This is a genomic window from Streptomyces sp. SCL15-4, assembly GCF_033366695.1.
In the GTDB taxonomy this organism is placed as follows: Bacteria; Actinomycetota; Actinomycetes; order Streptomycetales; family Streptomycetaceae; genus Streptomyces.
On the sequence record NZ_JAOBTQ010000001.1, the window covers coordinates 3,139,521 to 3,254,863 of the forward strand.

The 115,343-nt window shown below is 73.1% G+C and carries 93 protein-coding genes (2 of these 93 cut by a window edge); 41 read left to right on the plus strand and 52 right to left on the minus strand.

Features of this window, described 5'->3' with window-relative positions; genetic code table 11:
• Positions 1–411, minus strand: partial view of an NYN domain-containing protein gene (locus SCK26_RS13395; RefSeq protein WP_318205997.1) — the start only. Its footprint begins 498 nt before the window's first position; only the first 411 of its 909 coding nucleotides appear in the window; it begins with the start codon at positions 409–411; its stop codon lies beyond the left edge, outside the window.
• 207 nt (positions 412–618) lie between these two features.
• On the opposite strand from SCK26_RS13395, the gene SCK26_RS13400 reads away from it, so the two are divergent.
• Positions 619–771: a hypothetical protein gene (locus SCK26_RS13400; RefSeq protein ID WP_318201533.1), complete on the plus strand. Its 153-nt coding sequence runs from the start codon at positions 619–621 to the stop codon at positions 769–771.
• A gap of 55 nt (positions 772–826) precedes the next feature.
• Here SCK26_RS13400 and SCK26_RS13405 read toward each other — a convergent pair whose 3' ends face one another.
• From SCK26_RS13405 to SCK26_RS13415, 3 genes are all read right to left on the minus strand, one after another.
• The gene (locus SCK26_RS13405; protein ID WP_318201534.1) at positions 827–1,432 is read right to left on the minus strand and encodes a MarC family protein; all 606 of its coding nucleotides are present in this window, start codon (positions 1,430–1,432) and stop codon (positions 827–829) included.
• Positions 1,433–1,505: 73 nt separating this feature from the next.
• Positions 1,506–2,363, minus strand: a complete 858-nt coding sequence (locus SCK26_RS13410; protein ID WP_318201535.1) for a PHP domain-containing protein — start codon at positions 2,361–2,363, stop codon at positions 1,506–1,508.
• 179 nt (positions 2,364–2,542) lie between these two features.
• Complete coding sequence (locus SCK26_RS13415; RefSeq protein WP_318201536.1) at positions 2,543–3,184, minus strand: DUF6758 family protein; 642 nt, start codon at positions 3,182–3,184, stop codon at positions 2,543–2,545.
• Positions 3,185–3,353: 169 nt separating this feature from the next.
• Between SCK26_RS13415 and SCK26_RS13420 the strand changes: the two genes are divergently transcribed.
• Entirely contained in the window at positions 3,354–4,577 is a 1,224-nt protein-coding gene (locus SCK26_RS13420; protein WP_318201537.1) for an MFS transporter, read from the plus strand.
• 52 nt (positions 4,578–4,629) lie between these two features.
• On the opposite strand, the gene SCK26_RS13425 is transcribed toward SCK26_RS13420, so the two are convergent.
• Complete coding sequence (locus tag SCK26_RS13425) at positions 4,630–5,214, minus strand: suppressor of fused domain protein (protein WP_318201538.1); 585 nt, start codon at positions 5,212–5,214, stop codon at positions 4,630–4,632.
• Positions 5,215–5,671: 457 nt separating this feature from the next.
• Here SCK26_RS13425 and SCK26_RS13430 point away from each other — a divergent pair, with 457 nt between their 5' ends.
• Both SCK26_RS13430 and SCK26_RS13435 read left to right on the plus strand, forming a co-directional pair.
• Positions 5,672–6,796: a magnesium and cobalt transport protein CorA gene (locus SCK26_RS13430; protein ID WP_318201539.1), complete on the plus strand. Its 1,125-nt coding sequence runs from the start codon at positions 5,672–5,674 to the stop codon at positions 6,794–6,796.
• Between the two features lie 33 nt (positions 6,797–6,829).
• A complete protein-coding gene (locus SCK26_RS13435; RefSeq protein ID WP_318201540.1) occupies positions 6,830–7,390 on the plus strand; it encodes a hypothetical protein in 561 nt (186 codons plus the stop codon).
• Between the two features lie 130 nt (positions 7,391–7,520).
• Here the strand turns inward: SCK26_RS13435 and SCK26_RS13440 are convergent, their stop codons facing one another.
• Entirely contained in the window at positions 7,521–8,267 is a 747-nt protein-coding gene (locus tag SCK26_RS13440) for a hypothetical protein (protein WP_318201541.1), read from the minus strand.
• A 190-nt stretch (positions 8,268–8,457) separates the two neighbouring features.
• Between SCK26_RS13440 and SCK26_RS13445 the strand changes: the two genes are divergently transcribed.
• Genes SCK26_RS13445 through SCK26_RS13455 form a run of 3 tightly spaced genes read left to right on the plus strand, consistent with a single transcriptional unit; the run spans position 8,458 to position 11,522 of the window.
• Entirely contained in the window at positions 8,458–9,747 is a 1,290-nt protein-coding gene (locus tag SCK26_RS13445) for a magnesium transporter MgtE N-terminal domain-containing protein (RefSeq protein WP_318201542.1), read from the plus strand.
• Positions 9,737–10,345, plus strand: coding sequence for a DUF1003 domain-containing protein (locus tag SCK26_RS13450; protein ID WP_318201543.1), 609 nt, complete (start codon positions 9,737–9,739; stop codon positions 10,343–10,345). Before SCK26_RS13445 ends, SCK26_RS13450 begins: the two co-directional genes overlap by 11 nt.
• Positions 10,346–10,388: 43 nt before the next feature.
• On the plus strand, positions 10,389–11,522 hold the full coding sequence (locus SCK26_RS13455) for an Mrp/NBP35 family ATP-binding protein (RefSeq protein WP_318201544.1): 1,134 nt from the start codon (positions 10,389–10,391) through the stop codon (positions 11,520–11,522).
• A gap of 52 nt (positions 11,523–11,574) precedes the next feature.
• On the opposite strand, the gene SCK26_RS13460 is transcribed toward SCK26_RS13455, so the two are convergent.
• From SCK26_RS13460 to sigE, 5 genes are all read right to left on the minus strand, one after another.
• The gene (locus SCK26_RS13460) at positions 11,575–12,237 is read right to left on the minus strand and encodes a hypothetical protein (protein WP_318201545.1); all 663 of its coding nucleotides are present in this window, start codon (positions 12,235–12,237) and stop codon (positions 11,575–11,577) included.
• 238 nt (positions 12,238–12,475) lie between these two features.
• Positions 12,476–12,919: a sec-independent translocase gene (locus SCK26_RS13465; protein ID WP_318201546.1), complete on the minus strand. Its 444-nt coding sequence runs from the start codon at positions 12,917–12,919 to the stop codon at positions 12,476–12,478.
• Between the two features lie 84 nt (positions 12,920–13,003).
• Positions 13,004–14,749, minus strand: a complete 1,746-nt coding sequence (locus SCK26_RS13470) for a trypsin-like peptidase domain-containing protein (RefSeq protein WP_318201547.1) — start codon at positions 14,747–14,749, stop codon at positions 13,004–13,006.
• Positions 14,750–14,876: 127 nt separating this feature from the next.
• Positions 14,877–15,836 carry a zf-HC2 domain-containing protein gene (locus SCK26_RS13475; protein WP_318201548.1) on the minus strand — a complete coding sequence of 320 codons (960 nt, stop codon included), beginning with the start codon at positions 15,834–15,836 and terminating at the stop codon, positions 14,877–14,879.
• A complete protein-coding gene (gene sigE / locus SCK26_RS13480) occupies positions 15,833–16,546 on the minus strand; it encodes an RNA polymerase sigma factor SigE (protein WP_318201549.1) in 714 nt (237 codons plus the stop codon). The genes SCK26_RS13475 and sigE overlap by 4 nt, the downstream gene beginning before the upstream one ends.
• Before the next feature lie 234 nt (positions 16,547–16,780).
• Here sigE and SCK26_RS13485 point away from each other — a divergent pair, with 234 nt between their 5' ends.
• Positions 16,781–17,479 carry an O-methyltransferase gene (locus SCK26_RS13485; protein ID WP_318205998.1) on the plus strand — a complete coding sequence of 233 codons (699 nt, stop codon included), beginning with the start codon at positions 16,781–16,783 and terminating at the stop codon, positions 17,477–17,479.
• Positions 17,480–17,581: 102 nt separating this feature from the next.
• Here the strand turns inward: SCK26_RS13485 and SCK26_RS13490 are convergent, their stop codons facing one another.
• Complete coding sequence (locus tag SCK26_RS13490) at positions 17,582–17,749, minus strand: DUF3117 domain-containing protein (protein ID WP_018544333.1); 168 nt, start codon at positions 17,747–17,749, stop codon at positions 17,582–17,584.
• A 374-nt stretch (positions 17,750–18,123) separates the two neighbouring features.
• Here SCK26_RS13490 and SCK26_RS13495 point away from each other — a divergent pair, with 374 nt between their 5' ends.
• Entirely contained in the window at positions 18,124–18,927 is an 804-nt protein-coding gene (locus SCK26_RS13495; RefSeq protein ID WP_318201550.1) for an enoyl-CoA hydratase/isomerase family protein, read from the plus strand.
• On the opposite strand, the gene SCK26_RS13500 is transcribed toward SCK26_RS13495, so the two are convergent.
• On the minus strand, positions 18,924–19,532 hold the full coding sequence (locus tag SCK26_RS13500) for a DNA-3-methyladenine glycosylase I (RefSeq protein ID WP_318201551.1): 609 nt from the start codon (positions 19,530–19,532) through the stop codon (positions 18,924–18,926). The genes SCK26_RS13495 and SCK26_RS13500 overlap by 4 nt on opposite strands.
• A complete protein-coding gene (locus SCK26_RS13505; RefSeq protein WP_318201552.1) occupies positions 19,529–19,903 on the minus strand; it encodes a DivIVA domain-containing protein in 375 nt (124 codons plus the stop codon). The genes SCK26_RS13500 and SCK26_RS13505 overlap by 4 nt, the downstream gene beginning before the upstream one ends.
• A 137-nt stretch (positions 19,904–20,040) precedes the next feature.
• Between SCK26_RS13505 and folP the strand changes: the two genes are divergently transcribed.
• Positions 20,041–20,901: a dihydropteroate synthase gene (gene folP / locus SCK26_RS13510; protein WP_318201553.1), complete on the plus strand. Its 861-nt coding sequence runs from the start codon at positions 20,041–20,043 to the stop codon at positions 20,899–20,901.
• A gap of 27 nt (positions 20,902–20,928) precedes the next feature.
• On the opposite strand, the gene SCK26_RS13515 is transcribed toward folP, so the two are convergent.
• Positions 20,929–21,687 (minus strand): TIGR00730 family Rossman fold protein, encoded by a 759-nt coding sequence (locus tag SCK26_RS13515; protein ID WP_318201554.1) that lies wholly within the window; start codon positions 21,685–21,687, stop codon positions 20,929–20,931.
• Between the two features lie 115 nt (positions 21,688–21,802).
• Positions 21,803–22,882 (minus strand): succinyl-diaminopimelate desuccinylase, encoded by a 1,080-nt coding sequence (dapE, locus tag SCK26_RS13520; RefSeq protein WP_318201555.1) that lies wholly within the window; start codon positions 22,880–22,882, stop codon positions 21,803–21,805.
• A 95-nt stretch (positions 22,883–22,977) separates the two neighbouring features.
• Here dapE and SCK26_RS13525 point away from each other — a divergent pair, with 95 nt between their 5' ends.
• Together SCK26_RS13525 and SCK26_RS13530 are read left to right on the plus strand one after the other, a co-directional pair.
• Positions 22,978–23,970 (plus strand): heavy metal transporter, encoded by a 993-nt coding sequence (locus tag SCK26_RS13525; protein ID WP_318201556.1) that lies wholly within the window; start codon positions 22,978–22,980, stop codon positions 23,968–23,970.
• Between the two features lie 288 nt (positions 23,971–24,258).
• Entirely contained in the window at positions 24,259–24,711 is a 453-nt protein-coding gene (locus SCK26_RS13530; protein ID WP_318201557.1) for an ATP-binding protein, read from the plus strand.
• 87 nt (positions 24,712–24,798) lie between these two features.
• On the opposite strand, the gene SCK26_RS13535 is transcribed toward SCK26_RS13530, so the two are convergent.
• On the minus strand, positions 24,799–25,902 hold the full coding sequence (locus SCK26_RS13535; RefSeq protein WP_318201558.1) for a bifunctional succinyldiaminopimelate transaminase/glutamate-prephenate aminotransferase: 1,104 nt from the start codon (positions 25,900–25,902) through the stop codon (positions 24,799–24,801).
• Between the two features lie 119 nt (positions 25,903–26,021).
• Positions 26,022–26,342 (minus strand): ferredoxin, encoded by a 321-nt coding sequence (gene fdxA, locus SCK26_RS13540; protein ID WP_014674796.1) that lies wholly within the window; start codon positions 26,340–26,342, stop codon positions 26,022–26,024.
• Positions 26,343–26,481: 139 nt separating this feature from the next.
• Here fdxA and SCK26_RS13545 point away from each other — a divergent pair, with 139 nt between their 5' ends.
• Both SCK26_RS13545 and SCK26_RS13550 read left to right on the plus strand, forming a co-directional pair.
• Positions 26,482–27,504, plus strand: a complete 1,023-nt coding sequence (locus SCK26_RS13545; RefSeq protein WP_318201559.1) for a GNAT family N-acetyltransferase — start codon at positions 26,482–26,484, stop codon at positions 27,502–27,504.
• A gap of 27 nt (positions 27,505–27,531) precedes the next feature.
• Complete coding sequence (locus SCK26_RS13550) at positions 27,532–28,398, plus strand: transglutaminase-like domain-containing protein (protein WP_318201560.1); 867 nt, start codon at positions 27,532–27,534, stop codon at positions 28,396–28,398.
• Between the two features lie 28 nt (positions 28,399–28,426).
• Here SCK26_RS13550 and SCK26_RS13555 read toward each other — a convergent pair whose 3' ends face one another.
• From SCK26_RS13555 to SCK26_RS13590, 8 genes are all read right to left on the minus strand, one after another.
• Complete coding sequence (locus tag SCK26_RS13555; RefSeq protein ID WP_318201561.1) at positions 28,427–29,041, minus strand: response regulator transcription factor; 615 nt, start codon at positions 29,039–29,041, stop codon at positions 28,427–28,429.
• On the minus strand, positions 29,038–30,234 hold the full coding sequence (locus SCK26_RS13560) for a sensor histidine kinase (RefSeq protein ID WP_318201562.1): 1,197 nt from the start codon (positions 30,232–30,234) through the stop codon (positions 29,038–29,040). Before SCK26_RS13560 ends, SCK26_RS13555 begins: the two co-directional genes overlap by 4 nt.
• On the minus strand, positions 30,231–30,971 hold the full coding sequence (locus SCK26_RS13565) for an ABC transporter permease (protein ID WP_318201563.1): 741 nt from the start codon (positions 30,969–30,971) through the stop codon (positions 30,231–30,233). The genes SCK26_RS13560 and SCK26_RS13565 overlap by 4 nt, the downstream gene beginning before the upstream one ends.
• Positions 30,968–31,897, minus strand: a complete 930-nt coding sequence (locus tag SCK26_RS13570) for an ABC transporter ATP-binding protein (RefSeq protein WP_318201564.1) — start codon at positions 31,895–31,897, stop codon at positions 30,968–30,970. The genes SCK26_RS13565 and SCK26_RS13570 overlap by 4 nt, the downstream gene beginning before the upstream one ends.
• A 139-nt stretch (positions 31,898–32,036) precedes the next feature.
• On the minus strand, positions 32,037–34,442 hold the full coding sequence (locus tag SCK26_RS13575) for a hypothetical protein (protein WP_318201565.1): 2,406 nt from the start codon (positions 34,440–34,442) through the stop codon (positions 32,037–32,039).
• 158 nt (positions 34,443–34,600) lie between these two features.
• Complete coding sequence (locus SCK26_RS13580) at positions 34,601–35,017, minus strand: DUF6113 family protein (RefSeq protein ID WP_318201566.1); 417 nt, start codon at positions 35,015–35,017, stop codon at positions 34,601–34,603.
• Positions 35,014–35,883 carry an N-acetyl-1-D-myo-inositol-2-amino-2-deoxy-alpha-D-glucopyranoside deacetylase gene (mshB, locus tag SCK26_RS13585; protein WP_318201567.1) on the minus strand — a complete coding sequence of 290 codons (870 nt, stop codon included), beginning with the start codon at positions 35,881–35,883 and terminating at the stop codon, positions 35,014–35,016. The genes SCK26_RS13580 and mshB overlap by 4 nt, the downstream gene beginning before the upstream one ends.
• Positions 35,884–35,932: 49 nt before the next feature.
• A complete protein-coding gene (locus SCK26_RS13590; RefSeq protein WP_030614868.1) occupies positions 35,933–36,127 on the minus strand; it encodes a hypothetical protein in 195 nt (64 codons plus the stop codon).
• A 175-nt stretch (positions 36,128–36,302) separates the two neighbouring features.
• Between SCK26_RS13590 and SCK26_RS13595 the strand changes: the two genes are divergently transcribed.
• Positions 36,303–38,432 carry a S9 family peptidase gene (locus SCK26_RS13595; protein WP_318201568.1) on the plus strand — a complete coding sequence of 710 codons (2,130 nt, stop codon included), beginning with the start codon at positions 36,303–36,305 and terminating at the stop codon, positions 38,430–38,432.
• 140 nt (positions 38,433–38,572) lie between these two features.
• Here SCK26_RS13595 and SCK26_RS13600 read toward each other — a convergent pair whose 3' ends face one another.
• From SCK26_RS13600 to SCK26_RS13620, 5 genes are read right to left on the minus strand one after another with little or no spacing between them, the layout of a single operon-like run.
• Positions 38,573–39,631 (minus strand): dipeptide ABC transporter ATP-binding protein, encoded by a 1,059-nt coding sequence (locus SCK26_RS13600; protein WP_318201569.1) that lies wholly within the window; start codon positions 39,629–39,631, stop codon positions 38,573–38,575.
• Positions 39,624–40,598 carry an ABC transporter ATP-binding protein gene (locus tag SCK26_RS13605; RefSeq protein ID WP_318201570.1) on the minus strand — a complete coding sequence of 325 codons (975 nt, stop codon included), beginning with the start codon at positions 40,596–40,598 and terminating at the stop codon, positions 39,624–39,626. Before SCK26_RS13605 ends, SCK26_RS13600 begins: the two co-directional genes overlap by 8 nt.
• Before the next feature lie 7 nt (positions 40,599–40,605).
• Entirely contained in the window at positions 40,606–41,586 is a 981-nt protein-coding gene (locus SCK26_RS13610; RefSeq protein WP_318201571.1) for an ABC transporter permease, read from the minus strand.
• The gene (locus tag SCK26_RS13615; protein ID WP_318201572.1) at positions 41,579–42,499 is read right to left on the minus strand and encodes an ABC transporter permease; all 921 of its coding nucleotides are present in this window, start codon (positions 42,497–42,499) and stop codon (positions 41,579–41,581) included. The genes SCK26_RS13610 and SCK26_RS13615 overlap by 8 nt, the downstream gene beginning before the upstream one ends.
• Before the next feature lie 4 nt (positions 42,500–42,503).
• Positions 42,504–44,132 carry an ABC transporter substrate-binding protein gene (locus SCK26_RS13620; protein ID WP_318201573.1) on the minus strand — a complete coding sequence of 543 codons (1,629 nt, stop codon included), beginning with the start codon at positions 44,130–44,132 and terminating at the stop codon, positions 42,504–42,506.
• Positions 44,133–44,598: 466 nt separating this feature from the next.
• Here SCK26_RS13620 and SCK26_RS13625 point away from each other — a divergent pair, with 466 nt between their 5' ends.
• The 6 genes from SCK26_RS13625 (at position 44,599) to SCK26_RS13650 (ending at position 51,640) form a co-directional block, all read left to right on the plus strand.
• Positions 44,599–45,627: an ABC transporter permease gene (locus tag SCK26_RS13625; RefSeq protein ID WP_318201574.1), complete on the plus strand. Its 1,029-nt coding sequence runs from the start codon at positions 44,599–44,601 to the stop codon at positions 45,625–45,627.
• A 78-nt stretch (positions 45,628–45,705) separates the two neighbouring features.
• A complete protein-coding gene (locus tag SCK26_RS13630; protein ID WP_318201575.1) occupies positions 45,706–47,490 on the plus strand; it encodes an ABC transporter substrate-binding protein in 1,785 nt (594 codons plus the stop codon).
• Positions 47,491–47,574: 84 nt separating this feature from the next.
• On the plus strand, positions 47,575–48,555 hold the full coding sequence (locus tag SCK26_RS13635; protein WP_318201576.1) for an ABC transporter permease: 981 nt from the start codon (positions 47,575–47,577) through the stop codon (positions 48,553–48,555).
• 10 nt (positions 48,556–48,565) lie between these two features.
• Positions 48,566–49,591, plus strand: a complete 1,026-nt coding sequence (locus SCK26_RS13640; RefSeq protein WP_318201577.1) for an ABC transporter ATP-binding protein — start codon at positions 48,566–48,568, stop codon at positions 49,589–49,591.
• Positions 49,592–49,617: 26 nt separating this feature from the next.
• A complete protein-coding gene (locus SCK26_RS13645; RefSeq protein WP_318201578.1) occupies positions 49,618–50,661 on the plus strand; it encodes a dipeptide ABC transporter ATP-binding protein in 1,044 nt (347 codons plus the stop codon).
• Between the two features lie 235 nt (positions 50,662–50,896).
• Positions 50,897–51,640, plus strand: a complete 744-nt coding sequence (locus SCK26_RS13650) for a class I SAM-dependent methyltransferase (RefSeq protein ID WP_318201579.1) — start codon at positions 50,897–50,899, stop codon at positions 51,638–51,640.
• Positions 51,641–51,671: 31 nt separating this feature from the next.
• Here the strand turns inward: SCK26_RS13650 and SCK26_RS13655 are convergent, their stop codons facing one another.
• Positions 51,672–51,809: a hypothetical protein gene (locus tag SCK26_RS13655; RefSeq protein ID WP_318201580.1), complete on the minus strand. Its 138-nt coding sequence runs from the start codon at positions 51,807–51,809 to the stop codon at positions 51,672–51,674.
• A 144-nt stretch (positions 51,810–51,953) separates the two neighbouring features.
• Here SCK26_RS13655 and SCK26_RS13660 point away from each other — a divergent pair, with 144 nt between their 5' ends.
• Positions 51,954–52,832 carry a helix-turn-helix domain-containing protein gene (locus SCK26_RS13660; protein ID WP_318201581.1) on the plus strand — a complete coding sequence of 293 codons (879 nt, stop codon included), beginning with the start codon at positions 51,954–51,956 and terminating at the stop codon, positions 52,830–52,832.
• Between the two features lie 58 nt (positions 52,833–52,890).
• Here SCK26_RS13660 and SCK26_RS13665 read toward each other — a convergent pair whose 3' ends face one another.
• The 7 genes from SCK26_RS13665 to SCK26_RS13695 all read right to left on the minus strand — a co-directional run bounded on the left by SCK26_RS13665 (position 52,891) and on the right by SCK26_RS13695 (position 63,905).
• Positions 52,891–54,012: a dipeptide ABC transporter ATP-binding protein gene (locus tag SCK26_RS13665; RefSeq protein WP_318201582.1), complete on the minus strand. Its 1,122-nt coding sequence runs from the start codon at positions 54,010–54,012 to the stop codon at positions 52,891–52,893.
• Positions 54,013–54,025: 13 nt separating this feature from the next.
• A complete protein-coding gene (locus SCK26_RS13670) occupies positions 54,026–55,087 on the minus strand; it encodes an ABC transporter ATP-binding protein (protein WP_318201583.1) in 1,062 nt (353 codons plus the stop codon).
• A 14-nt stretch (positions 55,088–55,101) separates the two neighbouring features.
• On the minus strand, positions 55,102–56,079 hold the full coding sequence (locus SCK26_RS13675; protein ID WP_318201584.1) for an ABC transporter permease: 978 nt from the start codon (positions 56,077–56,079) through the stop codon (positions 55,102–55,104).
• Positions 56,080–56,186: 107 nt separating this feature from the next.
• Complete coding sequence (locus tag SCK26_RS13680; protein WP_318201585.1) at positions 56,187–57,980, minus strand: ABC transporter substrate-binding protein; 1,794 nt, start codon at positions 57,978–57,980, stop codon at positions 56,187–56,189.
• Between the two features lie 104 nt (positions 57,981–58,084).
• Positions 58,085–59,125, minus strand: a complete 1,041-nt coding sequence (locus tag SCK26_RS13685; protein WP_318201586.1) for an ABC transporter permease — start codon at positions 59,123–59,125, stop codon at positions 58,085–58,087.
• 482 nt (positions 59,126–59,607) lie between these two features.
• The gene (typA, locus tag SCK26_RS13690) at positions 59,608–61,515 is read right to left on the minus strand and encodes a translational GTPase TypA (RefSeq protein ID WP_318201587.1); all 1,908 of its coding nucleotides are present in this window, start codon (positions 61,513–61,515) and stop codon (positions 59,608–59,610) included.
• Between the two features lie 134 nt (positions 61,516–61,649).
• Entirely contained in the window at positions 61,650–63,905 is a 2,256-nt protein-coding gene (locus SCK26_RS13695; RefSeq protein WP_318201588.1) for an ABC transporter family substrate-binding protein, read from the minus strand.
• Between the two features lie 289 nt (positions 63,906–64,194).
• On the opposite strand from SCK26_RS13695, the gene SCK26_RS13700 reads away from it, so the two are divergent.
• From SCK26_RS13700 to SCK26_RS13715, 4 genes are read left to right on the plus strand one after another with little or no spacing between them, the layout of a single operon-like run.
• Positions 64,195–64,485: a hypothetical protein gene (locus tag SCK26_RS13700; RefSeq protein WP_318201589.1), complete on the plus strand. Its 291-nt coding sequence runs from the start codon at positions 64,195–64,197 to the stop codon at positions 64,483–64,485.
• Between the two features lie 26 nt (positions 64,486–64,511).
• Positions 64,512–65,333, plus strand: a complete 822-nt coding sequence (locus SCK26_RS13705; protein ID WP_318201590.1) for a hypothetical protein — start codon at positions 64,512–64,514, stop codon at positions 65,331–65,333.
• Positions 65,333–67,300 (plus strand): fumarate reductase/succinate dehydrogenase flavoprotein subunit, encoded by a 1,968-nt coding sequence (locus SCK26_RS13710; RefSeq protein ID WP_318201591.1) that lies wholly within the window; start codon positions 65,333–65,335, stop codon positions 67,298–67,300. Before SCK26_RS13705 ends, SCK26_RS13710 begins: the two co-directional genes overlap by 1 nt.
• Complete coding sequence (locus SCK26_RS13715) at positions 67,297–68,070, plus strand: succinate dehydrogenase/fumarate reductase iron-sulfur subunit (protein WP_318201592.1); 774 nt, start codon at positions 67,297–67,299, stop codon at positions 68,068–68,070. Before SCK26_RS13710 ends, SCK26_RS13715 begins: the two co-directional genes overlap by 4 nt.
• On the opposite strand, the gene SCK26_RS13720 is transcribed toward SCK26_RS13715, so the two are convergent.
• Positions 68,048–69,298, minus strand: a complete 1,251-nt coding sequence (locus SCK26_RS13720; RefSeq protein ID WP_318201593.1) for a hypothetical protein — start codon at positions 69,296–69,298, stop codon at positions 68,048–68,050. The genes SCK26_RS13715 and SCK26_RS13720 overlap by 23 nt on opposite strands.
• A 2-nt stretch (positions 69,299–69,300) precedes the next feature.
• Between SCK26_RS13720 and SCK26_RS13725 the strand changes: the two genes are divergently transcribed.
• A complete protein-coding gene (locus SCK26_RS13725; protein WP_318201594.1) occupies positions 69,301–69,699 on the plus strand; it encodes a hypothetical protein in 399 nt (132 codons plus the stop codon).
• 44 nt (positions 69,700–69,743) lie between these two features.
• Here SCK26_RS13725 and SCK26_RS13730 read toward each other — a convergent pair whose 3' ends face one another.
• The 6 genes from SCK26_RS13730 to SCK26_RS13755 all read right to left on the minus strand — a co-directional run bounded on the left by SCK26_RS13730 (position 69,744) and on the right by SCK26_RS13755 (position 76,219).
• A complete protein-coding gene (locus tag SCK26_RS13730) occupies positions 69,744–72,332 on the minus strand; it encodes a SpoIIE family protein phosphatase (RefSeq protein ID WP_318201595.1) in 2,589 nt (862 codons plus the stop codon).
• Positions 72,333–72,602: 270 nt separating this feature from the next.
• Positions 72,603–73,010, minus strand: coding sequence for an ATP-binding protein (locus tag SCK26_RS13735; RefSeq protein WP_318201596.1), 408 nt, complete (start codon positions 73,008–73,010; stop codon positions 72,603–72,605).
• A 176-nt stretch (positions 73,011–73,186) separates the two neighbouring features.
• Complete coding sequence (locus SCK26_RS13740; protein ID WP_318201597.1) at positions 73,187–73,621, minus strand: (deoxy)nucleoside triphosphate pyrophosphohydrolase; 435 nt, start codon at positions 73,619–73,621, stop codon at positions 73,187–73,189.
• 30 nt (positions 73,622–73,651) lie between these two features.
• Positions 73,652–73,843, minus strand: coding sequence for an SPOR domain-containing protein (locus SCK26_RS13745; protein ID WP_318201598.1), 192 nt, complete (start codon positions 73,841–73,843; stop codon positions 73,652–73,654).
• A 384-nt stretch (positions 73,844–74,227) separates the two neighbouring features.
• Positions 74,228–74,980: a GntR family transcriptional regulator gene (locus SCK26_RS13750; protein WP_318201599.1), complete on the minus strand. Its 753-nt coding sequence runs from the start codon at positions 74,978–74,980 to the stop codon at positions 74,228–74,230.
• A 162-nt stretch (positions 74,981–75,142) separates the two neighbouring features.
• Positions 75,143–76,219 carry a DUF4190 domain-containing protein gene (locus SCK26_RS13755; RefSeq protein WP_318201600.1) on the minus strand — a complete coding sequence of 359 codons (1,077 nt, stop codon included), beginning with the start codon at positions 76,217–76,219 and terminating at the stop codon, positions 75,143–75,145.
• Between the two features lie 263 nt (positions 76,220–76,482).
• On the opposite strand from SCK26_RS13755, the gene SCK26_RS13760 reads away from it, so the two are divergent.
• The 5 genes from SCK26_RS13760 (at position 76,483) to SCK26_RS13780 (ending at position 90,789) form a co-directional block, all read left to right on the plus strand.
• Positions 76,483–77,685 (plus strand): serpin family protein, encoded by a 1,203-nt coding sequence (locus tag SCK26_RS13760; RefSeq protein WP_318201601.1) that lies wholly within the window; start codon positions 76,483–76,485, stop codon positions 77,683–77,685.
• A 132-nt stretch (positions 77,686–77,817) separates the two neighbouring features.
• Positions 77,818–78,735 (plus strand): TauD/TfdA family dioxygenase, encoded by a 918-nt coding sequence (locus SCK26_RS13765; protein ID WP_318201602.1) that lies wholly within the window; start codon positions 77,818–77,820, stop codon positions 78,733–78,735.
• A gap of 271 nt (positions 78,736–79,006) precedes the next feature.
• Entirely contained in the window at positions 79,007–80,014 is a 1,008-nt protein-coding gene (sbnA, locus tag SCK26_RS13770) for a 2,3-diaminopropionate biosynthesis protein SbnA (protein ID WP_318201603.1), read from the plus strand.
• A 307-nt stretch (positions 80,015–80,321) separates the two neighbouring features.
• Positions 80,322–89,741 (plus strand): non-ribosomal peptide synthetase, encoded by a 9,420-nt coding sequence (locus tag SCK26_RS13775; protein WP_318201604.1) that lies wholly within the window; start codon positions 80,322–80,324, stop codon positions 89,739–89,741.
• Positions 89,742–90,033: 292 nt separating this feature from the next.
• Positions 90,034–90,789: an ASCH domain-containing protein gene (locus tag SCK26_RS13780; protein WP_318201605.1), complete on the plus strand. Its 756-nt coding sequence runs from the start codon at positions 90,034–90,036 to the stop codon at positions 90,787–90,789.
• Between the two features lie 117 nt (positions 90,790–90,906).
• Here SCK26_RS13780 and SCK26_RS13785 read toward each other — a convergent pair whose 3' ends face one another.
• The 3 genes from SCK26_RS13785 to SCK26_RS13795 are packed head-to-tail and all read right to left on the minus strand — an operon-like array spanning position 90,907 to position 93,346.
• Positions 90,907–92,142: an MFS transporter gene (locus tag SCK26_RS13785; RefSeq protein WP_318201606.1), complete on the minus strand. Its 1,236-nt coding sequence runs from the start codon at positions 92,140–92,142 to the stop codon at positions 90,907–90,909.
• The gene (locus tag SCK26_RS13790; RefSeq protein WP_318201607.1) at positions 92,139–93,137 is read right to left on the minus strand and encodes an ornithine carbamoyltransferase; all 999 of its coding nucleotides are present in this window, start codon (positions 93,135–93,137) and stop codon (positions 92,139–92,141) included. Before SCK26_RS13790 ends, SCK26_RS13785 begins: the two co-directional genes overlap by 4 nt.
• Positions 93,134–93,346: an MbtH family protein gene (locus tag SCK26_RS13795; RefSeq protein WP_318201608.1), complete on the minus strand. Its 213-nt coding sequence runs from the start codon at positions 93,344–93,346 to the stop codon at positions 93,134–93,136. The genes SCK26_RS13790 and SCK26_RS13795 overlap by 4 nt, the downstream gene beginning before the upstream one ends.
• Before the next feature lie 182 nt (positions 93,347–93,528).
• Here SCK26_RS13795 and SCK26_RS13800 point away from each other — a divergent pair, with 182 nt between their 5' ends.
• Both SCK26_RS13800 and SCK26_RS13805 read left to right on the plus strand, forming a co-directional pair.
• A complete protein-coding gene (locus tag SCK26_RS13800) occupies positions 93,529–94,269 on the plus strand; it encodes an ABC transporter ATP-binding protein (protein WP_318201609.1) in 741 nt (246 codons plus the stop codon).
• Positions 94,263–96,734 (plus strand): ABC transporter permease, encoded by a 2,472-nt coding sequence (locus SCK26_RS13805; RefSeq protein WP_318201610.1) that lies wholly within the window; start codon positions 94,263–94,265, stop codon positions 96,732–96,734. Before SCK26_RS13800 ends, SCK26_RS13805 begins: the two co-directional genes overlap by 7 nt.
• A gap of 54 nt (positions 96,735–96,788) precedes the next feature.
• Here the strand turns inward: SCK26_RS13805 and SCK26_RS13810 are convergent, their stop codons facing one another.
• From SCK26_RS13810 to SCK26_RS13820, 3 genes are read right to left on the minus strand one after another with little or no spacing between them, the layout of a single operon-like run.
• Positions 96,789–97,517, minus strand: a complete 729-nt coding sequence (locus tag SCK26_RS13810) for a thioesterase II family protein (protein WP_318201611.1) — start codon at positions 97,515–97,517, stop codon at positions 96,789–96,791.
• On the minus strand, positions 97,514–98,461 hold the full coding sequence (locus tag SCK26_RS13815) for a TauD/TfdA family dioxygenase (RefSeq protein ID WP_318201612.1): 948 nt from the start codon (positions 98,459–98,461) through the stop codon (positions 97,514–97,516). Before SCK26_RS13815 ends, SCK26_RS13810 begins: the two co-directional genes overlap by 4 nt.
• Positions 98,458–99,747, minus strand: a complete 1,290-nt coding sequence (locus SCK26_RS13820; RefSeq protein WP_318201613.1) for a cation:proton antiporter — start codon at positions 99,745–99,747, stop codon at positions 98,458–98,460. The genes SCK26_RS13815 and SCK26_RS13820 overlap by 4 nt, the downstream gene beginning before the upstream one ends.
• A 122-nt stretch (positions 99,748–99,869) precedes the next feature.
• Here SCK26_RS13820 and SCK26_RS13825 point away from each other — a divergent pair, with 122 nt between their 5' ends.
• The 7 genes in view from SCK26_RS13825 to SCK26_RS13855 are tightly spaced (at most 56 nt apart) and all read left to right on the plus strand, a layout consistent with a single transcriptional unit that may run on beyond the window.
• Complete coding sequence (locus tag SCK26_RS13825; protein ID WP_318201614.1) at positions 99,870–105,572, plus strand: non-ribosomal peptide synthetase; 5,703 nt, start codon at positions 99,870–99,872, stop codon at positions 105,570–105,572.
• Entirely contained in the window at positions 105,569–106,528 is a 960-nt protein-coding gene (locus tag SCK26_RS13830; protein WP_318201615.1) for a TauD/TfdA family dioxygenase, read from the plus strand. Before SCK26_RS13825 ends, SCK26_RS13830 begins: the two co-directional genes overlap by 4 nt.
• Positions 106,525–107,613 carry an asparaginase gene (locus tag SCK26_RS13835; protein ID WP_318201616.1) on the plus strand — a complete coding sequence of 363 codons (1,089 nt, stop codon included), beginning with the start codon at positions 106,525–106,527 and terminating at the stop codon, positions 107,611–107,613. The genes SCK26_RS13830 and SCK26_RS13835 overlap by 4 nt, the downstream gene beginning before the upstream one ends.
• Positions 107,614–107,669: 56 nt before the next feature.
• A complete protein-coding gene (locus SCK26_RS13840) occupies positions 107,670–112,634 on the plus strand; it encodes a non-ribosomal peptide synthetase (RefSeq protein WP_318201617.1) in 4,965 nt (1,654 codons plus the stop codon).
• A complete protein-coding gene (locus SCK26_RS13845) occupies positions 112,594–113,736 on the plus strand; it encodes an acyl-CoA dehydrogenase family protein (RefSeq protein WP_318201618.1) in 1,143 nt (380 codons plus the stop codon). Before SCK26_RS13840 ends, SCK26_RS13845 begins: the two co-directional genes overlap by 41 nt.
• On the plus strand, positions 113,733–115,220 hold the full coding sequence (locus SCK26_RS13850) for an amino acid adenylation domain-containing protein (RefSeq protein WP_318201619.1): 1,488 nt from the start codon (positions 113,733–113,735) through the stop codon (positions 115,218–115,220). The genes SCK26_RS13845 and SCK26_RS13850 overlap by 4 nt, the downstream gene beginning before the upstream one ends.
• Positions 115,217–115,343, plus strand: the beginning of a protein-coding gene (locus SCK26_RS13855) for a hypothetical protein (RefSeq protein WP_318201620.1). Its footprint extends 140 nt past the window's final position; the window shows 127 of its 267 coding nt (coding positions 1–127); it begins with the start codon at positions 115,217–115,219; the stop codon falls past the right edge of the window. The genes SCK26_RS13850 and SCK26_RS13855 overlap by 4 nt, the downstream gene beginning before the upstream one ends.

A 115,343-nucleotide genomic window follows, 5' to 3' on the forward strand; every position in this document is an offset into this window, starting at 1 on the left:
GTCGGTGCGGATCAGCGAGTCGACGCCCTTCTGCTGGTTGTTGGCGTTGAGGTTGCCGAGGCGGACCTTGACGTCGGGCAGTTCCGCGATGGCCTGCTGCTCGGCGGTGTGGATGCGGCGCCGGGCGCCGTCGTACCAGTAGACGCGCAGCAGCCGGCTGTCCGCGAAGATCATGCGGGCTCGGTCGATCAGCGCGTCGATCAGACCCTCGGCGTCCACGTCGAAGGCCCGGCGGTCCTCGGTTCCGGCGACCAGCCGGCCGGCGGCGGCGTACAGATAACCGGCGTCGACGAAGATCGCGTGGGTGGAGGGCGTCTTCGCCACCTCGGCGAGCATGCGTTCCAGCAGCGCGTTCGTACGGTCGATGCGGGCCCCGAGGACGGCGGCCAGGTCGTCGTTCATCGTCTCCATTGTCCCGGTGGTCACCGTGCGGACTCAACCGGTCCCGCTCGGTCCCTTCCCTTCCGCTTACCGGTCAGTTATTAGTTGTTCGAAAAATTTCTTTAGCGTAGGGAATGTTCGTAACAAAGGACGCGTTGACTACGTACGACACCGGATGCACCGGCTGTCACACCAGTAGTTCTCCGCAGGAGGATGACCAGACGAAGGGAGAAGCCCATGCGCTTCGAAATCATGCGACTCGACGAGATCGACGGCACGGCCGTCGACAGCACCGTCGTGGACGCCGCCTCCGTCAACCGGATCGTTCAGCAGGCCGCCGCCATCGGACAGCGCCTGTGGATCCGCCCGGCCGAGGCCAAGGCCTCGTAGCCCGTACGCGGGCTTTCGCCACTCAAGCTTTCCGGGGGAGCCGAGCCGACGAGGGTCAGCTCCCCCGGATCACCTGAGTGACACCGTTGATGATCTGCTGCACGGCGATCGCGGAGAGCATCATGCCCGCGAGCCGCGTCACCAGGACGACACCGCCGTCCTTGATGACCCGGATGATCAGCAGCGAGTAGCGCATCACCAGCCACAGCACGACATGGATGGCGAGGATCGCGGACCACACCGAGATCTGCGTCGTCACGCTGTCGGCCTTCTGCACGGCCAGGATCACGGACACGATCGCGCCGGGTCCCGCCAGCAGCGGCATGCCGAGCGGCACGAGGGCCACGTTGACGTCCTTGGTCTGCTTCGGCTCGTCGGTCTTGCCGGTGAGCAGGTCCAGCGCGATCAGCAGGAGCAGCAGCCCGCCCGCGATCATCAGCGCGGGCACGGACACGTGCAGGTAGTCGAGGATCTGGTGGCCCAGGACGCCGAAGACGGCGATGACCCCGCCCGCCACGCAGACGGCCTGGAAGGCCATCCGCTTCTGCACCTTGGCCGGCCGTCCGGCGGTCAGGGCGAGGAAGATCGGGGTGATCCCGGGGGGATCCATGATGACGAAAAGGGTCAGGAACAGGGAGCCGAAGACGGCGATGTCGAACATGGGGGAAGTACAGGCCTTGCGGGAAGAGGAGGAACGGGCGTGAGGTGGTACGGCGGACCGGCCCCGGAGGGCCTCAGGCTCCGCCGGTGCCCGGCACCGGGAACGCGCCCGTCGCCCGCCGGGTGATCTCCCCGTACACCTCGGGGTCGGTCGTGTACGCGCCCAGCGCCACGGTCTTGCGGCTGCCGTGGTAGTCGGAGGAGCCCGTGACCAGCAGTCCCAGTTCCCCGGCCAGGCCGCGCAGCCGGGCCCGGGCGTCGGCGTCGTGGTCCATGTGGTCGACCTCGATGCCGTCCAGTCCGGCCTCGGCCATCTCCGCGATGCGGGAGTCGGGCACGGTGCGGCCCCGCTTGGCGGCGGCCGGGTGGGCGAAGACGCAGACTCCGCCGGCGGCCTTGACCAGCCGTATGGCCTCGAAGGGGTCGGTCTCGTGCTTCTCCACGAAGGCCCGCCCGCCGTCGGCCAGCCACTCCTCGGTGAACGCGTCGCTCACCGTCGGCACGACCCCCAGCTCCACCAGCGCGGTGGCGATGTGCGGACGCCCGACGGAGCCGCCGGCGGCGATCCGCTCGACCTGCTCCCAGGTGACCGGCACACCCAGCGCGTTCAGCTTGGCGATCATGCCCTTGGCCCGCGGCACCCGGTCGTCCCGGACCAGCTCCCGCTCGGCGAGCAGGGCGGGCTCCTCGGGATCGAAGAGGTAGGCCAGCATGTGCATCGAGATGCCGTCGACCCGGCAGGACAGCTCGGCCCCGGTGACCAGCGTCAGCCCCTCGGGCAGCGCGGCGACGGCCTCGCCGTACCCGCGGGTGGTGTCGTGATCGGTCAGCGCGACGACGTCCAGTCCGGCCGCGGCGGCGTTGCGCACCAGCTCGGCCGGGGTGTCCGTGCCGTCGGAGGCCATGGAGTGGCAGTGCAGATCGATGCGCACGACGACTCCAGACAGGCGGACGGAAGGGACACGGACACCTAAGGATACCGGTGTTTTCCCTCCCGGCCGTCACACCCGAACCCGGTCGGCGCCCCCTACGACGAGCCGCCCCGGCGGCGCGGCCGGCCCACCGTCACCGAACGACCGCCGGCACGCGGAGCCCGGCGTCCCGGCGGGTGTCACGGCCGGAGCAGGCGCGGCGACAGCGCTCCGCAGGGCACCAGGTCTATCTCCGCGCCCGCGTCCCGCAGATCCGTCAGCACCAGTTCGTCGTACATGAGCAGCCCGGACCGCTCGGGCCAGATCACCGCCCAGAGCCACATGCCGAGCGCCTCGCCGGCGAAGACGGCCCGGTCGTCGGGCGTGCGGTAGACGTGCCAGAGCGGGGTCGGGCGGCCGGCGGCCAGCACCTTGGCCTGCGGCGGCTTCTCCACGTTCATGTACGACCCCGGGTCCGGGCCGTCGATGCCGGCATAGCGCGCGCCGACGCCGACGCCCAGCTCCTCGGCGATCAGGATCAGCTCACCGGGTCCGCCGAGCGGTCCGGGCCCCGAGCAGGCCACCGCGGTCGCACGGCCGCCGCTGCGGTCGTCCCCGGCGTACGCCACACCCGTGAACAGCCATCCGACGGGCAGCGGCCACGGCATCCACACCGGCACCTGGGTGCGGTGCACGACGACGTTGAGCGCCTCGACGCTGGGCGGGATCACGGGCTGCAGCGGAAACACCGTGCCGTGCACCTCACACTGCCACGCATCGGCGAAGAGTCCGGGAGCCCTGACCCGGCCACCGCATCTCGGGCAACTGGGTTCGCCCCTCATAGACCTCCACGGTCCTACCCGCGACCGCCCACGTCAAGGATGATCACCCGTCCGGACGGAAGAGCCGACCACACGCCTGACCGGCAGATATAGATGCACCTTGCATTAATTAGATGCGCTAACTTACTATGTGTATAACCCAACCATCTAGTCAGGACGGGAGAAGCACATGGACCCCCTGGACGCGGGAGCCGGCGGCCTGCTGCGACAGCCCAAGGCGGTCTGGGCCACGGCCGGCGCCTCCGTCGTCGCCTTCATGGGCATCGGCCTCGTGGACCCGATCCTGCCGTCGATCGCCGAGGGCCTCGACGCCACCCCCAGCCAGGTCTCCCTGCTCTTCACCTCGTACTTCCTGATCACGGCCGTCGCGATGCTGCTGACCGGCTTCGTCTCCAGCCGGATCGGCGGCAAGAAGACCCTGCTGCTCGGCCTCGCGTTCGTGGTCGTGTTCGCGGGCCTGGCCGGCACTTCCGGCTCGGTCGGCCAGCTCGTCGGCTTCCGGGCCGGCTGGGGCCTCGGCAACGCCCTGTTCGTCTCCACCGCCCTCGCGGTGATCGTGGGCGCGGCGGCCGGAGGCAGCGCGGCGGCGATCCTGCTGTACGAGTCCGCGCTCGGCCTCGGCATGGCCTGCGGTCCGCTGCTCGGCGCGGTCCTCGGCAACTCCAGCTGGCGCTATCCGTTCTTCGGCACGGCCACGCTGATGGCGATCGGCTTCCTGTGCATCACGGCGTTCCTGAAGGAGCAGCCGCGGCCGGCCCGCAAGACCTCGGTCCTGGACCCGCTCAAGGCGCTCGGCCACGGCGGTCTGGCCTCGGCGGCGGTCTCCGCGTTCTTCTACAACTACACGTTCTTCACCGTGCTGGCCTTCACGCCGTTCGTGCTGGACATGACGCCGTACCGGTCGGGCGCGGTGTTCTTCGCCTGGGGCCTGCTGCTCGCCGTCTTCTCGGTGATCGTGGCCCCGCGCGCGCAGGAGCGGTTCGGCTCGCTGAAGGTGCTCGGCGGCTCGCTGGTGCTGCTCGCGGCGGACGTGCTCGTGCTCGGCTACGGCAACCACACCACGGCCATCGTCTGCACGATCCTGTCCGGCGCCTTCATCGGCGTGAACAACACCGTCTACACCGAGCTGGCCCTCGGCGTGTCGGACGCCCCGCGCCCGGTGGCGAGCGCGGGCTACAACTTCGTGCGCTGGTTCGCCGCCGCCGCGGCGCCCTACTTCGCCCCGAAGATCGAGGAGTGGACCGACATCCACGTCCCGTTCGTGGTCGCGGCCGTCACGGCGGTCCTGGGCGCGCTCGTGGTCCTCGTCCGCCGCCGGTCCCTCGTCCACGACGCGGAAGAGCTCCAGGCCGGGCACGCGACCGAGGACGGCGTCGGGGTGTTCGCCAACTGACCGGATCCGGCCTTGTGTTGACGAGTTCGGTCACCCGGCGGCCGGTGCCGGATCAGTCCAGCGGGACGGAGGCGCGGGCGGGGTCGCGCAGGTCCGTCCCGTTCGCCAGCCAGCGCTCCTGGAGGGCCTGGGCCCCGTGCACCCGCTTCCAGGCGGCCTCGTTCGGGGTCATCGGCAGCAGCGGCAGGAACCGCACGGGGTCCATCGGGGCGTCCAGCTCCAGGTCCTCGACCAGCCCGCCGGGCTCGCCCACCAGAACCGAGGTGAAGGGAGCGCCGGGCCACAGCGGCCCGCCCACGTCCAGGGAGGCACCGGGGGCCACCACCAGGCCCTCCACCTGCGGGCTCGCGGCCAGGACGGCGAGCGGGCGGAGCAGCTTGTCGGTGTCGGCGAGGCCCGCGCGGACGGACAGCACCAGTTCGGCACGGGGTCCCTCGACCGGGTCGGCGAGCATCGCCGTGGGGTCGGTCATGGGCTGCCGGGACATCCCGAGAGTGGCGTACCGGACGACGTCCCCCTCGTGGAAGCGGAGCACCTCGATGCGGTCCGTGCCGAGGAAGGTGACGGCGGCGCGCGCGTCCGGCTCGCCCAGCGCGGTGGTCAACCGGGCCTCGACCAGAGGAAGAACATCAGCCATGCGGCGAGCATAGAACTCGTCAGCAGCGGGCAAAGCGGCGCCTTGACAGTACGGGCGGCTGGTACTCTGAGCCGGTGGTTCGGGGCGACACGCGGAAGCGTCGCTGTCAAGTCCCGACACGTCGAGACTCCCTTACGAGGGACCGGCCGGAGGAGGTGGGGCTGCCATGGATCGAAGTCGACCGTGCAGTACCACTCGTTCTTCCGGCCGCTGACGCAGTTACCGGCTGGCCGCCGTCGTCCTTTGCGCGTCGTCGTTCGGAAGAGCACCTCGTTTCGCTTTGCCTGATCTGTCTGATCTGAATCAGTTCTGCATCGGCAGTGAAGCCGCCACCGCGACGGTGCGGTGCTCCCCGCTTTGTGGACGTGCCCCGCACGCACAGCCAGGACGTCCCCATTCCGGGTAGTTCCACCCGTTGCCGCGCGCTTTCGCCGCCCGCCCGCGAAGGAGCCTGCCCATGTCGATGATCCGCGACCTGCGTGCCGTGGTCCGCCCCTCGTCCCGCGTCTCGCTGCGCAAGGATGCCGGGACGTCGTACGACACCACGCGCGACCCCGCGACGCCCTCGGCCGTCGTCGACTGCGCCGTCTACCGCGACGGCGCCCGGGTGCAGAGCGCGGCGCCGCTGAGCCCGCAGGAGGCGATGCGGCTGGTGCGCCGCGACGGCGGGTTCGTCTGGATCGGGCTGCACGAGCCGACCGAGGCGGAATTCGCCGGTATCGCGGGCGAGTTCGGGCTGCACCCGCTGGCCGTGGAGGACGCCGTCCAGGCGCACCAGCGGCCCAAGCTGGAGCGCTACGACGACTCGCTGTTCACGGTCTTCAAGACCATCCACTACGTCGAGCACGACCGGCTCACCGCCAACAGCGAGGTCGTCGAGACCGGCGAGGTCATGTGCTTCACCGGGCGGGACTTCTTCATCACCGTCCGGCACGGCGGCCAGGGCTCGCTGCGCGCGCTGCGCCACCGCCTCCAGGACGACCCGGAGCTGCTGGCCAAGGGCCCCTCGGCCGTGCTGCACGCCATCGCCGACCATGTGGTGGACGGGTACATCGCGGTCGCCCACGCGGTGCAGGACGACATCGACGAGGTGGAGACCGAGGTCTTCTCGCCCGGCCGCAAGGGCGGGGTCTCGCGCGGTGTCGACTCCGCGCGCATCTACCAGCTCAAGCGCGAGGTACTGGAGTTCAAGCGCGCGGTGGCGCCGCTGCTGCGGCCCATGCAGTTGCTGAGCGAGCGTCCGATGCGGCTGATCGACCCGGACATCCAGAAGTACTTCCGGGACGTCGCCGACCACCTGGCCCGGGTGCAGGAGCAGGTGATGGGCTTCGACGAGCTGCTCAACTCCATTCTCCAGGCCAACCTCGCCCAGGCGTCCGTGGCGCAGAACGAGGACATGCGCAAGATCACCGCGTGGGCGGCCATCATCGCCGTGCCGACGATGGTGTGCGGGGTGTACGGCATGAACTTCGAGCACATGCCCGAGCTGCACTGGCGGTACGGCTACCCGGTGATCATGGGGGTCACCGCCGCGATCTGTCTGGGCATCCACCGCACGCTGAAGCGCAACGGCTGGCTGTGAGCGGCCCGGTGCGGGCTGGTTAGGCTGGGGCGCATGACAAGCGAGCTGCTCGACCGGGCCCTCATCGAGGAGGCCGCGAAGAAGTCCGGCCTCGTGTGGGTCAGGGGCGCCGGTGCCCCGGCCGCGCGGGCGCTGTGGCACGTATGGCACGACGGCGCGGTGTGCGTGGTCGGCGACGGGCCGGGCGAGCAGCCGCTGGCGGGGCTCGCCGACGGGGGCTCCGCCGAGGTGAGCGTGCGCAGCAAGGACAAGGGCGGCCGGCTGGTGACGTTCCCGGTCACCGTGTCCGAGGCGGCGCCCGGGACCGAGGCGTGGGAGGCGACGGTCGCCGAGCTGAAGGGCAAGCGGCTGAACGCGGTCGACGGCGAGGAGATGCCGGCCCGCTGGGCCCGTGAGTGCCGGGTGCTCCGCCTGGTGCCGACGGGTGAGGTGACCCCGCTGCCGGACGGCGACCTGGCGCAGCGCCCGGTCCCGACCCCGGTGACCACCCGCGGACCGGTACCGGCGGGCCTGCCGAAGCTCCTGCTGCGGCGCGGGAAGAGGAAGCAGCGGTCCGAGCCGGGTTCGGCACCGCCGGGCGGCCGCGGAGACTGATCGCCGACGCGGCGGACACAAGGTGCCGGCGCTTTCGCGAGTGCTCTCCGCCTGCCGCTGTCACCGCCCCGCTCCTCGCCGCCCCGGCGGCGCCCGGCGGTGCCGGACCGCCCTCGGCCCGGCCGGTTCGCTAGGACGTCGGCAGCTGTCTGCCGTAGTCCACCGTTTCCGACTCCGCCGGTTCCTCGACGGGGAAGTCGCGGCCCCAGTCCGAGAAGCGGAGCGTCCCCGCGTGGCCGGCCCGGACCAGGCGCAGCGGATAGGGCGTGCCCTGGAGGGACACGTCCAGCGTGCCGCCGGAGCCCTGGTCGCCGGTGATGCGGATCGTGCGGGTACCCGAACCGTCGGTGTGCCGGCCGTCCGTCGCCAGCGCGCCGTGCAGCGTCAGCAGGCCGTCGAGGAGGACGCCCTTGTCCGTGAAGCCGCTGAACTTCTTGTACGCGGGGTCCCCCTGCGGCACCTTCACATACTTGCCGTCCAGCTTGCCCGAGGCGTCGTCCCCGCCGTCGGCGTGGTTCCAGAAGTCCGCGCCGGCCTTGAGATACAGCTCCTCGCCGATCCGCAGCAGCCTGAACGTCGTCCCTTGCGCGGTCACCGACCCGGTGCCGCCGTCGGCCTTGAGCCGCATGTCCAGCCGGTACGTACGGCCGCTGGTGACCACGGTCCCGGACAGCCGTACCGCGCTCGCCGCGTCCGCCGCGGCCCGTGTCTTCGCCTGGATCCGGCCGGCGGGCAGCCTGCCGACCCCGTTCGTCCCGGCGTCGGGATCGTCGTCGCCGCCGCACCCCGACAGCGCCAGCGCTCCCGTCACGGCCAGTGCGCAGGCCGCGGTCGCCCAAGCGGTGCGACGCGTACGGCCCCGGGGGATCGCAGTCACGGAGGAAGCTGCCTTTCTGACGGTTCCTGAGCGGCGTACGCAGGGTACCGGGGCTCCACCCGACCGGCGGAGCCGGTCCGTCCGGACCGCCCACCAGGGCGTATCCGATCGGGACGGGCTAGCCTGAAGCGCACCCGTGCGGGCATATCCGAGCAATGCACACAGACCCTCACGCAAAGGGAGCACAGACATGGCAGCCGGCGCCCCCCGGATCTTCGTCTCGCACCTGGCCGGCGTCCCCGTCTTCGATCCGGCCGGCGACCAGGTGGGCCGCGTCCGCGACCTGGTCGTCATGCTGCGCGTCGGCAGACGGCCCCCGCGTGTCCTCGGACTGGTCGTGGAGCTGTCCACCCGGCGCCGGATCTTCCTGCCCATGACCCGGGTGACCGGCATCGAGTCGGGCCAGGTCATCACCACCGGCGTGGTCAACGTCCGGCGCTTCGAGCAGCGGCCCACCGAGCGGCTGGTCTTCGGCGAGCTGCTGGACCGGCGGGTGACGCTGGTGGAGACCGGCGAGGAGGTCACCGTCCTCGACGTCTCCGTGCAGCAGCTGCCCGCCCGCCGGGACTGGGAGGTCGACCGGGTCTTCCTGCGCAAGGGACGCAAGGGCGGCGCCTTCCGGCGGGCGAAGGGGGAGACGCTGACCGCCGAGTGGTCGGCCGTCACCGGGTTCTCCCTGGAGGAGCACGGGCAGGGCGCCGAGAGCCTGCTCGCCACCTTCGAGCAGCTGCGCCCCGCCGACCTCGCCAACGTCCTGCACCACCTGTCCCCGAAGCGGCGCGCGGAGGTGGCCGCCGCGCTGGACGACGACCGGCTCGCCGACGTCCTCGAAGAGCTGCCGGAGGACGACCAGATCGAGATCCTCGGCAAGCTGAAGGAGGAGCGCGCGGCGGACGTGCTGGAGGCGATGGACCCGGACGACGCGGCCGACCTGCTGGGCGAGCTGCCCGAGGAGGACAAGGAGCGGCTGCTGAGCCTGATGGAGCCGGCCGACGCGGCCGACATGCGCCGTCTGATGGCGTACGAGGAGCACACCGCCGGCGGTCTGATGACCACCGAGCCGATCGTGCTGCGCCCGGACGCCACCGTCGCCGACGCGCTCGCCCGGGTCCGCAACCAGGACCTCTCCCCCGCCCTCGCCGCGCAGGTCTACGTCTGCCGCCCGCCCGACGAGACCCCGACCGGCAAGTACCTGGGCACCGTGCACTTCCAGCGGCTGCTGCGCGACCCGCCGTACACCCTGGTCAGCTCGCTGGTCGACCACGATCTGCAGCCCCTGGACCCGGACGCCGCGCTGCCGGTCGTCGCCGGGTTCTTCGCCGCCTACGACATGGTGGCGGCGCCCGTGGTGGACGAGTCGGGGTCGCTGCTCGGCGCGGTGACCGTGGACGACGTACTGGACCACATGCTGCCCGACGACTGGCGCGAGACGGAGTTCCACCTGGACGAGGGAGAGGAGGCGCCCGCGCATGGTTCCTGAGCGCGAGTCCGCGACCCGCGAGCGCCCGGCGGGCGCCACGGCCGCCGGCCGGCCCCGGGTCCGGCTGGACCAGCCGCGCCCGCCCCGGCGCCGGCTCCTGCCCGAGTGGGACCCGGAGGCCTTCGGGCGGCTGTCGGAGAAGATCGCCCGGTTCCTCGGCACGGGCCGCTTCATCGTCTGGATGACGGTCGTCATCATCGTGTGGGTGCTGTGGAACATCGCCGCGCCCCGCCATCTGCGGTTCGACGAGTACCCGTTCATCTTCCTCACCCTGATGCTGTCCCTCCAGGCGTCCTACGCGGCCCCGCTGATCCTGCTCGCGCAGAACAGGCAGGACGACCGCGACCGGGTCAACCTGGAGCAGGACCGCAAGCAGAACGAGCGGTCCATCGCCGACACCGAGTACCTGACCCGGGAGGTGGCCGCGCTGCGCACGGGGCTCGGCGAGGTGGCCACCCGCGACTGGATCCGCTCCGAGCTGCAGGACCTGGTGAAGGAGCTGGAGGAGCACCGCCGGCACGACGGGCAGGCGGGTCACGTCGTATTCCCGGCGGAACGGACGGAACGGCCGCCGGGACGTGACACAGACGACCGCTGAAGGGCATCCCTCAGGCCCCTCGGCGGGCCGTACCATCGTCCTTATGGCTACGGAAGACGCGGTGCGCGAGGCACTGGCGACGGTGAACGACCCCGAGATCAACCGCCCGATCACCGAACTCGGGATGGTCAAGTCCGTGGAGATCGGCGCGGACGGAGCGGTCGCGGTCACCGTGTACCTGACGGTGTCCGGCTGCCCGATGCGCGACACCATCACGCAGCGCGTCACCGAGGCGGTCTCGCGGGTGGAGGGCGTCACCCGGGTCGACGTCACCCTGGACGTGATGAGCGACGAGCAGCGCAAGGAGCTGGCGGCGGCGCTGCGCGGCGGCCAGGCCGAGCGCGAGGTCCCCTTCGCCAAGCCGGGCAACCTCACCCGGGTCTACGCGGTCGCCTCCGGCAAGGGCGGTGTCGGCAAGTCCTCGGTGACGGTGAACCTGGCGGCGGCGATGGCGGCCGACGGCCTGAAGGTCGGTGTCGTGGACGCCGACATCTACGGCCACAGCGTGCCGCGCATGCTGGGCGCCGACGGCCGGCCCACCCAGGTCGAGAACATGATCATGCCGCCGTCCGCGAACGGCGTGAAGGTCATCTCCATCGGCATGTTCACGCCGGGCAACGCCCCGGTGGTGTGGCGCGGCCCGATGCTGCACCGCGCCCTCCAGCAGTTCCTCGCCGACGTCTACTGGGGCGACCTGGACGTCCTGCTGCTGGACCTGCCGCCCGGCACGGGCGACATCGCGATCTCCGTGGCCCAGCTGGTCCCGAACGCCGAGATCCTGGTCGTGACGACCCCGCAGCAGGCGGCGGCCGAGGTCGCCGAGCGCGCCGGTTCCATCGCCGTGCAGACCCACCAGAAGATCGTCGGCGTGGTCGAGAACATGTCCGGCCTGCCCTGTCCGCACTGCGGCGAGATGGTCGACGTCTTCGGCACGGGCGGCGGCCAGCTGGTCGCCGACGGCCTCACCCGCACCACGGGTACGACGGTCCCGGTCCTCGGCAGCATCCCCATCGACGTCCGCCTCCGCGAGGGCGGCGACGAGGGCAGGCCGGTGGTCCTGACCGACCCCGGCTCCCCGGCGGGCTCGGCCCTGCGCGCGATCGCGGGCAAGCTGGGCGGCCGGCAGCGCGGCCTGTCGGGCCTGTCCCTGGGCATCACCCCGAAGAACAAGTTCTGACAGCTTTTCAGCACACGACGAACGGGGGCGCCGGAACACCGGCGCCCCCTCGTCACGCGTACGCGGAGACGTCCTCGACCACGGCGAACCCCAGCCCGTACGCGCTCATGCCCCGCCCGTACGCGCCCAGGTGGACCCCCGCCCCGGTCGTACCGGCCAGCACCCATCCGAACTCGGACTCCCGGTAATGGAACGACGCCGCGACGCCGTCCACCGGAAGGGAGAGCCGTCTCCACTCCGGCCCCTCGAGGTCGTCGGCCAGGGCCCAGGCCGTCTCGGTCTGCTGCTCCAGCCAGTCGTCCCGCAGGCTGTGGTCCATCTGCCCGGGCCAGGTGAACGACAGCAGCCCCACCCCGGCCAGCCACGCCGCGGAGGACACCGATGTCGCCTCCAGCAGACCCGTGCCGTCGGCGCTGCGCCGGGACGGCTGCGCGGCGACGGTCACGACCACGGTGAACTTCTCCCGCGGCTCGCCGGTGCCGGTCTCGCCCCGCAGCGAGGGCTCGTCCCCGTGCCCGATCGAACCGTGTTCCACGGCACCGTCGGCCGTCGTGCCGACCTGCATCAGCCAGCGCGGCCCGGTGAACGCCTCGTCGAGCCCGTACCACGGGAAGGGCGCCCGCAGGTAACCGTCGACCGTGCGCCGGGCGGAGGGGAGCTGCTGTCCGCCCTCCGCGGCCGGCGCCTGCGCGCCCACCCGACTCGTCGTCTCCATCTGCCCGGACGCCTCCTCGCTCTCGTCGGACCGGGTGGCCCGCCCCCCTTCGGGCGTACGCGTCCGGTCCGCACAACAACTCGGCAGCATATCCACACCGATGCGGGCGGCAGGGCAGGCGCTGGATGCGTGGGTCGCGCGAACGGCCTGTTCAGGCCGTGTGCGATGGGCGCACGCTATGAAACACGTCACGTGTGCGGCGTAGGCCCGCCTGCGTGTCGGGAGGAGAAAGCGTGATTTATGTGGCGTCCGCGTCGAACGGCGGGCGGTCGTCGCCGGGGTCCTCGGGCTTCTTGGTCATGTCGACGCGCCCGCCGGAGGACGAGGAGGGCAAGGAAGGCGTGGACGGGGCCTCGTTGTCGCGGCCGTGGACGGCGTCCGTGACCTCGGCCATCTCCTTCTTCAGGTCGAAGCCGTTGCGGATCTCCTTCAGGCCCAGGTCCTCGTTGTCCAGCTGCTTGCGGATGAAGGTCTTGGGGTTGAGATCCTCGAACTCGAAGTCCTTGAACTCCGGACCGAGTTCGTTGCGAATGTCCTGCTTGGCGCTCTCGGAGAACTCGCGGATCTTCCGGATCGTGCGCATCACGTCCTGGATGACCTTGGGGAGCTTGTCCGGACCGAAGACGAGCACGGCGAGCACGATGATGGTCACCAGCTCCAGTGGCCCTATGTCATTGAACACCTGACGCTCCTTGCGATGTCCTCGGTCGCTCAACGGTACCCGGCCATCCCGTCCGACCGGTACCGTCCCGAGGTGAGACTTCTGTCAGTTCTGCTCGGACGCGCCCAGCACGAGTGACACCTCCCGCTCCGTACCGCCGCGCTCGACCGTCAGCCGCAGCCGGTCGCCGGGCCGGTGGGCGCGGATCTTGACGATCAGTTCCCGGCCGGTGTGCACGCGCCCGCCGTCGGCCTCGGTGACGACGTCGCCCGGCTTCAGGCCGGCCCGTTCACCGGGGCCGCCCGGGGTGACGGCGGGGCCGCCGTCCGCGCCCTTGTCGCCGACGCGGGCGCCGTCGCCGGTGTAGCCCATGTCGAGCGTGACGCCGATCACGGGGTGGGTGGCGTGGCCGTGGTCGATCAGTTCCTCGGCGACCCGCTCGGCCTGGTTGACGGGTATGGCGAAGCCGAGGCCGATGGAGCCGGCCCGGTCGTCGTCGGCACCGGAGCCGGAGCCGGCGGAGCGGATGGCGGAGTTGACGCCGACGACCCGGGCGCGGGTGTCGAGCAGCGGGCCGCCGGAGTTGCCCGGGTTGATGGGGGCGTCGGTCTGGAGCGCGTCGACGTAGCTGACGTCGCTTGCGCCGTCCTTGTCCCCGCCGGCCGTGATGGGCCGTTCCTTGGCGCTGATGATGCCGGAGGTGACCGTGTTGGCGAGGTCGAAGGGGGCGCCGATGGCGACGACGGGGTCACCCACCCGGACGGCGTCGGAGTCGCCGAGGGGCAGCGGGGTGAGCCCGCGGACGCCGTGTACCTGGACGACGGCGAGGTCGTAGCCGCTGTCCCGGCCGACGACCTTGGCCCGCACGGTGTCGCCGTCGCTGAAGGTCACCGCTATCTCGCCGTCCGACCCGGCGGGTTCGACCACGTGGTTGTTGGTGAGGATGTGCCCGTCGGTGTCCAGCACGAAGCCGGTGCCGGTGCCCGCCTTCGCGGCGCCTCGCACATGCAGGGTGACCACGCCGGGCAGGGCGCGGGCGGCGATCCCGGCCACGCTGTCCGGCGCGCGGCCGGCCGGCACCTCCCCGGGCCGCGGCAGCCGTGCGCCGCCGCCGGGGTTCTCGCGTTCGGCGTAGGCGCCGACGGCTCCGCCGATGCCGCCGGAGACGACGGCGACGGCGAGGGTCCAGGCGACGGCGTACCGCCTGGCCCGGCGCCCGCGCTGGGCCGGCGTGGCCACCTTGGCTCCCGTCTGCTGCAACGGCCCGTGCGCCTGGGCGGCCCAGGGGTCGTACCGCCCCCAGGGATCGGCAGCCCGCGTACCGGGGACGGCGGCCTCCGCGTGGACCGCGGGCGCGTCCTCGGACACGGCGGGCACGGGCACCGCGGCCGACGTGCCGGGGGCCGGGGGCGGGGGTGCGGGTGTGCCGGGCGCCGGGTGCCGCGCCGGCGGGGCGGGCGCCTGGGGCGGAGGTACGTCCAGAGGCACGGCGGAGCCGGAGGGGGCGGCCGTCGTGACCGGGGGCGGGGGTGCGGGGGTGCCGTGGGCGGGGGTGGCCGCCGGGTGTTGTACGGGCGGGGCGGGGGCCCAGGGGCCGGGTTGGCCGTAGGGCGGGGTGCTGTAGGGATCGGGGTCGTGCAGGGGCCTTACCCGCTCGTCCGGGTCGGGGACGGCGGCCTCCTCGGCCGTGGCCGTGTGCCGTACGGCCCCCGCCGCGGCCTCCGCGCCGGTGCCGGACGACGCGGCCGGGGCCGGCCCGGCCAGCTCGAAGTCGCCGTCGGAGGCGGCCGGTGTCACCTCCGCCGCGTCCCGCGGTCCCTGCGCCGACGGCACACCGTTGCCCTCGTTCATGCTCTCCCCACGGCCGGGCCGCGACCGCGTGCTGTCGCGGTCACGGGACGTCGTCCGCCGTCCCGGGTCGCCCCGGGCACGGCCTGCGAGGATTCAACCAGGTTCGCCGGCCGTGCCGCGGCGACGGTCAGGGCGAGGAGCGGGGCGGGGCCGGGGAGGCGGTGTCGGGGGCGGACAGCTGGGCCGAGCCGGTGGCTCCGGAGGGTGTGGGCCAGTCGGCGAGCGGGCGTATCAGCGCGGAGACGGCGGCCGCACCGGCGAACACCGGCGCGGTCAGCCCGCCTGCCCCCTCGGTCCGGGCCTGCCCGGAGGACGGCGCGGGCACGCCGGGCAGCAGCGGCGCGGACAGCGTGGTCGGCGCCACCGGGACCGATCCGAGCAGCGCGCCGCCCTGGGCGAGCAGCGGCCCCACCGGGCGCCGGCGCTGGCTGTCGGGCGTGGCCGCGCCGCCGCCCGTGCCGGAGCCCGCCGAGCGCACCGGCACGACACCGGAGCCGCCGCGGGCGTCCGTGGCCGGGTCGCCGGGGAAGGCGGTGGTCACGCCGCCGAGGGCCAGCGCGGCCAGCGACACCGCGCCGGCCGCGGCGAAGGCGAACCGCCGGCCGCGCGAGGCGGAGCGGCCGTCGTCCGGGCGGCCGACGGGATGGATGCGGAAGCCGTCGTCCCGGGGCCGGCCGGTGCCGTCCGGGCCGGGCGGGAGCAGACCGTGCGGACGGGCCGGGACGTATCCGAACGCAAGGCGGTCGCCGCGCCTCGCGCCGAAAGCCCCGAAGCCGCCGGAGGTGCCGAGGCCGCCACCGGGTGACGGCGTGCCGCCGCCGTCCGCGTCGCCGCCACCGGGAAGGCCCTGGAGGCGGGCCAGGAGGCTCGCCGAGGGCGGGGGCGGGGCGGCCTCCGCGAAGACGTTCTTCAGCGCGCGCTGGGCGTCCGCCTCGGCCTTGCACCGGGCGCAGGTGGCCAGGTGCGCGAGGACGCGCTCACGCGTCTCATGACCGAGTTCTCCGTCCACCAGGGCGGAGAGCCGGTCTCCCAGGTGCTGCTCTGCGAGGCGTGTCTCCTCGACGGGTTTCGGCAGAGATCCACTCACGCGGTCGCGCCCCCTCCCCCCAGAGCGGGGACCCGGGCCAGGAAGGAGCGCCGCTCGGCCGCGCGGGCCTCCGGGGAGCGGTGCGCCAGGGCCTTGCGGAGCTGGGACCGGCCGCGGTGGATACGGGAGCGGACCGTGCCGAGCTTCACGCCGAGGGTGGCGGCGATCTCCTCGTAGGACAGTCCCTCGATGTCGCACAGGACGACGGCGGCGCGGAACTCGGGCGCCAGGGTGTCCAGGGCCTGCTGGACGTCGGCGTCGAAGTGCGCGTCGTTGAACATCTGTTGGGGGGTCGGCTCGCGGCTGGCCAGGCGCTCGGCCGCGTCCTCGCCGAGGGCGTCGAAGCGGATGCGCTGCTTGCGCCGCACCATGTCCAGGAAGAGGTTGGTGGTGATGCGGTGCAGCCAGCCCTCGAAGGTGCCCGGCGAGTACGTCGACAGGGAGCGGAAGACGCGGACGAAGACCTCCTGGGTGAGGTCCTCGGCGTCGTGCTGGTTGCCCGTCAGGCGGTAGGCCAGTCGGTAGACCCGGCCGCTGTGCGTGCTGACGATCTCGTCCCACGTGGGCGGAGTCCACGCCTGCCCGTCCGCGTCGGTGGTGAAGGTCGCGGTCGCGGTCTCGCCTGCGGCGGACCCGGCGGCGTGGCTGTCAGCAGCGGTGTCGGTCACGGATTTCGGCCTGCCCGCCGACCCGAGGAAGCGCCGCAGCACTCCTCCCCGATCCCCGGGCGCAGCCGCACCTCCCCTGTCGGCTCTGGTGATGTCCAGTGGAGCCCCTACCATAGCCACCTCGCCCGTTAGCTCCGGATAAGCGGTTTTACGAGAATTTGATACACGCTGATCCGGCTCATCCGGCTGCGTCAGCAGTTGCTCGGTGCGCTGCTCCACCTCTCGCCCCCCGTCGCGTCCACGGCCACCGGCTCATCCCTGTAAACGCACGGGCTCATCTGCGGGTTCCCGCCGCCAACGGATACAGTCACGCCCAGGCAACCACGGGGACAGGAGAGGGTCATTACCGCCAACCGGCAGACGAGCTGGGCGTTCGCCGACGCCTTTGTCGCCGAGGACGAAGCGCTGCACTGGGCCCGCGACCGGGCCCGGGAGACAGGGCTGCGCTCGGTGTCGCCCGGCACGGGCGCCGCGCTGCGACTGCTCGCCGCTTCCGTGGACGCGAAGGCGGTCGCGGAGATCGGCACCGGCTGCGGGGTGTCCGGCATCCATCTGCTGCACGGGATGCGGCCGGACGGGGTGCTCACCACGGTGGACTCCGAGCCGGAGCACCAGCAGTTCGCCCGGCAGGCCTTCCGCGGCTGCGGCTTCGCCAGCAACCGGGCCCGGTTCATCCCCGGCCGTGCCCTGGACGTCCTGCCGCGCCTCGCCGACGCGGGCTACGACCTGGTGTTCTGCGACGGTGACCGGCTGGAGTACCCGGACTACCTCGCCGAATCGTTGCGCCTGCTGCGGCCGGGCGGCCTGGTGGTCTTCGAGGGGGTCCTGGCGGGCGGCCGTACGGTCGACTCGGGGCCCCAGCCCACGGAGGTGGTGCGCCTGCGCGAGCTGCTGCGCACCGTGCGGGAGAGCCAGGAACTGGTGTCGTCGCTGTTGCCGGTGGGCGACGGTCTGCTGTGCGCCGTCAAGCGGTGACGGCGCCGGCAGGGGTGACAGGGGCGGTGACGGGCCCCGGGAACGCGGCTGCCCCGGCACCGCGTACGATGCCGGGGCAGGCGCGAGGACAGAATCGGGACGTCAGACGACGACCTTCTTGAGGGCGTCGCCAAGCGCCTCGGCCTCGTCAGGGGTCAGCTCGACGACGAGTCGACCGCCGCCTTCGAGCGGAACGCGCATGACGATGCCCCGCCCCTCCTTGGTCACCTCGAGCGGGCCATCACCCGTCCGCGGCTTCATGGCCGCCATGCTCGTTCCCCTTCCTGAAACCAGCTCATCGTCTGCCGATACCCCCGGGAGAGGGCATCCGCCATCCGAAACGGACACGCGACACCGGCATCGAACACATTGCTTCCTGGCCATTATCCCGCATCGCAGGACCCGATGACCAACGTCGGTCGGCATCGCTTGGGCAACGCGCGCGAGCAAAACCACCCAATTCGGCGATGTGCCTGCGATACTTCGCCGCCCCGTAAGGCTCCTCCGGCCGGCTCCACGCGGTATTTCTTTGACGCAGGTCACACGTCCGCTCCAGCCGCCGGCCGGGGATCTCCGCCATGCTGTCCTCAGACAGGGACGTACCGAGCGGTACGTCACCAGCGGCTTTCCGGAGGGGACACGCCATGGCCGACACCGTGCTCTACGAGGTGAGCGACGGACTCGCGACGATCACGCTGAACCGCCCGGAGGCGATGAACGCGCTGAACATCGCGGCGAAGGCCGCCCTGCGCGAGGCGGCGGAATCGGCGGCCGGGGACACGGCCGTACGGGCGATCCTGCTGACCGCCGCCGGGGACCGGGCGTTCTGCGTGGGCCAGGACCTCAAGGAGCACATCGGGCTACTGGCCAGTGACCGGCAGACCGGTGCCGGGCAGACGATGAGCACGGTCAAGGAGCACTACAACCCGATCGTGCGGGCCCTGACCGAGGCGCCGAAGCCGGTGGTCGCGGCGGTGAACGGCGTCGCGGCCGGGGCCGGGTTCGGCTTCGCGCTCGCCGCGGACTACCGGCTGGTGGCCGACACCGCCGCGTTCAACACCTCCTTCGCCGGCGTCGCCCTGACCGCCGACTCCGGCATCTCCTGGACCCTGCCCCGGGTGATCGGCCCGAGCCGCGCCGCCGACCTGCTGCTCTTCCCGCGCAGCATCAGCGCCCAGGACGCGCTGGAGCTGGGCATCGCCAACCGGGTCGTACCGGCGGGCGAGCTGCGCGCCGAGGCCGGGAAGGTGGCGCGGGCGCTGGCCGAGGGTCCGACGGTGGCGTACGCGGCGATCAAGGAGGCGGTGGCCTACGGGCTGACGCACTCGCTCGCCGAGACGCTGGAGAAGGAGGACGAGCTCCAGACCCGGGCCGGACGGTCCGAGGACCACGCCATCGCCGTACAGGCGTTCGTCAACAAGGAGAAGCCGAAGTACCTCGGGCGCTAGCGCGGCGCGGGGCCGTGCCGCGCGGCCCCGCGGGCCACGCAGGCCTCCAGGTGGTCGTCGACCAGACCGCACGCCTGCATCAGCGCGTACGCCGTCGTCGGGCCGACGAATCTCAGGCCCCGCTTCTTCAGGGCCTTGGACAGGGCCGTGGACTCCGGGGTCACCGCCGGGACGTCGTCCAGGGTCTTCGGGGCCGGGCGGGTCGCCGGGTCCGGGGCGTGGGACCAGATCAGCTCGTCCAGGTCGCCGTCGGCCCAGCCGGCGAGCAGGCGCGCGTTGGCGAGCGTGGCGTCGATCTTGGCGCGGTTGCGGATGATGCCCGGGTCGGCGAGCAGGCGCTCGCGGTCGGTGTCGGTGAACGCGGCGACCTTCTCGATGCGGAAGTCCGCGAAGGCGGCGCGGAAGCCCGCGCGGCGGCGCAGGATCGTGATCCAGGACAGGCCCGACTGGAAGGCCTCCAGGCTGAGCCGTTCGAAGAGGGCGTCGTCGCCGTGGACCGGACGGCCCCACTCCTCGTCGTGGTACGCCACATAGTCGTCGGTGGACAGGGCCCAGGGGCAGCGCGGGGCGCCGTCCGGTCCGGCGATGGCGGCTCGGCTGGTCATCGCTGCTCCTCCCGGCCCTCGTTCGGGTCCGTCCGCGGCTGTTCGGGCTGCCGGTCGGGCACGGCGGCGGCTCTGGCGCCGGCCAGCGCGGATTCGAGGCCGGCGATACGGGCGTCCCGCTCGGCCAGTTCGGCGGCGAGCCGGCCGAGGGCGTCGTCGACGTCGGCCATGCGGTAGCCGCGCGGTGCGACCGGGAAGCGCAGGCTCTCCACGTCCGCGCGGTCCACCGGGCGGTCCGGGGGCAGCGGGTCCTGGAGCCGCTCGGGCGCCGCCTCGGGCAGCGGGGCGCTCTCCCCGCCGCCGATCACGGCCAGGGTCACCGCGGCGACCACGACGGCCAGCGCGACGACCAGGAACAAGAACATCACCATTGCCTCGGGGTCCCCACGCTCGTACCGGCCGCTGTGCCGGCAGCAGTATCTGTCAGGGTCCGATCGTGCCATGCGAGTCTGACAGTTAGGGTCACAGGCGGCCGTACAGCGGGACGTACTAGGAAAGGGCAGGGCGGATGCTCAGGCTGGGCAAGCGGGAATTCGGGCCGCACGAGCCGGTGATCATGGCGATCGTGAACCGGACGCCGGATTCCTTCTACGACCAAGGAGCCACGTTCCGCGACGAACCGGCCCTGGCCCGCGTGGAGCAGGCGGTGGCCGAGGGCGCCGCGATCGTCGACATCGGCGGGGTCAAGGCCGGGCCCGGCGAGGAGGTCTCGGCGGAGGAGGAGGCGCGCCGGACGGTGGGCTTCGTCGCGGAGGTACGGCGCCGGTTCCCCGATGTGATCATCAGCGTGGACACCTGGCGGGCCGAGGTCGGCGAGGCGGTGTGCGAGGCGGGCGCGGATCTGCTGAACGACGCGTGGGGCGGGGTGGACCCGGGGCTCGCGGAGGTCGCGGCGCGGTACGGGGCGGGGCTGGTGTGCACGCACGCGGGCGGGGCCGAGCCGCGGACCCGGCCGCACCGGGTGACGTACGACGACGTCATGGCCGACATCCTCGGCGTGACCCTCGGGCTGGCCGAGCGGGCGGTGGCGCTGGGCGTGCCGCGGGAGTCGGTGCTGATCGATCCCGGGCACGACTTCGGGAAGAACACCCGGCACAGCCTGGAGGCGACGCGCCGGCTGGACGAGATGGTGGCCACGGGGTGGCCGGTGCTGGTGTCGCTGTCCAACAAGGACTTCGTGGGCGAGAGTCTGGACCGGCCGGTGAAGGAGCGGCTGATCGGCACGCTGGCGACGACGGCCGTCTCCGCGTGGCTCGGGGCACAGGTGTACCGGGTGCACGAGGTGGCGGAGACCCGCCAGGTGCTGGACATGGTGGCGGCCATCGCCGGCCACCGCGTCCCCGCGGTGGCCCGGCGGGGCCTGGCCTGATCCCCGGGCGCTCCGCCCTCCCTCGCGCTAGCGGCCCGCCTCCTTCGACACCAGGGCCACCGCCTCCTCGACGTCGTCCGTGACGTGGAACAGCAGGAGGTCCTTCTCCGCGGCCTTGCCCTGGGCCACCAGGGTGTTCTTCAGCCAGGAGACCAGGCCGCCCCAGTACTCGCTGCCGAAGAGGACGATCGGGAAGCGGGTGACCTTCTGGGTCTGGACCAGGGTGAGGGCCTCGAAGAGTTCGTCGAGGGTGCCGAGGCCGCCGGGCAGGACCACGAAGCCCTGCGCGTACTTCACGAACATCATCTTGCGGACGAAGAAGTAGCGGAAGTTCAGCCCGATGTCGACGTAGGGGTTGAGGCCCTGCTCGAAGGGCAGCTCGATGCCGAGGCCTACCGAGACGCCGCCCGCCTCGCACGCGCCCTTGTTGGCCGCCTCCATCGCGCCCGGGCCGCCGCCGGTGATGACCGCGAAGCCGGCCTCCACCAGCCCCCGGCCGAGCCGCACCCCGGCGTCGTACTCCGGCGAGTCCGCCGGCGTCCGCGCCGAGCCGAAGACACTGATGGCGGGCGGAAGTTCGGCCAGCGTGCCGAAGCCCTCGATGAACTCCGACTGGATGCGCAGGACCCGCCAGGGGTCGGTGTGCACCCAGTCGCTGGGGGCGCGCTCGTCCAGCAGCCGCTGGTCGGTCGTGCTGGCGGTGACCTGGTCCCGCCGCCGGAGGACCGGTCCGAGCCGCTGCTCGTCCGGCGGCTGCTTCTTCCCCTCGGGGTTGCCGGTAGCCATGTGCGCTCCCTCCGCTTGCCGGTAGTTCGTCCTCAGCCTAGATCCAGACGGGTTACGGAGGGGGGACCCCGGCGTGTCCGGCAGGCGCCGGCGGGCCCCGGCACCGGCGGCGGCCCTACGCGGTGAGCCAGTTCCGCAGCCGCTCCTCGCCCGCGAGGATCTTCGCGGTCTCCACCCGCTCGTCCCGCTTGTGCGCCAGGAGCGGGTTGCCGGGGCCGTAGTTGACCGCGGGGACGCCGAGCGCGGAGAACCGGGACACGTCCGTCCAGCCGAACTTGGGCCGCGGGACGCCGCCCACCGCCTCGATGAAGGCCGCGGCGGCCGGGTGGGACAGGCCCGGGAGCGCGCCTGCGCTGTGGTCGTCGACGACGAACTCCGCCACGCCGCAGTCCGCGAACACCTCGTGGACGTGCGCGATCGCCTCCTCCTCGGTGCGGTCGGGGGCGTAGCGGAAGTTGACGGTCACCACGCACTCGTCCGGGATCACGTTCCCGGCCACTCCGCCGCCGATGCGCACCGCGTTCAGGCCCTCGCGGTACTCCAGGCCGTCGATGACCGGCCGACGCGGCTCGTAGGACGCCAGGCGGGCCAGGATCGGGGCCGCCGCGTGGACGGCGTTGGAGCCCATCCAGCCGCGCGCCGAGTGCGCCCGCTCGCCCGTGGTCCTCAGCAGCATCCGCAGCGTGCCCTGGCAGCCGCCCTCCACCTCGCCGTCGGTGGGCTCCAACAGGACCGCGAAGTCGCCCTCCAGCCACTCCGGGTGGGCCTCGGCGACATGCCTGAGGCCGTTGCGCTCGGCCTCGACCTCCTCGTTGTCGTAGAACACGAAGGTCAGGTCGCGGTTGGGGGCGGGGACGGTGGCCGCGATGCGCAGCTGCACCGCCACGCCCGACTTCATGTCGCAGGTGCCGCAGCCCCACAGGACGCCGTCGCCGTCGAGCCGGGAGGGCACGTTGTCCGCGATGGGGACGGTGTCGATGTGGCCGGCCAGGACGACGCGCTCGGCGCGGCCCAGGTCCGTGCGGGCGATCACGTTGTTGCCGTACCGGTCCACGGTCAGGTGCGGCAGGGCCCGCAGGGCGGTCTCGATCGCGTCGGCGAGCGGCTTCTCGGTGCCGCTGACGGACGGGAAGTCCACGAGCCGCGCGGTGAGCGTGGCGGCGTCCAGCGTGAGGTCAAGGGAGGTGTCGGGCATGGCCCCGACCCTAGCGCGCCACCTGCCGGAACACCGGCGGGCCGAGCGCGCGGACCCCACACGGAACACCGGCCGGGCTCCAGTACCTTGTACGCGTGCCAGAGCCGTCCCCCACCTCTTCGAAGCGCCGCGGTCGCCTGTTCCGTTTCACCGCGGCCCTGTTGGTCCTGTGCGGTGTCGCCGCGTACCTCGTGGTGCAGTACATCACCGGAGGCGGCGGTGCGCGCGGCTGCGCAGTGGCCTCCGCCGACGGTGACGGGGCGTCCTACGAGTTCACGCCCGAGCAGGCGGAGAACGCGGCCACGATCGCGGCCGTGGGCACCGGGCGCGGGATGCCGGAGCGGGCCGTGACCATCGCGCTGGCGACCGCCCTCCAGGAGTCCGGGCTGCGCAACATCCGGCACGGCGACCGGGATTCACTCGGTCTGTTCCAGCAGCGGCCCTCCCAGGGGTGGGGCAGCGAGCGGCAGATCATGGACCCGGCGTACGCGGCCGGCATCTTCTACGCGCACCTCGCCGAGGTGCCGCACTACACGGATCTGCCGCTGACGGTGGCCGCGCAGCGGGTGCAGCGCAGCGGCTACCCGGAGGCGTACGCCAAGCACGAGCCGGACGCCACGCTGCTGGCGGCGGCCCTGACCGGGCGCGCGCCGGCCACGCTGACCTGTGACGGACGCCCGCAGCACACCGCGCCGCAGACCGGTCCGGACGCGGTACGGGCCGCGCTGGTACGGGACTTCGGGCGGGACGCGCTGCAGGAGACCGGCGCGGTGGTGGGCGGCACGCCCGTGCCGTCGCCGTCCCCGTCGCCGAGCGTGCGCGCGACCGCGCGCGGGCGGACGGTGACGGTTCCGGTGCCCGAGGGCGCGAGGACGGACGCCACCGGGCGGGACGAGCGGGCGCGGGGCTGGCAGCTGGCGCACTGGGCGGTGGCCCACTCCTCGGCGCTGCGCATCGAGCGGGTGGTGTACGCGGGGCGGGAGTGGACCGTGGGCAGCGAGTCCGACGAGTGGCGGCCCGTCGCCGCCCAGGGAGCCGCCGGGGCGGAGCGGTCCGTCGGCGCGGTCCGGATCGTGGCCGCACAGTAGTACGGCCGGTCACTCCCCCGGGTTGTGCTCCGGCGGAGTGACGGGCGTGCGGGCCGGGTGGCCCTCCGCCGGCGGGAACCCTTGGAAATCAAGGGCCGGAAGGTTTCCGCGCGGTGTGGGCACGGACATCCTTTGCCCGTTTTTATCCACACCTGATAATGCGATGCGTTATCCATTCTTTACCCGGGGCGTCCGCAACCTTCGCGGGCTTCGAGCGGTAGTCACGGCGTCCGAGCCGGAGACGGGCTCGGACGACTGACACCGTTCTCTCCCGTCGAATGGAGCATCATGTCCCTCCCTCTGACCCGCCGGATCGCCCGTGCCGCGCTGCTTGTCGCAGCGGGAGCGGCCGCCGGGGTCGGTGCGGCCGGCTCCGCCGGTGCGGCCGCGAACCTGCCCGACGTCGGCCCCAACCTGAGCGGGCTGACCGCGCTGGACGGGGCGCACGCCGGCGACACCGTCGACAGCGCCGCGCGGCAGGTCACCTCCGTCGCGGGCCACGCGGGCGGCAAGGCGGTCGAGCAGGCGGTGCCGGCCGCGGGCAAGACCGGCGGCGGTGCCGTGAAGAAGACGGCGCCGGTGGCGCAGAAGGCCGCGGGGGACGTGGCCGGGGCCGCGGGAGGTGTCCTCGGGGACGCCGCGGTCGGCGCCACGAAGGGCGGGCTGCCGACGGACTCCCTCACCCGGGGCGGGCTGCCGACGGCGTCCCTGCCGGGCAAGGGGCTGTCCCCGCTCGGCTGACACCCGCGCCGGCACCCGCGCCGGCCGCCCACGGGGCCCGGGGACTTCCCCGGGCCCCGTTCGCCGTTGCCGCCGCCGGCCGCGCCGTCAGGCCCGCGCCGTCAGGCGGGCGACCGCCGCCCGCACTCGCTCGTCCGTGGCCGTGAACGCCACACGGACGTGGTGCGCGCCGGCCTCGCCGTAGAAGTCGCCCGGTGCCACCAGGATGCCCCGGTCGGCCAGGCGGGCGACCGTGGTCCAGCAGGACTCGTCGCGGGTGGCCCACAGGTAGAGGCTGGCCTCGCTGTGCTCGATGCGGAAGCCGTGGGCGAGGAGGGCCGAGCGGAGGGCCTCGCGGCGGGCCGCGTAGCGCTCGCGCTGCTCCCGCACATGGGTGTCGTCGCCGAGCGCGGCCACGACCGCGGCCTGGGTCGGCGCGGAGGTCATCATGCCGCCGTGCTTGCGGATCTGCAGCAGCGGGCCGAGGACGTCCGGGTCGCCGGCGATGAAGGCCGCGCGGTAGCCCGCCAGGTTGGACCGCTTGGACAGGGAGTGCACGGCGACGATGCCCTCGTGGGAACCGCCGTTGACGTCCGGGTGCAGCACCGAGACCGGGTCGGCCTCCCAGCCCAGTTCCAGGTAGCACTCGTCGGAGAAGACCAGGACGTCGTGGGCGCGGGCCCAGGCGACGATGTCCGTCAGCTCCTGCCGGGTGAGGACCCGGCCCGTCGGGTTGGACGGGGAGTTCAGCCAGAGCAGCCGCAGGCCGGCCGGGTCCAGGTCGCGCGGGTCGTCGTAGACCTCGTACGCGGCGCGGGCGAGGCGGGCGCCGACCTCGTAGGTGGGATAGGCCAGGCGCGGGTAGGCGACCTTGTCGCGGGGTCCGAGGCCGAGCTGGGTCGGCAGCCAGGCCACGAGTTCCTTGGAGCCGACGACCGGCAGCACATGCCGGTGGGTGAGCCCGCGGGCGCCCAGCCGGCGCTCCAGCCAGCCCGTGATCGCGTCGCGCAGGGCGGGGGTGCCCCAGACGGTCGGGTAGCCCGGCGAGTCGGCCGCGTCGGCCAGGGCCTTTTGGATCACCTCGGGCACCGGGTCGACCGGGGTGCCGACGGAGAGGTCGACGATGCCGTCCGGGTGCGCGGCGGCCGTCTTCTTGTAGGGCTCCAGCTTGTCCCAGGGGAAGACCGGGAGACGGTCGGAGACTGCGGACACGATCAGTGGCTCACTTTCGTACGGTGCGGCAAACGCCTCGGTCCCGTGCGGCGCTGATCGGGTGATCGGGCCGTACGGGACCGAGGCGGCGCGGTAGCGGCCGCTTGGCGCTCAGACGGTCACTCGCCCTGCGGCGGCAGCGCGGCGACGAAGGGGTGGTCGCGCTCGATCAGCCCCAGCTTGCTGGCACCGCCGGGCGAGCCCAGCTCGTCGAAGAACTCGACGTTCGCCTTGTAGTAGTCCTTCCACTCCTCCGGGACGTCGTCCTCGTAGAAGATCGCCTCGACCGGGCAGACCGGCTCACAGGCACCACAGTCGACGCATTCGTCCGGGTGGATGTACAAGGACCGCTGGCCCTCGTAGATGCAGTCGACCGGGCACTCCTCGATGCACGCCTTGTCCTTCACGTCGACACAAGGCTGCGCGATGACGTAGGTCACGCTGTCGTTCCTCCTCGATAGGGCGCTGGCGAGCCTCCTCAGGCCCGCCGCCTGGCGCGCGGGAGCGCGGCGTCGTCGATGCCCGCCCCTAGTATCTCCGTTCCGGAGCATGATCCGAACAGGAGGGGTGAACTGACCGGTGGAAATCTCGGCGACAGGACGCCTGGAGGTCCGAATCACCCCCGCTGACGTGGGGAAACGGGTCTCTGTACGGCGGTTGGGCGAACCCGGTGCCGGACCGGAGAAGTTCACTGACACGGTGGGTGTTCTCACATCCTGGGACGGTGGCGTGCTCATGATCACACGCCGGAACGGCGAAAGTGTCGGAATTCCCGAATCCGCGCTGGTCGCGGGCAAAGTGATTCCCGCCGCACCGGCGCGCCGCAGGGGTCCCGCCGCCTCCTATCCGGAGCTGGCGCGCATCGCCGCGCGGTCCTGGCCGCCGGTGGAGAGCGAGCGGCTCGGCGCCTGGGAGCTGCGGGCCGCCGCCGGGTTCACCCGGCGTGCCAACAGCGTGCTGCCGCTGGGCGACCCGGGCACCGGACTCGACGCGGCCCTGGAAGCCGTACGACGCTGGTACGGCGAGCGCGGCCTGCCCGCCTACGTGCAGACCGCGACCGGCGCCGAGGGCACGCAGGAGCTGCTGTGCGCGGAGCTGGAGCGGCGCGGCTGGGTGCGGGAGGTGACCGCCGAGCTGTGGACCGGGGCGCTGGCGCCGGTCGCGGACCGGGCCGGCGGCGAGGGTGTGGTCCTGTCCCGGACGGCGGACGAGGCGTGGCTCGCCCGGTACCGGCGCGCCGGCGTGGGCGAGGCGGCCCTGCGGGTGCTGCACGGCGGGCCGTCGGTGTGGTTCGCGGCCGTGCCCGGCGCCCGGGACGGCGAGCCGCCCGCGGCGATCGGGCGGTGTGCCGTGGACGGGCGGTGGGCCGGGTTCGCCGCCGTCGAGGTGGAGCCCGTCCGGCGCCGGCAGGGACTGGCCACCGAGGTGCTGGCCGCGCTGGCCCGGCGCGCGCTGGACGAGGGCGCCTCGGCGGCCTGGCTCCAGGTGGAGGCGGACAACGAGGGCGCGCGGGCGCTCTACCGCGCGCTCGGCTTCCTGCCGCACCACGCCTACCACCATTACCGGGCGCCGGAGGAGACGGCCGCCCGCGAACGCCCGTAGCACCGCGATGGGAGGGCCCGATCCGTCATGCGTCACCCGTACCTGCCGCCCCCGTACCCGCCACCGCCGGAGCGCTCCGCCGAGCTGCGGCGGCGGTTCGCCGAGGAGGCCCGCTCCGAGCGGCCGGACCTGTCGGCGCTGTGCCTGCTGATCGGCGCCGAGACGGACGGCTCGCTGGACGACGCCGGCCTCGACGCCGCGCAGGCGGAGCTGGACCGGCTGGCAGGCGAGCTGCCGTACCGGCCGGACGGCCCGCGCGCGTGGGCCGAGGCGGTACGACGGCTGCTCGGCGACCGCCACGGCTTCCACGGCACGCCCGGCGACTACGACCGGCTGGAGTCCTCCCTGCTGCACGAGGTGCTGCGGCGGCGGCGCGGGCTGCCGATCCTGCTGTCGGTGGTGTGGCTGGAGGTCGCGCGCCGGGCCGGGGCACCGGTGTACGGGGTCGCGCTGCCGGGGCACTTCGTGGTCGGGTTCGGCCCGGCGGCCGAGCGGGTGCTGGCCGATCCCTTCGAGGGCGGCCGGGTGCTGACCGGGACGGACGCCGAGCTGCTGGTGGTGGGCGCCACGGGCGCGCCGCCGGACCCCTCGCTGCTGGAGCCGGCGCCGCCGCTGGAGGTCGTGCAGCGGGTGCTGAACAACATGCGGGCGTGGGCGGCGGCGCGGCCGGAGCGGTCGGACGTGGCGCTGCGGGCCGTGGACCTGGCGCTGCTCGTCCCCGCGCATCCGGCGCGGCTGCGCTATGAGCGCGGACAGCTGCTGGTGCAGCGCGGGCAGTTCACGGCGGGCGCACGGGAGCTGGAGACGTACGCCGATCTGATCGAGGTGGTGGACGAGTCGGCGGCGCGCACGATCCGGCGGGAGGCGGGCATCGCGCGGGCCAAGCTCAACTGAGGCGGCCGGCGCGCTCACCGCGCGCGGTTCACAGCCAGCCCTTCTCCCGGGCGATCAGCACCGCCTCGGCCCGGTTGCGGGCCGCCAGTTTCTGGATGGCCGTCGACAGGTAGTTGCGGACGGTGCCCTGGGACAGGTGCAGGGCCTGGGCCAGTTCGGCGTTGGTGGAGCCGTCGGCCGCCGCGCGCAGCACCTCGCGTTCGCGCTCGGTGAGCGGGTTGGCGCCGTCGGCGAGCGCGGCGGCGGCCAGGGTGGGGTCGATGACCCGCTCGCCGGCCAGCACCTTGCGGATCGCCTCGGCGAGCTGGGCGGCCGGGGCGTCCTTGACGAGGAAGGCGTCGGCGCCGGCCTCCATGGCGCTGCGCAGATAGCCGGGCCGGCCGAAGGTGGTGAGCACCACCAGCTTCACGCCGGGGTACGCGCGGCGCACCCGGGCTGCGGCCTCGATGCCGGTGCAGCCGGGCATCTCGATGTCGAGCAGCGCCACGTCCACGCCGTGCGCGCCGACGGCGGCGAGCACCTCGTCACCGCGCGCGGCCTGGGCGACGACCTCGATGTCGTCCTCCAGGCCGAGCAGCGCGGCCAGCGCCTCGCGGACCATCGACTGGTCCTCGGCCAGCAGGACCCTGATCGTGCGCGTCATGCCCCGGATCCTACGTCGGGCGCGGGCGTGGCCCGCACGCGGGCGACCAGCCGGAACCCCTGTTTGACCCGGCCCGCGCGCAAGGTGCCGCCGGCCTTCTCGAGCCGCTCGGTCAGGCCGGTCAGCCCGTTGCCTGGGCCCTTGCCGGAGCCGCCGCTCCCGTTGTCCTCGACGGTGAGTTCCAGCACCGGCCCGTCCAGCGTCTCGCGGCGCAGCAGGCCTACCGCGCAGCGGTCGGCACCGCTGTGCCGGACCACGTTGGTGACCGCCTCGCGCAGCGCCCAGGCGAGGGCGGACTCGGCCTCCTCGGGGACGCCGGCGAGGTCGGGGTCGGCGGGCACCTCGGCGACGACCTCGGCGGCGGCCAGGGCGACCTGGGCGCCGGCCAGTTCGGCGGCCAGCCGGGGCCGCCGGTAGCCGGTGACGGCCTCCCGGACGTCGACCAGGGCCTGCCGGCTGACCTGTTCGATGTCGGCGACCTGCCGGGCCGCCTGTTCCGGGTGGCCGGGCAGCATCCGGCCGGCCAGCTCGCTCTTCAGCGTGATCAGGGACAGCGAGTGGCCGAGCAGGTCGTGCAGGTCGCGGGCGAGGCGCAGGCGTTCCTCGTTGGCGGCGAGGTGGGCCACGGTGGCGCGTGCCTTGCGCAGCTCGATGGTGGTGCGCACGAGCTGGCCGACGCCGGTCATCGCGAACCCGATGAGCAGGGCGAGGACGACCAGGCCGCGCGCCTGCTTCTCGTCGGTGCGCAGGCCGATCAGGTACATCACCAGGGCGGAGGCCGGGACGGCCCAGTAGGCGGCGCGCAGCGGCAGGGTGGCGCCGAAGGCGACCGCCAGGTAGACGAACAGGCCCAGCCAGGCGCTGCCGAGGGTGCAGGCCAGGACGGTGGCGAGCACGCCGAGGACCCCGCCCAGGCCGAGCACGGCACGGGGCGGGAACGGCCGGCCCATGTTGCGGAAGACCATCGCCAGGTAGACCGCGACGAACACGGCGAGGCCGCACGAGCCCGCCACGGTGGCGGCGGTGGAGTGGCCGCCGCCGGCCAGGTCCTCGACCGGCGAGCTGAGGAAGACCAGCCAGACCCCGATCCACAGCGCCTTGACCAGCAGGTCGCGCCGGCTGGTGGGCGGCCGGCCCAGGGGGATGTGCCGCGCCGTGGTGCCGTCCCGGTCGTCCGTCGTCGTGCCGTTCACGCCTTCAGCGTGTCCTTCCGGTACAGCCAGGCCGCGCCGCCCGCGAACAGGACGAAGGAGACGACGAGCACGGCGATGTCCTTCGCGTGCGGGGCCTGGCTCTGTTCGATGGCCCGTCCCAGGGCAGCGTACGCGTGGGTGGGCAGCCACTCGGCGATGTCCTGGAGCCACCGCGGGAAGGTGGTGGTGGGCATCCACAGGCCGCCGAGCATGGACAGCACGAAGTAGGTGATCATGGTGATCGGGCGGACCGCGTCACCGCTGGCGAGGTAGCCGAGGGCGACGCCGAGCGCGGCGAAGACCAGGCTGCCGGCCCAGATGGCGGCGCTGAGGGCGAGCCACTGCCAGGCGTCGAGGCGTACGCCCTTCACCGCGGCGGCGACCACGAAGACGGTCACGATGGACGGCAGGCTGACCACGGCCGCGGCGGCGGTCTTGGCGAGGACGTAGCCGCGCCCGGGCAGCGTGGTCAGCCGCAGCTGCCGTACCCACCCGCTCTCGCGCTCCTTGGCGATGCGCTCGCTGTTGCCCATCAGGACGGCGGTCAGGGCGCCGAAGGAGGCCATGGAGACCATCATGTATGTCGGCAGGGTCAGGCCCGTGCCGTCGAGTTCGGTGTGGCTGTCGGCGTTGCCCGCGATCAGCAGGAACAGGGCCGAAGGGTAGATCACGGAGAAGAACAGGAACTTGCGGTTGCGCAGGACGCGGATGAGTTCCAGTCTGATCAGGCTGTTCACTGCTGCTTCGCCTCCTCGGCGGCGGTGATGGCCACGAACGCCTGCTCCAGACCGAGGCCGGCGACTTCGAGGTTGCGGGGGTAGAGGCCGAGGCCGTACAGGGCGTGCACGGTGGCGTCGGCGTCGGCGGACTGGATGCGGACGGTCTGGCCCGCGACGTCGATCCGGGTGACGGACGGCAGGGCGCGCAGGGCGCTGTCGTCGATCGCTCCGGCCAGGTCGAAGGAGACGCGGCGGGCGCCCGCCCTGGCCTTGATCTCGGCGGCGGTGCCGTCGGCCAGCAGCCGGCCCCGGTGCAGCACCAGGACCCGGTCGGCGATGGCGTCGGCCTCTTCCAGGTAGTGGGTGGCGAACAGCACCGTACGGCCCTGGTCGGCCTGCTCGCGCATGGTGGCCCAGAACGCCTGGCGGGCGGAGACGTCCATGCCGGTGGTCGGCTCGTCCAGGATGATCAGGTCGCTGTCGCCGGCGGTGGCGAGGGCGAACCGGACCCGCTGCGCCTGGCCGCCGGACAGCTTGTCGACCTTGCGGTCGGCGATCTTGGTGATGCCCGCGCGCGCCAGCACGTCGGCGACCGGGTACGGCCGCGGGTGCAGGGAGCAGGCCAGCCCGACCAGTTCGGCGACGCCGACCCCGTCCATCAGCCCGCCGCTCTGCAGCATGGCCCCGACCCGGCCGGCCACGATGGCCTCGCGGGGACTGGTGCCGAACAGGCTGACCGAGCCGCTGTCGGCGCTCTTCAGCCCGAGGAGCAGGTCGAGGGTGGTGGACTTGCCGGCCCCGTTCGGGCCGAGGAGGGCGACGGTCTCGCCCGGGTACAGCCGCAGCGAGAGGCCGTCCACGGCCCGCACGCTCCCGTACGTCTTGGTCACCTGGTCGAAGCCGACCACCGGGGTGGTGGCGGCCGGTACCGCTGTCGTCGTCATGGCACCCATGCTGGCGGCCCGGGCCGGGGCCGGGGCAGTGCCGTGGGTCCCGAGTGCCGGATGACAGATGTCACGGGCATCGGGTGACGGGCACGGCGCGGGGGCGCCTTCGCCGGTGGAGGCGCCCCCGGTGCGGTGACTAACTGGGGTCGGTGTCGATGACCCCGACCCGGTTGGTCCTGCTCATCAGCGCCGGGCGCAGCGCGGCGTAGACGTCCTCGGGCGTGACGGGCGTCTTCTTGCCGGTGCCCCGGGTGATGAGCACCCCGTCGAACGCCTGGCCGTACAGCTCCTTGAGAGCGGTCAGGTCGGGCTTGTCGACCAGCTTGCCGTCGACCGCGGTGACCCGGAGGAACTTCCACAGCGAGTTCTGCGGGCTGAACGGCACGGAGTGGGCCGGGTCGGTCTGCACGGACACCCGTCCCGACATGGCGGGCTCGGCGAACTCCTTCATCATCCGGTCGACCTCGGCGTTGGAGACCGTCGGCTGCCGGGTGGTGGTCGGCACGCCGACCGGGGTCGCGCTGCCCGTCTCCACCAGCGCGCGGTAGGCCTGTTCGACGGCCTTGGTGGACCGGTCGGCGTCGACGGCCCGGCCCGCCTTGCCGTAGACGGGCACCGCCTTGCCGGACTTGAACTCGATGGTGCCGTCGGCGGCCGAGCCCGCGCCCGAACCGCCGCCGGCCTGCCGGAGCGCGGCGTGCAGCTTCTCCTCGTCCACCGGCATGACCGGGGCGACCACACGTTTCTGCCCGAAGAGGGAGCCGACGACGTGGACCGGGTTGTAGTCGCTGTGCGCGGCTTCGCTGACGGTGGCCTGGTAGTCGAACTGCAGGCCCGCGTTCTCCGGGGTGAGGGAGACGGTCTTGCCGCCGACGGCGAGCTTCAGCGGCTTGTCGACCCGCTCGCCGAAGGCGTCGTCCAGCTTCTTGACGGCGTCGTCGCGGGTGCCGCCGCCGATGTCCACGCCGAGCACGGTGGTGCCCTTGGGCACGTCGGTGCGGTTCATCAGCAGCCCGGCGCCGTAGGCACCGCCCGCGGCGACGACCACGGCGGCGACGAGCAGCATGAACTTGCTGCGGCCCTTCTTCTTCGGCTTGGCCGCCTTGGCCGCCTTGGGCGCCGGGGCCGGCTCGGGCTTCGGCTTGGGCGCGGCGGGCGCCGCCGGGCCGCCCGAGGCGGCGTCGAACGGCGAGCCGCCCGCGCCGGGGACCACCGGCATCCCGCTGGTGACGGTCTGTCCGGAGACGTTGCCCGCGGCCGGGGAGCGGTAGCCGGGCGTGCCCGGCTCGGGGGCCGGCTTCTGCGGGGTGAGGATCGCGGTGTCGTCGCTGAGCCCGCCGCCGGGGCCACGGCCGCCCGGGTGCGCGCCCGGGCCGGCCGGGCCCGCGCCGGGGCCGGTGAGGTCCGTGAGCGCGCTGCGCGGGGCGCCCCGGCCGGTGCGGCCGGCGCCCGAGGGGCCGTCGAAGGGCTCGCCGGGCCGTCCGCCGGGGCTGCCCGCGCCGGGCCGCGGCACGAGGGTGCCGTCGCCGGTGACCGGGCCGCCGGTGGGACCGGCCGGGCCCTGCGGCCCGCCGGGGCCGCCCTGTCCGCCGGGCCCGTTGAAGCCGCTGGCGCCGCCGGGGCCGCCCAGGCCGGTGAAGTCGCCGGCGCCGCCGTGCGCGGGGGCACCGCCCGCCGGGCCGCCGTAGCCGTCGTGTCCGTTCCCGCCCGCCGGTCCGGCGCCGACGCCGTCCTGGCCGCCGTGGGCCGGGCGGTCCTCGGAGAAGTACGGCAGATCGTCGCGGCGGGACTCGCCGGCACCGGGGGCGCCGGACTCGGGGCCGGGGCGGGAGCCGCCGCCCAGCGGGCCCGCGGTCAGCGCCTCGGTCACGTCGAAGGAACCGGTGCCGCCGCCGTGGCCCGGGGCGACGGGGCCGCCGGTGGCACCGGGCAGGCCCTTGCCGTTCGTGCCGCCGGAGCGGACGCCCGGCACGCTCATGGAGCCGACCACACCGCCGGGACGGCCGCCGGGGCGCGCGCCGGTGGCACCGGCCGCGCCGGACACACCCGGACCACTCGCACGGGGGCCCGCCGGGGAAGGGGCCGGGGCGGCGGAGGCGCCGGGGATCCCGGCGCCGTTGGTGCCGCCGCCCGGGCCGCCCTTGGGGGCGCCGGCCTTGCGGGGCGCGAACCAGTCGCTGGTCTTCTCCTCCGCCTGGCCGGCGGCCTCGGCCGGGGCCTCGGCGGTGCCGTCGGCGGCGGGCGTCCGGTCGGCGGCGTGCCGCGGTTCGGCGGTGGGCGTCTCGTCCCCGGCGCCCTCGCCGTCCCCGACGGTCTTGCGCACGACGACCGGCGGGATGGGCCGGGACCCGGGGATGTTGATCCGGATCCGGGTCGTCAGCGTGGTCTCGGTCTTCTTCTCGTCCGGCCGCGTGCCCGAACGGCCCGCGCCCGTACCGTCGTCGGAAGCCAGGGGGGTCCCGTACGGCGGTGTGCCGGAGGGGTACGCGGCTCCGCCGCGCCCGTCGGGCCCGGAGGACGGAGTGTCAGTTTCACGACTCAAGGCAGGTTCTCCCGGTTGGCTCCGCCGCCCTTACGACCTGACTGCTCGGGCGGCTCGGCGGCGCGCACCACCATACTGGCCGCTTCTGACGCGTATCCCATGACCGCTGAGGAAACCCACACCGGACTCCCACGTGCGCGGCACGGCGAAGTGGTACGTCACTTGCCAAGTCGGGCGGAGCCGCCGCCGGGTTGCCGTCCGGCGCCGACGGTGGCACAGATCACAGCCACGGCCATGCCGCCGAGCAGGAAGAGATAGGAGCCGGCGCCCGCGCCGAACAGGAAGTCGCCTTCCGGGCGCGCGGTGGTGAGCAGCACGACGGCGACGATCCAGCCCGCGGCCGGCGCGACCGCGCCGCCACGGCCGCGGGTGGCGTACGCGCCGCCGAGGAAGAGGCCGGCGGCGCCGGCGAGGGCGAGCAGCAGCCCGCCGGGGAACCAGGCGCCTTGCAGCAGGGCGCCGGCCACGGCCACGACCGCGCCGAGCAGGAACAGGCCGGTGAGGGCGGCGGCCCGGCCGGGCGTGGGCGGGCGCAGCGGCCGGGCGAGCGGCGAGCCCGGTCCGCCGGCGCTCATGACGCCTCCTCGCCGCCGGCGGTCTCGACGCCCGCGAAGAGGTCGGTCTCGCCGCGCTCGCCCGTGCCGCGCACCAATTCGTAGTACTCGGTGGTGAACAGGGGCTGGGCGAGGGCGTTGGAGAGCGCGAAGTACGGCTCGGCGACCTCGACCTGGGTGGCGTGGGCGCGCATCGCGGCGGCCTTGGCGGCGGCGTACGCGGTGCCGTCGACCGCGGTGGTGATCCGCTCGTCGTCGACCACGCCGGGCACGTCGGCCACGGCAGCGCTCTTGTCGAACGGCAGGGTGTCCAGCTCGTCCTGGAGGCGGGCGAAGGCGGCCTCGGCGACGGAGCGCGGGACGCGGTTCCAGTAGACCTTGGCGACGCGGTGGCCGCGCCCGGCCGCGAGGTCGACGGCGCGCATGGCGACGCGGTGGGCCTGGACGTGGTCCGGGTGGCCGTAGCCGCCGTTGTCGTCGTAGGTCACGAGGACCTGCGGGCGGACCTGGAGGATCACGTCGGCGAGGTGGCCGGCGGCCTCGTCCACGTCGGCCTGCCAGAAACAGCCGGGGTCGTCGTTGTCGGCCGTGCCGGTCATCCCGGAGTCGCCGTAGCGCCCGGCGCCGCCGAGCAGCCGGCCGTCGGTGACGCCGAGCGCGGCGAGGGCCGCGCCCAGCTCGCCGCGCCGGTGCGTGCCCAGCGCGGCGCCCGTCAGATGCCGCAGCGGCGGCGGGATGACCTCGCCGCGCTCGCCCAGGGTGCAGGTGACCAGGGTCACGTGCACGCCCTCGGCCGCGTACCTGGCCATGGTCGCGCCGTTGTTGATCGACTCGTCGTCCGGGTGCGCGTGCACCAGCAGCAGACGCCGCGCGGGCAGTTCCGTCATGGCACCACCCTACGAGGTCACCGCACCGCCTCCCGGCGACACCGGCCCGTCAGAACTTGATGCTGCCGATCATGCCGGCGACGTTGGTCGTCAGCTCTCTGATCGTGGGCGCGATGGTCGAGGAGGCGAGATAGAAGCCGAGCAGGATGCAGACGACGGCATGGCCGCCCTTCAGCCCTGACTTCTTGATCAGCAGGAAGACGATGATCGCCAGCAGCACCACCGCCGAAATCGAGAGTGCCACGGCGGCTCACCTCCAAAGATCCCAGGGACGCGGCGGGTTCCAGATCAGTTGAGCAAATCCATGCAGGAGCAAGCGGGTTCATACCCACACAGCGGTAGTGATCATAACTATCCGTGTGCGCGCATCGCTCGGCGCACAGCCGCACAAGGGGGCGCATGGCCAATATGGTCGGGGTATGACGAACGAGGCTGACTCCTTCCCCCGCCGGCACGCCCGGACGCAGCGGTTCACGCTCGGCGCGCCGCGCGCGTTCACGGTGGCGCCCGACGGCACGCGTGTCGCGTTCCTGCGTTCCGGCTCGGGCACCGACCGGGCCAACTCCCTGTGGGTTCTGGATCTTCCGGGCGGCACCGAGCGCCTGGCGGCCGATCCCGCGGCGCTGCTCGGGGGCGCCCGCGAAGAGCTGTCGGCCGAGGAGCGGGCCCGCCGCGAACGGAGCCGCGAGGGCGGTGCCGGCATCGTCGGTTATGCCACCGACACTTCCGTGGAGTTGGCGTCCTTCGCCTTGTCAGGGCGGCTTTTCACGGCGGAGCTGCGGGCCGGGACGGCGCGCGAGCTGACCGTGCCGGGGCCGGTGATCGACCCTCGTCCGGCTCCGGACGGACGGCATGTCGCCTACGTCTGCGGAGGCGCGCTGCGGGTGGTGGGCGCCGAGGGGGACGGCGACCGGGCGCTGGCCGAGCCGGAGTCGGCGGAGGTCTCCTACGGGCTCGCGGAGTTCGTCGCGGCCGAGGAGATGGCGCGTTCGCGGGGCTTCTGGTGGGCTCCGACGTCGGACCGGCTGCTCGTGGCGCGCGTGGACGACACGCCGGTACAGAGGTGGTGGATCGCCGATCCGGCCCGACCGGAACGTGAGCCACACAACATCCGCTACCCGGCGGCGGGCACCCCCAACGCGGACGTACAGCTGTTCGTCTACGGCCTGGACGGGAGCCGCACGGAGGTCCTCTGGGACCGGGCGCGCTATCCGTATCTGGCACGAGTGCACTGGTCAGAGGCGGGTGCGCCGCTGCTGCTGGTGCAGGCGCGGGACCAGCGCAGCCAGCTGTTCCTGGCCGCGGACCCGGATTCCGGGGCCACGCGGATGGTGCACGCCGACGAGGACCCAGATTGGCTGGAACTTTTCGCCGGTGTGCCCTGCTGGAGCCCCTCCGGGCAGCTTGTCCGCATCGCGGACGAGGGCGGCGCACGGGTGCTGACGGTCGGCGAACGGCCGCTGACCAGCGGGCAGTTGCACATTCGTGCGGTTCTGGACGTGGGTTCGCGTGACGTATTGGTTTCCGCCTCTTCCGGTCCGGAGGCCGCGGAGCCGGAAATTGGCGAAGTTCACGTGTACAGGGTGAACGAGTTGGGTGTGGAACGCGTGTCGGAGGAGCCCGGTGTGCACGCGGCGGTGCGCTCCGCGGGCGTCACCGTCCTGGTGTCCGCGGCCCTGGACCGGCCCGGCAGCCGGGTCCGGGTGCTGTGCGACGGGAAGCCGGCGGCCACGGTCCGGTCGTTCGCCGAGGACCCGGGCCTGCCGGTGCGGGTGACGCTCACCGAGGGGGGCGCACGCCGAATCCCATGCGCCGTGCTTATGCCTCGGGACTACCCCGGTGACACTCCCCTGCCGGTCCTCCTCGACCCCTACGGCGGTCCGCACGGCCAGCGGGTGGTGGCCGCGCACAACGCCCACCTCACCTCGCAGTGGTTCGCCGACCAGGGTTTCGCGGTGATCGTCGCCGACGGCCGGGGCACCCCGGGCCGCTCTCCGGGCTGGGAGAAGGCGATCCGGGACGACGTGGCGGCGGTGGTGCTCCAGGACCAGGTCGACGCGCTGCACGCGCTCGCCGAGCGGTACCCGCTGGACCTGGACCGGGTGGCGATCCGGGGCTGGTCCTTCGGCGGCTATCTGGCGGCGCTGGCGGTGCTGCGCCGCCCGGACGTCTTCCACGCGGCGGTGGTCGGCGCGCCCGTCACCGACCTCAGGCTCTACGACACCCACTACCAGGAGCGCTACCTCGGCGACCCGGGCGAGCAGCCGGAGGTCTACCGCCGCAACTCGGTGATCGACGACACGGGCCTGGTCGACCCGGCCGCGCCGCACCGCCCGATGATGGTGATCCACGGCCTGGCGGACGACAACGTCGTGGTCGCCCACTCGCTGCGGCTGTCCTCCGCGCTGCTGGCCGCCGGCCGGCCGCACGAGGTGCTGCCGCTGTCCGGGGTCACCCACATGACCCCGCAGGAGACCGTCGCCGAGAACCTGCTCCGCCTCCAGCTGGACTTCCTCCGGCGCTCCCTGCCTCCGGTGAGGCGCCCGTGAACACCCGTAACACACAGGCAACTTCGCGGAAGCGGTACCGATATACGGACACGGCAGCCTGAACTGCGTACGGCCGTGCGGGTGCCGTAAACGGGCCGGGGTGCACCTTGTCACCCCGGCCCGTTCCCGTTCCCGTTCCCTCAAGGCTCCCCGGGCGGAACCGCTCCCGGCGCGGAGCCCCCGGCCGGCCCGGCCTCCTCGGCGAAGTGACAGGCCGACGGGTGGGCCACGGGCCCGGGAGCGTCCCGGAACGCGGCCGGCACCGCCAGCGCCGGCACCTCCCGCGCGCACCGCTCGCGCGCCTTCCAGCAGCGGGTGCGGAAGCGGCACCCGGAGGGCACGGCCGTCGGCGAGGGCACGTCCCCGGTGAGGATGATCCGCTCGCGCCGGTCGCGGGCGGCCGGGTCGGGCACGGGCACGGCGGAGAGCAGGGCCTGGGTGTAGGGGTGGGTCGGGTGGTCGTAGATCGCGTCGCCGGGTCCGCTCTCCACGATCCGGCCCAGGTACATCACCCCGACCCGGTCCGAGAGGTGCCGCACCACCGACAGGTCGTGCGCGATGAAGACGTACGCGAGGCCGAACTCCGCCTGGAGCCGGGCCAGCAGGTTGACCACCTGGGCCTGGACCGAGACGTCGAGGGCGGACACCGGCTCGTCGGCGACCACGACCTCGGGCCGCAGCGCCAGCGCCCGGGCGATGCCGATGCGCTGGCGCTGTCCGCCGGAGAACTGGTGCGGGTAGCGGTTCGCGTACTCCGGGTCGAGCCCGACCACGTCCAGCAGCTCCCGCACCCGGCGCCGCCGGTCGCCCTTCGGGGCCACCTCAGGGTGGATCTCGTACGGCTCCCCGACGATGTCCCCGACCGTCATCCGGGGGTTGAGCGAGGTGTAGGGGTCCTGGAAGACCATCTGGATGCTGCGGCGCACGGCCTTCAGCGCCCGGCCGGACAGCCCGGTGACGTCCTCGCCCTTGAACCTGACGGTGCCGGCCGTCGGGCGCTCCAGATGGCACAGCAGCCGGGCCACCGTCGACTTGCCGCACCCCGACTCGCCGACCAGGCCGAGCGTCTCGCCGCGGCCGAGCGCGAAGTCGACGCCGTCGACCGCCTTCACCGCGCCGCTCTGCCGGCGCCGGAGCACGCCCCGGGTGAGGGGGTAGTGCTTGACCAGACCGGTCGCCTCCAGGATCGGCTCAGCCACCGAGGCACTCCCTCCAGAAGTGGCAGGCGCTGCCCCGGCCGCCGGGCACCTCGTACAGCGGGGGCACGTCGGTACGGCACACCTCCCGGGCCATCGGGCAGCGCGGGTGGAAGGAGCAGCCGGGCGGGACGCGCGTGAGGTTCGGCGGCAGGCCCTTGATGGCGTACAGCTCCCGGCCCTTGCGGTCCAGGCGGGGCACGGAGTCGAGCAGGCCGCGGGTGTAGGGGTGGGCCGGGGCCCGGTAGAGGTCGCGCACGGGCGCGGACTCGACGATCCTCCCGGCGTACATCACCGCGATCCGGTCGGCGACGTCCGCGACGACGCCGAGGTCGTGGGTGATCAGGATCAGTCCCATGCGGTACTCGCGGCGCAGCTCCGCGAGCAGGTCCATGACCTGGGCCTGGACCGTGACGTCCAGGGCGGTGGTGGGCTCGTCGGCGATGACGAGCGCCGGCCGCAGCGCCAGCGCCATCGCGATCATGACGCGCTGGCGCATACCGCCGGAGAACTGGTGCGGGTAGTCGCGCACCCGCTGGGCCGCCGCCGGGATGCGCACCCGGTCCATCAGCTCCACCGCCCGGGCCCGCGCGTCCCTGCGGGACATCCCCCGGTGCACCACGAACATCTCGCCGAGCTGGTCCCCGACGGTGAGCACCGGGTTGAGGGCCGACAGCGCGTCCTGGAAGATCATCGCCATGGCGGCGCCGCGGATCCCGCGCCGCTCCCGCTCCTTCAGCGCCAGCAGGTCCCGCCCCTGGAACAGGACGCGCCCGCCGGTGATCCGGCCGGGCGGGGTGTCGAGGATGCCCATCACGGCCTGCGCGGTGACGGACTTGCCGGACCCGGACTCGCCGAGCACGGCCAGCGTCTCGCCCGCGTCCACCGTGCAGTCGACCCCGTCGACGGCTCGGGCGACCCCGTCCCGGGTCCGGAACTCCACGCGCAGGTCGCGCACTTCGAGCAGCACGGCACCATCACCTCAGCTTCGGGTCGAGGGCGTCGCGGACCGCGTCGCCGAGCATGATGAAGGCCAGCACCGTGACGGCCAGGGCGCCCGAGGGCCACAGCAGGGCGTGCGGGGCGTTGCGGATGAAGGGGGAGGCGGCGGAGATGTCGATGCCCCAGGAGACGCTGGGGGGCCTCAGGCCGACGCCGAGGTAGGAGAGGGTCGCCTCCAGGGCGATGTAGGTGCCGAGCGCGATGGTCGCGACGACGATGACGGGCGCCACCGCGTTCGGAGCGATGTGCCTGAGCAGGATCCGGGTGTCGGAGGCGCCGAGGGCGCGGGCGGCCTGGACGTAGTCGTTCTGCTTGACGGTGATGACCGAGCCGCGCGCGATCCGGGAGATCTGCGGCCAGCCCAGCAGCACCATGAACCCGACGACCGGCCAGACCGTCGTGGAGGCGACCACGGACAGCAGGACCAGTCCGCCGAGGACGACCGGGATGGCGAAGAAGATGTCGGTCAGCCGGGACAGCAGCGCGTCCCAGACCCCGCCGAAGTAGCCCGCGAGCCCGCCGAGCACCGACCCGAGCAGGGCCACCCCGAGCGTGGCGCACAGGCCGACCGTGACGGACGTACGGGCGCCGTGGACGGTGCGCGTGTAGACGTTGCAGCCCTGGCCGTCGTAGCCGAAGGGGGCGCCGGGGGCTGGGCCGTCCTGGGACCTGGCCAGGTCGCAGCTCAGGGGCGAGCCGGAGGCGATCAGCGAGGGCCACAGGGAGATGAGCAGCAGGAAGCAGATGACCAGGGCCGACAGCAGGAAGACGGGGTTGCGGCGCAGGTCCCGCCAGGCGTCGGACCACAGCGAGCGGGGCCGGCCGGCCGGCCCCGGCCCCCGGGGTCCGCCCGGCGCCCCCTCCAGCGTGACGGCCTCGCTCGCGCCGAGGTCCATCGCGCCGCCCATCCCGGTGCCGGCGATCGCGCCCTCGGGCTCAAGGTGCTGTTCAGGCATGGCGGATCCTCGGGTCGAGTACGGCGTACAGCAGGTCGACGAGCAGGTTGGCCACCAGGAAGACGAGGACCAGCACGGTCACGAAGCCGACGACCGTCTGGCTGTTCTGGCGCAGGATGCCCTGGTAGAGCTGGTAGCCGACGCCGTGGATGTTGAAGATCCGCTCGGTGACGATCGCGCCGCCCATCAGCGCGCCGATGTCGGTGCCGATGAAGGTGACCACGGGGATGAGCGAGTTGCGCAGCAGGTGCCGGGTGACGACGCGGTGCCGGGGCAGGCCCTTGGCGACGGCCGTGCGGACGTAGTCGGAGCGCCGGTTCTCCGCGAGGGAGGTCCGGGTCAGCCGGGTGACGTAGGCGAGCGAGACGGAGGCGAGGACCAGGCCGGGCACGATCAGCTCGTCGAAACCGCCGCCGCGCACCGAGGGCCGGATCCACTGCCACTTGATGCCGAACAGCAGTTGCAGCAGCAGGCCGGTGACGAAGGTCGGCACGGAGATCACCACCAGGGTGGCCAGCAGCACCCCGGTGTCCACGGGCCGGCCGCGCCGGAGCCCGGTGACCACGCCCAGCGTGACGCCGACGACCACCTCGAAGAGGACGGCCACGACCGTCAGCCGGACGGTGACCGGGAACGCCGACGCCATCAGCTCGGTGACCGGCTGCCCGTTGAACGCCGTACCGAAGTCGCCGGTGAAGACCTTGCCCATGTAGGTGAGGTACTGCCGCCACACCGGCTGGTCGAGGCCGAACTCCCGGCGGAGCCGGGCCGCGGTCGCCGGATCGCAGGCCCGCTCCCCGCACAGCCCGGCGACGGGATCGCCCATCACGTTGACCATCAGGAAGATCAGCAGCGTGGCGCCGACGAACACCGGGATCATCTGGAGCAGCCGGCGCAGGACATGGCGTCCCATGGGCTCAGCCGACCCTGATCTCGTTGTAGACCGGGACGCTGAAGGGGTTGAGCGCCACGTGGGACAGCCGCTCGGAGTAGCCGGCGTTGCCGTTCTGGTACCACAGCGGGATGGCGGCCATGTGGTCCCGGACGACCTCCTCGGCCCGCTGGAAGAGGGCGACGGAACGGGCGGGGTCGGTCTCGGCGTTGGCGCGGTCGACCAGCCGGTCGAAGTCCTCGTTCGACCAGGCGCCGTCGTTGGAGGAGGCGCCGGTGTAGTAGAGGGGCTGGAGGAAGTTCTGGATGAGCGGGTAGTCCATCTGCCAGCCCGCCCGGAACGGGCCGGTCATCCGGTGCCGGCCGAGTTGTTCGCGGAAGTCGGCGAAGGTGCCGACCGGGTTGCCGACGCAGGCCCGTTCGTCGCGCAGCGCGTTGTTGATGGAGTTGCACACCGCGTCGACCCACTGCCGGTGCGAGCCGGAGTCCGCGTTGTAGGTGAGGGTGAGCCGGCCGCCGGGGATGCCGCCGCCTTCCTCGATCAGCTCGCGGGCGCGGCCGGGGTCGTAGTCGCAGGCGCGGCCGCACAGTCCCTTCTTGTAGCCGCCGGCCGCGCCGAGCACCGGTGAGGTCCAGTCGGTGGCCGGGGTGCGGGTCCCGCGGAAGATCGTGCCGGTGATCTGCCGGCGGTCGATCGCCATGGACAGCCCGGTGCGGACCTTCTCCGCGCCGGGTCCGCTCCAGGCCTTGTCGTACGAGGGGAAGGCCAGGGTCTGGAGGATGCCCGCGGGGGTGTTGAGGTAGCGGTCGCCCAGGTCGCCGCGGACGTTCTTCAGCTGGGCGGCGGGGATGTCGTCGGCGAGGTCGAGGTTGCCGGCCAGGAGGTCGGTGTAGGCGGTGTTGCTGTCGGTGTACACCAGGAGGGTGACGCCGTCGTTGCGGGCCTTGTCCGGGCCGGGGTAGCCGTCCCACCTCCTCAGGTACATCTGCGAGCCCCTGGTATAGGACGCGATGGCGTAGGGGCCGTTGCCGACCGGCTTGCGCACCCAGGCCGCGTGGTCGGTGAAGAAGGCGCGCGGCAGCGGGGCGAAGGCCGCGTAGCCGAGGGTGTCGGGGAAGCCGGAGAACTTCTGGTTGAGCCGGACGGTGAAGGTGTGGTCGTCCAGCACCTTCAGTCCGCTGAGGGTGTCGGCGCGCTGGCGGCCGGCGGCGGGGTGGACCTGGTCGTAGCCGTCGATGTAGCCGAAGAAGTAGGCGTTCTTCTGGTTGTTGCGCAGGCTCGCCCCGTAGTTCCAGGCGTCCACGAAGGAACGGGCGGTCACTTTCTCGCCATTCGAGAAGGACCAGCCGCGCCGGAGACGGACGGTGAAGTTCCGCGAGTCCCGGGTCTCGATGGAGCGGGCCAGCCAGTCGCGGGCCTCGCCCGTCCTCGGGTCGTACCGCTTCAGGCCCCGGAAGATCATGTCGAGGACCTTGCCGCCCTGCACCTCGTTGGTGTTGGCCGGCTCCAGCGGGTTCTGCGGATCGCCCCAGGAGGAGCTGAGCACCGCGCCGCCGTTGCCGCCCGCGCCGACGCTCCCGCAGCCCGCGGCGGCGGACACCAGCACCAGCGCCGCCGCGCCGGTGGCCCATCGGGCGTGCGTGCTGCGCCGCATGGCGTGCCTCCTCCTGCGCCTGGAAACGAGTACCGGTCGATAGGGAGACATACCGCGCACGGCTCCCGCCTACCGCCCGAAAAGGCGGCCTTTGGGGGGACACGTCATCCGAATGCAGGCACCCCTCCCCCGGCCACCGATGATCTTGACCATCGAGCGCAATAGATCTACGCGTAACGATGCCGAAACGTTGGATTGGGACGGGGTGATGTACGCATGTCGACACTCCACCGTCCGCATATCGAACGCCTTGCCCGTTTCGCGCGATTAGTCCGATGTGAAGCACGGATTGATTACGGCGCGCTACCCGCGTAGCTACGGAACGATCAAGGCAGAGTAAAGAAGGTAAAGAGAAAACCAAGGCGGCCGAGAATTTATTGACCTTGAATGAATTGCGTTGAAAAAGTCCGGCGTAGCCCGTAGGGGAGCGCCCTGCGGAGCCTTGACCCACAAGGCACGGAGCATCATGACCCCCGCAACCCCTTCCCCGGCCGCCCCTCTCGAGGTGACCGACGAAGACAGCGCCTCATCGGCGAAGCCCGGCATCCCCCAGGGCAGCGAAAGCCGATCTCCGGGACGGCTGGCCTGGATCCGCTTCAAGCGGGACCGGACGGGCGTCATATCCGCCTTCGTGGTGATCTTCTTCTTCGTCGTCGGCATCCTGGCCCCGCTCATCGCCAAGGTGTACGGCAAGGACCCGTACACCACCTACGGCATGAACATCCCGGGCCTGCTGAACGAGTTCAACTACCCGGTCAAGCCCAACGGCGGCATCAGCTCCGACTTCTGGTTCGGCATCGAGCCGCAGCTCGGCCGGGACGTCTTCACCTTCCTGCTCTACGCCATCCGCAACTCGCTGCTGATCGCGACCGCGGCCGCCCTGCTGACGACCCTGCTCGGCATCGTCATCGGCGTCACCGCCGGCTACCTCGGCGGCAAGACGGACTACTTCGTCGGCCGGGTGATCGACATCCTGCTGGCGTTCCCGCAGACGCTCTTCTTCATCGCCTTCTGGCCCGTGGTGCTGGCGATCTTCGTCTCGCCGGAGGAGAACACCCCGGTCTGGCTGACCGTCACCAGCCTCATCCTCGTGATGACGGCCTTCGGCTGGGCCTCCATCGCCCGACTGCTGCGCGGCGAGGTGCTCGCCCTGCGCGAGCGGGAGTTCGTCGAGGCGGCCAAGGTCACCGGCGCCTCCCCGGCGCGGATCATCTTCAAGGAACTGCTGCCGAACCTGTGGACGCCGATCCTCATCCAGGCGACGCTCATGCTGCCCGCGTACGTGACGGCGGAGGCGGGCCTCGCCTTCGTCGGCGTCGGCCTGACGGACCCCACCCCCGACTGGGGCGTGATGATCCAGAACGGCGCCAAGGTGTACCAGGACGACATCACGTTCATGCTCTTCCCGGGTCTGTCGATGGTGCTCTTCGTCGTCGCCTTCAACCTCCTCGGTGACTCGGTCCGCGACGCCCTGGACCCCAAGACCAAGCGCTGAACTCCATCCCCGGCCACGGCGACGGGGCCCGGCCGGGGTTCCAGCACCACTTCTTTCCTCCAGCAGAACAGGCCAGCCATGTCCTTTTCCCGCAGAAACTTCCTGATCGCCACCTCTGTCGCGGCCGCGGGCTCGACGCTGCTGTCCGCGTGCAGCAGCGGTGACGGGGGCGGCGGCGGCAGCACCTCGAAGGCCGGCGCCACCGAGTACACCGGCGCCAAGGTCACCGTCGGCACCCAGGCCGACTCCACCGGCCCGGCCCCGGAGGTCCCCGGCGCGAAGAAGGGCGGGACGATCTACGGCCTGGCGCCGGACGACTTCTCGCACCTGGACCCGCAGCGCATCTACTACGCGTACAACTCCACGGTCGCGAACGTGCTGCACCGCTGCCTGACCGGCTACAAGATCGACGCCTCCGGCAAGCAGAAGCTGGTCGGCGACCTGGCCACCGACACCGGCACCGCCTCTGCCGACAACAAGACCTGGACCTTCACGCTGAAGGAGGGTCTGAAGTGGGAGGACGGCAGCGAGCTGACCGTCGAGGACGTCCGCCACGGCATCGAGCGCGCCTGGGCGACGTTCATCACCGAGGGCGCCGACTACGTCCAGCGGGCGCTGACCGGCAAGGCCGGCAAGTGGCGTGACACGTACGAGGGCCCGTACAAGGGCAAGCACCTCGACTCGATCGTCACCGACAAGGCGAAGCGGACGATCACCTTCAAGCTGGCCGAGGCCAAGCCGGACTTCAACTTCACCCTGGCGATGCACTCCTACGCCCCGGTGCCGGCGAAGCTGGACACCAAGGAGAAGTACGACAAGAAGCCCGTCGCCTCCGGCCCGTACATGGTCAAGGCGCACACCACCGACAAGTCGATGGTGCTGGTCCGCAACAAGCACTGGGACCCGAAGACCGACCCGATCCGCAACGCCTACCCGGACAGCTTCGAGTTCCGCTTCGGTGTCGAGACGCTGGACGGCGTCGACCGCCTCATCGCCTCGCAGGGCAACGACGCCTACGCCGTCTCCATCTACAAGGGCGTCCCGGCGGAGCGCATCCAGAAGGTCCTCACGGACCCGGACCTGAAGAAGCGCACCTTCAACGGCCTGCTCACCGGCACCTACTTCTACTGGATCAACACCAAGCGCGTCACCGACCTGAAGGTCCGCCAGGCCCTGATCCACGCCTGGCCGCTCCAGCAGATCCGGCAGATCTACGGCGGCCCGTCGGCCGGCGACTTCGCCACCTCGGTCCTCAGCCCCGACATCATCGGCTACCAGAAGACCGATGTGTACAACAAGCTGAAGAAGCCGCAGGGCGACCCGGAGGCCGCGAAGAAGCTGCTGAAGGAGGCCGGCAAGGAAGGCCAGAAGATCGTCTACGCCTTCCCGAACGACCCGACCTACAACAAGACCAAGGTCGTCATCGAGAACGCGCTGAAGGCGGCCGGCTTCACCCCGGTGATCAAGCCGCTGGACTCCACGGCGTACTACGACCAGGTCCAGCAGATCGACAACAGCTACGACGTGATGTGGGGCGGCTGGTCCCCGGACTGGCCGACCGCGTTCACGATGATCCAGCCGCTGCTCGACGGCGAGGCCATCGGCGACGGCAAGAACAACGTCTCGCAGACCAACGTTGCCTGGATCAACGAGGGCATCAAGAAGAACGCGGTCATCCCGGACCAGGAGGAGGCCGGCAAGGCCTGGGCCGCGCTCGACAAGCGGATCATGGAGGAGGTCGCCCCGATGATCCCGGAGACGTACCAGCGTCGCTTCTACGTCTACGGGAACAAGGTCGGCGGCGCGCAGTTCGACCCGAACTTCTCCGCCACGCTGCTGTACAAGACCTTCGTCAAGGCCTGACGTACGGCCCCTTAGGCGGGGCGGCCCCGGTGCCGCCCCGCCGTCTCTTCCCCCTACGGCATCCGTCAGGAAATCCCAACTGCCATGTTCCGCTTCCTCATCCGCCGGATCCTCGGCGCCGCGGTGATTCTGCTGATCATCAGCGCCCTGGTGTTCGTCCTGTTCTACGCCGCTCCGCGCGACCCCGCCCGCATCGCGTGCGGCAAGGTCTGCACCCAGGAAACCCTGGAACTGGTGAAGAAGAACCTGGGCATCTCCGATCCGCTCCCCATGCAGTACTGGGAATGGCTCAAGGGCCTGTTCGTGGGGCGGGACTACGCGGCGTTCGGACACTGTGACGCGCCCTGCCTGGGTTACTCGTTCCAGAGCCGTGAGCCGGTGCTGGACACCATCCTGGACCGCTTCCCCACCACGATCTCCCTGTCCCTGGGCGCTGCCGTGGTCTTCCTGATCTTCGGTGTCGGCACCGGCATGCTGGCCGCCGTCAAGCAGGGCAGGGCGCTGGACAAGATCGCCAGCTCGGCCTCGCTGATCGCGTCCTCGATGCAGATCTACGTCGTCGGTGTGCTCGCCACCTACCTCCTGGTGGACCAGCTGCACCTGCTGGACCGGGCCAGCTACACGCCGTTCACCGACAACCCGGGCAAGTGGTTCTCCGGCCTGCTGGTGCCGTGGCTGGTGCTGTCGCTGATCTTCACCGCCAACTACACCCGTATGACGCGCTCCCAGATGGTGGAGACGCTCACGCAGGACTACGTCCGCACCGCCCGTGCCAAGGGCCTGTCGCGCCGTACGGTGTTCTTCCGGTTCGCCTGGCGCGGCGCCATGGGCCCGATCGTCACCATCTTCGGCCTCGACCTCGGTGTGCTGCTCGGCGGCGCGATCATCACCGAGTCGACCTTCAGCCTCCAGGGTCTCGGCATGCTCTCGGTGAAGGCGGTCGGCACCAACGACCTGCCGATCCTGCTGGGTGTCATCATGGTCGCGGCCGCCGCGATCGTCGTCTTCAACATCCTCGTGGACGCCGTGTACGCCCTGATCGACCCGCGCGTGCGCCTCGCATAAGGAGAGACCCATGAGCACCCCCTTCCTCTCCGTCCGCGACCTCAAGGTGCACTTCTCCACCGAGGACGGCATCGTCAAGGCCGTCGACGGGCTCTCCTTCGACCTGGAGAAGGGCAAGACCCTCGGCATCGTCGGCGAGTCCGGCTCCGGCAAGTCCGTCACCAACATGGCGGTCCTCGGCCTGCACGACCCGCGCAACACCGCCCTCGACGGCGAGATCCTGCTCGACGGCAAGGAGCTGACCACCGCCACCGAGAAGGAGCTGGAGCAGCTCCGCGGCAACAAGATGTCGATGATCTTCCAGGACGCGCTGGCCTCGCTGTCGCCGTACCACACCATCGGCGCGCAGATCGGCGAGACCTACCGCAAGCACACCGGCTGCTCCAAGAAGGAGGCCCGGGAGCGCTCGGTGGAGATGCTCCGCCGGGTCGGCATCCCGCAGCCCGACGTCCGGGTGGACGACTATCCGCACCAGTTCTCCGGCGGTATGCGCCAGCGCGCGATGATCGCCATGGCGCTGGTCTGCGACCCCGAGCTGCTGATCGCCGACGAGCCGACCACGGCCCTCGACGTGACGGTCCAGGCGCAGATCATGGACCTGCTGAAGGACCTCCAGCAGGAGTTCGGCACCGCGATCATCTTCATCACGCACGACCTGGGCGTCATCGCGGACATCGCGGACGACGTGCTGGTGATGTACGGCGGCCGGTGCGTGGAGCGCGGCACCAAGAAGGAAGTGCTCCAGAGCCCGCAGCACCCGTACACGCTGGGACTGCTCGGCTCGATGCCGAGCCTGGACGGGCCGGTCGACGTACCGCTGTCGCCGATCCCGGGCTCGCCGCCCTCCCTGCTCAACCCGCCGTCCGGCTGCCGCTTCCACCCCCGGTGCGCGTTCGCCGACAAGGTGGCCGGCGGGCGGTGCTCCGGTGAGTCGCCCGCGCTGGAGTTCGTGGACGGCCGGGCCGCCGCCTGCCATCTGACACCGGAACAGAAGCGCGAGTTGTTCTCCGACTACGTCGCGGCCCGCACCCACTGACGGTCTTCAGACGGGACTTCACCACCATGAGCAGCACCACCCCCCTCCTGGACGTCTCCGGGCTCACCAAGCACTTCCCGATCAAGGGCGGCTTTCCCATCAAGCGGACCGTCGGCGCCGTCCAGGCCGTCGACGGGCTGGACTTCCAGGTCGCCGAGGGCGAGAGCCTCGGTCTGGTCGGCGAGTCCGGCTGCGGCAAGTCGACCACCGGCCGGCTGATCACCCGCCTGCTGGAGCCGACCGGCGGCAAGATCACCTACCGCGGCCAGGACATCACGCATGCCGGCCGCCGGGATCTTGCACCGATCCGCTCCGAGATCCAGATGATCTTCCAGGACCCCTACGCCTCGCTGAACCCGCGGCAGACGGTCGGCAAGATCATCTCCGGGCCGATGGAGATCAACGACATCAATCCCGAGGGCGGCCGGGAGAAGCGGGTCCGCGAACTGCTGGAGATCGTCGGCCTGAACCCCGAGCACTACAACCGGTTCCCGCACGAGTTCTCCGGCGGCCAGCGCCAGCGCATCGGCGTCGCCCGCGCCCTGGCCCTGGAACCCAAGCTGATCGTCGCCGACGAACCGGTCTCCGCGCTCGACGTCTCCATCCAGGCCCAGGTCGTCAACCTGCTCCAGAAGGTGCAGCGGGAACTCGGCATCGCGTTCGTGTTCATCGCGCACGACCTCGCCATCGTCCGGCACTTCTCCCAGCGCGTCGCCGTCATGTACCTCGGCAAGATCGTCGAGATCGCCGACCGCGACGACCTGTACGGCAACCCCCGCCACCCCTACACCCGGGCCCTGCTGTCCGCCGTGCCCGAGGCGACGGTGGACGAGGAGCCGCGCGAGCGCATCCGGCTGACCGGTGATGTGCCGTCGCCGATCAACCCGCCCTCCGGCTGCCGCTTCCGCACCCGCTGCTGGAAGGCGACCGAGAAGTGCGCGACGGAGGCCCCGCCGCTGGTGCGGGCGGAGGGCAACAAGCCGGGCCACCTGACCGCCTGCCACTACCCGGAGACCGCGGACACCGTGCCCGCTCCGCGCCTTGCCAAGGACCCCGAGGCGGCGGCCTGACACACCCCTTTCCGTCAGCCGCCCCCTTGCGGAGCGGACTTTCACCGGCCCATTGACCCGAGCCCGCGAACGTCCGGTCCGGGGGACGAGGGCCCGCGCCCGTCCAGGCGCGGGCCCTCTCGCACGTCCCGCGCCTTCGGGTCCGGGTCACGCTCAACTCCCTTCTTCGTCAAGGGATTTCAACAACCACACGGTTCACGGCCCGCCGTCCTGTCCCGTGTGTCACACTGCCGCGGTGGTGGACCAAGCCTTTGCCGATCCCTCGCTCGCCGCGCTGTACGACAGCCTCAACCCGTGGGGCCCGGGTGACGACTTCTACCTCGGGCTGGTGCGGGAGGCCGGCTCCGTGCTGGACATCGGGTGCGGCACCGGGCGGCTGCTGCGCCGGGCCCGGGCCGAGGGGCACCCGGGGCGGCTCGTGGGCCTCGATCCGGCCGCGGCCATGCTGGTCCGGGCGCGCCGGGCCCGCCGCGACGTCGAGTGGGTGCTCGGTGATGTGCGGGTGCGGCACTGGCGGGCGGAGTTCGACCTCGTCGTGATGACCGGGCACGCCTTCCAGGAACTGGTGACGGACGAGGAGATCCGGGTCTGCCTGCGCGCCGCCGCCGCGGCCCTGCGTGACGGCGGGCGGTTCGTGTTCGAGACCCGCAACCCCGGCGCCCGCGCCTGGGAGCGGTGGACCCCGGACCGCGTCCACGAGATCACCGCACCCGACGGCACCCCGGTGCGGGTGTGGCACGAGGTGCGCGGCACCGGTCCGGAGCCGGGCCGGGTGCGCTTCACCGAGACCTACGCCGGCCCGCACTGGCCCGCGCCGCGGCCCGTGCACAGCGTGCTGCGCTTCCTGGACGCCGCGACACTGGAGGGTTTCCTCACCCAGGCCGGCCTGGCGGTGGTGGCGCAGTACGGCGACTGGGACCGGGCGCCGCTCACCTCCACGGGCCCGGAGATCATCACGGTGGCCCGGCCGCTGCTGTGAATGCGCCGCGCGACGCGCGGGCAGAACCACCTCAGTCGCTGTCGACATCGAACAGCCCGAGTACCCACGCGCCGACGGCCCGGGCAATGCCCCCGCAGACGCCGCTGACGACCGCGGGCCACCACGGACGGGGCCGGCGCGGGGTGGGAGGAGAGGTCGGGACGGTCATCGGAAAGCTCCTTCCTACGGGCGGCGCACGCCGCTCGGCAGGTCGCTTCCACAGTCGCCGTCCGCCGGGGAGTCACGTCAAATCCGTAACCGTTACTTTTTCGTGGGAACCCCCATGACCTGGGGGAATGCGGAGGGGGGACAGATGGGAGAGGACCTGGAGCCACAGGACCTGCCCGAAGTGCGGGCGCTGGCCGAAAGGCTGGACGCCCTGAAGGAGGAAGCCGGGCTGACCCAGGGGAGGATGGTCGGCCGCTTCCGCAGCAACAAGGCCACCGTGTCCCGCAGCATGCGCGGCATCCAGCACCCGTCCTGGAACGACTTCGTGCGCAAGCTGATCGAGGCGGTCGAGGACCGGCGGGGGCACCCGATGCCCGCAGCGGAACTGCGCGCGCTGCGCCTGCTGCACGAGCGGGCCCTCGTCGCCCGGGACTGCCACAGCAAGGGGATCGTCCTGCTGCGGGAGGAACTGACCGGCCTGCGCTCCCGGCTGCGTACGAGCCGCGCCGACAACAGGCGGCTGACCGCGCTGGGCACGGCCACGGTCTTCGCGGCCACGGTGGGCTTCGTCTTCACGTCCGTGGACGACCTGGCGAAGGGCGCGACCAGCGTGCGCGGCGACGCGCCCCGGGTGACCACGGAGTGCGTCGCGCTCCCCGCCGGCACCCAGCCCCCGGCCACCTGCGCGAAGACCCAGTGGCGGTGGTCCCTGCCGGCACCGGACAAGGGCGTCGGAGCCACGTTCGACCTGCGCACCGGCCACGACACCGGTGAACTCGGCGGTGTCCTGCGGCTGAAGGCGGGTTGCGGGGCCGCCGTCCGGTGGTCCGTCACGGTGCGGGTCGCGGGCGCCGGCCCGACCGGGCTGGCCGCCGGCACGCTCGACCGGGACACCCCGGTGACGCTCTACGCACCGCTGCACCGTGACGCCCGGACGATGACCTTCACCGCCCGGCGGACCGACGGCGGACACTGCGCCGCGACCGTGGTCTGGGACCGGCCCCGGCCGGCCATCACCTACTGAGAAGGAGGCGACGGCCCGCCGCCGCCCCGGCCGGGACCCGGACCGGGGCGGCGGTCTCCTAGTCGGTCCGCTGCTCCTCCAGCGCCGTCAGGGCCGGGTCCAGCACGATGTCCTCGTCCCGGGCCTCGATGGTCGGGTCCTCCGGGAAGTGGCAGGCGGTCAGATGACCCTCCCGGTTGCCCAGGAGCCGGACCAGCGGGGGCTCCTCGGCCGCGCACTTGTCCTGTGCCTTCCAGCAGCGGGTGCGGAAGCGGCAGCCGGACGGCGGGGAGATGGGGGACGGTACGTCGCCGGCGAGCCGGATGCGCTCGCGCCGGGGCGCCTCCTCCTGCGTCGGCGTCACCTCGGGGACGGCGGAGAGCAGGGCGTGGGTGTAGGGGTGGCGCGGCCGGGCGTAGATGGAGTCGCGGTCCCCCACCTCGATGATCTTGCCGAGGTACATGACGGCGACGCGCTGGGAGAAGTGCCGGACGATGGCGAGGTCGTGCGCGATGAACACGAACGCGATGCCGAGTTCCCGCTGCACCTTCTGGAGCAGGTTGACGACCTGGGCCTGGATGGAGACGTCGAGCGCGGAGACCGGTTCGTCGGCGACGATCAGCTTGGGTTCCAGGGCCAGGGCGCGGGCGACGCCGATGCGCTGGCGCTGGCCGCCGGAGAACTCGTGCGGGAACCGGTTGTAGTGCTCGGGGTTCAGGCCGACGATCTCCAGCAGTTCGCGGACCCGCTTCTCCCGGCCGCCCTCGGGATTGATGTCGTTGATCTCCATCGGCCCGGAGATGATCTTGCCGACCGTCTGCCGCGGGTTCAGCGACGAGTACGGGTCCTGGAAGATCATCTGGATTTCGGAACGGATGGGGGCGAGCTGTCTGCGCGTGGCGTGGCTGATGTCCCGGCCGCGGTAGGTGATCTTTCCGGCGGTGGGCTCCAGCAGGCGGGTGATCAGCCGGCCGGTGGTCGACTTGCCGCAGCCGGACTCGCCGACCAGGCCGAAGCTCTCGCCCGCGCGCACGGTCAGGTCCAGTCCGTCGACGGCCTGGACGGCGCCGACGGTCCGTTTGACGGGGAAGCCGCCCTTGACCGGGAAGTGCTTGACCAGCCCCGAGACTTCGAGCAGGCGCTCCGGCGCCGCGTCGGCACCGGCCTCGCGGGCGGCGGGGAGGACCGGGTCCTCTGTCATGACGGTTGTCCTCCTAGCCCAGACGGGGCCTGATCTCTTCGGTGAAGATGGTGCGCTTCTGCTCGGCGCTCAGATGGCAGGCCGAGGAGCGGCCCGCTGCCAGCACGGGACGCTCGGTGACGCAGCGGTCGCCCGCGACCCGGTCCCGGAACGTGCACCGGGGGTGGAAGCGGCAGCCGGACGGCGGGGTGAGCAGGCTCGGCGGTGTCCCGGGGATCGGCACCAGCGGGGCGGCGAGGTCGGCGTCCAGCCGGGGCATGGAGTTCAGCAGGCCCCAGGTGTACGGGTGCCGGGGCGAGCGGAGCACCTCGTCGACCGTGCCGCGCTCCACCGCCCGGCCCGCGTACATGACCATGATGTCGTCGGCCATGTCGGCGATGACCCCGAGGTCGTGGGTGATGAAGACGATCGCGGTGCCGAACTCCCGCTGGAGGTCCTTGAGCAGGTCCAGGATCTGGGCCTGCACGGTCACGTCCAGCGCGGTGGTCGGCTCGTCGGCGATCAGCAGGTCCGGGTCGCACACCAGCGCCATGGCGATCATCGCGCGCTGGCGCATACCGCCGGAGAACTGGTGCGGATAGTCCCGGGCGCGCTCCTCGGGGTGCGGGATGCCGACCTTGCCGAGCATCTCCACGGCGCGCTGCCAGGCGGCCTTCTTCGAGGCGCCGGTGTGCTTCCTGTACGGCTCGGCGATCTGCCGGCCGATGGTGTAGAAGGGCGACAGCGCGGTGAGCGGGTCCTGGAAGATCATCGCCACCCTGTTGCCGCGGAGCTTCTCCAGCTCCTTCTCGGTGGCGGTGATCAGCTCCTTGCCGTCGAGGACGATCTCCCCGTCGACCGTCGTGAACCGCGGATCGTGCAGCCCGAGGACGGTCAGGTTGGTGACCGACTTGCCCGAGCCCGACTCGCCCACGATGCCGAGGGTCCGGCCCCGGCCGACGTCGAAGGAGAGGCCGTCGACGGCCCTGACCGGGCCGTCCTCGGTGGAGAACGTCACCTGGAGATCGCGCACCGAGAGGAATCCGCCCGGCCCGGTCGGGGCCGGCGCGCCCCCGGCCTTGGTCACTGTGGTCACGATGGCTGGTCTTCCTAGGAGAGCCGGATGCGCGGGTCGATCCACGCGTAGGTGATGTCGGTGAGGATGTTGATGATCAGGATGAAGAAGGCGCCGAACAGCATCACGCCCACCGTCAGCGGCAGGTCCTTGTTGACCGCGCCGTCCACGGCGAGCCGGCCTATGCCCTGCAGGGAGAAGGTCAGTTCGGTGACGACGGCACCGCCCAGCATGGAGCTGACGTCGATGCCGAGGATGGTGACGATGGGGATGAGCGAGCCGCGCCAGGCGTAGCGCAGGAAGACGTACCTGCGGGACATGCCCTTGGCGCGGGCGGTGCGCACATGGTCCTCGGCGAGCTGCTCGATCATCGACGAGCGCGCCATACGGGTGTACTGCGCGGTGAAGATCGTGGCCAACACGCACACCGGGATCGACATCCCGACGAACCAGCCGACCGGGTCCCGGGTGAAGGGCACGTACTTGGGGTCCTCCATCCAGCCGGTGCTGTAGACGAGGACGGTCAGCACGACCGGGCCGAGGAAGTAGATCTGGAAGGAGCTGAGCACCATGGACGCGCCGGTGGCGACCTTGTCCACCAGCGTGCCGCGCCGGTAGGCGGCGATCATGCCGGCGCCGATCCCGACCAGGAGGAAGACGACGGCACCGCCGGCGGTCAGGGTGAGGGTCAGCGGGAACCGGTCCATGATGGTGCTCCAGACCATGTCCCCGGAGTAGAACGACACGCCCAGGCAGGGCGCCGAGCAGTGACCGGCCGGGAAGTCGCGTCCCGTGACGATGCCGGACATGAAGTCCCAGAACTGCCGGGCCAGGGGCAGGTCGAGCCCCAGGGCCTCCCGGATGTCCGCCAGCCGCTGGGGCGAGCAGTCCTTGCCGCAGGCCAGGGAGGCGTAGTCGGAGGGTGCGGCCACGAAGAGGAAGAACGTCGCCGCCCCGATGAGCAGGAGCGTGACGAAGGCGCCGACCGTGCGCCGGAGGATGAACTGAACCATGGCGGGCTGGCTGCTCTCTGCGGAGACGGTGGGAGACGGTGGACGGGCCGGGACGGCCGGGGACGCGGGACGCCGGCTTCACCGCGCGCCCCGTCCCCGGCCGTCGGTCACGACTTCAGGTACAGCCGGGTGATGTCGATGAGGCTGGACACCGTGCCGTAGCGGGCGCCGCCCACGTTCGAGCCGGAGAGCTGGAACTGCTTCGTGTACCACAGCGGGGCCGCCGGGATGATGTTCTCCAGCAGGTAGTGGTGGGCTTCCTTCCAGGTCTTGGCGGCCTCGGCCGGCTCCTGGGTCAGCGCCTTCTTGATCAGGGCGTCGACCTTCGGGTCCTTGACGTGCGAGTAGTTCGCGGAGCCGTCGAAGACCTGCGAGCCGTCGTAGATCGGGGTGACGACCGTGCCCGGGGACGGCCAGTCCTGGCCCCAGCCGGAGATGTACATGTCGTAGGGATTGTCGAGCTTGCCGATCTGCTCGTAGTAGCTGGCCGCGTCGATCTCCTTGGCGACGACATCGAAGCCGACCTTGCTCAGCGCGTCCTCGATGGCGACCTTGCGCCGCTGGCCCTGCTCGCTGTTGGCGTAGGCGAAGACGAGCTTCTTCGCGGCGGCCGGGACGTCCTTGAGGATCTCCTTGGCCTTGGCGAGGTTGCCCTGCGGCGTCTTCAGACGGCCGTAGGGGTCGTAGGCCGGTTCATAGCCGGGCAGCGTCGGCGCGAAGAGGTTCGGCGCGACGTCACCGCCGTAGGCTCCGCCCTCGCCGGCGATGAGGGACTTGGAGTTGACCGCGTAGGCGGCGGCCTCGCGCACCTTCTTGTCCTTGACCCGGTCGAGGTTGAAGGTCAGCGACATGACGTACGGCTGGTAGCCCTTGACCGTGCGCTTGCTGGCGTCCGGGTTCTTGATGACGTCCTGGATCTGCGTGGCGTCGACACCGCCGGTGAGCTGGATGGCGTTCTTGTTGTCGCCCTCGTCGGCGATCAGCCGCTTGGTCTGGGTGGACTCGGTGACGCCGAACTGGAAGGTGAAGCCGTCGGCGTACTGGTGGCGCACGGAGTCGGTCTTCGGGTCCCAGCCGGTGTTCCGCACCAGCTTCAGGGTCTTGCCGGCCTTGTTCTCGGCGATCTTGTACGGTCCGGTGGCGACCGGCTTCTTCTCGTACCGCTCCTTGGTGTCGCCCTTCGCGGGGACGACGGCGTAGCCGGCCATGGCGAGCGTCTGCGGCAGGTCCGGACGCGGCTGGTCGAAGTGGAAGACCACCGTCTTTGCGTCCGGGGTGTCCAGCACCGAGGCCGGCAGGTGTGTGCCGTCGTAGCCGCCGCCGGGCAGGGCCTTGCGGTAGTCGGTGCCGCTGAGCCAGGTCTGCAGATAGGTCGGGCCGTCGAAGATGAACTTCGCGTACTGGCGCTCGACGGTGTGCCGGACGTCGGACGAGGTGAGGGCGTTGCCGTTCTCGTCCTTGATGCCGTCCTTCAGCGTGAACGTCCAGGTCCTGCCGCCGTCGGAGGGCTTGCCGGAGTCGGTGGCGAGGTCGCCGACGACCGAGACGTCGCCCTTGTCGTCCTCCTGGAACTGGGTCAGGCGGCGGAAGAGCAGGTTGGCGACCTGACCGGAGTCGGAGACGTAGATCTGGCCGGGGTCCAGATGGGACAGGCCCGATTCCTGGTAGACGGTGATCGTGCCGCCCGGCTTGGCGCCGGGCAGGTCCTTGGCGGGGCCGGTCGATCCGGCGGCGTCGACGTACGTCACCGCCTTGGACTGGACCGCCGCCTCCTTCTGGTCCTTGCCGGAGTCCTTGCCGGACTTGCCGCCCTCGTTCTTCGAGCAGGCCGTGAGAGCGAGCGAGCCGGCCGCGAGGGCGATCACGACGGCACGCGCTGCGCGGGCACGCTGAGACATCATGTGGGCTGTCCACCTACCTGTCGGGTCTGTTATCCGTGAGATCTGCCGGGCGCCGGCCGCGCGGGCCGGCGGGGGCGGCAGCCACCCCCCACCCAACGGACGTGCTAGCGCCCGGACTTGGGGTCGAACGCGTCCCGTACGGAGTCCCCGAGGAGGTTGAAGCACAGGACGAAGATCACCAGTGCCACCCCGGGGAAGAACATGAACGCCGGGTCCTGTTCGGCGTACCGGGCACCGGCGGCGAAGAGGCGTCCCCAGTCGGGTGTCGGCTCCACGAAGCCGACGCCCGCGAAGGACAGGAAGGCGATGCTGAGGATGGTGCTGGGCAGCTGGTACGTGAACTGCACCAGGATCGGGGTGACGACGTTGGGCAGGATCTCCTTGCGCACGATCCGCCACGGCGAGGCCCCCGAGACCCGGGCCGCCTCCACGAACTCCCTCTCCCGCAGGGACAATACGGTGGAGCGCACCAGCCGGGCCATGCCCATCCAGCCCAGCAGCCACAGCACGATCAGCATCGCCACGGCGCGGAAGTAGGTCGGCGTCTCCTCGCGCGGGTCCACGAAGAACGACGTCACGACGGGCATGAACGCGATGAAGAACAGCTGCTGCGGAAAGGAGAGGAAGAAGTCGGTGCCGCGGCCGATCCAGTAGTCCGTGCGACCGCCGAAGTACCCGCCGATCAGGCCGACCACGATCCCGGTGAGCATGAGGAGGACGGTGATGCCGAGCGCCATGTACAGGGAGGTGCGCATGCCGTACAGCAGCATGGCGAACAGATCACGGCCGTACTGCGGCTCGACGCCGAACCAGTGCGCGCCCGAGACCCCTCCCAAGTAGCCGAGCGGCAGCCCGAATTCGTCCAGCACGGGATGGTCGGCGTAGGTGGGGTCCTGGCCGTACAGGGTGTACGGATCGGTGCCCGGCAGCTTCACCAGCAGCGGCGCGAGCAGCGAGACGACGAAGTAGCCGATCACCACCACGGCGCAGACGACGCCCGTGCGGTCGCGCCTGAAGCGCAGCCACATCAGCCGGCCGGGGGACCGGCCCGCGAGTTCGACGGCGCCGGTCCGTGGCTCCGGGCCTAACGGGCCGGAGACGGCGGCCGACGCCCCGCCGCCCTCTGTATCGATAGGACTTGTCACGGTTCGTCCGTTTCACAGGTATAAGTGTGAGAGATACCCGGGTACTCCTAGGACGCGCGTGACCGCGGTCGGACGCGCGTGACGACTGGGGTTCCCTCCTCATGACTGCACGTGTTCACCAACGGAAGAGGGTTTCCGTCTTTCCCCCGACACCCCTGACGGAGGATCAGACACCCCCTGGTGCTCGTGAGTCGGGCGCCGTCCCCACGGCGCGAGACCCATTGACCCGAGCGCTACGCGGCTAACTATCTGCCATGGCTCGACTACCGACCACTGCCCGTAGATCTCAATTCAGTCACAGCTCGCGCGTAGACCTTCCAAAATCTGGACAAAGTGTTCGCCGGAAGAAGGCGCGAAACGGACTTGTTACATGGGTATCGGGCACCGGTCACCGCATGCCGGACGGCGGGCCCCAGAAAACGGGTTGCAAAAAGCCCGGGCACCCCCACCATGGGGGGCACCCGGGCTCGACTGCCGGCGGATCAGCCGTGCTTGGCGCGGCTCGCGGCGCGGGCCCGCTCACGCTGGTCGAGCACGACCTTGCGGATGCGAACGGCCTCCGGGGTCACCTCGACGCACTCGTCGTCGCGGCAGAACTCCAGCGACTGCTCCAGCGACAGCTTGCGCGGCGGCACGATCGACTCGGTCACATCGGCCGTCGAGGACCGCATGTTGGTGAGCTTCTTCTCCTTGGTGATGTTGACGTCCATGTCGTCGGAGCGGGAGTTCTCACCGACGATCATGCCCTCGTACACCTCGGTGCCCGGCTCCACGAAGAGCACGCCGCGCTCCTGGAGGTTCGTCATCGCGAACGCGGTGACGGCGCCGGAGCGGTCGGCGACCAGGGAGCCGTTGTTACGGGTCTGGAGCGTGCCGAACCAGGGCTCGTGGCCCTCGTGGATGGAGTGGGCGATACCGGTGCCGCGGGTCTGGGTCAGGAACTCGGTGCGGAAGCCGATCAGACCGCGGGACGGCACGACGAACTCCATGCGGACCCAGCCGGAGCCGTGGTTGGACATGTTGTCCATCCGGCCCTTGCGGACGCCCATGAGCTGCGTGACCGCGCCCATGTGCTCCTCGGGCACGTCGATCGTCATGCGCTCGACCGGCTCGTAGACCTTGCCGTCGACCTCCTTGGTGACGACCTGCGGCTTGCCGACGGTCAGTTCGTAACCCTCCCGGCGCATGGTCTCGACCAGGATGGCGAGCGCCAGCTCACCACGGCCCTGGACCTCCCAGGCGTCCGGCCGCTCGGTGTCGAGCACCCGGAGGCTGACGTTACCGATCAGCTCGCGGTCCAGGCGGTCCTTGACCTGGCGGGCGGTGACCTTGCGGTCCTTGACGGCCGCCTTGTTGTCGGCGCCCTTGCCGGTGGCGCCGCGGCCGACCAGCGGCGAGGTGTTCGTGCCGATCACCATGGAGATGGCCGGCTCGTCCACCGTGATCAGCGGCAGCGCGACCGGGTTCTCCGGGTCGGCCAGGGTCTCGCCGATCATGATGTCCGGGATACCGGCGACCGCGCAGATGTCACCCGGGCCGGCCTTCTCGGCGGGCTTGCGGGTGAGCGCCTCGGTCATCATCAGCTCGGAGATCCGCACGTTCTGCACGGAGCCGTCGCGCTTGATCCAGGCCACGGTCTGGCCCTTGCGCAGCTCGCCCTGCTCGACCCGGAGCAGCGCGATACGGCCGAGGAAGTTGTCGGCGTCGAGGTTGGTGACGTGGGCCTGGAGCGGCGCGGCCTCGTCGTAGGTCGGGGCCGGGATGTGCTCCAGGATCGTGGAGAAGAACGGCTCCAGGCTGGTGGAGTCCGCCGGGACCGTGCCGTTGTCCGGCTTGGTCAGCGAGGCGATCCCGTCGCGGCCGCAGGCGTAGACGATCGGGAACTCGATCTGCTCCTCGTCCGCGTCCAGGTCGAGGAAGAGGTCGTAGGCCTCGTTGACGACCTCGTCGATCCGGGCGTCGGGACGGTCCGTCTTGTTGATGCACAGGATGACGGGCAGCCGGGCCTGGAGCGCCTTGCGGAGCACGAAGCGGGTCTGCGGCAGCGGGCCCTCGGAGGCGTCGACGAGGAGGACGACACCGTCCACCATCGAAAGACCACGCTCGACCTCGCCGCCGAAGTCGGCGTGGCCGGGCGTGTCGATGATGTTGATGGTGATCGGCTCGCCACCGTCCTTCGGGTGGTACTTGACCGCCGTGTTCTTGGCGAGGATCGTGATGCCCTTCTCACGCTCCAGGTCGTTGGAGTCCATCACCCGGTCGTCGACCTGGTCGAGCTGATGGGCGGCGAAGGCACCGGCCTGCTTCAGCATGCCGTCGACGATGGTGGTCTTGCCGTGGTCGACGTGGGCGACGATGGCGACGTTGCGGATGTCGTGGCGCGTGGCCATATTGTGGCGTACTCCCGGAGTGTGCGGACTGCCCTGCGCGTACGTCCGTGCCGCGCGGGCCCTGCCGGGCTGGACACGCCACGGCCTCACCCCATGGTACGTGGCCGCCGCCGCAACGGCTCGCCCGGGCCTTCCTACCCCTTGCTCGGGCCGGTCGAGACCCTCGCTCCCTTCTTCAGGAAACCCATGTCCTCGTACACCGGCGTCTGGAATCCGAAGGCCCCCGCGTTGACCACGTTCTCGCGCGCCCCCACCAGCTGCGGGCGCTGGTAGAGCGGGATGGAGCCCGCCGCCGCCCAGATCCGGGAGTCGGCCTTCCGGATCAGGTCCCGCGCCTCGTCCTCGTCCAGCGTGGTCGCGGCCTGCTCGAAAAGCTGGTCGACCTGGTCGGTGCCGACCCGGGTGTAGTTCTGCTCGACGTTCACCGAGCCGTCCGCCGCCGGCAGCGGCTTGGCGTAGATGGGCCGGGCGTCGGTCGCCGGGAAGGCGGAGGACGGCCAGGAGTACAGCGCGAGGTCGTAGTCGCCGGCGGCGATGTGGTCCTTGAAGTAGCTCTCGTCCGAGACCTTGACGATGGTCGGGCGGATGCCGACCTGCTCCAGCATCGCGGAGATCCGCTCGGCGACCGAGTTCAGGGTGTCCGAGCCGGGCCCGGAGGGCAGGACGAAGCGCAGCGCGAGGGGCTTGCCGTCCTTGGCGAGCGGCCCGGCCGGCGCGGCGGCCGGGGCGGCCGTGCCCTTGGGCGCGTAGGCGCCGGACGCGCCGCCGTGCCGGCTCTCCCGGGCGAGCTGCGGGTCGGTGCGCTCGTGCTGGTCGCCGGCGCTCTCGTGGTGCCCGGCCTTGCCGTCGCCGTGCCCCTTGTCGTCCTCGCCGACGACGTACTCGCCGTCCTCGCCGCCCTCCGACACCTCCGCGCCGTGGTGCTCGGAGCCCGCCGCCTTCCCGCCCTTGTGCTGCTCCTTCAGCGGGCCGCCGCGCACCCAGCCGGCGTCGGCCAGCAGCGCCTGGGCCTCCTTGGCGTCCTGGGCGCCGAGCGCGCCGCTGTTGTCGGCGTAGGCGGCCTGCCCGGACAGGGCGAGGTGGCTGCCGACGGGCACGGCGGGCAGCCCCAGCGGGGTCAGGACCAGCCGGGCCAGCTCCACGCGGTCCAGGGCGCGGGCGACGGCCCGGCGGACCCGCTCGTCGGCGAGGGGGCCGCCGGCGCCGTTGAGGGCGAGCTGGGTGTAGACGGGCTCCAGCGACTTGCGGACCTCCACGTCCCGCAGTGCCTGCTGCTGCTCCAGGTACCGGCCGATGGTCTTGCCCAGCTGTCCCCGGCCGGCGTCCTCGCCGGCGTCGAGGCCGTGGGCGAGCGCCCAGTCGCGCAGCTTCTTCACGGAGGTCCGGCCGCCGCCCTGGAGCGGGGTGCCGGTGCCCCGGGTGCGGTGGGCGAGCCCGATCCGCTGGGCGTCGGCGGAGTCGATCTCGGCCAGGTCCACGCTGCCGTCGGCGAGCGCGGCGGCCCGCTTGTCGCGGGGTACGGCGTGCAGCACGATCCGGTTCAGCTTGGCCGGCCTGCCCCACCAGCGGGGGTTGCGGGTGAGCACCACGTCCTTGCCCGCGGTGTCGACCTTCTCCACCTTGAAGGGGCCGGCGGTGACCTTCAGCTTGCGGCGGGCGCCGTCGTTGAAGGCGTCCGGGGTGCCCATGACGTCCTTCGGGTACAGCGGGGAGAACAGCGACTTCCAGTCGGCGTAGGGGCGGGAGAAGGTGACCCGGACCTGGAGGTCGCTGTCGCCGCGCTCGATCTTGGCGATGCGCTCGTAGCCGGCGTTGCGGGCGGTCCAGTAGGCGCTGTTGCGGCCGGACAGGGCGCGCCACTGGGCGACGAAGTCGGCGGCGCCGATCTCCCGGCCGTCGCTCCACACGGCCTGCTGGTTCAGCTTGTACAGCACCACCTGGCGCGGCTCGGTCTCGATGACCTCGGCCGATTCCAGGTAGGCGGAGTGGGCCACCGGGCGGCCGGTCGCGTCGAGCCGGAACATCGAGGGCAGCACGGCCTGGGCGACCCGGCCGGTGCCGGCGTCGGCGTCGGCCTGGAAGGTGTTCAGCGTCTCCGGCAGGGCGTCCACGGCCCACTTCAGGGTGGAGCCGTCGGCGACCAGGTCCCGGGCGGCCGGGGCGATGTCCTGGCCGGCGAGGGGGGCGGGGGGTTTCTCGTCCTCGCCGCAGCCGGCGAGCAGCGGCACGGCGAGGGCGCCGGCGGTGAGGAAGGTGACCGGGCGCAGGAGGCCGCGCCGGCGGGGCCGGGCCGCGGCGCGGTGCGGCCGGGAGCGCGTCGTGGCCGGTCGCGCGCCTTCGGGGCGCTGCCCCGCTGCGACCGCGTGGAAGGCGTCGCCGTCGTAGGACATCTCTGCTACCTCCGGGGAGCCACGGGCCTTATGCTCGCATTTGGCGGTATATGGAGCTGATCAGATCTATGCCGCCACTGAAGAGGAAAGGATCCGTCAACGGCGGGCGACACGGCGGTGACAGCCGGTAAGCCCACCCGTGCGGCGCAACCCCGCCCGGACGATGCACCCGTACGCCCCGGCCAATCGCCGCACATCCCTTCACACAGGCGGGCTGAGGCGCAACACTCCAAGGCGCATGAACGTTGCCGCCCATGGCCCACCGGACCCGTGGAAGCGAGGGCAAGTCATGTCCGTGCACGACGACATCAACGCCGTCCAGCGCTCTGTGGACGACCTCGACCGCTCACTGGGCCGTCTGGAGCACCGGCTCGGCCGCGGCGGACTGGAGATACGGCGGGTCCGGCTGGACGCCGAGCACCTGCGCGAGAGCCTGGCCCTGCTGCGGGAGACCGCCGCCGCCCCGGCCGCGCCCGGCCGGCCCGACCTCGTCACCATCTCCGACACGCCCTACGACATCAGCCTGTGGACGGACTCGGACGACGAGGGCCTGGGCGCCCGGGACCGCCGCGCCCCCTGAAACCCGCTACCGACCGGAGTCCCGACTTGGCCACTGGTACGGAATCCCCTCAGCAGCGCGGCGGCGTGCGCACCCGTACGCGTGCCGCGATCGCCGCCCCGCATCTGCGGACCGACCGCTGGTGGCTGGCGCCCGCCTGCACCGCGGCCGGTCTGCTCGCCTTCGTCGTCTACTCGACCTGGCGGGCCTTCGCCGGCGCCCACTACTACGCGGCGCCGTACGTCTCGCCGTTCTACTCGCCGTGCCTGGCGGAGAACTGCCGGACCATGCGCGCCGGGCCCAACGCCGACCTGTTCGGCGGCTGGTGGGGCATCTCGCCCGCGATCATCATCCTGGTCTTCCCGCTCGGCTTCCGCCTGACCTGCTACTACTACCGCAAGGCGTACTACCGCGCCTTCTGGGCGTCGCCGCCGGCCTGCGCGGTGGCCGAGCCGCACCGCTCGTACACCGGCGAGAGCCGCTTCCCGCTGATCCTGCAGAACGTCCACCGGTACTTCTTCTACGCCGCGCTGCTGGTGGCCGGGGTGCTGACCTACGACACCGTGCTGGCCTTCCGGGACGAGCACTACCGGTGGGGGCACATGGGCCTGGGCAGCCTGGTGTTCCTCGCCAACATCGTGCTGATCTGGGCGTACACCCTCTCCTGCCACTCCTGCCGGCACATCGTCGGCGGCAAGCTCAAACACTTCTCCAGGCACCCGGCGCGCTACCGGGCCTGGCAGTTCGTCGGCCGGCTCAACGCCCGCCACATGCAGCTGGCCTGGGCCTCGCTGCTGAGCGTGGCGTTCGCCGACTTCTACGTGTATCTCGTCGCGTCCGGCGTCTTCGACGATCCGAGGTTCTTCTGATGGCAGCGGTGGAACGGCAGCAGTGGGACGTCGTGGTCGTCGGCGCCGGCGGTGCCGGGCTGCGGGCCGCGATCGAGGCGCGCGAGCGGGGCGCCCGTACGGCCGTGATCTGCAAGTCGCTGTTCGGCAAGGCGCACACGGTGATGGCCGAGGGCGGCATCGCGGCGGCGATGGCCAACGCCAACGAGAACGACGGCTGGCAGGTCCACTTCCGCGACACCATGCGCGGCGGCAAGTTCCTGAACCAGTGGCGGATGGCCGAGCTGCACGCGCGGGAGGCCCCGGACCGGGTGTGGGAGCTGGAGACCTGGGGCGCGCTGTTCGACCGGACCGCGGACGGCCGGATCTCCCAGCGGAACTTCGGCGGCCACGAGTACCCGCGCCTGGCGCACGTCGGCGACCGCACCGGGCTGGAGCTGATCCGCACCCTCCAGCAGAAGATCGTCGCGCTCCAGCAGGAGGACCACCGGCAGAGCGGCGACTACGAGGCCCGGCTGAAGGTCTTCCAGGAGTGCACGGTCACCCGGGTGCTCAAGGACGGCGAGCGGGTCTCGGGGGTCTTCGGCTACGAGCGCGAGACGGGCCGCTTCCTCGTGCTGGAGGCCCCGGCCGTGGTCCTCGCGACCGGCGGCATCGGCAAGTCCTTCAAGGTCACGTCGAACTCCTGGGAGTACACCGGTGACGGTCACGCGCTGGCGCTGCTGGCGGGCGCTCCCCTGGTCAACATGGAGTTCGTGCAGTTCCACCCGACCGGCATGGTCTGGCCGCCGTCGGTGAAGGGCATCCTGGTCACCGAGTCGGTGCGCGGCGACGGCGGGGTACTGCGCGACTCCGACGGCAAGCGGTTCATGTTCGACTACGTCCCGGACGTCTTCAAGGAGAAGTACGCCGAGTCGGAGGAGGAGGCCGACCGGTGGTACGAGGACCCGGACCACCACCGCCGCCCGCCCGAACTGCTCCCCCGCGACGAGGTGGCCCGCGCGATCAACGCCGAGGTCAAGGCGGGCCGGGGCTCCCCGCACGGCGGGGTCTTCCTCGACGTGTCCACCCGGATGCCCGCCGAGGTGGTCCGGCGCCGGCTGCCGTCGATGTACCACCAGTTCAAGGAGCTGGCCGACGTCGACATCACGGCCGAGCCGATGGAGGTCGGGCCGACCTGCCACTACGTGATGGGCGGGGTCGCGGTCGACTCCGACACGGCGGCGGCGCGCGGGGTGCCGGGACTGTACGCGGCCGGTGAGGTGGCCGGCGGCATGCACGGCTCCAACCGGCTCGGCGGCAACTCGCTGTCCGACCTGCTGGTGTTCGGCCGCCGCGCGGGCCTGCACGCGGCCGCGTACGCGCGCGGGACGGCGGATGGCCGGCCGCCGGTGGACGAGGCCCAGGTGGCCGCCGCGGCGGCGGAGGCGCTGCGCCCGTTCTCCGCCGGAACGGCCGGCTCCGCCGGGACCGGAGGCTCCGCCGGGGCCGAGGGCGCGGCGGGGCCGCCGGAGAACCCCTACACCCTGCACCAGGAACTCCAGCAGACCATGAACGACCTGGTCGGCATCATCCGCCGGGAGGGCGAGATGGAGCAGGCCCTGCACAAGCTGGCCGAGCTGCGGGTACGGGCGCGGCGGGCCGGGGTGGAGGGCCACCGGCAGTTCAACCCCGGCTGGCACCTCGCGCTGGACCTGAGGAACATGCTGCTGGTCAGCGAGTGCGTGGCCCGGGCCGCGCTGGAGCGCACCGAGTCGCGCGGCGGACACACCCGCGAGGACCACCCGGCGATGGACCGCGCCTGGCGCAACGTGAACCTGCTGTGCGCCCTCGCCGACCCCGCCGGCGGCCCCGCGGCGGCCGATCCCGCCCGGGACCGGATCCGGCTCACCCGGGAGAGAACCGACCCCATCCGCCCGGACCTGCTCGCCCTCTTCGAGAAGGAGGAGCTGGTCAAGTACCTCGCCGAAGAGGAGCTGTACGAGTGAGCAGCTACGAGGCCCGCTTCCGGGTGTGGCGGGGCGACGCCGAGGGCGGCGGCCTGGAGGACTTCACCGTCGAGGTGAACGACGGCGAGGTGGTGCTCGACATCGTGCACCGCCTCCAGGCCACCCAGGCACCCGATCTGGCCGTGCGCTGGAACTGCAAGGCGGGCAAGTGCGGTTCGTGCTCGGCGGAGATCAACGGCCGTCCGCGGCTGTTGTGCATGACCCGCATGTCGGTCTTCGACCGCGCCGAGACGATCACGGTCACGCCGCTGCGCGCCTTCCCGGTGATCCGCGACCTGGTGACGGACGTCGGCTTCAACTACGACAAGGCGCGCGAGGTCCCGGCCTTCGTGCCGCCGGCCGGGCTGGGACCGGGCGAGTACCGCATGTTCCAGCAGGACGTGGACCGCTCGCAGGAGTTCCGCAAGTGCATCGAGTGCTTCCTCTGCCAGGACACCTGCCATGTGGTGCGCGACCACGAGGAGAACAAGCGGGCGTTCGCCGGCCCCCGCTTCCTGATGCGCGTCGCCGAACTGGACATGCACCCGCTGGACGCGGCGGCCGGGGCCGGCCTGGACCGCTCGCGCGCCGCGCAGGACGAACACGGCCTCGGCTACTGCAACATCACCAAGTGCTGCACGGAGGTCTGCCCGGAAGGCATCAAGATCACCGACAACGCGCTGATCCCGCTGAAGGAGCGGGCCGTCGACCGCAAGTACGACCCGCTGGTGTGGCTCGGGTCGAAGATCAGGAGGCGGCCGGGGGCGTAGTCCAGTCGTCCCGGTACGCCCGCCAGTCCGCCTCGGTGGCCGCGAAGTCGACGTAGAGGGCGACGCCGAAGCGGGCGCGGTGGGCGTCGGTGCGGCTCAGGCCGAGCCGGACCCCGCGCACGGCGGCCGGGACGGTCTCGGCGTGCGCCCAGTGGCCGAACCGGTTCTCGTGGTAGAAGGGCAGGCCCATCAGCAGGTCGGTGCCCTTCGGGGTGACCTCCAGGGCGAGGCTGGTCTGCTGGGCGACATAGCCGCCGTACAGGCTCTGCGACGGCTGCATGGTGTCGTACGACATCACGGCGATCTGGTCCACCCGGCGGGCCACCTGCCCGAAGTAGGCCTGCGACCACCACTTGGGGTGGCCGGTGGTCGTGCCCCAGAAGGAGTGGAAGGCGGGCAGCGGGTCGATCTGGTGGGCGGCGACGGACAGCACCGCGCCGCGGGAGCGGGTCAGCTCGCGCAGGTCGTCGAGGAGGGCGAGGTAGTTCTCGTCGCCGGAGTGCAGCGGTTCCAGGTCGAAGTGCGCGCCCTGGAAGCCGGCGGCGAGGACGGCCCGGGTGGAGGCGAGGATCGCGGTCCGGGTGGCCGCGCGCTCCAGGCGCAGCCCGTCGGGGCTCTCGGTGGCCAGTACGTCGCCGAGCCAGGCCTGCACCCGGACGCCGGGGAGTTCGCGGTGCACGGCCGCGGTGAACCAGCGGGCCTTCGGGTGGACCGACGCGGGCAGGGTGCCGTCGTGCTCCAAGGGGCCGGAGTGGACGTACAGGTCACGGATGCCGGTGCCGCGCAGCCGCCGGGCGAGGGCCCTGACGTCCCGGTCGGTCTTCCGCCCGTCCACCCAGGCGTGGCCCAGCCAGAGCGCGTCCCGGTGCCGGGTGCGGGTGCCGGCGGCCGGATCACCGGTGTAGTTGATCCGCAGCGCGGTCTCGGCGGTGAGCAGCGGGAGCAGGAGCAGGGCGAGGAGGACGGCGCAGAGACGGAGGACGCGGCGCCTGCGGGAACGGGCGGGAGCAGGGACGGCCGGTCCGGTGTCCGGCTCCGGGGCCGGCTCCGGCGCGTCCGTGAGAATTTTCTTCGCGTGGGCCTCCTCCGGCGGGCTCTCGTCCGCGTGGTCGTCGTCGCCGCGGGCCCCGTCGCTCCGATTCTCGCCCGTTCCGCCCCCTCGTGCCGCCGGTCCGCCGCCCGTCTCCGCCCCGCTCGCGGCGCCGTCCGACCGCCCATACGCTCCCAAAGGTGACGTCCTTCCCGGCTCGGGGCCGCCTCCGGCGTGCCACGGCGCACATACGGATACGGCTGGCCCCTGCCCTGCCGGGCGTCCTGACGGGAGCCGTATGGCTGGTGTTGCCGCTGATGACGGTCGAGGCGCGCGATCCGGTTCCCGCCGCGCGCGGCCGAGCGGCGATGCGGCGGGAGGACACGCCGGCCGCCGCTCTCGTGCTGCCGCTCGTCGCCGGGGTCGCGGCCGTGGCGTCGGCCGGGTACGGCCGGCTGCGGCGCGTGCGGCGGCTGCGCACCCGGACCACCCCGGGGACCGTTCCGGCGCGTCCGGCCGGCGGCGGCCGGGAAGGACCGGCCTCCGCCAGGCAGCGGTGCGGCGAGCAGCGCGCCGGGCGGCCCGGCGGGCCCCGATGAGCCGTCCGTCCGGCGCCACCGGGCCCGCGGGGCCGCCAAGGCCTTCAGAACAGGCTCAGCAACGCCTCCGCCGGGTCGGTGAGGGCGCCGTCGCCGCCGGGCAGGGGGAGTTCGAACCACACCGTCTTGCCGCGTGGCGTCCGCCGGGACCCCCAGGCCGCGCTGAGCAGCCCGACCAGTTGCAGGCCCCGGCCGCCCTCGTCGGTGTCGCGGGCGCGCCGCCTGCGGGGCTGGACCAGGCCGGAGTCCCAGACCTCGCAGACCAGCGTGCGGTCCAGCAGCAGCCGGAGCCGGATCTCCCCCTCGCCGTACCGCAGGGCGTTCGTCACCAGCTCGCTGACCAGCAGCTCCGTCGTGTCGACCAGTTGCTCCAGGCCCCAGGACAGCAGCCGGCCGCGGGCGTACTCGCGCGCCCGGCCCACGCTGCGCGGTTCGCGGGGCAGGGTCCAGTCCCCGACGGAGTCCGCGGGCAGCCCCTGCACCCGGGCCATCAGCAGGGCGATGTCGTCCTCGCCGTGGTGGGTGTCGAGGGTGTTGAGGACGTGGTCGCAGACGTCCTCCAGCGGCCGGCAGGGATCGGTGAGCGCTCCGACGAAAGCCTTGAGGCCCTCGTCCAGCGGGTGGTCGCGGGACTCGACCAGGCCGTCCGTGTAGAGGGCGAGCAGGGCGCCCTCCGGCAGTTCGACCTCGACCTCCTCGAACGGCTCGCCGCCCACGCCGAGCGGCATGCCCGGCGGCACGTCCAGCATCAGCGCCGGCTCGCCGGGTTCGACCAGGACCGGCGGCAGATGGCCCGCGTTGGCGAACGTACAGCGCCGGGTGACGGAGTCGTAGACGGCGTAGACGCAGGTCGCGAGGTACACCTCGGACAGGTCGGCGTCCCGGGGCTGGCGGGCCGTGCGGGTCGCCTGCTGGATGCCGCCCGGTGTGCCGAGGCCGCGCGCGATCTCGTCCAGCGCGGACAGCACCTCCGCCGGTTCCAGGTCGAGCAGCGCCAGCGTCCGCACGGCCGTGCGGAGTTCGCCCATCGCCACGGCCGCGCGCAGGCCCCGGCCCATCACGTCGCCGACGACCAGCGCCGTGCGGTGGCCGGGCAGTTCGATGACGTCGAACCAGTCGCCGCCCACCTCGGTCGCCGCGTTGCCCGGCAGATAGCGGCAGGCGATGTCCAGTCCGGACGCCTCGGGGTCGCCGGGCGGGAGCAGGGACCGTTGCAGTATCAGCGCCCGTTCGTGTTCGCGCCGGTACAGGCGCGCGTTGTCGATGCAGACGGCGGCGCGCGCGGCCAGTTCGACGGCGAGGTCCCGGTCCCGGTCGCCGAACGGCTCGCTGCCCTTGGTCCGGGCGAACTGGGCGAGTCCGACGACCGTGTCGTGGGCGACCATCGGCACGGCCAGCGTGGACTGCACGAGGCCGCCCTCCTCGGCGGGCACGCGCTGCGGGCGGGCGGTGCGCAGGGCCTCCGCGCAGGGCGAGTGGAACGGGAAGTGGTGGACGGCGCCGACCTCGACGGGCTGCCCGGAGCTGCTGAAGGGGGCACCGGAGACCGCGCTGGCGAAGGCGACGCGGCGCAGTTCGGCGCTGCCGTCGGCGTGGCCGGGCGGGGTCTCGTCGCCGGCCAGCAGGCCTTGGTAGAGGTCGACGGTGGCCAGGTCGCAGAAGCCGGGCACGACCACGTCGAGGAGTTCGCGGGCGGTGGTCTCCAGGTCGAGGGAGTTGCCTATGCGGGCGCCGGCCTCGTTGAGCAGGGCCAGGTTGCGCCGGGCGGCGGCGGCCTCGCGGGCGGCGGCCCGGCGGGCGGTGATGTCCGTGCCGAGCCAGGCGACGCCGATGGGCCGGCCGCTGCCGCTGTGCACGCGGTAGAGGTTGATGGACCAGTGCCGGCGTTCCTCGGAGCCCGGGACGTACCCGGTGACGTGCATGTCGGTGATGGACTCGCCGGACTCCAGCACCCGCCGCATGGTGGCCGAGACCCGCTCGGCCTCGGGCCGCGGCAGATAGTCGTGCACGCTCTTGCCCCGGTGGTCGTCGGGGCTGCCGCCGAAGACGGAGGCGAAGCGCTCGTTGGCGCGGCGGACCCGCAGGTCGGTGTCGATCAGCAGGAAGCCGAAGGGCGACTGGCCGAAAATGGCCTGCGAGGCGGCGAGGTCGGTCTCGATGCTGCGCAGGGTGCGCACGTCCACGACGATGCAGACGGCGGCCTTCTCGCCCTCGGCGGTGCGCGTCGGCATCACGTACACCTCGGCCAGGCCCTCCTCGCCGCGGGTGCCGTCCGGCCGGTCCGGCATCCGGAACGGCACTACTCCGGTCCACTCGCGCCCGTCGAGGATTTCGGCCATCTTCCGCTGGCCGCGCTCGCGCAGGTCGGGATCGACGAAGGCCTCTATGGGATCCATGCCGACGGCGCGGTCGGCGGGGATGCCGAACAGCTGCTCGGCGCGCAGACTCCACTGGTCGACGAGGCCGCCGGCGCCGATGGCGAAGGAGGCGACCCGGATGTAGTCGTAGATCGAGCCGGGCGGACTGCTCTGCCACATGGCGTCGCCGGGTGCCGCCTCTGCCTCAGCGGCCTGACTCCTCGCGCCGTCCGACGGGTCCTCGGACTCCGTGGCCTTCGCTGGTATCTCGCTCACGCGAACCGTCCCCTCCAGCTCACCGCGTCCGGCACCGGTCACCGGGGGCGGCTGCCCGCAGTATCCAGCACTACGGCGCCACAGGACACGGTGTTCACGATCACAGGTCGGTCCAGATGTTTTTCGGACCGGTCCGTGACAACACTTCCACTCTTCTAACCAGGGAACACACCGCCGAACCACACGCCGCCGAAGCATGTGCGCCCCCGGCGCGCACGCCATACGGCACGTCGACGCCCGTACACCCCCGTGCCCCGTGGTGCCCCCGTCTCACCCGGGAACGGCCAGCTCGAACCAGACCGTCTTCCCGTTCGCCCCGGGCCGGGTGCCCCAGCGGCGCGAGGAGCCGGCGACCAGTTGCAGGCCGCGCCCGCTCTCGTCCTCGGGATGGGCGACGCGTTCGCGCGGGGGGTCGGGGAGCGGGTCGGAGACCTCCACCCGCAGCGTGTCGCCGTTTCCGGCGGGGCGCAGCAGCCGTACGCCGATGGGGCCGGTGGCATGCCGCAGCGAGTTGGTGACCAGCTCGCTGACCAGGAGCGCGGCGAGATCGGCGACACAGTCCAGGTCCCAGCCGTGCAACTGGCCCCGGACCACCGCGCGGGCGGAGCGCACGGCGCCCGGCTCCGCGGGAAAGGTCCACTCGGCGCAGCCGCCATCGGTGTCGATCACGCCGATCACTTCCCAGGCCAGCGGAGCCCACCCATGTCTGGTTTCGTGGGATTAATGGGCACATACCCGATATCCGGCGGGCAGTACCGCACGGGGCGGCGCACTGTGGCACGAACGGCGTACGGGATGCTCCGCGGGCGTCGCGCCCGCCCGGAAGCCGGGCCGGCGCGCGGACGCGGGTCCGGTCAGGACCGGTCGCGCCCGGTGTCCCAGCGGGCGGACACCTCCCGCACCGCCGGGACGTCCTGGTCGAGCCAGTCGACCTCCCAGAGGCGGTCCGGGGTGAGCCAGCGCAGTTCGTCGTGGTCCTGGAGGGGCCGGGGGGCGGGCGAGCCGGGGCGCAGGCGGACGGTCCACACCTTCAGGACGTACGGCGTGCGCAGCGGCCACTGTCCCGGTACGCGTTCCACCGGCTCGGTGTCGACGCCCAGTTCCTCGCGCAGTTCGCGCACCAGGGCGTCTTCGGGCCGCTCGCCGGGCTCGACCTTGCCGCCGGGCAGCTCCCAGCGCCCGGCCAGGTCGGCGGGGGCGCTGCGGCGCGCGGCGAGCAGCCGGCCGCCGTCGAGCAGGGCGGCTCCCACCACCACGATCGGCTCCACCCGGTCAGTCGTGCGCGTCATGGAGGGGAGCCTACGGGAGCGCGCGCCCGGTCAGTTCTGCGCGCCGTCCCCGTTCTGGCCGATGCGCTCGACCCAGTAGAGCCGCTCGCGCGCCTGGCCGCCGAGGCTGTCGACGGTCTTCTGCGCCTCCGCGCGGGTCGCGTACCGGCCGACGCGGTAGCGATTGCCGTTGTCGTCCTGCCGTATCACGATCCAGGGCAGGGAGACCGTGCCCTCACTCATCGCCCCCACCGCCCGTGCCCCTTCTCGCACCGTCCCACCCGCTTCCCGCGGACAAGGAAACCGCAATCCGCATATGCCCGAGCGTACGCCCTACCTTCACGCTGCGCATACGACTTTTCACAAAGAGGTACGCATCCAGCCAGAACGCCGGGGGCGCACGGGACGGAACGCGCCCTCGGGACCTTCGCCTGCCCGGGTCGCGGGCGCGCCGGGACCACCGGGGCCCACCTGGGAGGACGGCCGGATCGGCGCGGGCCCGGGAAAGGCGGCGGGAGGCGGGGGGCGCCGTGGGAGGAGCGGGCAGCGCGCGGGGGTGTGCGCTAGCTCACGTGGAGCGGAGCGGGACGATCCGTCCGGTCCGCCGCACGGCCGGGCCCGCGCGGGTCACCTGACGGGCAGGTGGTAGGCGACCTGGTAGCGGTCGGCCGGGATGACGACGTCGGCGGTCTCGACCGGGCGGCCCGAGGCGAAGTAGGTGCGCTGGACCACCAGCACCACATGGCCGGGGACCCCGCCGAGCAGGTGCAGTTCCTCGGCGAGGCCGGGGCGGGCGCCGACCTCCTCGGTGACGTTGTCCACGATGACGTCGATGGCCCGCATCCGCTCGACCACGCCCATCCCGCCGAGCGGGCCCTCCTCGGGCAGCATCACGGGGGTGCGGCCGGTGACCGCGAGGGGCTCCCAGGAGGTGGAGAGCATCATCGGCTCGCCGGCCTCCCGGAAGACGTACCGGGTGCACATGACCCGGTCGCCGGCCTGGATCCCGAGCCGATCGGCGACGGCCGCGCCGGCCTCGGCCTGTTCGCTGCTGGACTCCCAGGTGCCGCGCACCGAGGCGTCGGCCTGCTCTTGGCGGAACGGGGTGGCGCCGCCGGCCGGGCGGTATCCGGAGCGGGCCACCCGCCGGGGCACGGGCCGCTCGCGCACATAGGTGCCCGAGCCGGAGCGGCCCTCGACCAGCCCCTCGGCCATCAGCACCTTGCGGGCCTCCAGCGCGACCGTGTCCGAGACGCCGTACTCCTCGCGGATGCGGGCCTGCGAGGGGAGCCGGGTGTGGGGCGGCAGCGAGCCGTCGACGATCTTCTGGCGGAGATCACCCGCGACGCGCAGGTACGCCGGCTGCTCACCGAAAGCCACTGGCCACTCCCCTCAGGTTGTACAGACAGCAACAGCCTGGCAACCGTGGGTTGAGCGGTGCAAGCAAAGGCCAGAGAATCACTCGATGTGATGACCTTGCGGCGGGAAGGGCTTTACGCAGGCACTTTCCCTCCCGTATAGGTGCCCCCGGCCCGCACCGGCTCACACCTGCATGCCGGTGCCGCCTCCCTCGCCGTCCGGCACCGCGGGCGGCGTGGTGGCCAGCCCCAGGACCGACCGCACCGGGATCGCGCGGATCGGATCGATCAGGTCCAGGCCGTTCTCGTAGTGCACGGAGAAGGCGTCCGCGTCCCGGGCCGCGGCCGCCTGCGCCCACTCCGCGCGCGCCTTGTCCAGGCCGGCGGCCAGCGCGGTGACCGGTCCGGCGGTGCCGGCCGGCCAGTCGTGCGCGCGCAGCATCCGGGCCTGCTCGCCGAGCGCGGCCGACACCCGGCCCGCCCACGCCCTGTGGCCCGGCAGGTCGTCCTCCGTGTACTTCCCGTCCGGGGCGCTCTCCAGCGCCGCGTTGAGCACGTGGGCGGCCTTCAGATAGGCGACCTGGTCGGCGTCCAGGTCGGTCTCGTCGTTGCGCAGCGAGCCGGTCAGGTCGCCGCCCTCGTCGGTGTGGCCGAACACGCAGGTCACCTCGCGGTCCCCGGCGGCCCAGCCGTCCTCGGTCGGCGTCAGGAAGTACACGTCGACGTACCCCGGCACGGCCCAGCCGTCCATCGCGTAGCCGTCCCGCAGGGCCCGGCAGCGCTCGTCGGCGGCGTCGGTGACCGCGTCGTCCTCCGGGTACGGGCCGCCCGGCAGCCGGAAGGACGCGAAGGCCTCGCCGTCGTGCGCGCCGGTGCAGGACACCGTGTCCACGTCGTAGGTCACACCGGACAGCGCACCACCCGGCGCGTTGAAGCACTGACCCTCCGTCAGCGAGACGGTGGCGCCGTCGCGTGCGCCCTCTTTGACTCCGTGCCACAGGTCCGAGGCACCGCCCGTGGCGAACAGCAGCGTCCAGAGCAGCAGTCCCACCCCGGACAGCACCGCGCCGCCCACGGCCAGCCCGGTGCCGCGCTCGCCGCGTCGGCGGATCTGCCGCAGCCCCACCAGGCCGAGCACCAACCCCGCCCCGGGCAGGCAGCACAGCACACCGAGCACCAGGGAGGCGATGGCGAGGCCGTTGACCGGCGCCGGGGTGTTGTAGGGGCGGTAGCCCTGCGTCCACGGCTGGTACACCGGCAACCCGGCGCCGCCCGGAGGGCGGGGATACGGCGGCGGGCCGTACGGCGGCCGGGGAGCCGGAACGGGCCCTTCTGGCTGATGGGGGCCGGAAGGCGGGGGTATGGACACCGGTACCGTGCTCCTGGGTCGGGCGGCGGCAGCACAGGACCGGCGGCCGGCCGGCGGCTGGACTGACGTACGACTGGCCGCATGGTAAGCGGGGCCCGGACGGGGACGGAACACGGCCCCGGACGGACACGGGACGAGCGGGGGGCGGTCGGCGGATGAGCGGGGTGTCCGGGGAGACGGTGCGGCGGGTCAACGCGATGACGGCGCGCTGGGCGCAGGCGGTGACCGAGGGAACGGTGTTCTCGGCGCCGGGTGTCTGGCCCCTGCTGGCCTTCCTGGCCGACGGCGCGGCGGGCCCGGCGCGCGCGGAGCTGGCCGGCGCGCTGGGGGTGCCGGCCGATCGGGCGGCCGGGGCCGCGCGGGAGGTGCTGGCGGGGCTGGCGTCGGTGTCCGGTCTGGACGCGGCGCTCGGCCTGTGGACGCACCACGGGCTGGCCCTGCGGGAGGAGTGGCGGGCCGGGCTGCCCGCCGGCGTCCACGGCCGGTTCGGGGACGACCTGGTCACCGCTCAGGAGCGGCTGGACGCGTGGGCGGCCGAGCGGACCGGCGGGCTGGTCGAGCGGATGCCGGTGACGCTGACCCGCGAGGCGCGGATGGTGCTGGCCGGTGCGCTGGCGCTGCGGACGCGGTGGCGCCAGCCCTTCGCCGAGCTGCCGCTGCGGCCGGACTCCGGCCCCTGGCGGGGCCGCACCCTGCGCGGACTGCACCGGCGCAGCGTGCGGCCGGACCGGGTGGGCGTCACGGGCACCCCGGACGGCTTCGTCACCGCGCTGACGGTTCCCGGGGACAACGGCGTCGACGTCCATCTCCTCCTCGGCGAGGAGCGGATGGCGCCGGGCCGGGTGCTGGCGGCCGGGGTGGGCGTCGTGGAGCGCGGCCTGCCGCTGACCGGAGGCGGCACACTGCCGCACGGGCACGTCGGCCCCGGCCTGCACGTGGAGCAGCAGCCGGCCGCCACGCCGGAGCCGAGGACGCTGGACGTGCGGACGGTGGCGTACGAGGTCCGGGCCGACCACGATCTGCTGGCGCTGTCCGGCCTGTTCGGGCTCACGACGGCCACGGACACCCGGGCGGGTCACTTCCCCGGGGTGAGCGCCCGGCCGCTGGCCGTCGGAGAGGCCCGGCAGTCGGCGGTGGCCCGGTTCGGCGCGCTCGGCTTCCGGGCGGCGGCGGTGACGGCGGTGATGCCGGTGGCGGCGGCCGGGGTGCCAAAGTTCCGCTACGAGACCACGGTCGTCCGCGTCACCTTCGACCGCCCCTTCGGCTTCCTCGCCACCGACCGCGACTCCCGCCTGGTACTGACCGCGGGCTGGATCACCGACCCGACCCCGCACCCGGGCGTTCCGGCGACACTCTGACCATCCGGCGTCCGGGCGGTGGCCCCGTCGGCTCGGTGGGGGGACGGGGTCTGTGTCGGCCTTTTCGGCTTCGCTCGCGGGGTCGGACGGGGATATCGGGGCGGTATAGCTCGCGGCGGGACGCTCGTGGTCATGACGGAGACCATGACCTGGGCCCCCGCGGAGATCACTCCCTCGGACGGCCCGCTGCTCGACCATCTGACCGAGCGGCTCGACGAACTGCTGCTGAGCGACGGCGCCGTGGTGTTCCGCGGTTTCGGGATCGCGCCGTCCGGCCTGGACGGCGTACTCGACCGTGTTCTGCGCAACCGGCTCGCGTATGTGCACGGCAATTCCCCCCGCAGTCATGTGGGGGACCGTGTCTACACCTCCACGGAGTATCCCGCCGAGCAGACGATCTCGATGCACAACGAGTTGTCGTACTCGGCGCGCTGGCCGGCCCGGCTGGCCTTCTACTGCGAGACCACGCCGGGTTCGGGCGGTGCCACTCCGGTCGTCTCCGGCGCCGCCTGGCTGGCCGCGCTCTCGCCGCGGCTGCGCGCCGCGTTCGCCGACGGCGTGCGCTACACCCAGAACCTGCATGACGGACACGGCTTCGGCAAGAGCTGGCAGGAGACCTTCGAGGCGTCCGACCGGGCCGAGGTGGAACGGCATCTGGCGGCGATGCCCGGCACGACCTGGGAGTGGAAGCGCGACGGCGGGCTGCGGATCGCGCAGGTGCGCCCCGCCACCGTCACCCACCCGGTCACCGGCACGCGGGTGTGGTTCAACCAGGCCGACCAGTGGCACCACGCGGCGCTCGGCGACGAGACCGCCGCCGCGCTGGCCAGGATCATGCCGGAGGAGGACCTGCCGCAGCACGTCACCTTCGCGGACGGGTCTCCGATCGATCCCGCGTACGTCCTCGAGATCCGCGACCGGGGCCTGGCCGCCGCGGTGGACGTCGACTGGCGGGCCGGAGACCTGCTGGTCGTCGACAACGTGCTGGTGGCGCACGGCCGCCGGCCCTACGCGGGGCCGCGCCGCGTCCTGGTGGCGATGTCCGGCTGAACACGCGCCGCGTACATGGAAAGCCCGGCTCCACGCTCATGGAGCCGGGCTTTTCGTGTACCACTCAGTTGTTGTTGTTCAGGTTGTTGTCGTTCACGTTGGTGCCGTTCACGTTGTTGTTGTTCAGGTTGTTGTTCATGTCCGCCTCCTCTCGGTTCGATCGAGAAGAGCTTGGAACGCATTCCTACACTTCTGCCATATCGCGCTTGGTATAGGGCTCTTATAGCGCGTGGGCCAACGGTTGCGGGAGGTACTTCGAAGAGGAGTGGCTATGGACAGAACGGCTGCGGGCAGCATCCTCGGAACGGTCGGGGGCACGCCCTTGGTGGAGCTGCACCGGCTTCTGCCCGGCTTCGGCGGAAGGATATTCGCCAAGATCGAAGGATTTAATCCGGGGGGCAGCATAAAAGACAGGACCGCGGTGAGCATGGTCCTCGACCGTATCCACAGCGGGGAAATCGATCCGGACCGCTCGGTGGTGGTCGAATCCAGTTCGGGCAATCTCGCCGTGGGAATCGCCCAGCTCTGCCGGTACCACGGCATACGGTTCATCTGCGTGGTCGACGCGAAGACCTCGCGGCAGAACCTCGCGATCCTGCGGGCCTACGGCGCCGAGATCGAGGAGGTGACCGAGCCGGACCCGCGCACCGGCGAGTTCCTGGAGCGCCGGCTGGAGCGGGTCCGCGAACTGGTGGCGGCCATCCCCCACGCCTTCTGGCCCAACCAGTACGCCAACCCGCTCAACCCCGCCGCGCACGAGCACACCATGCGGGAGATCTCGGAGGCCCTGGACGGCCGGGTCGACTACGTGTTCTGCGCCACCAGCACCACCGGCACGCTCCAGGGCTGCGCCCGGTACGCCCGGGCCCACGGGCTGGGGACGACCATGGTGGCGGTCGACGCCGTCGGCAGTGTGCTCTTCGGCGACGGGGGCTCCGTACGGCGTCTGATCCCCGGGCACGGCGCCTCGGTGCGGCCGGCCCTGTTCGATCCGTCGGCCGCCGACCGGGTGGTGCATGTGACCGACCTCGACTGCGTCGTGGGCTGCCGGCGGCTGGTCGGCAGGGAGGCGGTGCTCGCCGGCGGCTCGTCCGGGGCGGTGGTCGCGGCGCTCCAGCAGATCGGCGACGAGATCCCGCCCGGCGCCACCTGCGTGCTGGTCTTCCCCGACCGGGGCGACCGCTACCTCGACACCATCTACGACGACTTCTGGGTGAGCGAGCGGTTCGGCGAGGTCGCGCAGCTCTGGAAGCCCGAACTCCCCGTTCCCTCCGCCTGACGGGCCGCCGGGCACGCGCACCCGGCGGCCCGGCACACCCTCCCCGGCACACCCTTTCCCCGGCGGCCCGGCGCCCGGTCCCACCGGCGCCCGGGTCCCACCGCCGCCGGCGTTCCGGCCGGCCGGTGGCCCGTGCGGCCGCCGCCGGGACCCGACTTCGCCACCCGATCTGTCACGCCTTCACCGGCACCGCGGCGGCGCCCCGGGCCACGAGGCCCCGGCCGCCGCCGCCCGAATATGGAGGGGGTATGGCGGCCCTCGCCAGCATCGGAAGGCTGACAGGCATCCATGACTGGAAGAGGCCGAGATGACCCCGAGAGATTCCGTGATGGCGCCGCCCGCCGACGAGGTGCGCGCCGAGCTGCTGCGGCAGCGGCTGGCCGGAGGAGGGCGGCGCGCGCGGGCGGTCATCGAGCCGGCCGATCGCACGGGCGCGCTGCCGCTCTCGTTCGGCCAGGAACAGATGTGGTTCCTCAGCCGGCTCGACCCGGGCAGCACCGAGTACCTGGTCCCGGTCTCGTTCCGGCTGCGCGGACCGCTGGACGCGGTCGCGCTCGGGCGGGCCTGGGACGCGATGGTCGAGCGGCACGAGATCCTGCGCACCCGGCACGTGCTGAACGGCACGGAGCCCGAGCAGGTCGTCGACCCGGCCCGGCCGGGCACGCTCGCCGTCGCCGAGGCGGACGGGACGCGGGCCCGCGAGGTGGTGGAGGACGCGTGCGCGCACGCCTTCGACCTGGCGCGCGACTGGCCGACGCGGGCCCTGCTGATCCGGATCGCGGACGACGACCACGTGCTGCTGCTGGTCTCCCACCACATAGCCTGCGACGCCTGGTCGACCGGCATCCTGATCTCCGAACTGGCGACCGCCTACGCGGCCTTCGCCGAGGGCCGCGCGCTGCCGCTGCCCGCGCCCGCTCTCCAGTACGCCGACTTCGCCGCCTGGCAGCGGGGGCAGGCGTCCGGTGAGCGGTTCGCCGGGCAGCTCGCCTACTGGAAGTCCCACCTGACCGGCACCGAGCCGCTGGAGCTGCCCTCCGACCGGCCGCGTCCGGCGGTGCGCGGCCACCGGGGAGACGAGGTCGGCCTGGACTTCCCCGAGGGGCTGGCCGAGCGGGTCAGGGCCGTCGCCGACGAGCGCGGCACCACGGTGTTCACCGTGCTGCTCGCCGCCTACCAGGTGCTGCTCGGCCGCTACACCGGCCGCCGGGACGTGGCGGTCGGCACCGTGGTCTCCGGACGCACCCGCCCCGAATTGCAGGGCATGCTCGGCTACGGCGTCAACACCCTGGTGCTGAAGACGGACTGGGCCGCCGACGACTCCTTCGCCGGCCTGGTCGACCGGGCCAAGCGCACCAGCCTGGACGCGTACGACCACCAGGCCGTCCCCTTCGCCCGGGTCGTCGCCGAGGTCGAGCCCGAGCGCGACCTCTCCCGCACCCCGCTGTACCAGGCCGTGTTCACCCTGCACGAGGGCGGCGGCGCCCGCTTCGAGCTGCCCGGCGTCGCGGCCGAGCCCTTCCTCGCCGACGGCGGCGTGGCCCGCTGCGACCTCGAACTCCAGGTGCGCGACTCCCGCGAGGGCGGCTTCGCCGGCCGGCTGATCTATGCCACCGACCTGTTCGACCGCGACACCGCCGCCCGGATGGGCCGCCACCTGGTCCGGCTGCTGGACGAACTCACCTCCGCCCCCCATCGTCCGCTGTCCGCCGTGGAGATCCTGGACGACACCGAACGGGACCGGTTCCTGGCGGCCGGCCGGGGAGCGCCCGCCGCTCCCTACCGCTCCGTGCCGGAACGGTTCACCGAGCGGGCCGCGGCCACTCCGGACGCCCCCGCCGTCACCGGCGCGGGCGGCACCGTGTCCTTCCGGGACCTGGACGACCGCGCCGGAATCCTCGCCGGCCGGCTGGCCCGCCGCTCGGTGGCGGCGGAGTCGGTCGTCGGCGTGCTGCTCGACCGCGGCCCCGACCTGCTCGCGGCCCTGCTCGGCACCTGGCGCGCGGGCGGCGGTTACGTACCGCTGGACCCGGACTTCCCGCCGGAGCGCTGGGCCGCCCTGCTCGCCGACGCGGGCGCCGGGGTCGCCGTCACCGACCGGGCCCGGGCCGGCCGCCTCGCCGAGGTCTTCGACGGCGAGATCGTCGTCGTGGACGAGGCCGATCCCGACGACGCCCCCGGCCCCCGCGTGCTGCCCGACCCGGACGCGCTGGCGTACATCATCCACACCTCCGGTTCGACCGGCCGGCCCAAGGGCGTGCAGATCTCGCACGCGTCGCTGGCCGTCCATCTCGACTGGGTGCTGGCCGAGTACATCGGCGACGCCCGGGGAAACGGCGCCCCGCTGTTCTCCACGGTCGCCTCCGACGTCGTCGTCCCGGTGCTGTTCGGCCCGCTGCTCGCGGGACTGCCGGTGCACATGCTCCCGCAGGACCTCGACCTCGCCGACCTCGGCGCCCTGCTGACCCGGGACGCGCCGTACGCGTTCGTCAAGCTCACCCCCGGCCACCTGGAACTGCTGGGCCACCAGCTCCCCGACGCCGGCGTCGACGGCCTCGCGCACGTGGTCGTCACCGGCGGCGACGCCCTGCTCGGCCCGACCGCGGAGCGCTGGGACACGCTGCTGGGCACGGGCCGCCTGATCAACGAGTACGGTCCCACCGAGATCACCGTCGGCAACTCCGCGCACGCGGTGACCGGCGCCCAGCGCGAGGTCGTCCCGATCGGGCTGCCCATCCCCGGCACCACCATGTACGTGCTCGACGAGAGCCTCTCCCCCGTCCCGCCCGGAGTGGTCGGCGAGGTCTGCGTCGGCGGCACCGGGGTGGCCCGGGGCTACGCGGGACGGCCGGCGGCGACCGCCGGGAAGTTCCTGCCCGACCCCTTCGGCAAGCCCGGCTCCCGGCTGTACCGCACCGGCGACCTCGGCCGGCTCCTGCCGGACGGCACCGTCGAGTTCGCCGGTCGCGCCGACCGCCAGCTGAAGATCCGCGGGTACCGGGTCGAACCCGCCGAGGTCGAGGCCGCGCTGGCCGCACACCCGTCGGTCACCGAGGCGCGGGTGCTCGCCGTGGACGGCAGGCTCGCCGCGTACTACGTCCCCGAGGGCGCCGGGGCGGAGCCGGACGCGCTGCGCGACCGGCTGGCGCTGAGCCTGCCCGAGCACATGATCCCCGGCACGTTCACGGCGCTGGAGCGGATCCCGCTCACCCCGGTCGGCAAGCTGGACGTGGCGGCGCTGCCCGCACCGGGCCCGGCGCCGGACGTGGCGAGGACGGCCCCGCGCACAGCGCTGGAGGAGCGGGTCGCCGCCGTCTGGGCGCAGGTCCTGCCGGTCGGCGAGGTCGGCGTGCACGACAGCTTCTTCGACCTCGGCGGCGACTCCATCCGGGCGGTCGCGCTGGTCGGCGCGTTGCGGGAGGCGGGCCTGGACGTGTCGGTCCGGGACGTGTTCGCCCACCACAGCGTCGCCGCGCTGTGCGAGCTGCTGGCGGCCCGCCCGGCGCTGGCCGGGCGGGACCGGGGCGTGGCTCCGTTCGCGCTGATCGGCGAGGAGGACCGGGCGCGGCTGCCCGAGGGCGCCGCCGACGCGTATCCGCTGTCGCAGAACCAGATCGGCATGCTCGTCGAGATGCTCGCCGACGAGCAGAACAGCTACCACAACGTCACCTCGTTCCGGATCAAGGACCCCAAGCCGTTCTCGCTCGCGGCCTGGCGGGAGGCGGCCCGGATCGCGGTGGCGCGCCACGAGATCCTGCGCACCTCGCTGCACCTGTCCGGCTACTCGGTGCCGATGCAGGTCGTGCACGCCGAGGCGGTGATGCCGGTCGGCATGGAGGTGCTGGGCCCGCTCGGGGACGAGGAGGTGCAGCGCGTGCTCGCCGACTACGCGGCCCGCGACCGCGCGAACCTGTTCGACCTGGGCACGCCCACCCTGATGCGCGTCTTCGTCCACGTGACCGACGACGGCGGCTACTGGCTGTCGGTCACCGAGTGCCACCCGATCCTGGAGGGCTGGGGCCACCACACGCTGATCATGGAGCTGCTCGGGCTGTACGACCGGCTCCGCGACGGCCTGGAACCGGAGCCGTTCGAGCGGCCGGCCGTCCGGTTCGCGGACTTCGTCGCGGCCGAACTGGCCTCCGTGGACTCGGCCGACGACCGCGCCTACTGGAAGGGGGTCACCGGTGGCCGCGCGCCGATGCGGGTGCCGGCGGGCTGGGGCGACCCGTCGCTGCCGGCCGGCTCCCGGTACCTGGTCCGCCGTACCCCCTGGTCCCACCTGGAGGACGGGCTGCGCGCGCTCGCCTCGGCGGCCGACGCCTCGCTCAAGAGCGTGATGGTCGCCGCCTACACCAAGGTGATGAGCCAGCTCACCGACGAGGCGGCCTTCCACACCGGGCTGATCTGCGACGCCCGCCCGGAGACGGCCGGCGCCGACCGGGTCTACGGCATGTACCTCAACACCCTGCCGTTCCCCGTCGACCGGTCCGCGGCGACCTGGCGCGACCTGGTCCGCCGTACCTTCGAGCGGGAGGTGGAGCTCTGGCCGCACCGCCGGTTCCCGCTCGCGGAGATCCAGCGGGACGTGCCCGGCCGCCAGCGCCTGGTCAACGTGTACTTCAACTACCAGGACTTCCGGCAGGTCGACACCGATCTGATCGACATGGCCGGGACCGACGACAGCCCGACCGAGTTCCCGCTGACCGTGTCCTCCCGGGCGGGTCACATCTGGGTGACCGCCGACCCGCGCTTCGTGGACGAGCGGGGCGCCGACCGGGTCGCCGGGATGTTCCGCGCGGTGCTGGAGTCGATGGCCGCCGGCCCGGACGGCGACGCGCGGGCCATCCGGCTGCCCGAGGGCGAGCGCGAACAGCTCGCCGCGTGGACCGCGAACGTCCGCACCCCGCTCACCCTGGACGTGCCCGCGGCGGTCGCCGCGTTCGCGCGCGAGACCCCGGACGCGCCCGCGCTGACCGATGCCGCGGGCACGCTCGACTACCGGCGGCTCCAGGAGCGTTCGGGCCGGCTGGCCCGCCGGTTGACCGCCGCGGGCGTCGGCCCGGACACCGTCGTGGGGCTGTGCATGGACCGCTCCGCCGAGCTGGTCGTCGCGGTGCTGGCGGTGCTGAGGGCGGGCGCCGCCTATCTGCCGCTCGACACGGAGCTGCCGGCGGACCGCCTCGCCTACATGCTCGCCGACGCCGGTGCGCGCCGGCTGGTGACCGGACCCGGCGCCCCGGACGGCCTGAGCGCCGACACCGTGCTGACACTGGACGGCCCGGACCCCGGCAGCGCGCCGGCCGGTCCCCCGGCGGACCCGGAGAACCTGGCCTACGTCATCTACACCTCCGGTTCCACCGGCCTGCCCAAGGGCGTGCTGGTGCACCGGCGCGGCATGGGCAACCACCTGCTCGCCAAGGTGGAGGACCTCGGGCTGACCGCCGCCGACACGATCGTGCAGAACGCCTCGCAGGGCTTCGACATCTCCGTGTGGCAGATGCTCGCGGCCCTGGTCACGGGAGGCCGGACCCGGGTGGCCGACCGCTCGGTGGCGCTCGACCCGAAGGCGCTGTTCGGCCTGGTCGACGCCGAGTCGGTGACCGTGCTGGAGGTCGTCCCGTCGCTGCTGCGCGCCGCCCTGGACCTGTGGGACCTCGGCACCGGGGCGCCCCGGCTCTCGACGCTGCGCCGGCTGGTGGTCACCGGTGAGGAGCTGCCGCCGGAGCTGTGCGCGCGCTGGTTCAGGCGCTTCCCCGGCATCCCGCTGGTGAACGCCTACGGCCCCACCGAGTGCTCCGACGACATCACCCACGCCGTCCTGACGCCCGAGAGCGCGCCGGCGCAGCGGGTGCCCATCGGCACGGTGGTCCGCAACACCGAGCTGTACGTCCTCGACGAGGAACTGCGCCTGGTCCCGGCGGGGGTGGCGGGCGAGCTGTACGCGGGCGGCACCGGGGTCGCCCGGGGCTACGGCGGCCGGCCCGCGCTGACCGCCGAGCGCTTCGTCCCCGACCCGTTCGGCGGACGGCCCGGCGACCGGCTCTACCGCACCGGCGACCTGGCCCGCTGGCGGGCCGACGGCAACCTGGAGTACCTGGGCCGGGTCGACGACCAGGTCAAGATCCGCGGGCACCGGGTGGAGCTGGGCGAGATCGAGGCCGCGCTCACCGCGACCGGGCTGGTGCGGCAGGCCGTGGTGGCGGTCCGGGGCGGACAGCCGGTGGGGTACGTGGTGGCCGAGGAGGCCGATCCCGCGGCGCTGCGGGCCGCGCTGGCCCCCACCCTGCCCGACTACATGATCCCGGCCGCGTTCGTCACGCTGGAGCGGATCCCGCTCACCCCGAACGGGAAGGTGGACCGCAAGGCGCTGCCGGAGCCCGGCTCCTCGGCGTTCGCGCGGGCCGCCCACGTCGAACCCCGCACCGGCCTGGAACGCCGGGTGGCGGCGGCCTGGCTCGACGCGCTGCCGGTGGACCGGGTGGGGGTGGAGAACGCCTTCTTCGACCTCGGCGGCGACTCGATCCGGGCGGTCACCGTGGCGGGCGTGCTGCGCGCCGAGGGCCTGGACGTGACCGTCCGCGACATCTTCCAGCTGCGGACCGTCGCCGCGCTGTGCGCGGTGGTCGGCGAACGGCCGCTGCTCGACGCGGCGGCCCAGCAGGTCGTGGCGCCGTTCGCGCTGGTGCCCGAGGAGGACCGGCCGCTGCTGCCCGGCGGGCTCGCCGACGCCTATCCGCTGGCGCAGAACCAGATCGGCATGGCCGTGGAGATGCTGTCCGGCGACGGCCGCGACAGCTACCACGACGTCACCTCGTTCCGGATCAAGGACGAGCGGCCGTTCGAGCCCGAGGCGTTCCGCCGGGCCGTGGACGAACTGACGGCGCGGCACGAGATGCTGCGGACCTCGATGCACCTGTCCGGGTACTCCGTGCCGATGCAGCTCGTGCACGACCACGCGCGCATCCCGGTCGAGGTCCGCGACCTCAGGGACGGCACCCCGGCCGGCGTGGCGGCGGCCGTGCGCGCGATGGCCGGGCAGGGTGATCTGTTCGACCTGGCGCGGGCGCCGCTGATGCGGATGACCGTGCTGCTGGAACCGGACGGCCACTGGACGGTCGTCTTCACCCAGGCGCACCTGATCACCGAGGGCTGGACCTACCACCAGCTGCTGATGGAGCTGGTCACCTGCTACCGCCGGCTCAGGGACGGGCTGGAGCCGGAACCGCACCGGCCTCCGGCCGTCCGGTTCGCCGACTTCGTCGCCGAGGAGCTGGCCTCGCTCGCCTCCGGGGAGGACCGCGCGTACTGGGAGGGCGTCCTGGCGGGCAGGGTCCCCTTCGCCTTCCCTGACAGCTGGGGAGGCGGCGGCGCGCGGCCGGCCGACACCACCGACGTCGTCGTGGGCCTCGCCGATCTCCAGCCCGCGCTGCGCGACCTCGCCACGCGGGCCGAGGCCTCCGTCAAGAGCGTGCTGCTGGCCGCGTTCGTCAAGGTCATGGGGGCGCTCACCGAGGAGCGCGACGTCCATGTGGGGCTGGTCTGCGACACCCGGCCGGAGCGGATCGGCGCCGACCGGGTGCACGGGATGTACCTGAACACGGTGCCGTTCCCGGTGGACCGTACGGCGGCGACCTGGCGGGAGCTGGTGCGCTCGGTGTTCCGGAGCGAGGTCGGGCTCTGGCCGCACCGCCGCTATCCGATGTCGGCGCTCCAGCGCGGCTGGAGCCCGGGCCGGCTGGTCGACACCATCTTCAACTTCGTGGACTTCCACCAGGTGGACACCGAGCTGGTCGATGTCGCGGCCGGCCGGGGCGGCAGCCTGCGGACCGAGTTCGGGCTCAATGTCATCGCCCGGCCGGACCGGCTGGGCCTCAGCCACGACCCGCGTGCCGTGTCCCGGCCCGAGGCCGAGCGCGTCGGGCGGATGCTGCGCGCGGTGCTGGAGGCCATGGCCCACGACCCGGAGGGCGACGCCCGCGGTCCCGTGCTGCCCGGCCCGGCGGCCCGGCCGGAGCCGGCCGCGCCGGTCCGGGCCCGGCTGCACGAGCTGGTCCAGCAGCAGGCGGCCCGCGTTCCGCACCGGCCCGCCGTGGTGTCCGGGACGGTCAGCCTGTCGTACGCGGTCCTCGACCAACGGGCGAACGCGCTGGCCGAGCGGCTGGCCGGGCGCGGGGTCCGCCCGGGCGACCGGGTCGGCGTGCATGTCGAGCGCTCCGCCGACCTCGTCGTGGCGCTGCTGGGCGTGCTCAAGTGCGGCGCCGCGTATCTGCCGCTCGACCCGGCCCTGCCGGCCGGCCGGCTCACCGGGTACGCGGCGGACGCGGGCGCCCGGATCGCGGTGACCGGACCCGGGCTCGCCCTGCCGGGACTCGATGCCGTGTCCCCGGCGGGGAGCGGACGACCGGTGGCCGCGCCGGAGCCGGCCGGAGACCTGGCGTACGTGATCCACACCTCCGGTTCGACGGGACGGCCCAAGGGGGTCGCGGTCACCCACGCCCAGGCGGCCTCGGTCGTCCTGGCCGCGCTGGAGCGGATCGGCATGGCCGAGGGCGAGGTGTGGGCGCTGACCCACTCCCCGGCGTTCGACGTGTCGGTGTTCGAGATCTTCGGCGCGCTGCTCTCGGGCGGGACGCTGGTCGTCCCCGACCGGGAGACCGCCCGCTCGCCGCGCGAACTGCTCGGTCTGGTCGACGCACACGGCGTGACCGTGCTGTGCCAGACGCCGACGGCCTTCCGGGGCCTGACGGAGCTGGTCGCGGGCGGCGCCGACCCGGGGCTGCGGGCGGTGGTGCTGGCCGGGGAGAAGGTGCGCTTCGGTGAACTGGCCCCGTGGGCCGGGCGGCTGGCGCGTACGGTCCTGGTCAACATGTACGGCCCGACGGAGACCGCCATCTACGCGACGGCGCACCGGATCACCGCCGGGGACATCGCCGGGGCCGGCCGGAGCGTGATCGGCCGGCCGCTGCCGGGCGTGCACGCCGAGCCGCTGGACGCGGCGGGGCACCCGGTCCCGGACGGGGTGCCGGGCGAGCTGTACCTCGGCGGCGCGGGCGTCGCCGTCGGCTACCTCGGCGATGCCACGGCCACGGCCGAGCGGTTCGTGCCCGACCCGGCGGGCGGACCGGGCGCCCGCCGGTTCCGCACCGGCGACCGGGTCCGCCGGCTGGCCGACGGCTCCCTGGAGTTCCTGGGCCGGCTCGACGACCAGCTGAAGATCCGCGGCCACCGGGTGGAGCCCGGCGAGGTCCGCGCCGCCCTCCTGGCCACCGGTCTGGTCACCGAGGCGGCCGTGGCGGCGGTCGGCGGCGAGCTGGTGGCCTATGCGGTCGCGGGAGCCGCCGGCCCGGCCGAGCTGCGCGGGGCGCTGGCCCGGGTCCTGCCCGAGCCGATGATCCCGGTCGCGTTCGTGCTGCTGGACGCCCTGCCCCGGACGGTCGCCGGCAAGACCGAGCTGCGCGGGCTGCCGGCGCCGGGGCCGGAGGCGTACGTCCGGGCCGAACCGGTCGCGCCCCGGACTCCGCTGGAGGAGCGGGTCGTCGCCGTCTGGCGGTCCGTCCTGCCGGTGGACGAGTTCGGTGTCGAGGACGACTTCTTCGACCTCGGCGGCGACTCCGTCCGCGCCTTCCGGGCGACCGAGGCGCTGCGCCGCGAGGGCGTGAGCGTCTCGGTGCGGGAGGTGTTCGAGTACCGCACGGCGGCCAGACTCTGCACCGCCCTGGCGTAGCGCTCCGCGGGCCCGCGGGTCCACCGGCGAAGGCTCTCCTCCCCGACCGGGGAGGAGAGCCTTCTTCATGAACGGACACCGGCCAACGGCCCCTCGCGTACGGAGTCCTAGCCGACGAGCCTCCTCCCGGTCCGTGATCACGATCAGGCTCGGCCCGGGCGCTGCCGAAACCCTGTGGAGCCCGCCCGCGTGGAGTGGAATGCTCTTGGGTCGACCACTGAAGGAAGGGAAGGTCGCGAAGGTGTACGTCCCGTCATCCGCACGAGTACTCGATGACGACGAGCGTGAACTCGTGGAACTGGCACGCCGGACCATAGACGCGCATACCGACGCCGGGCCCGACGAGGACGGGATCCACACGATGGGCGCCGCGGTCATGGCAGCCGATTACCGGATGTTCGCCGGCGTGAACCTCTATCACTTCACCGGCGGGCCCTGCGCCGAACTCGTGGCTCTGGGAGCCGCGCGAGCCCAGGGCGCCCGCCAGATGCGCTGCATCGTCGCCGTGGGAAACCACGGGCGCGGGGTCGTCGGCCCGTGCGGGCGCGATCGGCAGGTCTTCCTGGACTACTACCCCGCCATGCGCGTCATCGTGCCCACCCCCGCGGGGCTCAGGTCCGTGCTCGCCGCCGACCTGATGCCGCTGGCCCAGCAGTGGACCCCGGAGTCGGGCATGAACGGTCTCGACCCATCGCTCTACCAGGACCCCGAGGCGGCCGGTCCTCCGATCATCCGCTTCAACCCCCGCTACCTCGACGTCGTCCGCTCCGGCGCCAAGTCCAGGACCACCCGCTTCCGGGACCCGGCGCGGCCCGGCCCGGCACGGCTGGTGTTCGAGAGCGACCCCGAAGTCGTCCTGCCGGCGGAGGTGACCGGTATCCGGCACTGCCTGGTCGGCGAACTCACCGACCAGGACGCCCGAGCCGAGGGACTGTCGACCGCGGCCGAACTCCAGGAAGCCCTCAAGGGCCACTACCCGGATCTGGCGGGCACCGACGAAGTCGACGTCATCACCTTCCGGGTCGACGACGAGACGGGCGCCGCCTGACCCGCCGGTGAGGACGCGGGCGCCGGTCGGGGGCCGGCATGGCTGTGCCCAGCGGCCGGGGCTTCCCGGCCCGGAAAGCGGGTGGGGAGCCTCGGCCGCTGGGCGGTGAGGGCTGGGTCAGGGGTTGCGGATCGCCGGGCTGGCGGCGGCCGCGACGGTGCACAGGAGCATGGCCGCGGCGACCCCGAGCAGGACCGTCGCCGTGCTGAAGGCGGCCAGCAGGAAGCCCGCGGCCAGCGCGCCCACGGAGTTGGCGCCCCAGGAGGCCAGCATGACCGCGCTCATCGCCTTGCCGTGGATCTCGTCGGGGACCAGGTGCGCCATGTAGGCCCCGGCGCCGACGTTGAGCGCGGCGCCCGTGAACGACATCGCCGCGTACAGCGCGAGCAGGGCCCAGTACTGCGTGGTCAGGGCCACCACGGGGACCAGGACCGTCCAGCTCACCAGGGTGCCGAGCAGGATGTTCGGCAGCCTGATCCCGGTCAGCAGTTTGGCGGCCGACAGCGCGCCGGCCACCCCGCCGAGACCGGAGACCAGCCCGATCAGCCCGACCTGGGCCGCCGAGCCGCCGTGCTCCCGGATGACCACGAGCGGGGCCATGTTGACGATCTGGAACAGCAGGTTGGTGACCGCCACGACGCCGATCGCCGCGCGCAGGAACCGCTGTCCCCACAGCCAGGACAGGCCCTGGCGCACCTCCGCCTTCCAGTCCCGCTCGCCCGGTCCGCGTTCCTCCTGGAACGGCGCCTTGACCAGGCTGAGGTTGACCAGGGACAGCAGGTGCCCGGCCGCCACCACCCCGAACGGCAGCCAGCTCGCGACGGAGAACGCGGCGCCGCCGACCGGCTGGCCGAGCAGTCCCGCCGCCCGTCCCCGCGCCTCGTTCTGGGCCAGCGCGGAGGACAGCCGGTCGGGATGCACCACGTTGCGGACCGCGGTGCGCTCGGCCAGTTGGTAGAAGATCGTCGCCGCGCCGTCCACGAAGGCGACCGCGAGGACGTGCGGCAGCCAGACCCGGCCGGCCAGCACCACCGCCACCACGCTGGCCATCGCCGCCAGCCCGATCACGTTGCAGATCAGCATGAGCCGGCGCCGGTCCCAGCGGTCCACCAGCACACCGGCGGGCAGCTGGAGCACCAGCATGGGCAGCAGCCCGGCAAACGCGACCAGTCCGGCGTCGGCGGCGGTGCCGTTGCCCCACAGGATGAGCAGCGGATAGGCGATCACCCCGGTGCGGGCGCCGAGCTGGGTGGCGCCCGCACCGGTCCACAGCAGCAGGAAGTCCCGGTTGCGCCGCAACGGCGGCGGCGCGCCGGCCTTGGCCGACGCGCCGCTGGGACTGATCCCGGTCACCACAGGGATGCCTTTTCGCTCTCGGTACGGCCGTCCCCGGCGGCCGCGCTCCCGGCCCGGTCCTCCATGGGAGCGCCGTGGCACCACTCCAGGACCGCCATGGCGCTGTGCATCTTGTTCTCGGCCTGCTGGAAGGCGATGCTCATCGGCCCGTCCAGCACGTCCGCGGTGACCTCCTCGCCGCGGTGGGCGGGCAGGTCGTGCATGAACACCGCGTCCGGACTGCTCCGCCACAGCTCCCGGGTCACCTGGAACGGCTGGAAGGTCCGCCGCCAGTCGGGGTCGGGCTTGGTGGTGCCGGTGGTCTGCCAGCGCGTGGTGTAGACGACGTCGAAGCCGCCGGGCGCGGGCTCCATCCGGTGGCTCTCCTCGACCCGGGCCCCGGACCGCCGGGCGTGGCCGCGCGCCAGTTCCAGGAAGCGCGGGTCGAGGCCGTAGCCGGGCGGCGTGCGCAGCTGGAGTTCCACGCCGGGAGTGCGGCCCAGCGCCAGTGCCAGCGCCGACGCGGTGTTGTTGCCCTCGCCGGCGTAGAGCACCCGCAGTCCGTCGAGCGAGCCGAAGTGGCGCCGCAGGGTGGTGAGGTCGGCAAGCGCCTGGGTCGGGTGCTCCTCCTCGGTCATCGCGTTGACCACCGGCATCCGGTGCTGCCCGGCCCAGGCCTCCAGTTCCCCGGTGGGCCGGCCGGTGCGGGCGACGAGCAGGTCGAGCATGCCCGCCAGCACCCGCCCGGTGTCCGAGGACGCCTCACCGGTGTTGGTCTGCAGGTCCGCCGGGCCGAAGTTGACGACGTGGGCGCCGAGCCGCAGCGCCGAGGACCAGAACGCGGTCCGGGTCCTGGTCGAGGTCATCGCGAAGTAGATGCCGACCACCTGGCCGGCCAGCGGCTCGTGGTGGACGGAGGTGCCCGCGGAGTGGGCGACGCCCCGGCGCACGATCCGCTCCAGCTCGCCGTCGCTCAGGTCTTGGAGCGACACCAGCCTGCGGGCGGCACTCATCGGGCCGCAGCCATCCGGCGGCGCAGGCTCGCCGGCCGCAGGTCGGTCCAGATCTTCCCGATGTGGGCCAGGCACTCGTCCTTGCTGCCCTCGGTGCCCTCCGGGTGCCAGCCGGCCGGGAGGGCCCGGTCGGCCCACCAGACCGAGTACTGCTCCTCGTCGTTGAGCACCACGAGATAGCGGCGGTCGTCGGCTTCCTCAGCGTGCATTTTCCCACCTCCGGTGAACAAGGGATCCGTGCAGACACGGACTCTCCCGAGCTTCGGGAACCCGCCATAACCGAGCCATATTCGCCAGATACACCGAGGCCAAGGAGGTGCGCGCGGCCGGAACCGGCCGACTGGGCCGGACGTATGGGCCGGGTATAGATCCCGCGCCTACCGTTCCGGATATGGATACGGGAACGGCGATGGTGCGGCTTGAGTCCGTGAGCAGAGGATTCGGCAAGCGCGACAACAGGGTCATCGCCCTCGACGAGGTGACGCTGGACTTCCCCGAAGGGGTCTTCACCGCGGTGATGGGCCCCTCCGGTTCGGGCAAGTCGACCATGTTGCAGTGCGCGGCCGGCATAGACCGGGTCGACTCCGGCGAGGTCACGCTGGCGGGCACCCCGCTGCGCGGCCTGAGCGAGGCCGCGCTGACCAGGCTGAGACGACAGCATGTCGGCTTCGTCTTCCAGACCTTCAATCTGATCCCGTCGCTGACCGCGCGGCAGAACGTGGCGCTCCCGCTGATGCTGGCGGGGAGGAAACCCGCCCGCAAGGCCGTGGACGCCGCGCTGGAGCGGCTGGGGCTGGGCGAGCGCAAGCAGCACCGTCCCGGCGAGCTGTCCGGCGGCCAGCAGCAGCGGGTCGCGATCGCGCGGGCGCTGCTGACCGGGCCGAAGGTGCTGTTCGCCGACGAGCCGACCGGGGCGCTGGACTCCAAGTCCTCCCGGCAGGTCATGCAGTTGCTGCGCGAGCTGGTCGACACCAGCGGGCAGACCATCATCATGGTCACCCACGACCCGGTCGCCGCCTCCTATGCCGACCAGATCGTCTTCCTGGCCGACGGCCGTCCGGCGGGCGTGCTGGAATCCCCCACCCCCGAGCTGGCCGCGGCGCGGATCACGAAGCTGGAGCAGTCATGGTGAGGTTGGCGCTCGCGACCGTACGAGCCCGTGCCGTCTCGTACGCGGGCGCGTTCATCGCCCTGGCGCTGGGGGTCGGGATCATCGCGATGATGACCCTGGCCCTGTGGGCCGTGGGGTCCACCGATCTGTCGGGGCCGCAGCGGTACGCCGCGGCCCCCGCCGTCGTGACCCAGCCCGTCACCTACAAGCTGACCGACGACGACGGCGACGCGCGCGAGTTCCCGATCGCGCGCCCGGGCGACCTGCCCGCGTCCACCGTGCGCGCGCTGGCCGGCACCGGCCGGACCGTCGAGGACCGGTCGTTCTCCGCCCGGCTGCCCGGCGGTCCCGGCGACCAGGTCGGCCATCCGTGGTCGGCGGCCGCCTTCACCCCCTACCGGCTCGCCTCGGGCCGGGCCCCGCACGCCGCCGGCGAGATCGTGGTCGGCGGCGGCGATCCCGCCCTGGTCGGCAAGCGGGTCGAGGTCGCCGTGAACGGCACGTTCACCGGCTACAAGGTCGTCGGCGTCACCGCTCTGGTCTGGTTCGAGGATGCCGTGTTCTTCACCGACGCCGAGGCCAGGAGGCTGTCGCCCGGTGTCCAGGCCGTCGTGGCCTACGGCCCGCTCGGCGAGGTCCGCGAGGCGGCCGGGCGGGCGAGCGTGCTGACCGGGGAGTCCCGGCTGCTCGCCGAGGCCGACCAGGAGGGCGGCCGGGACCAGCTGAGGGACGCCGAGGGCATGGCGGGCACCTCGCTGATGATCGTGGCGTTCGTCGCGGTCTTCGTGGTGATCGCCACCTTCGCGTTCGTGGTGGACCAGCGCCGCCGCGAACTCGCCCTGTTCCGCACCATCGGGGCGACGCCCTGGCAGGTGCGGCGGATGGTGCTGCTGGAGGCGCTGCTGCTGGCGGCGGTCGCCTCCGCGCTGGGCTGTCTGATCGGCGGCCAGGGTGCCGCGCTCCTCCAGGACTTCATGATCGACAAGGACATCGCGCCGGCCTGGTACGAGATCGACGTCGTCTGGCCGCCCCTGGTGATCGCCTTCGCCGCGGGTCTGCTGTCGGCGATGCTCGGCACCGCCGCCGTGTCCTGGAAGGCGGGCCGGGTCAAGCCCGCCGAGGCGCTGCGCGAGGCCACCGGGCACCGCCGGGTGCTGACCCCCGTCCGCCTGGTGCTCGGTGTCGCCCTGCTCGGGCTGGGCCTGCAGAAGAGCCTGTCGGCGGTGGACAGCCCGCTCACCGCGATGAGCATGCAGAACTACTTCCCGGTGCCGGTGCTGATCGTGGGCGGCTGCGCGCTGCTGACCCCGCTGCTGCTGCGCCCGGTGCTGTTCCTCGCCTCCTGGCCGCTGGGCCGGCTCGGCGCCGGAGCCATGATCGTGCGGGAAGGCGCGCTGTTCGCCGGCCGCCGCACCGCCTCGGTCGCGGCGCCGGTCGTGCTGGCGCTCGGCCTCGGCGGCGCGCTGCTCACCGCGCCGATCGCCGCCGGCGACGCCGGCGCGGCGGGGCTGCGCGCCCAGGCCAAGGCCGACTACACGATGGTCGCCGACGACGGAGCCACCATCGGCGCCGCCACCCGGGAGAAGGTGCTCGCCCTGCCGGGCGTCCAGGCCGCCGCGCTGACCCCGGGCGAACTGCGGCTGTCCGGGGCGAAGGACCGCTACATCGGCACGCTGTCCAGCTGGGCGGTGGACCCGAAGGCGCTGGCCGCCACCCAGGACCTGAAGATCACCGAGGGCTCGCTCGACCGGTTCGGCGACCGGCAGCTCGTCCTCGACGAGGACACCGCGGCCGAGTTCGGCATCAAGGCCGGGGACGAGGTGAAGGCCGGGCTGCCCGACGGCACGGCGGTGAACCTGACGGTCGCGGCGCTGAGCGGACCGTCGGTGCTCGGCGAGACCGGCTATGTGTCCGGCGCCCACGCGGCCGGTGGCGAGCCGACCCGGATCGACGTGAAGGTCGGCCGCGGCGGCGACCGGGCCGCGGTGGCCGCCGCGCTGCGCGAGGCGGCGCACGACCAGCCGGTCAGGGTCGCGCCGATGGCCGAGTTCCTCGACGAGATGCGCGCCGACCAGCAGGACCAGGCGCGGCTCGCGACGCTGATCGTGTTCGGGCTGGCGCTCGGCTACGCGCTGCTCGCGATCGCCAACACCCTGGTCATGGCGGCCCCGGGCCGGCGCCGGGAGCTGGCGGCCCTGAACCTGTCCGGCGCCACGCGCGGCGACACGCTCAAGTACGTCGCGGCGGAGACCGCGGTCGCGGCGGTCGCCGGGGTGATCCTCGGCGCGGTCGCGGCCGGCCTGGTGGTGGCCGGCCAGCGGGCCGCGCTGACCAAGCTGGCCGGAGGGTTCGCCTTCGCGGTGCCGTGGGGGTCCATCGTCGCCGTGGGCGCCGCCTGCGCCGTCGTCGCGGTGACCGTCGCGGTCGTCGCCACCCGCTTCTTCCTGCGGGGCCGGCTGCTCGACCTGGCCGGCAAGGGAGAGTAGGACCCACGCCGAAAGGGGCGGGATCCACACGGATCCCGCCCCTTTCGCGTGCTCTCAGGCCCCGACGAGTCCTTCGAGGATCCCGCACAGCCGGTCGGAGGGGTCGTCGATGAAGTAGTGGTCGCCCGCGACCTCGGCGACCTCGAAGCCGCCGATGGTGTGCGCCGCCCAGCGGCCCATCTCCGCCGTCCCGCAGCCGTGGTCGGCGGTGCCGGCGATGGCGGTGACCGGGCAGGTCACCTTGGCGCCGGGCCGGACCGTGTAGGTCTCCGACATCGTCAGGTCCGCGGCCAGCGAGGGAGCCGCCAGCTGCCACAGGTCGGGGTCGGCCGCGGCCTGCCGGGCCGCCTCGCCCGAGCGCTCGGCCCAGGCCCGCAGCACGGCGTCCTCCCGGAAGTCCCGGCCGCTCGGCCGGTGGTCGGCGGGCGCCCTGCGGGCGGAGACGAACAGCCGGACGACCGGCGACGGGAACCTGGGGAGCATCCGGCGGGCCACCTCGAAGCCGACCGTGGCGCCCAGGCTGTGCCCGAACAGCGCCACGGGCGGGCCGTCCAGGGCGGTCAGCTCGTCCGCGATCCGGGAGGCCAGCGCCTCCAGGTCCTCGACCGGGGCCTCGGCACGCCGGTCCTGACGGCCCGGGTACTGCACGGCCACGACCTCGATCTCGGGCGTGAGCTTCTGTGCCAGCGCGCGGTAGAGGCCCGCGCCGCCGCCTGCGTAGGGAAGGCAGACCAGGCGGACGCGGGCCTCGGGCCGGACGTGGAACGTACGGAACCAGCTCACCGCAGACCCGCCGGGACGACGGGCTCGGCCATGGCCACGGCTATCCTGCGCGGCCCGGTGAACGGCTCCCGGCCGTGCGCCGCCAGCATGTTGTCGACCAGGAGCACGTCCCCGCGCCGCCAGTCGAACCTGCGACGGGCCGTGCGGTAGCGGTCGCGCAGATGGGCGATGACGTCGTCGGGGATGGTGCCGCCGTCGCCGTAGTAGCTGTTGGCCGGCAGGCCGTCGGCCCCGAACAGCTCCAGCAGGCCCTCCCGCACATCCGGCGGCAGCGTGCTGTCGTGGAAGAAGGTGATGTGGTTGAACCAGACGGACTCCCCGGTGACCGGGTGCCGGTGGACGGCCCTGCGGACGCCCTCGGTGCGCAGCACGTCGCCGTCTCCCCAGGACCAGCCGAGGTCGCGGCCCGCGCACAGGCGGGCGATCTCGTCGCGGTCCTCGGTGCCGAAGGAGGTCCGCCAGTCGACGCCGAAGCGCGGCCGGTAGTTGCGTACGACCATCCAGCCGCGCTCCACGAACTCCGCCCGGACCGCCGGGTCGATCGAGCGGTAGATCTCCCGGGTGTCGGCGAGCGGGGTCGCGCCCCGGGTGTGCGGCGGCTCGACGCAGGTGAAGAACAGCGTTCCGGGCCAGGACGCCTGGTAGGAGTTCTCGTTGTGCAGGAAGATCTCCTCGTCGGGCGGGTAGTCCGTGGAGGTGTAGATGTTGCCGTGCAGGGCCGTGCGCGGGGACGACTGCTCGGCGTACTCCAGCGGCGGGCCCGAGAAGGCGCGGACCACCTCGTCGACGCCGCGCAGCAGATCGGGGCCGGTGGGAAAGCCCCGCAGCAGCACGGCGCCGTGCCGGGTCAGCCGGCCGCGCAGGTCGTCGCGGTGCAGCGCGGTGAACTCCGCCAGCGGCGGGGCACCGGGCGCGCCCTCGATGAGGTGGGGCAGGTCGCTCATGGGATCTCCGATTTCTTCTCCGGGACGGACGGCCAGGCCAGCCGCATCTGTTCCTCGGCGGTGTGCTCGATGCGGTCCATCGCCCTGCGCAGCAGGGGCGGGGCCATGAGGGAGGTCACGATCGCGACGAGCACGATCGTGGTGTAGGCGGTGGCGTTCAGGACGCCGAGCCGCAGCCCGGTCATCGCGACGATCACCTCGATGACACCGCGGGCGTTCATGCCGGCACCGCAGGCCAGCGCCTCCGCCGTGGTGAGGCCGCTGGCCCTGGCCCCGATCCAGGCGCCGAGGAACTTGCCGGCGACGGCCAGCAGCAGGATGCCGGCGGCGACCGCGGCGACCGCGGGATCGGCCAGCGCGGTCAGGTCCATCCGCAGGCCGGCCAGGGCGAAGAACAGCGGCGCCAGGACGGTCAGGGTGACCGTGCGCAGCGGGACCAGGGCCTCCGGACGGGGATTGACCGACGCGATCACGACACCGCAGACGAACGCGCCGAACACGGCCTCGATGCCGAGTGCCTGGGTGGCCGCGCCGCCCAGCAGGAGGATGACCGCCACCGGCGCGATCGCCGGACCGCGCCGCAGCACGACGCGGGCCGCCGGCCGGAGCACGAACACGGCGACCAGCAGCACGGCGGCGATCTCGGCGACGGAGCCCAGCACGGTCTGTGTCCGCAGGCCGGTCGTGGCCATCGCGGACACCACCGAGAGCAACAGCCAGCCGACCACGTCGTCCATGACGGCCGCGGTCAGGGTCAGCTGCCCCACGTTGCGGTGCAGCAGGTTCATGTCCAGCAGGGTCTTGGCGATGACGGGGATGGCGCTCACGCACATCGCCACACCGAGGAACAGCGCGACGACCGTGCGGTCCGCGCCGCCCGACAGCAGCGACAGCGGCAGGACGAGGCCCGCCGCCACCCCGAAGGCGAGCGGCACCAGCAGCCCGCCGAGGCTGATCTTCGCCGCGGTCGCCCCGCGGGTGCGCACCAGCCGCAGATCCAGCTCGGCGCCGGACAGGCCGACCAGCAGCAGGACGCCGATCTGGCCGGTGGCGTCGAGGAGGTGCATCTGCCCGGTGTCCGGGCCGTGCCACACGCCGAGCGCGCCGAGCACGGACGGGCCGAGCAGCACCCCGGCGCACAACTCGCCGGCGATCGCGGGCAGGTTCACCCGCCGGGCCAGCCTGCCCAGGATCAGCGCGGTGCCCAGCAGCAGGCCCGCCTGGAGCAGAAACGTCAGCAACCGGTCCGCGGGAAGGGGCGCTACCGGATTCGCGGCTATCACCATGAGGCCGAGCGTCAAATCGGACCCGATAACGCGCCCATATTGCCGCTATACCCGTCCGGCGTCATGACCGGAGGTCGTTTTGCTATAGGCGGCTGATAGCCGGGCCGCGCACGCTCTCCGGCATGGAATACCAACGGCGGCTTCCGCTCTCCATGGCGCAGCAGGGCGTCTGGTTCGCCCATCAGCTGGACCCATCGGGCCGGCGCTACAACTGCGGTGAGTGCATCGACATCCGCGGTGACCTGGACCCCGAGGTGCTCCGGCGGGCCTGGGTGCGGTTGTGTTCCGAGGCCGAGGTGCTGCGGGTGACCTCGGTCGGCGAGGACGGCGAGGGTCTGCGGCAGTACGTGGCCGCGGCCCCGGCGGGTCCGCCTCCCCTGGTCGATCTGCGCGATGACGCGGACCCGGAGGAAGCCGCCCGGAAATGGATGGACGCCGATCTGGCGACATCCGTGGATCTGGAGAAAGGGCCGCTGTCGCACGCGGCCGTTTTCCGGCTCGGTCCGTCGCGGTTGCTGTTCTACTACAGAATTCACCACCTTCTCGTGGACGCCTACGGCGTGCATCTGCTGCGCGACCGGCTCGCCGCTCTGTGCGGCGAGCGGCCCGGCCCGGCCGGTTTCGAGCCGCTTGCGACCCTCGCGGAGGAGGAGGCGGGCTACCGCTCCTCGCCGCTGTTCGAGGCGGACCGCGCCTACTGGACCGCCCGCTTCGCGGACCGCCCGGAGCCCGTCCTGCTGCCCGGCGCCGCCCCGGCCGGCGACCGCCCGCCGCGCCTGCGCCGGGAGGAGCCGCTGCCCGGGGCCGGGCGCGCGGCGCTGGCCGGGGCCGCGCAGACCGTCGGCGCCACCTGGCAGACCGTCCTCGTCGCGGCGACCGCCGGCTATGTCCGGCGGATGACCGGCCGCTCCGACGTGATCCTCGGCCTGCCGGTCTCCGGACGGCGCGGCCCCCGCTCGCGGCGGGTGCCCGGGATGGCGACGGGCACGGTCGCGCTGCGCTTCGACATCCCGCCGGAGGCGAGCCTCGCCGACCTGGTGCCCGTGGTGGCGGCGGAGATCGGGACCGCGCTGCGGCACGAGCGCTACCGGCACGAGGACCTGTGCCGCGAGCTGGGCGTGACCGGGCGGGAGGGCGGTCTGCTCGGGACGCTGGTCAACTTCATGCCGTACGAGCGCGACCTGGACTTCGGCGGCGCCACCGGCCGGGTGACGAACCTGGCCTCCGGTCCCGCCCCCGATCTGTCCGTGGCGGTCAGCGGCCGGCCGGACGGCACGCCGGGCACGCTGCTCTTCGACGCCGGACCCGAGCTGCACGACGCCGACGGCCTGGCCGCGCACGCCGCGCGGCTGGCCGCCTTCGTCGCGCGGGCGGCGGCCTCGGTGCACACGCCGATCGGCGAGCTGGAGCTGCTGACCCCGGACGAGCGCACGGCCCTGCTGCCCCTCCGGGCGCCCTCACCCGCGCACACCGGTGACGTGCCGGGGCTCGTCGCCGCGCGGCCGGCCGGGGAGCCGGCCGTCGAGGCCGGGAAGACCACGCTGACCTACGGCGAACTCAACGCGCGGGCCGACGCGCTGGCCGCCCGGCTGCGCGCACAGGGCGCGGGACCGGGCACGAACGTGGCGCTGCTGATGCCGCGCACGGCCGGCCTCGTGGTGGCGATGCTCGCCTGCCTGCGGGCCGGCGCCGCCTACGTCCCGGTCGACCCCGGCTACCCGCGGGAGCGGATCGACCACCTGCTGGCGGACGCCGCCCCGGTGTGCGTCCTCACCGAGGAGGGTCCCGCCGGGACGGCCGGGAGCGGCTTCGGCCGTCCCGACCCGGACTCGGCCGCGTACCTCATCTACACCTCGGGCTCGACCGGTCTGCCCAAGGGCGTGGTCGTCCCGCACGGCGCGCTCGCCAACCTCGCCCTCGACCACGCCGAGCGGTTCGGGCTCGGACCCGGCAGCCGGGTGCTTCAGTACCTCTCGCCCGGTTTCGACGCCGCCGTGGGCGACATCTGGCCCGCGCTGGTCTCCGGTGCCACGCTGGTGCTCGCGCCGGACACCTCGGCGCTGGCGCCGGACGACCTCTCGGTGCTGCTGCGGGACGCCCGTATCACCCATCTGGCGCTGCCGACCGCCGTGCTGGCCGGTCTGCCCGCCCGGGAACTGCCCGGCCTGGACGTGCTGATCGTCGGCGGCGAGGCCGTGGACGAGGCGCTCGTGGCCCGCTGGGCGCCGGGCCGCCGCATGTTCAACATGTACGGACCGACCGAGACGACCGTGGCGGCGACCGGCAGCGGCCCGCTGTGCGCCGAGGGACGGCCGCCGATCGGCCGGCCCGTCTCCGGGGCCCGGGTCTACGTGCTGGACGAGCGGCTGGAGCCCGTCCCCGTCGGCTGCCCCGGCGAGCTGTACATCGCGGGCGCCGGCGTGGCGCGCGGCTACCACGGCCGCCCGGACCTGACCGCGGACCGCTTCCTGCCCTGCCCGTTCGGCCCGGACGGCGACCGCATGTACCGGACCGGGGACCGCGTCCGCCGGCGGCCGGACGGCCAGCTGGAGTATCTCGGCCGCGGCGACGGGCAGTTCAAGCTGCGCGGGCTGCGGATCGAGGCCGGCGAGGTGGAGGCCGCGCTGAGCCGGCACCCCGGTGTCCGCGCGGCGGCCGTGGCCGTGCGGGAGGACCGTCCCGGCGCCCGGCGCCTGGTCGGCTATCTGATCCCGGCCGGGCCGCTCGATCCGGCCGAGGTCCGGGAGCTGGCCCGGCGGATCCTGCCCGAGGCCATGGTGCCCTCCGCGCTCGTCGTGCTGGACGCGTTCCCGCTGACCCCGCACGGCAAGCTCGACCGCCGCGCGCTGCCCGCACCGCCCGAGGCGCGGCAGGACGACACCGACCTGCCCGGCTCCCCGGCCGAGGAAACGCTGCGCGCGCTCTTCGCCGACGTCCTGGGGCTGGACCGGGTCGGTGCCAGGGCCTCCTTCTTCGACCGGGGCGGCGACAGCATCATGGCGCTGCAACTGGTCAGCCGCGCCCGCAAGGCCGGGCTCGAACTCACCTCGCGCGAGGTCTTCCTGCACCCGACGCCCGCCGAACTGGCCGGCATCGCACGGCCGTTGCCCGACGAGGAGGCCGCCGAGCCGGAGGGCGCGGGCATCGGCGAGGTGCCGCTCACCCCGATCGTGGCCTGGCTGGCCGAACAGGACGTCCCCAGCTCGCGGTTCAGCCAGTCGGTGACGGTGCGGACGCCCGCGGGCACCACGTCCGAGGCCCTGGCCGACGGCCTCGGCATCCTGATCGACCACCACGACGCCCTGCGCCTGCGGTCGGACGGCGGCCGGCGCCTGGAGGTCAGGCCGCCCGGCACGGTCGTACCCGAGCTGACCGTCACGGCCGGAGCGGGCCGGGAGGACGAGCATCGCGCGGCCGCGCGGGACCGGCTCGATCCGGCGCGGGGCGTCCTGCACCAGGCCGTCTGGTTCCCGGGCGGACCGGGCGCCCCCGGCCTGCTTCAGCTGACCCTGCACCATCTGGCCGTGGACGGCGTGTCCTGGCGGGTGCTCCTCCAGGACCTCGCCTCGGCGATGACCGGCACTCCGCTGCCCGCGGTGGGCACCTCGGTGCGCACCTGGGCCCGCCGGCTGGCCGAGGCGGCACCGGAGCGGACCGGTGAGCTGGCGATGTGGGAGCGGATCGCGCGCACCGCCGATCCGGGGGCCGCGGCCGGCGGCCTGGACCCGGCCGCCGACCTGTTCGGCACCGCCCGCAGCCTGACCGTGGCCCTCCCTCCCGAGACGACCGGGGCGCTGCTCACCGAGGTGCCCGCCGCGTTCGGCGCGGGGGTCACCGAGGTGCTGCTGACCGGGCTGGCGCTGGCCTACCGCCGCTGGCGCGGCGCGGACGGCGCGGTGCTCTGCGACCTGGAGGGGCACGGCCGAGAGGACGTCTTCCCCGGTGTCCGCCTGGACCGCACCGTCGGCTGGTTCACCAGCATGTACCCGGCCCGCCTCGACCCGGGCGAGGTCGCCTGGCCCCAGGTGGTGGCGGCGGGCCCGGCGCTGGGCGACGCGCTCAAGCGGGTCAAGGAGCAGCTGCGCGAGCTGCCCGACCACGGCCTCGGCTACGGCATGCTGCGCTACCTCCACGAGCCGTCCCGGGCCCGGCTGTCCCAGCTGCCCGCCCCGCGCGTCGGCTTCAACTACCTGGGCCGGTTCTCCTCGGGACAGGACGCCGACTGGGAGCTGACCGACGGGGGTTTCCACGCCGACGCCGACCCGCGGATGCCGTTCGCGCACGAGCTGGAGATCGTCGCGGCCACCTTCGACGGCCCGTCCGGGCCCGAGCTGACCGTCACCGTGCACTGGCCGCGGCGGCTCTTCGCGGACGAGCGGGTCGCCGAACTGACCGGCCTGTTCCGGTCGGCCCTGGAGGGCCTGGCCCGGCACGGCCGGGAACCCGGGGCCGGCGGGCTCACCCCGTCCGACGTGCCGCTGGTCGGCCTGGACCAGGACGAGATCGACGAACTGGCCGGGCGCTACGGCCCGCTCGCCGACCTGCTGCCGCTCTCTCCGCTGCAAGAAGGTTTCCTCGTCCACAGCATGCGGACCGAGCACACGCTCGACGTCTACGCGGCCCAGCTGAGCGTCGACCTCGACGGGGACCTCGACGCCGCGCGGATGAGGTCCGCCGCCGAGGCCGCTTTGGACCGGCACGCCAACCTGCGCGCCGCCTTCTACTACGGCGACCTGGACGAGCCGGTCCAGGTCCTGCCGGCCCGCGTGGCGCTGCCCTGGCGGGAGGAGGACCTGGCCGGCCGTCCCGGCCCGGAGGCTGAGGCCGTACGGCTGGCCGCCGCGGACCGCCGGGGCCGGTTCGACCCGGCGGAGCCGCCGCTGCTGCGGTTCCTGCTGCTCAGGCTGGGCGCGCGGCGGTACCGGCTGGTGCTGACCGTCCACCACATCGTGTGGGACGGCTGGTCCACCTCGGTGCTGGTGCGGGAACTGTTCGCCCTGTACGCCGGGGACCGGCTCGCGCCCGTCACGCCGTACGGGCGGTACGCGGCCTGGCTCGCCGGCCGGGACCGGGACGCGGCGCGTCAGGCCTGGCGCGAGGCGCTGGCCGGCCTGCCCGGTCCGACCCTGGCCGGCACCACGGGCCGTACCGAGGTGGCGCACGAGCTGGTCGTCCGCGAGCTGGACGAGGCCACCACCGAGGCGCTGACGGCCCGTACGGCGGCGCACGGTCTGACGCTGAACACCGTCGTGCAGGGCGCCTGGGCCGTGGTGCTCGGCGAGCTGACCGGCGGCCACGACGTGGTCTTCGGCTCCTCGGTGTCCGGCCGGCCGCCCGAACTGCCCGGTGTCGAGGGCATGGTCGGGCTGTTCACCAACACCGTCCCGGTGCGGGTGCGGCTCGCGCCCGACGAGCCGTTCCTCGCCGCGCTGCTCCGCCTCCAGCGGGAGCAGGCCGCGTTGCAGCCGCACGACCACCTCGGCCTGGCCGAGATCCAGCGGGCGGTCGGCCTGCGCACCCTGTTCGACACCACGACGCTGTTCGTGAACTACCCGATGGATCCCTCCGCGTGGGCGGCGGCCCTCGGCGGGCGGCTGCGGATGCGCGCGTTCGAGGCCGCGGACGACACCCACTTCCCGCTGCGGCTGGCGGTCGTCCCGGGCGCGCGGCTGTCGCTGCGGCTCGGGCACCGGCCGGACGCCTTCGGACCCGACGAGGCGCGGCGGCTGGCCGCGCGCTGCGCCCGGGTGCTCGAAGCGGTCGCGCTCGGCCCGGACCCGCTGGTCCGCGATCTGTCCGATCCCGTTCAGGAAGGCACATCATGACCGAGGACCACGTATTCACCCTCACCGAGGCGGAGAGGGAGCGGACCGGGGCGGTCGCCGAGGCGCTCGCCGAGGTGGAGCCGCGCCTGGTCGACGACCGGAGCTGGCTGGACGCCTGCCGCGGGATGTCCGAGGAACTCCCCGGCCGGCTGCGCCGCAGACTGCGGGAGTTCCGGCACGACCCGGAGGCGGACGGCATGCTGCTGGTCCGCAACCTGCCGCTGGGTCCCGCGCTCGCGCCCACGCCCACCGTCCGGGAGTCGGTCGAGCGGGCGGCCACCCCGGCCGCCGGGACCATCGCCCTGGTCTCCTCGCAGCTCGGCGAGGTCATCGCCTACCGGGACGAGAAGAGCGGCGCCCTGGTGCAGAACGTCGTACCGGTGGCCGGCCGCGAGGAGCAGCAGAGCAACGCCGGTTCGGTCCCCCTGGAACTGCACGTGGAGAACGCCTTCCACGCCCACCGGCCGGACATGGTCGCGCTGCTGTGCCTGCGCCCCGACCACGACGGCGGCGCCGGTCTGCGGGTCGCCTCGGTCCGCCGGGCGATCGCGCTGCTGCCGTACGACGTGCGCAAGGTGCTCGGCGAGGAACGGTTCCGCACCGAGGTGCCGCCGTCCTTCGGCGGGCCCGGCGGACAGGCCCCGCCGCACCCGGTCCTGTGCGGCGACGTCGACGACCCCGACGTCCGGGTGGACTTCCACGCCACGCATCCCGGGGACGAGCAGGCCGCCGAGGCGATGACGGTGCTGCGGGCCGCCCTGGACACCGTCACCCGCGCCGTCTACCTGCGCCCGGGCGACCTCGCGATCGTGGACAACCGGGTCACCCTGCACGGCCGCACCCACTTCACCCCGCGCTATGACGGCGAGGACCGCTGGCTGCACCGCACCTTCATCCACCTCGACCACCGCCGGTCCCGCGCGCTGCGCGCCGACAACGGCCAGGTGCTGTCGTGAGGCGGCTCCCGCTGGTCGTCGTGGCCCTGCTCATGGGGCTGGTGCCCGCGGTGCCGGCCGCCGCCGCGAAGGGGGCCGGGACGCACCGGGCCGACCGGCCCGAGGTGGTCGTGATCGGCACCGGCGGCACCATCACCGGCGTCGCCGGGGACCGGGCCGCCTTCGAGGACTACGACGGCAGCGTGCTGCCGGTCGCGGACATCGTGTCCGGCCTGCGCCCGGAGCTGGACGAGGTGGCGCGGGTCTCCACCCGGGAGGGGCCGGAGCAGACCGCGATGACCGACTACTACGACCTGTCCCGCCAGGTCGACCGGGCGCTGCGCACGGCGGACGCGGTCGTGGTCACGGCGGGCACCAAGTCCCTGGAGGAGCTGGCCTACTTCCTCGACCTGACCGTGCGCAGCCCGAAGCCCGTGGTCGTGACCGGGTCCATGCGGCCGTCCAACGTGTTCGGCGCGGACGGCCCCGCCAACCTCTACAACTCGGTCGTGCTGGCCGCGAGCGGGCGCACCCGGTGCTTCGGCACGGTCGTGGAGTTCAACAACGAGATCCTCGCCGCCCGGGAGGCCACCAAGACCACCACGCTCCGCCTCGACGCCTTCCGGGCCGGGGAGGACGGGGTGCTCGGCACCGTGGACGGCGACCGCATCCGGCTGCCGCGGGCGCCCGCCAGGGTCCAGAAGTGCGGCAAGGACGGCTGGCGCACGCCGTTCGACCTGTCCGGGATCCGGCGGGCCAAGCTGCCGCGGACCGAGATCGTCGCCTCCTACCCGGACGCCGGCGGCGAGGCCATCACCGCGTTCGCCGACGCGGGCGTGGCGGGCATCGTCGTCGCCGGCGACCCCTCGCCCGGCGAGGCGGGCGCGCTGCGCGGCGCCCTCGGCAAGGGCGTGACGGTCGTGGCCGCGGCCCGGACGGGCGGCGGCGCCGTGTACGACGCCCACGCCCCCGGCGTCCTGCCCGCCGAGGACCTGCTGCCGCAGAAGGCCCGCGTCCTGCTGCTGCTCACGCTCGCCACCACCCGGGAGCCCGCGGCCGTCGCCGAGCGATTCGCCCGCTACGGCGTCCCGCAGTTCACCTCCTGACCCGCTCCCGCACCCCGGCACTCCCGTACTCCCGGCAGACCGAAGGAGACCCTGTCATGACCGCCCCGACGCCCGTCCCCGAGCTGGTGGCCCGGCAGATCGCGCTGACCCCGGACCGGCCGGCGGTGGCCGCGGCCGGCAGGCAGCTGACCTACGCCGAGCTGGACGCCCGGGCCGACGCCCTGGCCCACGCCCTCGTCGCCCACGGCGCGGCACCCGACCAGCCGGTCGGCGTCCTGCTGCCGCGCGGCCCCGACCTCGTCGTCACCCTGCTCGCCGTCTGGCGGGCGGGGGCCGCCTACCTGCCCCTGGACCCCGGCCACCCGCCCGCCCGGCTGTCCGGCCTGGTCGAGCAGACCGGGCTCGCCCTGGTCGTCACCGACCCCGCCGGGCACGCCCGGGTCACCGCGGCCGGCGCCACTGCGGTGCTCGCCGGCGCCGCCGCCCCGGCCGAGGGGTTCGCGCGGGCCGCCGCCGAGCCCGGCCGGGCCGCGTACGTGATGCACACCTCCGGCTCGACCGGCCGCCCGAAGGGCGTGGTGATCGACCACGCGGGCCTCGCCAACCGCGTCCGGTGGGCGATCGGCTCGCTCGGCCTGGACGCCTCGGACCGGGTGCTGCAGAAGACGCCGGTGACCTTCGACGCGGCCGGCTGGGAGATCTTCGCGCCGCTCGCCGTCGGCGGCACGGTGGTGCTCGCGCCGGAGGGTGCCGAGCGGGACCCGGCGGCCCTGCTGAGGGCCGTCGCCGACACCGGCGCGAGCGTGCTCCAGGTGGTGCCGTCCGTGCTGCGCGCGCTGACCGAGGAGGACGGCTGGGACCGCTGCGGCGCGCTGCGCGTGCTGTGCTGCGCCGGTGAGCCGCTGCACGCCGAGGCGGTCCAGCGGGTCCTCGAGCTGGCCCCGGCCGGGGTCGCGGTCTGGAACACCTACGGGCCGACCGAGTGCTCCGTCGACATCACCGCCCACCGTTTCGACCCGGCGCAGCGCTCCGGTCCGGTGCCGATCGGCCGGCCGATCACCGGGACGCGCGTGCTGGTGCTGGACGAGCGGGGCGAACCGGCGGACGTGGGCGAGCTGTTCGCGGGCGGGGTGGGAGTGGCCCGCGGCTACCTCGGCCGCGCCGACCTGACGGCCGAGCGGTTCGTGCCCGACCCGTACGGGCCCGCCGGAGCGCGGCTGTACCGCACCGGCGACCGGGTCCGGGTGCGCCCGGACGGGGCCCTGGAGTACCTCGGGCGCATCGACCGCCAAGTCAAGATCAACGGCGTCCGGATCGAGCCGGGCGAGATCGAGGCCGCCTTGGAGGCCCATCCCGCGGTCGGCGGCGCCGCCGTCGTGCCGGTCGGGGCGCCGGGCGGCGGACCGGCCCTGGCCGCCTACGTCCGGGCGCCGGAGGTGCCGGACGGGCTGCGCGGCTATCTCGCCGAGCGGCTGCCGGGCACCCATGTGCCGTCGGTGCTGATCGCGGTCGACCGCTTCCCGGTCACCTCCAGCGGCAAGCTGGACCGGTCGGCCCTGCCCGCGCCGGTCCTCCCGGCGCCGGCCGGCCGGCGCCAGTCGGCGGCCGAGGAGACGGTGTCCCGGGTCTGGCGCGACCTGTTCAAGAGCGACGCCATCGGCCCCGACGCCGACTTCTACCAACTCGGCGGAACGTCCCTGCAGTTCACCCGGCTGGTCAGCCGGCTGCGCAAGGCGACCGGCCGCGACCTGGCCCTCGCGGACCTGCTGACCGCCACCACGATCGCCGACCAGGCCCGCCTGCTCGACGGCCCCGGCGACGAGGACGGCCCGGTGCCGTCGGACGGCCGGAGCGACCCGCTCGACGCCCCCGCCGGCCAGGACGGCCCGGTGCCGCTGCCCCGCACCGGCCCGCTGCCCCTGTCCTTCGGCCAGCGCCGGCTGTGGGTGCTGGACCGGATGAAGCCGCGCAGCCGCGAGTGGGTGTCCGCGCTGTTCCTGCCGGTGCCGGACGGCACCGGCACGGAGCGGGTCGCCGCCGCGCTGGACAGGCTGGTGGAGCGGCACGAGGCGCTGCGCACCGCGTTCACCGTCCGGGACGGCGAACCGATGCAGCTGATACAGCCGCCGAGCCCGCTGGGGCTGACCACGGCCGAGGCCGGTCCCGAGGAGCTGCCCGCCGTGCTCGACCGCGAGCTGGACCGGGGCTTCGACCTGGCGGGCGGTCCGCTCGCCCGGGCCCTGCTGGCCCGCGATCCCGCGCCCGGCGGCCGGCAGGTGCTGGTGCTCTCGGTGCACCACATCATCTGCGACGGCTGGTCCTCCTCGGTGCTCGAACGCGAGTTCACCGCGATCCTCTCCGCGCTGCGCGCGGGCCGCGAGCCGCACCTGCCCGCCCTGCCGGTCCAGTACGCCGACTTCGCCGCCTGGCAGCGACAGCGGATCACACCCGAGACGGTGGAGAGGGAACTCGCCTACTGGCGTACGGCCCTCAAGGGCGCGGCCCCGCTGGAGCCGAGGCCCGACCGTCCGCGGCCCCGGGTGCGCGACGGCAGGGGCGCGATGGTGCCGCTGGAACTGCCGCCCGAGGTCACCGAGGCCCTCACCGAGCTGGGCCGGAGCCGCGGGGCCACTCCGTTCATGACGCTGCTCACCGGCTTCGCCACGCTGCTCGCCCGCCGCACCGGACAGTGGGACGCCGTGCTCGGCACTCCGGTGGCCGGCCGCGACCGGCCCGGGACCGAAGGCGTGGTCGGCTTCTTCCTCAACAGCCTGGTGCTGCGCCTCGGCCTGTCCGGCGGGCTGTCCTTCGGCGCGGGTGTCGAGCGGGTCCGGGACGCCTGCCGGGCGGCCTTCGCCCACCAGGACCTGCCCTTCGAGCAGCTCGTCGCCGACCTCGCCCCCGAGCGGGACTCCTCGCGCACCCCGCTCTACCAGGTCGCCTTCGACCTGCACGACGAGGAGCTGACCGGCTCGGCCGCCGAGGCGGCCGACCTGGCGGCCCTGGTGGAGGTCTCCCGGATCGCCAAGACCGACCTCACCCTCTATCTGCGCCGCCGCCCCGACGGAGGGATGTCCGGCGGCCTGGAGTACGCGACCGCCCTGTTCGAGCGGGACACCGTCGAGCGCATGGCGGACCAGTTCGCCCTGCTGCTCCGGCAGGCCTCGGCGCACCCGGACACCCGCCTGGACGCACTCGATCTGCTCCCGGCCGCCGAGCGCGGAGCGCTGCTGCGCTGGAGCGGCACCCCCGCCCCGGCCCACACCGCCGACGCGCCGGGCCTCTTCGAGCGGCAGGCCGACGCCACCCCCGACGCGGTCGCGCTGCGCACCGAATCCGGCGAGGTCACCTTCGCCGAGCTGGACCGGCGCGCCAACCGCGTCGCCCACCGGCTGCGGGATCTCGGCGCCGGCGCGGACACGGTCGTCGGCGTCCTGGTCGACCGCGGCGCCGACCTGATCGCCTCCCTGCTCGGCGTGTGGAAGGCGGGCGCGGCCTACCTGCCGATCGAGCCGGGCACACCGGCCGAGCGGATCCGGTACATGCTGGCCGACGCCGGGACCGGCCTGCTCCTGTCCCGCACGGCCCTCGACGGCGTCCGCACCGTGTCCCCGGGCCCGGACGGCACCGAGGCCTCCACCCGGCCCGACCGCCCGGCCGACCCGGAGCGGCTGGCGTACGTCATCTACACCTCCGGTTCGACGGGCAGACCCAAGGGCGTCGAGATCACCCACGCCGCTCTCGCGGGCCATCTGCGGTGGGCCGTGGACGAGTTGGCGCTCGCGGCCCCGGGCGGCGCGGCGGTGTTCACCTCGGTCGCCTTCGACCTCGGCGTCCCCAACCTGTGGGCGGGCCTGCTGGCCGGCCGGCCGACCACGCTGCTGCCGCAGGACCTGGACCTGACCGAACTGGGCGCCCGTCTGGTCGCCGCCGCACCGCTGGCCTTCCTCAAGCTCACGCCCGGCCACCTGGAGATCCTGTCCGGGCTGCCCGAGGAGCGGATCGCCGGCCTCGCGGCCCGGATCGTCGTCGCGGGCGAGGCGCTGCCCACCGCCCTGGCCGAACGCTGGGCCTCCTTGCTCGGACCGGGCCGGCTGATCAACGAGTACGGCCCCACCGAGACCTGTGTGGGCGCCACCGTCCACCCGGTCACGGCGGGCTCCGGCCAAGACGGCGTGCCCATCGGCCGCGCCCTGCCCGGCGTACGGACGCATGTGCTGGACTCCTGGCTCCGGCCGGTCCCCATCGGCGCGGTCGGCGAACTGTGCGTCGGCGGCGCGGGGGTCGCCCGCGGCTACACCGGCAGGCCGGAGCAGACCGCGGACCGGTTCGTCCCCGACCCGTTCGGGCAGCCGGGCGACCGGCTGTACCGGACCGGCGACCTGGCCCGGGTGCTGGACGGCGGCGAGGTGGAGTTCCTCGGCCGCGCCGACACCCAGGTCAAGATCCGCGGCTACCGCGTGGAGCTTTCCGAGATCGCCGCGGTGGTAGCCGAGCATCCGCAGGTCAGGCAGGCCGTGGCCACCGCGCACGACGGGCTGCTCCAGGTCGTCTACGTCCCGGACGGCACCGAGCCCTCCACGCGGTCGCTCACGGCACTGTGCGCCGCCCGGCTGCCCGCGTACATGCAGCCCGCCGCGTTCACCGCGCTGGCCGCGATGCCGCTGAACGCCAACGGCAAGGTCGACCGCGACGCGCTGCCCGCGCCCGCTCCCCGCGAGAGCGAACTGGTGCCGCCGCGCGGGATCGTCGAGGAACGGGTCGCGGAGATCTTCACCGGCCTGCTCGCGGCCCCGGTGGGCGCGCACACCGGCTTCTTCCGGGCCGGGGGCAACTCGATCCTCGCCATCCGGCTGGTGGCCGCGCTCCAGGACGCCTTCGACGTGGACCTGCCGATCAGGGCCGTCTTCGAGGGCCCGACCGTCGCCGAACTGGCGGCCCTGATCGAGGACTTGGTCCGTTCCGAGCTCGACGCGATGTCCGACGCCGAGCTCAACGCCTACGGAAAGGAGGACGTCAATGGACTTCGCCTTGACGACCGAGCAGCAGCGTCGTCGTGACCGGTTGCTGGCCGCGATCCGGGAGGAGCTGCCGGGCCGCCGGCGCACGGACCCCGCGGACCATTTCGACCGGGAGGACTGGGCCAGGGCGGCGGCCCTCGGGCTCACCGGGCTGTGCCTGCCCGAGGAGGCCGGCGGCGGCGGGCTCGGCGCCCTGGACACCGCGCTGTGCCTGGAGGCGTTCGGCCAGGGCTGCCTGGACACCGGGCTGGCCTTCGGGGTCGCCGCCCATCTGCTGGCCTGCGCGGTGCCGGTACGGGACTTCGCCGGCGCCGAGGTGCGGGAGGAGCTGCTGAAGGGCCTGGCCACCGGCTCGCTGATCGCGTCCAACGCGATCACCGAGGACGGTGCGGGCTCCGACACCGCCCGGCTGGAGATGACCGCCCGGCGCGACGGCGACTGCTACGTGATCGACGGCGTGAAGTCGTTCGCGAGCAACGCCCCGCTGTCTGACGTGATCGTCACCTACGCCGTCACCGAGCCCGAGGCGGGGTTCCTCGGCACCAGCGGGTTCGCCGTCCCGCGCGAGCTGCCCGGGCTGAGCGTCGGCCCGCCGCTGGAGAAGATGGGCCTGCACGGCTGCCCGGCCGGCCGGATCACCTTCGACGGGGTCCGGGTTCCCGCCCGCTATCTGCTGGGCGGCGAGGGCCAGGGCCGGGCGATCTTCCAGCACTCCATGGGCTGGGAACGGGCCTGCCTGTTCGCGATCTACCTGGGAGTGATGACGTACCAGCTGGAGCGGTGCGTCGCCCATGTCCGGTCGCGCAAGCAGTTCCGCCGCAGGCTGGCCGACTTCCAGGCCGTCTCGCACAAGATCTCGGTGATGTCGGAGCGGCTGGAGGGGGCGCGGCTGCTGCTGTACCGCGCCTGCTGGCTCACCGACCAGGGCACCGCCGACGCCGGTGCCGTGTCGCTGGCCAAGGTCGCGGTCTCCGAGGCCGCCGTCGCCAACGCCCGGGACGCGGTCCAGGTCTTCGGCGGCATCGGCTACCTCGCCTCCACCGGCATCGAGCAGCAGCTGCGCGACGCCGTGCCCAGCACGCTCTTCTCCGGCACCACCGAGATCCACCGGAGCGTCATCGCGAGGGAGAGAGGCTTGTGAACCTGCACGAGCTGGTCATTCGATCCGCCCGGCGCCATCCGGAGCGGCCGGCCCTCGCGGGCCCGGACCGGGAGCTGAGCTACCGGGAACTCGACCGCGCGGCGAACGCCTACGCCCGGCTCCTCGCCGGGGCCGGGGTGGGCCACGGGGACCGGGTCGTCCTGTGGGGCGACAAGTCGCCCTCGGTCGTGGTGGCGATGCAGGCGGTGCTGCGCCTGGGCGCCGTCTACGTGCCCCAGGACGGCACGGCCCCCCTCGGCAGGGTCGCCACCGTGGCCCGCGACTCGGGCGCCCGGGTGGTGTGCGCGACGGGGACCCGGCTGACGGAGGTCCGCGCGGCGCTCGGCGGCGTCGCGGCGCTCGACCTGGAGGCCGGCCCGCCCGGCGACGAGGCCGCGCCGCCGGTCGACACGGAGGTGAAGCCGGACGACCCGGCCTTCGTCCTCTACACCTCCGGCTCCACCGGGACGCCGAAGGGCGTGAGCATCAGCCACCGCAACGCCCGTGCCTTCGTCGACTGGGCCGTGGACCTGCTCGGCGCGGGCCCCGAGGACCGCTTCGCCAACCACGCGCCGCTCGTCTTCGACCTGTCGGTGCTGGACCTGTACGCCGCCTTCTCGGCCGGCGCCTCGGTCCGCCTGGTCCCGGCCGCGCTGGCCTACGCGCCCGGCGAGCTGGTGGAGTTCCTGCACCGGGAGCGGATCACCGTCTGGTACTCGGTGCCCTCGGCGCTGATCCTGATGATCCGCGGCGGCGGGCTGCTGGACCGGCCCGCTCCCGCCGGACTGCGGGCGCTGCTGTTCGCCGGGGAGCCGTTCCCGGTCGCCCACGTCCGCCGCCTGGCCGCCTGGACCGACGCCCGCCTGCTCAACCTCTACGGCCCGACCGAGACGAACGTGTGCACCTGGCACGAGGTCGTCCCGGCCGACCTGGAGCGCGACCGGCCGGTGCCGATCGGCAGGGCCGCGAGCGGCGACGAGGTGTGGGCCAGGACCGACGCCGGCACCGTCGCCGGGCCGGGCGAGCAGGGCGAACTGATCGTCACCGGACCGACGGTGATGCTCGGTTACTGGGGCCGCACGCCGTGCTCCGGCGAGTACGCCACCGGCGACATCGTCACCGTGCTGCCCGACGGCTCCTTCGACTACGCCGGCCGCCGCGACCACGCGGTGAAGATCCGCGGCCACCGGATCGAACTCGGCGAGATCGAGACCACCTGCAACACCCACGACGCCGTGGAGAACGCGGCCGTCGTCGTGGCCGGCGAGGGCATGGACGCCCGGCTGATCGCCTTCGTCGTCCCCGTGGCCGGCGCCCGGCCCGGCGCGCTGGCCCTGCGCCGGCACCTGGCGGAGCGGCTGCCCAGCTACATGATCGCCGACCACGTCCATCTGCTCGCCGACCTGCCGAGGACCCGCAACGGAAAGATCGACCGTCCGGCGCTGGTCCGGCGGCATCTGTCCCTTTCGAAAGGACGCTCGTGAACATCGACGCCGTGACCGCCCGCGTACTGGACTTCATCAGGACCGAGTTCCTCTGGTCCGACGAGGGCCGCGAGATCGACGCGGACACCCCGCTGCTGGAGTGGGGCATCGTCGACTCGCTCC

Excerpts from the sequence above, each read along its gene's own strand:
- SCK26_RS13400 (WP_318201533.1), top strand. The coding sequence starts at position 619 with ATGCGCTTCGAAATCATGCGACTCGACGAGATCGACGGCACGGCCGTC.
- SCK26_RS13405 (WP_318201534.1), bottom strand. The coding sequence starts at position 1,432 with ATGTTCGACATCGCCGTCTTCGGCTCCCTGTTCCTGACCCTTTTCGTC.
- SCK26_RS13415 (WP_318201536.1), bottom strand. The coding sequence starts at position 3,184 with ATGAGGGGCGAACCCAGTTGCCCGAGATGCGGTGGCCGGGTCAGGGCT.
- SCK26_RS13420 (WP_318201537.1), top strand. The coding sequence starts at position 3,354 with ATGGACCCCCTGGACGCGGGAGCCGGCGGCCTGCTGCGACAGCCCAAG.
- SCK26_RS13425 (WP_318201538.1), bottom strand. The coding sequence starts at position 5,214 with ATGGCTGATGTTCTTCCTCTGGTCGAGGCCCGGTTGACCACCGCGCTG.
- SCK26_RS13430 (WP_318201539.1), top strand. The coding sequence starts at position 5,672 with ATGTCGATGATCCGCGACCTGCGTGCCGTGGTCCGCCCCTCGTCCCGC.
- SCK26_RS13435 (WP_318201540.1), top strand. The coding sequence starts at position 6,830 with ATGACAAGCGAGCTGCTCGACCGGGCCCTCATCGAGGAGGCCGCGAAG.
- SCK26_RS13445 (WP_318201542.1), top strand. The coding sequence starts at position 8,458 with ATGGCAGCCGGCGCCCCCCGGATCTTCGTCTCGCACCTGGCCGGCGTC.
- SCK26_RS13450 (WP_318201543.1), top strand. The coding sequence starts at position 9,737 with ATGGTTCCTGAGCGCGAGTCCGCGACCCGCGAGCGCCCGGCGGGCGCC.
- SCK26_RS13455 (WP_318201544.1), top strand. The coding sequence starts at position 10,389 with ATGGCTACGGAAGACGCGGTGCGCGAGGCACTGGCGACGGTGAACGAC.
- SCK26_RS13460 (WP_318201545.1), bottom strand. The coding sequence starts at position 12,237 with ATGGAGACGACGAGTCGGGTGGGCGCGCAGGCGCCGGCCGCGGAGGGC.
- SCK26_RS13470 (WP_318201547.1), bottom strand. The coding sequence starts at position 14,749 with ATGAACGAGGGCAACGGTGTGCCGTCGGCGCAGGGACCGCGGGACGCG.
- SCK26_RS13490 (WP_018544333.1), bottom strand. The coding sequence starts at position 17,749 with ATGGCGGCCATGAAGCCGCGGACGGGTGATGGCCCGCTCGAGGTGACC.
- SCK26_RS13495 (WP_318201550.1), top strand. The coding sequence starts at position 18,124 with ATGGCCGACACCGTGCTCTACGAGGTGAGCGACGGACTCGCGACGATC.
- SCK26_RS13500 (WP_318201551.1), bottom strand. The coding sequence starts at position 19,532 with ATGACCAGCCGAGCCGCCATCGCCGGACCGGACGGCGCCCCGCGCTGC.
- SCK26_RS13505 (WP_318201552.1), bottom strand. The coding sequence starts at position 19,903 with ATGGTGATGTTCTTGTTCCTGGTCGTCGCGCTGGCCGTCGTGGTCGCC.
- folP (WP_318201553.1), top strand. The coding sequence starts at position 20,041 with ATGCTCAGGCTGGGCAAGCGGGAATTCGGGCCGCACGAGCCGGTGATC.
- SCK26_RS13515 (WP_318201554.1), bottom strand. The coding sequence starts at position 21,687 with ATGGCTACCGGCAACCCCGAGGGGAAGAAGCAGCCGCCGGACGAGCAG.
- dapE (WP_318201555.1), bottom strand. The coding sequence starts at position 22,882 with ATGCCCGACACCTCCCTTGACCTCACGCTGGACGCCGCCACGCTCACC.
- SCK26_RS13530 (WP_318201557.1), top strand. The coding sequence starts at position 24,259 with ATGTCCCTCCCTCTGACCCGCCGGATCGCCCGTGCCGCGCTGCTTGTC.
- SCK26_RS13550 (WP_318201560.1), top strand. The coding sequence starts at position 27,532 with ATGCGTCACCCGTACCTGCCGCCCCCGTACCCGCCACCGCCGGAGCGC.
- SCK26_RS13555 (WP_318201561.1), bottom strand. The coding sequence starts at position 29,041 with ATGACGCGCACGATCAGGGTCCTGCTGGCCGAGGACCAGTCGATGGTC.
- SCK26_RS13570 (WP_318201564.1), bottom strand. The coding sequence starts at position 31,897 with ATGACGACGACAGCGGTACCGGCCGCCACCACCCCGGTGGTCGGCTTC.
- SCK26_RS13580 (WP_318201566.1), bottom strand. The coding sequence starts at position 35,017 with ATGAGCGCCGGCGGACCGGGCTCGCCGCTCGCCCGGCCGCTGCGCCCG.
- mshB (WP_318201567.1), bottom strand. The coding sequence starts at position 35,883 with ATGACGGAACTGCCCGCGCGGCGTCTGCTGCTGGTGCACGCGCACCCG.
- SCK26_RS13595 (WP_318201568.1), top strand. The coding sequence starts at position 36,303 with ATGACGAACGAGGCTGACTCCTTCCCCCGCCGGCACGCCCGGACGCAG.
- SCK26_RS13610 (WP_318201571.1), bottom strand. The coding sequence starts at position 41,586 with ATGCCTGAACAGCACCTTGAGCCCGAGGGCGCGATCGCCGGCACCGGG.
- SCK26_RS13615 (WP_318201572.1), bottom strand. The coding sequence starts at position 42,499 with ATGGGACGCCATGTCCTGCGCCGGCTGCTCCAGATGATCCCGGTGTTC.
- SCK26_RS13620 (WP_318201573.1), bottom strand. The coding sequence starts at position 44,132 with ATGCGGCGCAGCACGCACGCCCGATGGGCCACCGGCGCGGCGGCGCTG.
- SCK26_RS13625 (WP_318201574.1), top strand. The coding sequence starts at position 44,599 with ATGACCCCCGCAACCCCTTCCCCGGCCGCCCCTCTCGAGGTGACCGAC.
- SCK26_RS13630 (WP_318201575.1), top strand. The coding sequence starts at position 45,706 with ATGTCCTTTTCCCGCAGAAACTTCCTGATCGCCACCTCTGTCGCGGCC.
- SCK26_RS13635 (WP_318201576.1), top strand. The coding sequence starts at position 47,575 with ATGTTCCGCTTCCTCATCCGCCGGATCCTCGGCGCCGCGGTGATTCTG.
- SCK26_RS13640 (WP_318201577.1), top strand. The coding sequence starts at position 48,566 with ATGAGCACCCCCTTCCTCTCCGTCCGCGACCTCAAGGTGCACTTCTCC.
- SCK26_RS13645 (WP_318201578.1), top strand. The coding sequence starts at position 49,618 with ATGAGCAGCACCACCCCCCTCCTGGACGTCTCCGGGCTCACCAAGCAC.
- SCK26_RS13655 (WP_318201580.1), bottom strand. The coding sequence starts at position 51,809 with ATGACCGTCCCGACCTCTCCTCCCACCCCGCGCCGGCCCCGTCCGTGG.
- SCK26_RS13660 (WP_318201581.1), top strand. The coding sequence starts at position 51,954 with ATGGGAGAGGACCTGGAGCCACAGGACCTGCCCGAAGTGCGGGCGCTG.
- SCK26_RS13665 (WP_318201582.1), bottom strand. The coding sequence starts at position 54,012 with ATGACAGAGGACCCGGTCCTCCCCGCCGCCCGCGAGGCCGGTGCCGAC.
- SCK26_RS13675 (WP_318201584.1), bottom strand. The coding sequence starts at position 56,079 with ATGGTTCAGTTCATCCTCCGGCGCACGGTCGGCGCCTTCGTCACGCTC.
- SCK26_RS13680 (WP_318201585.1), bottom strand. The coding sequence starts at position 57,980 with ATGATGTCTCAGCGTGCCCGCGCAGCGCGTGCCGTCGTGATCGCCCTC.
- typA (WP_318201587.1), bottom strand. The coding sequence starts at position 61,515 with ATGGCCACGCGCCACGACATCCGCAACGTCGCCATCGTCGCCCACGTC.
- SCK26_RS13695 (WP_318201588.1), bottom strand. The coding sequence starts at position 63,905 with ATGTCCTACGACGGCGACGCCTTCCACGCGGTCGCAGCGGGGCAGCGC.
- SCK26_RS13700 (WP_318201589.1), top strand. The coding sequence starts at position 64,195 with ATGTCCGTGCACGACGACATCAACGCCGTCCAGCGCTCTGTGGACGAC.
- SCK26_RS13710 (WP_318201591.1), top strand. The coding sequence starts at position 65,333 with ATGGCAGCGGTGGAACGGCAGCAGTGGGACGTCGTGGTCGTCGGCGCC.
- SCK26_RS13740 (WP_318201597.1), bottom strand. The coding sequence starts at position 73,621 with ATGACGCGCACGACTGACCGGGTGGAGCCGATCGTGGTGGTGGGAGCC.
- SCK26_RS13745 (WP_318201598.1), bottom strand. The coding sequence starts at position 73,843 with ATGAGTGAGGGCACGGTCTCCCTGCCCTGGATCGTGATACGGCAGGAC.
- SCK26_RS13760 (WP_318201601.1), top strand. The coding sequence starts at position 76,483 with ATGAGCGGGGTGTCCGGGGAGACGGTGCGGCGGGTCAACGCGATGACG.
- SCK26_RS13765 (WP_318201602.1), top strand. The coding sequence starts at position 77,818 with ATGACGGAGACCATGACCTGGGCCCCCGCGGAGATCACTCCCTCGGAC.
- sbnA (WP_318201603.1), top strand. The coding sequence starts at position 79,007 with ATGGACAGAACGGCTGCGGGCAGCATCCTCGGAACGGTCGGGGGCACG.
- SCK26_RS13775 (WP_318201604.1), top strand. The coding sequence starts at position 80,322 with ATGACCCCGAGAGATTCCGTGATGGCGCCGCCCGCCGACGAGGTGCGC.
- SCK26_RS13790 (WP_318201607.1), bottom strand. The coding sequence starts at position 93,137 with ATGAGTGCCGCCCGCAGGCTGGTGTCGCTCCAAGACCTGAGCGACGGC.
- SCK26_RS13795 (WP_318201608.1), bottom strand. The coding sequence starts at position 93,346 with ATGCACGCTGAGGAAGCCGACGACCGCCGCTATCTCGTGGTGCTCAAC.
- SCK26_RS13800 (WP_318201609.1), top strand. The coding sequence starts at position 93,529 with ATGGATACGGGAACGGCGATGGTGCGGCTTGAGTCCGTGAGCAGAGGA.
- SCK26_RS13805 (WP_318201610.1), top strand. The coding sequence starts at position 94,263 with ATGGTGAGGTTGGCGCTCGCGACCGTACGAGCCCGTGCCGTCTCGTAC.
- SCK26_RS13815 (WP_318201612.1), bottom strand. The coding sequence starts at position 98,461 with ATGAGCGACCTGCCCCACCTCATCGAGGGCGCGCCCGGTGCCCCGCCG.
- SCK26_RS13820 (WP_318201613.1), bottom strand. The coding sequence starts at position 99,747 with ATGGTGATAGCCGCGAATCCGGTAGCGCCCCTTCCCGCGGACCGGTTG.
- SCK26_RS13825 (WP_318201614.1), top strand. The coding sequence starts at position 99,870 with ATGGAATACCAACGGCGGCTTCCGCTCTCCATGGCGCAGCAGGGCGTC.
- SCK26_RS13830 (WP_318201615.1), top strand. The coding sequence starts at position 105,569 with ATGACCGAGGACCACGTATTCACCCTCACCGAGGCGGAGAGGGAGCGG.
- SCK26_RS13840 (WP_318201617.1), top strand. The coding sequence starts at position 107,670 with ATGACCGCCCCGACGCCCGTCCCCGAGCTGGTGGCCCGGCAGATCGCG.
- SCK26_RS13845 (WP_318201618.1), top strand. The coding sequence starts at position 112,594 with ATGGACTTCGCCTTGACGACCGAGCAGCAGCGTCGTCGTGACCGGTTG.